We start from the raw sequence: 115,343 nt of genomic DNA on the forward strand, positions 1-115,343 counted from the left end.
GACACATCCTGCCCGGAGCGCGGGCGATGAGCGGGGCGCGGATCGAGATCGCGCTGGAAGGCAGCGCGCTGCGCGCCACGCTGGGCACTCTGGCCGGACGGCTTGGAGAGCCTGCCGAGCGCGCCGATCTCCATGACGCAATCGGGGCGCTGCTGGCCGACGGGGTGCAGCGGCGCTTCATTGCCGCGCAAGACCCCGACGGCACCCCCTGGGTCGAAAGCGAACGGGCAAAAGCCGGGGCGCGCGGCGGCAGGACACTGACCGATACCGGGCGTTTGCAGCACTCGATCACCTGGTCGGTTGAGGCCGATGGCGTGCTGGTGGGCACCAATGTGGAATACGCCGCCATTCACCAGTTCGGCGGCGAGATCGAACAGAGCGCGCGGACCCAGGTTCTGGCCTTCGATGGGCAGGGGCGGTTTGCCGCGCGCAAGAGCACGCGCCGGCGCAAGACGGGCAGTGTGCCCATTGCGATCGCGCAGATCGGCGGGGCCATCGTGGAGCGGCTTTCCGAGGTGGGCGGGCTTGAGGGTGTCGAGATCTGCGAGAGCCTGCGCGGAGTGCCGCAGATGAAGGGCAAACCCGTGATCGCGGTGCTGACCTTGCGCGAAAGCGGCGCCGATCCGGTGAACCGGCAGAGCGCTGCCGCCCGGATCATCACCCGCCTGGCCGTGGTTGTGGCCATCCCGCTGCGCAACGATCCCGGAGGATCAAGGGCCAGATTGCAGCTGACACCGATCCTGGAGACGATCCGCACACATCTTGCGGCGTTTCGCCCGCCCGGCGCCAAAGAGCCGCTCATCTGGCGCGAGGGACGCCTGGCGGAACTGACCCCGTCGCGCGCGGTCTGGGAGGAGGGGTTTGATCTGCTCTGGTGGGTGAAGACCTGAACAGCACATGGAAGGAAAGACGCGATGCGCGAGGAGCACCATAAAAACCAGATCGTGGTGGGGGCCGGCTGGCTCTACCTGATCGAGCCGGAAGGCGGTGAGCGGTACCTGGGCGAACTGCCCTCCTGTTCCGTCACCGTGACAAGCGAGTATATCACCGTGGAAAGCAGCAACGGGCCTGTGCGCCGCCGCCTGGTGCACAAGCCCCGCAGCGTGACGCGGCGGATGGATATCGAACTGGAGGATATGAGCGCAAAAAACCTCGCGCTCTTCATCCTCGGCGAAACCGGCCGTGATGCGCAATCCGCGCAGGTGGTGGAAGGCGAGCTGCTCTCCGCCTTGCGCGAAGATGTCTGGTACCAGCTGGGCGTGAGCCGCGCGCGCCCCGAAGGGGTCTCGGCCATCGCCGCCACCCCGGCGGTGACGGTCAGGAAAGGCGCGAGCGGCAACACCGCCCTGGACGCGGCGCATTACAGGATCGATCATGGCAGGGCCCGGATCCTCTTCACCGATCTCGAGCCCATCAGCGGCGCCTCCAAGGCGGTGCGCGTGAGCTACACCCCGGTGGCACAGACCCTGGCCCGCGCGACCTCCTCGGAGGCACAGCTGCGCGAGTTCGGCCTGCGCTATATCGAGGATGCGGTGGAGGGCGTGGGCAAGCGCCTTTTTGCGCCGCGCTGCACGGTGTCGCCCAACGGGCAGATGGCCCTGAAAAACCCGACCCAGGCGCAGCGCATCCCGCTGCAGGTGGAAATTCTCGAACCAGATGCGGGCGCGGCGCTGGTGATCTACGGACCGGAGGGCTGATCCGATGCGCAAAACCCGCAAACATACCGCAGAGACAGATCCCGGGACAGCGGAACCCGGGACCCCCGATCCGCGCCAGTGTGAGGCGGCGGTTCTGCTCCCGGACATGGATCTGATGCTGCAGGACCCCGAAACCGGCGCGGAGGTGAGCGTAACCGTGCGCGAGTTCCGCTTTATGGACGGGCTGAACGTGCAGGCCCGCGCGCGGGGGCTCATCGAGGACCTGGCCGCGCTTCTGGGGGAGCCCGAGGGCATGACGCCGGCGCGGGTGGCGGAAGTTCTGGGCACACATGCCGATCTCTGGGCGGATATCTGTGCGATCTCGACGGGTCGCGAGACGGGCTGGATCGCGGCGCTGCGCGAGCCCTGGGCGGGGATGCTCACGATGGCGGTCTGGCAGGTCAACACCGATTTTTTTACCGCGCGTCTTCTGGGCCAGCACCTGGGCCGGGAGACGATGAGCGCATATTGGGCCTCGCTGAGCTCCTCAGCCTTCTTGCCAGCGCAGGACATGGACGCCCCGACGAGCTGATGGCGACCCTCACCTGGCGGCAGATGGTGCTTTACGGGCGCGCCGCCGAGCGGCAGCGGATGCGCGGGCTTGAGAGGATGATGGCGGCGGCGCTCATGGGCGGGGGCGGAGGAGAGAGCGGAGGAGAGAGCGGAGGAGGGGGCGGAGATGGCGGGTAACACGCTTGAGCTGGCCCTGCGCATCACGGCGGATACAAAAGCGGCCGCGACGCAGGTGCAACGGCTGGGCGGGGTGATCAAACGCTCAAGCCGGGAGGTGGCGCGCGCCAATGCGGTCGCTGCGCAATCGGCGGGTGAGGCGGCGCGCGCCGCGCATGAACTGGAACGCGCCCAGGCAGAAGTTGGACGCGAACACTCCGACGCCGCGCGCACAGCGCTGGAGGACGCGCGCGCAAAGGACCGGCTGGCCCGCGCCGCCCTGCGCACAGCCCGCGCGAATGTTCAGGCCGCAGGTGCCACGCTCGCGGCGGCGCGCGCCGCGGCCCGTGCGGCGGGCGCGATGGACATGCAGGCCGCATCTGCCAGCCGCGCGGCCAATGCCAACCGCGCGCTTGCGGGCGCAGGCCGCTCCAGCCGCGCGGCGATACAGAACCTGGCTTTCCAGGTACAGGATTTCGCGGTGCAGACCGCCGCCGGGACAGCCGCCAGCGTGGCGCTGGCGCAGAACCTGCCGCAGCTTTTGGGCGGCTTTGGCGCCCTGGGGGCGGTTCTGGGGGCCGTGGTCGCGGTGGGCCTGCCGCTGGCGGGAGCGCTTTTTGACCTGGGCGAAGAGGCGGGTGAGGCGGGTGAGGCCTCCGAGCGGCTGGCGGAGGCCGCCGAGCGGCTGCGGTCCCTGCGCGCCCTGGCGCGCGACGTCGAGGCGCTGGCGGAAAGATACGGGGCCGCCGCCGACCAGGCGCGCGGATTGATTGCCGCCCAGGAGGCACTGGCGCGGCGCGATGCGGCGCGGGCCGTTGCGGAGGTGATCGGAGAGCTGGAGGATGCGGCTGGCCCGGCCTCTCTTGCGGCCACGCGCCGGACACGAGCCGATGAAGAGGCGCTGCTGGCAGATCTGGCCGCCCGGGCCCGGGCGGCGTTTTCCGGCCCGCTTGAGGACCTGGTTAGCCAGGTCACCGAGACACGGGAAGCGGCGCAGGCGGAACTGGCGCAGATCTTTGAGGGGCCCGAGCTCGACGCGGCGGCGCAGCGCTTCGGCGTCACGGTGGAGGCGTTGCTGGAGGAGATTGCCCTTCAGGCGCAACCGGAGGCGTTTGCGCGGGCCTCGCGCGACATTGACGATCTGGGCGCGCGGGCGCGCGCGGCACAGACAGAGCTGGCCCGGGCCTTCGGTCTCACCGAAGAGGCCGCCGCCCGGGTGATCGAGGCCTTCCGGGGCTTGCGGGCGGGTGAGGGGGAAGAGGCGCGGCGCGCAGGGCAGCCTTTGAGGCGCTGCGCGCAGCGCTCGTCACCACGGGGGCGACAGTGCGGAGCCAGAGCGAGACCCAGCGCGCCGCCCTTGAGGCCTTTATCCGCAAGGTGCTGGAGGCCGAGGACCAGGTGCTCGCGCTGGCCGGTGCCGGCGCGCAGATCGCGCCGGGGCTGGAAAGCGGGGTTCTCGTGGCCGACCGCCTGGCCGAGCGGTTGCGGCAGGCGGCAAGCGAGATGGAGCGCTTTGGCAGATCGGCCGATGCGCGCCTGGACGAGGCCAGGCTGCGATTGCAGCATCGCGGCGATCCGGCGGCGCTGGCGCGCGCGCTCAGCCTGCAAAGATCTGACCGCGAGATCGCGCCTGTTGAACAGGGCTATGTGGCAGGTGGCCTCACGGCCGAGGAAGCGCGGGCGCGCACAAGGGGTTTGCGCGAGACGGCGGAGGCTGCGGCGGAGGCGGCAGCCGAGACCGCCCGGCTCGGGGCGCAGTTGCGTGCGGCAGGCAGCGCCGAGCGCGCGGGGTCTCGCGCGGCCGCCCGCGCGGCGGCAAGACTGCGCCGCGAGATGGAAAAGGCGCGGCAAGAGGCGCGCAAGCTGGAAACCGCGCTGGCGCGGACGCTGGGCACTTATGCGCGCGATGCCATCGAGAGCCGCGACGAGGTGGCGCAGGCCTGGGGTGCGGGGTTTAAGGGGCTGGAAGACGCCCTCACCCGCTTTGTCACCACCGGCAAGGCGTCTTTTGGCGATCTGGCCAATTCCATCATCGCCGATCTGGCGCGGATCGCCATTCGCCAGAATATCACCGGGCCGCTGGCCGATGCCCTGGGCGGGGTGTTCGGGTCAGGTGCAGCCCCCCGCAGCTCCCCGCGCCCCCGCGCGCGCCCGTTTCATGACGGCGGTGTCCCGAAAGTGGAGCGTAATCCTGCCCCGGTCGCTTTTGCCCCTGCACTCAAGCCGGGCGAGGTCCATACCGTGCTGATGGAAGGCGAGGCGGTGCTGACCTCGGCGCAATCGCGGGCCCTGCTGGCGGGGCGCGCGGACAGCCCCGATCAGGCCCGGGCCCAGGCGATCCTGCGCGAGGCGGCGCGCTATCATGCCGGCGGCGTGGCCGGTGTGCCGGGCGTGCCGGGGCTGCGCGGCCACGATATCCCCAGCCTGCGCCTGCCGGGGCGCAGCGGTTCAGAGGCATCAGGGGCCGGGCCGGGACCGCGCGTTGATATCTCGATCGACAATCGCGGCACCGCGCAGCGGGCGGTGGAGGCGCACGCCAGTTTCAGCCCCGATCGCTGGGTGATCGGCCTCGTCGTCGAGGACATCCTCACAAACGGCCCCATCGGCCAGGCCGTCCGCACCACCACCGGGGAGAGCCCCTACTGATGTCCGCCCCCCTCTCTCCCACAAGGCCCGCATGGCCCGCTTATGCACGGATCGACCCGGCCCGGCAGATCCTGCCCGTCACCGTGGTCGAGCGCACCGGGTTCGACGATGGCGCGATACGCCAGGTGCGCCGCTTTACCGCCACCCCCGCCCGCCGCCGGATCCGCGCCTGGCTCCTGGGCAGCCGGGAGGCAGGTATCACGCGCAGCCCCGATGAAGACCTCATCCGGTTCCGCGCCTGGGCCGGGGCCAATGCCCATCGCCCGTTTCGCTTTCCCGACGAGACCGGGGCGCGGGTCATGATGCGCGTGGTGGGCGGGGATGGCGGCATCAGCTACCGCGCGCATGTCTCGCCCGCCGGGCGGCGCAGCTGGGAACTTGAGATGGAGCTGGAAACCACATGAGCAAAGCCGAAAACGCCGCGCGCGCCCGCGCGCGCATTGCCGCAAGCCCGAAAGACAGCCAGTTGGCGGCGCTGGAAATCGCGCACCCGGAGCTTTCCGCCCGGGTGCGCATCATCAATGACGGCCAGAGCCGCGACCGGGTGGTCGGGGGGCGCAAATATATCGCCCTGGGCTTTGAGGCCCGCATCGCCACGGACGCACCCGACCGGGTGCCGGCGGCGGAACTGGCGATTGACAATGTGGGCCGCGAGCTCACCGCCTGGATCGATGGGGCGCGCGCCACCGCCAGCGGCATCCATGGCATCACCGTGCGGGTCATGATCGTCACCGCGCGCGCGGATACCCCCGTTGCCACCCCCGATTATGACGTCACCATGGATGTGCTGCAGATCACCGCCACCAGCCGCAAGGTGACCGCCCGGCTGGGCTTTGATCCGCTCCTGGGCCGCGCGGGTGTAACCCTGCGCCACGATCCCGCCACCTCTCCCGGCCTGTTCTGATGGGGCTGTTCTGATGGAAGCTCAGCTGATGGAGACGCACTGGACAGAGCGCTGGATCGGGCATCGGGCGGAAGATTGCGCCGCGCTGGTCTCGCATGTGCTGCGCGTCGAGTTCGGGTCCGACATCGCCCTGCCCGCCGCGCCGGGCGGCATCCGCGCCAATGACGCGGCCATCCGGGACGCGCTCATGTGTGAAGCCGGGCGCAAAACCGGATGCACAACCGGGCGCGCAACCGAAGGCGGGATCGCCCGGCGCCTGGGTGCGCGCGAGAGGGCGTGCGACGGGGACGGGGTGCTGATGCGCGCGCGCGGACGCCGCGCGGGGCTGGGCCATCACATCGGGCTTTATGCCGACATGACCGAGCCGGCCTGCCTGCACTGGCAACCGGGGCTGGGCACGGTGCTGCACCGGTTGCGCATATTGCCCGCGCGCGGGCTTGTGGTGGTCGGGCTCTATCGCTGGGAGACAGGATCATGACCTCAAAAACACCCTCAAAAACACCCTCGCAAACGCCCTTCAAACCCCCTGTGACGGCCTCTCAGGTCGGCTTTGCAAGCGCCGATCTGTGGCCGCACCCGCTGACCGCGCAGGCCCGGGTGCCGGAGATCATCCTGCCCCTGCCCGCGCGCACCCCTGACGCCCCACCTGAACCCTTGAGCGTGGCCCAGGCGCTGGATCTCGCCTGGCCCGCGCGGGGGTCCCTGCCGGTAAACGTAAGCCTTGACGGGATCGCCCTGCCGCCCGGGGCCTGGGCGCACACGGCCCTGCGCCCCGGCCAGCGCCTCACATTGCGCGCAGCCCTTCAGGGCGATGATTCCAACCCGCTTGCGGCCATCCTGACCATCGCCACCATCGCCATCGGCGGCTGGGCCGCCTCCGCCATCGCCTCAAGCGGCGCGCTCGGTTTTGGGGCCGGCAGCCTGGGGGCACAGGTTGCCGGCGCCCTGGCCGGGGCCGCCATCTCCACCGCCGGCGGGCTGATCATCAACGCGCTGGTGCCCGTGCGCGACGCGGACGGGCTGGACCAGGACGCGCCCGCCCGCCGCGATTATTCGCTGAGCGGCGGTACCAACCGGGCCCGGCCCTACGCGCCGCTCCTGCTCACCTTCGGACGCCACCGCGTCTTTCCCGATCTCGGCGCAAAACCCTGGACCGAGTTCGAGGATGACGCGCAGTTCCTCAATCTCAGCCTCACATTCGGCCTGGGCAACCTGCATCTGGAGCGCGCCGACCTGCGCATCGGCAACCAGCCGCTGTCGGACTTTCCAGGCGCACAGGCGCAGATCCTGCGCGGGCCCGATCCCACATGGCCTGCCAATGTCGACACCATCCAGGGCGCAGAGCTCGAAGGCCGCCGCCTGATCTCGCGCCGTACAAGCCCCGGCACCAACCGCTTCGATCTCGACATCACCGGGCAGCTCTTCGGTCTGCGCAAACGCTCCGGCAAACCCTACGCTCTCTCCCGCGAGATCGTGATCAGCTATCGCAGGGTGGGCGTGCGCGAGGGCTGGACCCGCCGCCGCGTCACGCTGCGCGCAAATGGCGACAGCCCCCGCGACGGGCTGCGCCGCACCATCCGCATCCACCCCGGGGCGACCGCGCAGTGGGAGGTCCGCGTGCGCCGCCGCACCGCGCCCTCGGGCGCGGATAACGAGATCGACGCGCTGGCCTGGGCCGCGCTGCGCTCCTTCCAGCCCGATACCGCCGACTATAGCGGCCAGACCCGGCTGCGGCTGCGCCTGCCCGCCTCGGCCCAGGCCTCCGGCCAATTGCCCGCCATCCACGCCATCACCCGGCATCTACTGCCCCGCTCGGTCTCGCGCCGCGCCAAACCCCGCGCCACCTCCAACCCGGCCTGGATCCTGCTCGCCTTCCTGCGCGGCGGCTTTCTCTCGGGCCGCCTTGCCTGGGGGCTGGGACTGGCTGACCGGCGCATCGACCTGCCCTCCTTCACCGCCTGGGCCGCCTGGTGCGAGAGGCAGAACCTCACCTGCAATCTCAGCCTCGACCGCCCCGTTCCCTCGGCCCGGATCATCCGCACCATCTGCCAATGCGGGCGGGCCAGCCCCACATGGGCCAGCGGCAAGCTGGGCGTGGTGTGGGACGACCCCGCAACCCCCGCCACCGCGCTCATCACCCCCGGCAATATCATAGCGGGCAGCCTCGAGATCACCTGGTCCGGCGAAAAACCCGCCGATGAGATCGCCGTGCGCTATCTCGACCCGGACGCCGACTGGCAATTCCAGACCCTGCGCCGCACCATGCCGGGCGTCACCACGCCCAAACGCACCGCAACCCTCACGCTGCCGGGCGTCACCACGCCCGCCCAGGCCGCCACCGAAGCCAATCTGCAGGCCGCCCGCCAGCTCTATCACCGCCGCCGTCTCACATGGGAGATGGCCGCCGAAGGGCTCTCCATCGCCCGGGGCGACGTGGTGCGCCTCACCCATTCCCTCATCGATGGCGGCCAGACCGGACGGCTCGTCACGGTCCTGCCGGCTGACGCCGCCAGAAACCTTCCCGAACGCTGGGACCTGGGCCAGAGCTTCGAGATCGCGCAAGACGAGAGCTGGTATGCGATGCTGCGCCTGGGCGATGGTCGCCTCATCACCCGCGCGATCACCGCCGACGGAGCCCTGGTGCGCCCCGCCAGCGCCCTGCCCGATGACTGGCAGCACGAAGAGACGGAGGTGTCGGATGTGCTCTGGCGCGTCTATCCCGGTGACGCCCCGCCCGCGCCCCTGCGCATCGTGGGCTTTGAACCGGTCTCGGCCACGCGCATCCGGCTCGAGGCCATCGACGAGGTGGCCGCCTATCACAACGCCGCCACCGCCGATCTCAGCGCGCCCCTGCCGCTGCCCGCTCCCCAAAGCCCGGCCGTGCTCGATGCCGCGATCACCGATCGGGCGCGCGCCGACGGAACCACCGAAGTGACCCTGCGGCTCACCACATCCGGCCCCTGGCAGGGCGCGACCATCCGCGCCCGCGACAGCCATGGCTGGCGCGTCGTGGCAGACGACCGGCAGGCCGTCACCACATATATCTTCTCAACCGATGATGCCTCCGGCCGCGAGATCGACATCGAGATCACCCCCGGCTCCCGCGCCGCCCCCCTCGGGCCCGTCTTCACCACCACCCATACCCTCATCGGCGACAAAACCGTCCCCATCGCCGCCCCCGAAGGCTTCGGGGTCGAGATGCTGGGCGATGGCGCCCGCCGCTTTACCGCCACCCCGCCCCCTGACGGGCGCGTCGCCGGCTACGCCCTGCGCTACGGGCCCGCGCGCGCTGCGGCCACATGGGAGGCGCTCACCCCGCTCCTGCATGGCCGGATCACCGCCCTGCCGCTCGAGACACGCCTGCCACCCGCCGGGCGCTGGCGCTTTGCGCTCGCCGCCCTGAACAGGGATGGCGTGCCCGGAGAGGCCGCCTTCACCGGCCCCGTCGATCTGGCGGATGCGGTCAAACTGCCCGTCACCCAATATGCGTTCCGCGCCAGCGCCACGCAGAACGCGCCACCCGCCCGCCCGGGGCCTGGCGGCAGCGACAGCGATACCCATCTGCCCGCAGGATGGCAGCGCATACCGGTCAGCCTCACATCCAAGGCCCCCTTCCAGTGGATCACCGAACGCAAGGGCCGCACCGGCGGCGGGCCCTGGACCCGCTGGAGCAGCCCCACGCTCTGGTCCTCCCTGGGAGCGCAGGGCCGGCCCGGACAGGACGGACAGGACGGGCAGGATGGACAGGACGGCGCCAGCGTCGAGCGGCTCTTCACCCGCACCGCCCATGCCACCGCGCCACCGCCGCCGGGGCTGACCGGCTCAGGCACGCAAGAGGCCCCCCATGTCCTGACCACCCCGCTCGGCATCCGGGCGCTCGATATCTTCCCCCTCCTATGATGATTGTCAAGCAGGGCATTGATTTTGTTTGATTTTAAATTCGGCAAAATCGTCGAAGACCCAGCCGTTCTTGAGCGTGTCATAGATGATCTTGAGCAGCTTGCGGGCCGTGGCTATGATCGCCTTGCCCGCGCCACGGCGTTCCTTGATGCGCCGATAATAACTGTTGAGATATCCCGAATAGCGGATCGCGATGAGCGTACATTGCACCAGCGTGGTGCGCATGAGCTTGTTGCCGCGCTTCGTGATCCGCCCGTGATGTTCGGTTTCGTTTGAGTTGCTCACCTTGGGCACGATGCCGACATAGGCGGCCAGCTTGTCCGCGTCGGAGAAGTCTTCAACCCTGCCGATCCCCGCCAGCAGGACCGCGGCAGATCGCGCACCGATCCCCTTGATGCTGGTGAGCCCCTCAAAGCCTTTCATGGCCGAGGCGGCCTCCTCGATGGCCTTGTCGAGACGGCTCAGGGTTTCGGTCAGGCCGAGCGCCTGGTCCCGCAATGCCGCCAGTTCGACCTGCTCAAGCGGTGTGAAGCGGCTGAGATCCAGGTCGCGCAGGCGCTTCTTGCTGGACAACCCTTCCTTCTTCAGCTTCATGCCGTGGCGGACAAACATCGCGTGGATGCCGTTCAGCAGCATGGTGCGCTGTTTGACCAGCATGTCACGCGTCCGGGTCAGCGAGGCCAGTTCGCTTTCCTGAGTGGACTTGAGCCGGGTTTCCGGCAGCATGTCCTTCGACAGGAAAAACGCCAGGGCGCGGGCATCGTTGCGATCGGTTTTCTTCACCGATGTGCGGATCACTTTAAACTGGCGCGGGTTGACCACAACGATCCGGCCGACACAGGGTTCCACCTCACCGCAGAACCAGGCCGTGTTGCCGGTGGCCTCGACCGCCAGTTCGTCATCCGCATCAAGGCTCTGACAGAACTGCTCAAGCGCCTGCGCGGACAGTTGAAAGGTTTGGAATGTTTCCGATCCGTCCGTCTCACGCCGACAGATCGTGAAGGAATTCGTATGAAGATCGACACCTATGTAAGCCATGGCTATACTCCCTGCTCAAGGAGGCGGAGCCCCCAATGGGGCGTGAACGGCCAAACCAAGCTCCTATGCAGGATCACCGGCCAAAACCGGGCCCTATGGGGGCTGTTCGGAAACAGGCGAAAGCTAAGCTCCTCAACAGGGTCACAATGCCCTAAGACACAATTCAGCCTGAGACCTATCCGCCTCCCCGAATCCTCTAACAGATTCAGGGCGTTTGGCCGATCACAAATCATTCATACCCCCTCCTCAAGGGCCTCGACCCGCCGGGCCCGGCCTGGACCGCCACATGGTTCCGCTTCACCGCACCCCGGGGACGCGCCGGCACCTGGCGCATCACCATGGACGGCGCCCCCGACCAGGGCACCGACTGGGCCATCTTCAGCGCCAAGGGCAATGCCGCGCGCCGCGGGGCAGATGATCATCTCGACATCACGCTGAGGGCCGGCGAGCGCTTCACCTTCCGGCTGCTTTTCTACAATCTGCGCTCCCGCGACACCGTCACCGCCATGACCCTCAGCCTCACCCCGCCCGCGCAAACGGGTGAGGCGGCAACAGGGGCGGCAACAGATCCGGCCCAGATGCCCGGCTACACGCCCCCGCCCTGGTCCGCCACGCCCCTGGGTGTCACCGTGGAGCAGCCATATGAATGGATCAGCGAGCGGCGCGGGCGCGCGGGGCTCTGGGGGGCGTTTTCGCGCCCCGCGCTCCTGGGCAGATATGCACGCGACGGCATCCCGGGGGCCGCCGGTCAGCCGGGACGCGACGGCACCGACGGGGACCCGGGCCAGGACGGGCAGCCGGGACGCGACGGGCAGGATGGGCGTGACGGGCAGGATGGCGCTGGGGTCGAGATGATCTTCCGGCGCACCGCCACCCGCCGGGCGCCCGCAAGACCGCAGACAACGCCCGCGCAGTCCAGGGCAAATGATCATGTGCCCCCCGGCTGGTCCGATGATCCCGTCGGGATCACGCGCGACGCGCCCTATCTCTGGGCCAGTCGCCGCACCGGCTCTTCGGGCAACTGGGGCGCGTTTTCGCCACCCGAGCTTTGGGCCCGCTATGCACGCGACGGCGCCCCGGGGCGACCGGGCAGGAAGGGCGATACCGGCGATACCGGCCGGCAGGGGCGACCGGGCCTTGATGGTCCGGGTGTCGAGTTCATCTTTCGCGCCACCAGCACCCCGATCCGCCCCGCCACCCCGCGCACAACAGCCACCCAGCGGCGCCTCGACGATCATGTGCCCGAGGGCTGGGTTGATGATGCCCCTGACGTCAGCGCCGCCAGACCCTATCTCTGGGCCAGCCAGCGCAAAGGCTCCTCCGGCAACTGGGGGGCGTTTTCCCGACCGGTGCAATGGACCAGATATGCACGCGACGGCGCCCCGGGGCGGCCGGGCAGGAAGGGCGATACCGGCGATACCGGCCGGCAGGGGCGACCGGGCAGGAAAGGCGATACCGGCGGCAAGGGAGACAGGGGGGACAAGGGAGACCCCGGCCGCAACGGGCGTGACGGGCGCAACGGCATCAACGGGCGTGATGGCAGCAATGGCGCGCGCGGGGCGGGCAGCTATGCCCGGCGCGTCAGCGCGCGCGGCTGGGTGAACAGCATCGCCGATCGCGCAACCCCCGGCGCCAATGTCACCGGCGATGTGGTCACCCTCACCGACAGCGCCGGAGGCTGGGCCGAAACCCGCGCCTGGACCGGCACCGCATGGCTCCCCGTCACCCATGTCATCAACGGCAATACCGTCATCCCCGGCACGCTGCTGGCCGAGGCCCTCGCCGCCGGCCAGATCGACGGCACCCATCTGCGCGCCGACACCGCGCTCATCACCGGCGGCGTCCAGATCGGCCCCGGCCTCATCACCCTCACCCATCTCGATGACAGCCTCATCGGCGATGTGGCCCGGGGCGCGCGCTGGCGATTGGACGCGTCGGGCAGGGCGCGCACAAGAAAAAACCAGCGCTTCTCCACGCGCCGCAGTGATGGCGGCTCCGATATCGTGGTGCGCAGGGACAGTGCCGACGAGATCATCCGCTACGCGGTCGAGGTCTCGGGCGGCGGGTTCACCCCGCCTTCCTCGTCCTATTGGTACGAACATAGCCGCAACAGCGAGGGTTCAGAATCGGCCGTGGGCACAAGATACAACAGCGCAACCTTCAACGTCCGGCTCGAGGTCCGGCTCGACAATGTCGTCATCCGGACCCTCAGCATCAGCGTCACCACCGGCGCCGCAGGCCGTGCCGTTCTCAGCGGGGTGCTGCCCGCCCGGCTCACCCCGGTCGGCCGGCAGAAAAGGCTCACCCTGCGCGCAACAGGAACCGTACGCACCGGGGGCGCGAGCGTCGCGGGTATCAGAGGCGGCAGCACACGGGTCGCATGGAGTGCTGCCGCATATCTCACCCTCACCGCACGAGAAACCCGCCCCTTCGCCTGATCCCGTCGCCTGACCCAGGATATGACCCATGACACAAAGCCCAGTGACACAAAGCCCAGTGACACAAGACCCCACCGCACAAGACCCCGCGCCACAAACGCTCTCCTACGACGCCTTCGCACAGGCGCTCCTGGCCCTCACCGAGACAGGTCTTGCCCTGCCTCACGACATCCTGCCATGGACCGCTTTCCCCGAAGAGGCCGAGCCCCCGGAGACCATCACCAAAACCATGTGGGACCGCTACACATGGAACCCGCCGCAATTCGCCGCCGCCACACAGCCCGACCCCTATGGCCGCGAAGATGCAAAGGCCGGCGACAAGCCCGCATGGGACAGCCTCACCCGGCACGCCGTGCACCAGGCCTGCGAAGAGGCCCGGCAGCACAAGCACGCCCAACTGGCCGCAGAGCTTGCACGCCGCACCACCTTCACCCACAACGCCCGCACCTGGCAGGGCGATACCAAAAGCGCCGCAGCCATCACCGCCGCCGCCCTGCGCGCCGCCGCAGAACCCAACTGGCCCAAAGACTTCGTCTGGATCGATGCCGCAAACACCCGCGTCCCCATGCGCGCAGAGGACATCACAGCCCTCGCCAAAGCCCTCTCGGCCTGGCAGAGCGCCCGCCGCATCCACGCCCGCACACTCAAGGATGCCATCACCGCCGCCACAACCGCAGAGGCAATCCTTGCCATAAACGTCGCACAAGGATGGCCGGAGCACGCCACCCAGCCCCAATGACGCGCCCGCGCGGATATGCTAAAACACGTACAACGGAGATCGGACATGAGCCAGTACACACCGTCCTCAATGGAATATCTCGCCGCCAGAATCGACGACAAGCGCAAGGAACTCGAGGCGCTCGAGGCGCTCCACAAGACCCTGCTTGAGGCTTTCGGCCGTCGCCTGCCAAATGAAGCCGCCGATCTGGCCCTTTCAGAGATCCTCCTCAATGGCCGCTGACGGGCAGTTCGTCACACGGCTTGTCATGCAGGAGGGCGCGACCAGCAGATTTGAGCCCCGCACCTTCACGCGATGGCTCGGCGTGTTCCTGTCCGACATCGAAGCCATGCTGGGGCCCAGAGATCCCGCCTTCACTGTCCTCGGCATCGAGTTTGTCGATACATGCCATGAAATGCCCAAGACATGGTTCCCGGACACCCATCCTCATGGCAAGCATGTCATTGTGCACTTGAACCGGTCCGCAATGCAGGACGGGGCAAGGGCGCGCTGGCAGCTTGCTCACGAATGCGTCCACCTCATTGATCCCGCACAGGGCGTTGCCAGTGTCATGGAGGAAGGCATCGCGACATGGTTCCAGAATACCGCAACCACACGCAGCTTTCACAACGGCAGCGGGCCATATGCAGAAGCCGAACGCCTCGTATCACCCGTGATCAGGGAACTCTGCGACACGATCAGGTTCTTCAGAACGCAAAACCGCCTGCACCTTGATGATATCGCGCCAGCACACCTTCAGAACCACAACCCGAACTGGTCCGGCGACTTCTGCCGCGCTCTCACCGAGCCGTTTTCTGCGCTGAAGTAATGAGGCTGATCAAAAGCAAAAATGGCAAAACAACAACCCGATTGGGCGCGAAACTGTCGCGGCGAAAATCAACGCGCGGGATTCCATTGTGCGGTCGGGAATGTTAATCTTTCTGCAAGGCAGGAAAAGGCGCAGGCATGGCAATCCTTGGACGAAAAGATATCGGTGACAGAATCGCAACGGGCGCGATCAAAATCGAGCCGTTTGACAAGACTAAAATCGAGCCCGCGAGCTACGATTGTCGAATAGGCGATGTTCTTGCCGCCGGTGCCGGTCGTCATGTCTGGGGAGAGGGCGATGAGTTCATTCTCGAAAGCAACTCTTGGGCGTCTGTATCCTCGGAAGAGTTTTTTGAACTGCCCAACAGCATTTGCGCGTCATACGGCATCCGCTCTGGTCTTGCGAGGAGGGGTGTCATCGCGTTTGGGGGTCCTCAAATCGATCCCGGCTATAAGGGAAAAATTTTTGTTTCCCTATATAATCCGACGCTGGAGCCGATTATTTTGCAATACGGCCAGGTGATCATGTCGGTCATTTTCTATGAGCTATCATCAGAGGACGAGCACGGATATACCGGGCCATATCAAGGGCAAAAGGACTTTCCGTCACAAGATGTCGAATTTATGATGAGAATGCGCAGCCGGAACCTTGCTGATGTTATTGACAACGTTGAAACGCTTGATCACTCGGTCAAAAATCTTGCCAGTAACCTGAAAATCCTGACCTCCGATGTACATGAAATTCGGCAGATTGTGAATGATGCCAAGCCTTGGCTAAAGGTCATCGGCTGGATTTTGGGTGCCGCTGGAGTTGCCGCCGTCGGGTGGATTGTTATGTCACTCCTGCAGAGTTTCTTTGGAACACCCCCCGCGCCCTAGAGTCCTGCTGTACTGCACTGTCAGCAGTGCGCATCCGGTGTGTGACAACAATACTGCCGCACAAAATCCCGATTGAGCACGAAACTGTCGCACCGGAAATCAACGCGAAAATCACATCGATTGGGCGCGAAACTGTCGCGGATTGAGCAATAATTCTGTCGCGCTACAAGTGGTCAAAGCGTGACCTTCACGCCGACGGGGTTGCAAGTCTCAGGGAACTAACCCCTTGCCCCTTTGGCGCGCCGGGCCTAATACGCAGGCCTAGACTTCTGCGGAAATTAGAGGCGCGCCATGCTCGACCTGACATACGAAATGCCGAAAATCAAAACCATTGCCGGGGCCAAGCACGATTGGGAGCTGGTGATCGGGATGGAGGTTCACGCGCAGGTCTCGTCCAATGCCAAGCTGTTTTCCGGCGCGTCGACCCAATTCGGGGCCGAGCCGAACTCGAACGTGGCCTTCGTGGACGCGGCGATGCCGGGCATGCTGCCTGTGATCAACGAGTATTGCGTGGAGCAGGCCGTGCGCACGGGTCTTGGCCTGAAGGCGGATATCAACCTGAAATCGGCCTTTGACCGAAAGAACTATTTCTACCCTGACCTGCCGCAGGGTTACCAGATCTCGCAGCTTTATCACCCCATCGTGGGCGAAGGTGAAGTGCTGGTTGAGATGGGCGACGGCACCGCACGTATGGTTCGGATCGAACGCATCCACATGGAACAGGACGCGGGCAAATCGATCCACGACATGGACCCTCATATGTCCTTCGTCGATCTGAACCGGACCGGCGTCTGCCTGATGGAGATCGTTAGCCGCCCCGACATCCGTGGCCCTGAAGAGGCCGCCGCCTACGTCGCCAAGCTGCGTCAGATCATGCGTTATCTGGGCACCTGTGATGGCAATATGCAGAACGGCAACCTGCGGGCGGATGTGAACGTCTCGATCTGTTTGCCGGGTGCTTATGAGAAGTACCAGGAAACGCAGGACTTCTCGCATCTGGGCACGCGCTGCGAGATCAAGAACATGAACTCGATGCGCTTTATTCAGCAGGCGATTGAGGTCGAAGCCCGCCGTCAGATCGCCATCGTTGAAGCCGGTGGAACGGTAGATCAAGAAACCCGCCTGTACGATCCGGACAAGGGTGAGACCCGCTCGATGCGGTCCAAGGAAGAAGCGCACGACTACCGCTATTTCCCAGACCCTGACCTGCTACCGCTAGAGATCGAACAGGCATGGGTCGATGACATCGCCGCCAAGTTGCCGGAATTGCCCGACGAGAAAAAAGCGCGGTTTATCGAAGCGTTCGGCCTGACCGATTATGACGCCTCAGTCCTGACCGCCGAGGTCGAAAGCGCCGCTTATTTCGAAGAGGTCGCTAAAGGCCGCAACGGCAAGCTGGCCGCGAACTGGGTCATCAACGAGCTGTTTGGCCGGTTGAAGAAAGAAGACCACGACATCACCGACTCGCCCGTATCTCCGGCGCAGTTGGGTGGGATCATCGACCTGATTTCGTCGGACGCCATTTCGGGCAAGATCGCCAAGGATCTGTTCGAAATCGTCTACACCGAAGGCGGTGACCCGGCGCAGATCGTCGAAGAGCGCGGTATGAAGCAGGTCACCGACACTGGCGCGATCGAGGCTGCTTTGGACGAGATCATCGCCGCCAACCCAGCGCAGGTTGAAAAGGCCAAGGTGAACCCGAAACTCGCAGGCTGGTTTGTCGGTCAAGTGATGAAAGCCACCGGCGGCAAAGCCAACCCCAAGGCTGTCAACGAGTTGGTTGCCCAAAAGCTGGTTTCGTAGGCCCGTTTTCAAAGTTCTGCGACGGAGTCAGGCCACCTGCTTGACTCCGTTTTCTTTTGCGCCCTTTCTTCCGCGCAGGAGAGGTGCCATGACCAGAAAATTCGATCAGGAACTTGAAGACCGTCTGATGCGCTACACGGCTATCGACAGCCAAAGCGATGAGACATCACCTTCGACCCCAAGTACGCCCATTCAGTTCGACATGCTGAACCTGCTGCAGCGGGAGCTGACTGAAATCGGCGCGCAGGATGTCGAGATGACTGGCGACAGCGTCGTTGTAGCGACCATTCCTGGCACCGCCGAAGGGCCGACCGTGGGATTCCTGGCCCATGTCGACACCGCCCCGCAATTCAACGCAACCGGTGTCAAACCACGCGTCATCAAAGGCTATAACGGGGGTGAGATCACCTTTCCTGACGATCCCGATCTGGTTCTGTTCCCGGACGAACACCCTTATCTGGCCGAAAAGATCGGTCATGATCTGATCACCGCTTCGGGCACCACCCTATTGGGCGCTGACGACAAGGCCGGCGTGTCCATCCTGATGACCATGGCGCGGCACCTGATCGAAAATCCAGACATTCCACACGGGCCCATCCGCATTGCCTTCACCCCGGACGAAGAAATCGGGCGCGGCGTGACCGAGCAACTGCCAAAGGACCTCAAGGCCGATTTCGCCTATACGCTGGACGGGCAGGAAGTGGGCGAGATCGAATATGAAAGCTTCTCGGCCGACCGCGCGGTGATCAAGGTCACCGGCGTGTCGATCCATCCCGGTCTGGCCAAGGAAAAGATGGTCAATGCCACCCATCTGGCCGCAAAGATCGTGCAGACTCTGCCGCAGGCGACCTTGACCCCCGAGGTCACCGACGGTCGCGAAGGCTTCATCCACGTCACGGATATGAATGGCGGCTCGTCCGAGATGGAGATCAAGCTGATCCTGCGGGATTTCGAGATGGAGGGGCTCGAGGCCCAGCGCGACTTGGTGCGCAAGGTCTGCGACGCCGTTCAAGCATCCGAGCCACGCGCGACCATCACCTGCGACATCAGCCATCAATACCGCAACATGCGCTATTGGCTCGAGAATGACATGACCCCCGTCGATCTGGCGCGCGAAGCCTGTCAGGAACTAGGGATCGAACCCCTCTCGGTTCCGATCCGCGGCGGCACCGACGGCTCTCGCCTGACCGAATTCGGCACACCCTGCCCCAACCTGTTCACCGGCATGCAGTGCATTCATGGACCATTGGAGTGGATCTCGGTCCAGGACATGGCACTGGCGACCGAACTCTGCCTCTCGGTTGTTGCTAAGGCGGCGCAGAAAACCGGCTGATTTGCGCCACTCGCGCAACGTCTCTTTCACCCGGCGACCTGCGTGATAAGTTGTCGGCCAAAGGTACAAGGGAACAGTCGATGCCGCGCTACGAATACAAAGTCATTCCAGCCCCGCAAAAGGGCGCAAAGGCCAAGGGCGTCAAAACGCCCGAGGGCCGATTTGCCACCTCGGTCGAGCAAGTGCTGAACGAGATGGGCCAACAGGGATGGGAATACCAGCGCGCCGAGTTGCTGCCCAGCGAGGAGCGCTCGGGTCTGACCGGATCAACCACGAACTGGCGCAACGTGCTGGTGTTTCGGCGGGTGATTGACGCCGAGACCACCGAGGCAATGGCCCCCGTGGCCACACCATCGCCAACCGAAACGCCCGAGGGCGTACCCTTGGCTCAGCCCGTTCCCGGGCCAGATGCGGTTCAAGCCCCGGAACCAATTTCAGCCGAAGTAGATGAGCCGCCGTTGACGTTGAAACCGAGCGAAGAGGCCAAGTAAAACTCATCAGGGCTGAACGGGCCAGAAGGTGTGGTTTAGATAGCACGGATTTAGCCAACGAGGCTCAGGCAGTCATCCGTTCCTGAGTTTTGCTCGTATCGTTCCAAGATATCCTTCGCCACAGAAAAGGGCCCTGGCCGCGATGAAACCTTGCTCCGCTTTTCTTTGTTTCCTCACCGCAATCGCCTGCCAGATCGCGCTGCCTGCTGCGGCACAACAACGGTTGGGATGGGTCAGCCAGATAGACGGGCTCGCCGCCTATCAGGGCAGCGTCGATCTGGATCAGGGCGGAGACTTTAGCGCGACGCGATCGTTCCTGCGGGCCACCGGGCTTTACCGATTTCCTGACTTCCGACCTTTTTGTTGATCTGACTGGGTTTTTGGTTTGTTTTCAGGTGTGGTTGCTCAGAGGCGCGTTGTAGTGCCCCATTATTATAAAAAGTATTGACATGGGCCTTCAGATGGCTAACCTCTTCGCCCATGTTCATCCGCACCAAACATGACGCAAAGCTCAACCGCACACGGATCCAGATCGTTGAATCCGTCCGCACCGGCTCCAAGGTACGCCAGAAGATCCTGCGCCATGTGGGTGTGGCCCATAACGACAGCGAGATTGAGGATATCAAGCGTCTGGCGGGCCGCTTGATGGAGCAATTACGCATTGATCGCTCGCCGCAAATGGAACTGTTCACGCCCACGGAATATGCCGATCTGCAGGCGCTGGTGCGCCGCGCTCCGCGGCCGGACAAGCTTGGCGTTGATCTTGCCGAGTGCCGTGAGGAGGCGCGGGTCTCTCTGGGTCTGCGGGATGTCATGGGGACGATGTATGACCAACTGGGTTGGGGGGCCCTTCTGGGGGCGGCGCGTAAAAGTGCCAATCGCATTGTGAAAGAGCTGGTTATGGCGCGGATCGCACAGCCCGAGAGCAAGCGCGCGACCGTGGAGGCGTTGGAGAACCAGGCAGGCATCACGCTCAATCTGGACGTGGTCTATCGGAGCATGGATTACATCAATACGCCGGTGATAGACGGGATTTGCAAAACCTCTCACGCGGCGGCAGAGAAGTTGCTGGGCGGGCCAGTGACCGTGCTGTTCTACGATTGCACGACCCTGGCCTTTGACACCGAGCGCGAGGACCCGGCCGAGGATGCGGACGGGGTCGAGCAGGATCATCTTCTGGCCAAGGGCTTCAGCAAGGATGGCAAGCATCACCGCGCTCAGGTCATGCTGGCGCTGATCGTCACCTCCGATGGGCTGCCTGTGGGCTATGAACTCTTCCCGGGAAACACCTGGGAAGGTCATACGCTGGAAGCTGCGCTGAAGGCGTTGGAGGGACGCTTCGACGTGGCCAGGGTCACGTTCGTGGCCGATGCCGCCATGCTCAGCAAGGACAACCAGCAGATGTTGCAGAACAAGGGTCTGCCCTACATCCTCGGCTATCGCATGAAGTCCGCCCCGGCCGCCGTGAAGGCGAACATTTTGAGCCCGGAGGGACGCCAGCCTTGGGCTGGACACGGTTCTGAAGAGGCAACCGAGAAGGGCTGGTACAAGGTGATCGACCAGGAGGGAGCGCGGGTCATTGTGACCTGGTCACCCACCCGGGCACGCAATGATGCCCACAAGCGCGACAAGGCAATCGAAAAGCTGCACAAGAAGCTCAAGCGCTCTCGCAAACCCGGCAGCTTCAGCAGCCGGGGATATGGCCGCTTCCTGGCCTTCCCCGACAGCGGGGACGTCACGCTGGATGATGCAAAGATCAAGGCAGCGGCACAATGGGACGGGCTGCATGCCATTGTTGTTCATGGTGCGGACGAACTGGAGGCACAGGACGTCATTGCCCGCTATCACCAGTTGTGGGAGATCGAAGCCTGCTTCCGCACCAACAAGCACGATCTGAAAATCCGGCCCATCTATCACTGGTCGCCGCGTCGGGTCCGGGCCCATATCGCCATCTGCTACATGGCCTTCTGCTGCCTGCAGCACCTGCGCAAGCATCTGGACCTGCTCGGACACCCGATGAGCCCGGCTCGTATCCGCAACGAGTTGAACGCATTGCAGCTCTCGATCCTGCGCCACAAAGGCACCCCTGACCGCTACGGCATGCCAAGCCATGCCACGGTCGATGCCAGACGCATCCTCACCTGCGTCGGCCTGACCTGGAACGAAGCCCCTTTCAAGATACCCCCCGGGCGCACCCGAAAAACTGGCCAGACCAAAGCCTGAGCTCCCTCAACACTCCGAAACAATCGCTGGCGAAAAAAGTCCGTGTAGTGCCTTTTGGCAACCAAGGCATAATAATATCAATGACTTATACGAAAAAATGTCGGAAGTCAGGAGGAGCGCTCGGGTCTGACCGGATCAACCACGAACTGGCGCAACGTGCTGGTGTTTCGGCGGGTGATTGACGCCGAGACCACCGAGGCAATGGCCCCCGTGGCCACACCATCGCCAACCGAAACGCCCGAGGGCGTACCCTTGGCTCAGCCCGTTCCCGGGCCAGATGCGGTTCAAGCCCCGGAACCAATTTCAGCCGAAGTAGATGAGCCGCCGTTGACGTTGAAACCGAGCGAAGAGGCCAAGTAAAACTCATCAGGGCTGAACGGGCCAGAAGGTGTGGTTTAGATAGCACGGATTTAGCCAACGAGGCTCAGGCAGTCATCCGTTCCTGAGTTTTGCTCGTATCGTTCCAAGATATCCTTCGCCACAGAAAAGGGCCCTGGCCGCGATGAAACCTTGCTCCGCTTTTCTTTGTTTCCTCACCGCAATCGCCTGCCAGATCGCGCTGCCTGCTGCGGCACAACAACGGTTGGGATGGGTCAGCCAGATAGACGGGCTCGCCGCCTATCAGGGCAGCGTCGATCTGGATCAGGGCGGAGACTTTAGCGCGACGCGATCGTTCCTGCGGGCCACCGGGCTTTACCGATTTGATAGCGAAACTTCACTTGGTATCTCGGTCAGCTACGGGCAGCTAGACTATGACTTCAGCGCGGTAGACAACCAGCCTTGGAATGACATTCATGACATCCGAATATCAGCTCCTCTGCGGTTTCAGGCTGGACAGCGGGCCAGCGTGTTCGTGTCACCTCAGATCAGGTGGGACTATCAGAAAGGCGCCGCATCTTCGGATGGTCGTACCTATGGTGTTTTTGCGGGCGTTGCGTGGCAGATCAGCGAAAGCCTGACGATAGGACCAGCTTTTGGAGCCTTCACGCAGTTGGAAGATAGTGGTGTCGATCTCTTTCCGGCGCTTTTGGTGGATTGGGACATCAATGATCGCTGGAACCTGAACACCGGCTCAGGAATCGGTGCGACTCGCGGGCCGGGGCTGACCCTCAGCTACGCGTTGAATGACGATTTCAGCCTCTCACTGTCGGCCCGTTCCGAGAAAATTCGCTTCCGGCTGGACGAAGCGGGGCTGGCTCCGAACGGGATCGGTGAAGACAAGAGCCTCCCTGTGGTTGCGTCGCTCAGCTATAATCCGAATCCGGGCGTGTCTTTAACCGTCTTTGCCGGGGCCGAATTCGATGGTCGACTGACACTGGAGGACGAAAACGGCAACGAAATCAGCCGCCAGGGCTATGATACCGCACCTTTGGTCGGCCTCGCCTTTCGACTAAGGTTTTAAGCGAGATTAAATGCCAATATCCAACGCCAAGGCATGGATACGCGGCACAACGTCGCCCAGTGCCTTGTGAACCGCACGATGTCGGGCCACGCGAGATTGGCCCTCGAATGCGGCGGCGCGGATGCGGACGTTGAAATGGCTCTCACCACCTTCCTGAAACCCTGCGTGGCCCCGGTGGCTTTCGCTGTCATCCACCACCTCAAGCTCACGCGGATCAAAGGCGGCCTGCAGCCGGGTTCGGATTTCTTCGCTCACAGTCATTTTTACGCTCAGCGGCAAAAAACTTGCCGCCCCCCTCTTCTACTTTCGGCTGCTTAGACTAAACTGCTGCCTCCGAGTCGAGAAGATGCGTTCTTAAGGATCACAGCATGACGAAATCAGACCCTTTCGGATTCGATATGTCCGTCTCCAGCGCCAAGAAAAAGAACCCGCGCGGGCGTCGGGGCATGTCGGGCGCATCTGAGACCTCGGTGCGAATCTGTGATCATCCAGGCTGCGAAGAGGCGGGCAAGTACCGTGCTCCCAAGGCCCCGGACGTTCTGGATGACTTTTATTGGTTCTGCCAGCAGCATGTGCGCGAGTACAATCAGAAGTGGAACTTCTTCGACGGCACGACCGAGGCCGAGCTGAACGCACAACGCACGAAGGACAAAGTCTGGGAGCGTGAAACCAAGCCCATGGGCGACCCTGAGGCCCGCGCTTGGGCGCGTCTGGGTATCGAAGACCCACACCAGGTTCTGGGGGCAAACAGCACCCAGAACAAAGGCCGCACCTCGGGTGGCGGTGGCCGTCGCCTTCCGCCCACCGAACGGCGCGCCATCGAGATTCTGGAGGCCAATGACAGCTGGTCCAAGGCCGAGGTTCGCAAGGCTTACAAAAAGCTGATCAAGGTGCTGCACCCGGATATGAACGGCGGCGACCGGTCTCAGGAAGAGCAGTTGCAAGAGGTCGTCTGGGCCTGGGATCAGATCAAGGACAGCCGGAACTTCAAGTAGGCCGCTCCTATACTGGCAACAAATCTCGCAATACCTCTGCTTCGGGTCGCTTCAGGCAACGCAAGTGTGTGCGCTGTCGCTGCACCAACGCCTGATTTCTAAGCTCGGGAAACAAGGCATGCAATTCCTCGACGTCTTCGCGTTGGAATGATTTCAACGCAAGATCACCAAGGAACAAGCTTTCGCTTTGCAAACCATGTGACGAAAGGACCACATGCTGACTACAGGCAATGTGGAAGTAAGTTACTGGTGCTTCAGGCGGCATCTGACGGATCAAACCATCATTCATCAGATGTATTGCGGCACAAAAAACCCGGGGTTCACCAAAAAGAAGCTCGGCCCGCCAACCTTCCAGCACAATCCGATGCTGGGAGGAAACAAATAAGTCTTGGCTGGGCAGGTTATCACCCAAAGCGCCGCGCTGAATCCGGACGGGCCTGAACTTTGGATTTTTGCGCAACGCGTTCGCGCTCAGAGTTCTTTTGCCTATCCAGATGATCGGCAATGTTTGCCCGCCTGCCACACAGACCCGATCCCCAGCCATCAGAGAGTCTACAGGGCGTGGCCCTCTCTCTGTGTCAATCAGCGTTCCAGCTACAAAACAAGGCGGGTTGACCGGGTCGAGGTCACTTACGGTGATCTCCCAATTCCCGGTGCTGAGAGACCCGGTCGGATCGACACTATTGAAAGCGTAAATCTGCCCACCTACTTGGATAAAATCCGCGGTTTCACTGGTCCCGCGATAGTTCCCCTGACCAAGATAGGTGTAGGGTTCGAAGGTCGTGCCGCCATCGAAAGAAACCGTTTGCCCTGAGATAATCGCAGGTGTCGTTGATCCTTGAACTATGAGGTTACCAGTGCCGCCGGTCTCATTCACCGAGTAGAGGGTCGCGTCAAAGGGCATTCACTGCACCTTGCCGGTCGCCAACAGGTGACAATTGAAGCCGCCCTGATTCAACAGAGGATATCGCGAACACTTTAACCCCCTACATATAGCCCATTACACATGCGGGCTTTGCTCATTTTACCCTTCAAATAGGCCCATTCAAAGAAATATTTAATTTCCTGAATTTAAATCCCTGTCCGTCTCGGAGTGAGGCGTCCTCTTAACGATGATTGAATGAACGGGTTCTCAAACTTGTCCTTGAGTAGGAACTCAAGCCTGCGCTCGGACCGCGACTTGCCGTAGTTGCCGCGCGAATAGAGACATCAGGTTTTCATAAGGTTGACGATTTATTGAAGAACCCAACCCAAGCCGCTTGCTCAAGGCTACTCTAACACGACCCCGCCCTTCCCGCAGATAAGGCCAGTTGATAAGAAACATCCTGTCAGCGTTTTTAGCGCGCGGCTTTCCCTGTCGAGAACATTCTGAATTGTCCGGTGTAGGTAACATGCCAATTGTCCGCTTCAGTTGATTGCGCGGTGGCCCAATTCGGAGGGAGCCGTAGGCGACCGTAGATTTGGGCCACCGCGTTCGCGCCACGTCGAAGCGGGTCACGCGACTTTGTGTTTGCTATCCTCCTGTGTGATGGGTGATCCGTCAGGCTGGTAGCGGCCAATGCATCTCGGGCCGTGGAAGATGACCAGTTGACCATCGGGGTATTCGTGGACCCTGACCTTCGCCTTGACGAAATGATGACGGTGCCTGTCTGCCGCGATCTGCATGACCAGGCCCTTGTAGCGCACCGTATTGTCGTTGCCGACGACGCGGTCTTCCTGCACACACAGGGTGTCGCGCACATTGCCTGTAAACGGCACGAAGGCCGAGGTCGTATCCTCCGGCTCCTTTGCAAACAGGGCATTGTGTTCGGGAAGATAGACCTCTTTCAGGAACTGATTGGCCTCTTCAATGGTTGTGATCCCATGGGACCGCAGTTCCTGCGGCAATCGGTTCTGGAACGTGCCAAACATGCGTTCAGACCGTCCACGGGCCTGCGGTGAATAGGCCGGGATCAGCTCAATGCCGAGTTGCTGCAAGGCGCGCCCGACCTGGGTCAGATTGTCCTTGTCCACTTTGCCGCCCGCTTCGGGCGTATGCCAGTAATGAGAGCCCCGATCGGCATAGAGCGAGCAAAACAGACCTTGCGCCTCGATCACCTCTGTCAGCCCCTGAAAACTGCTCATCGTCCCTTCTTCCTCGACAAAGAATGCCGAATAAACCCGGTTGGTGGCATCGTCCATGGTGACGATCAGATCCCACCACTGACCCGGAACCCATTCATGGCTGGAGCCGTCCTGATGCAACATCATGCCAACCATCGGACGGCGGGGCCGCTTGCGCCGATGGGCACCTCGTCGGGGTGCTGCCTGAACCCGGCCGTGGCGCTGCAGTGTAAGCCGCACCCAGTTGTAGCTCTGTGTGAAACCATGGTGGGCCACCAGCTTCTCGTGGAAATGCTTCGGCGTGTAATCCCAGTACTTGGTATCAAACAGTTCAAGCATCTCCATGACCTTATCCGTGGCAACACGATTGTTGGCCAGTTTGCCAAGCCGACGGTCGTACAGACCTTCTGCACCATCCGCCTCAAATCGATCCTCCCAACGCCTGACGGTGCGCACGGATACACCCAGTATCTCAGCCGCCTGTTCTTGCGTCAGCTTGTTCGCGCTTCGCCGCGAATACACATCTTCAAACTTCATCAGTCGAACTTCCTGTAACACTTCTGCTCGGTTCATAACGCCTCCTCTCAGAGACAGAATAGAACCGGACAGATCGCATGTTACATACACCGGACATATCGCGTGTTAGCGACACTTTCCCTTGCCCTTGGTCGGAATATGTTGCACCACACACGGGTTCAAACCCGGCAAGACGGGCCTAAGGATAAGGACAAGACGAATGGCTGACGGATCGATTGATATCAACGCAAAACCCACCGAAGAGATCTCGGTCCGTGACGTGTTCGGCATTGATACCGACATGGCGGTCAAAGGTTTTGCGGAACGTAGCGACCGGGTGCCTGCGATTGACCCGACCTACAAGTTTGACCCGGAGACAACTCTGGCGATCCTGGCAGGTTTTGCGCATAACCGTCGTGTGATGATCCAGGGCTATCACGGCACAGGTAAGTCGACCCATATCGAACAGGTTGCCGCCCGCCTGAACTGGCCCGCCGTGCGTGTAAACTTGGATAGCCACATCAGCCGGATCGACTTGATAGGTAAGGATGCGATCAAGCTGCGCGATGGCAAGCAGGTGACCGAGTTCCACGAAGGCATCCTTCCCTGGGCCCTGCGCAACCCTGTCGCCATCGTGTTCGACGAATACGACGCAGGCCGTGCGGACGTGATGTTCGTGATCCAACGCGTGCTGGAGCATGATGGTAAGCTGACCCTGCTGGACCAGAACGAGATCATCACCCCGAACCCCAACTTCCGCCTGTTCGCCACCGCGAACACTGTGGGTCTGGGTGATACCACCGGCCTGTACCACGGCACGCAACAGATCAACCAGGCACAGATGGACCGCTGGTCGCTGGTCTCGACGCTGAACTACCTCAGCCACGATGCCGAGACGATGATCGTGCTATCGAAAGCACCGCTGTACAACACGGCTGAGGGCCGCAAGACAGTCAGCCAGATGGTCACAGTTGCCGACCTGACCCGGACCGCCTTCATGAACGGCGACTTGTCGACCGTGATGAGCCCACGGACCGTGATCAACTGGGCCCAAAACGCCGAGATTTTCCGCAATGTGGGCTATGCGTTCCGCCTGTCCTTCCTGAATAAGTGCGATGAGCTTGAGCGCCAGACCGTGGCGGAGTTCTATCAGCGCTGCTTTGACGAAGAACTGCCGGAAAGCGCGGCGAGCGTGAGCTTGGGCTAACACCGAATTACGCCCGCCGCGGGCGCAATGCCTCCGGCGGAGGTATTTTCAGCCAGATGAAGGCGGATCCGGATTCCTGTTTGGTGGAAATCGGGACGGCAATGTGAAAGGCTTGGGGACATGGCACAAAAGAACGACAACCCTGCTGATCCGTTCAAGAAAGCTCTGGCTGAGGCCACCAAAGTCATGGCCGATGATCCGGAACTTTCCGTAAGCTATACCGTCGATCCCTCGGGCCTTGCAGGCGAGGCCATGCGATTGCCTCAGGTATCCCGCAGGATGACGCGCGAAGAGGTTTTGCTGGCACGCGGAACTGCCGATGCCTTGGCCTTGCAGCGCCGGTATCACGATGACGCGACCCATATGCGCTATGCCCCGCCCGGAGATATGGCGCGGGACCTCTATGAAGCGATGGAAACCGCCCGATGCGAGGCGATGGGCGCGCGGGATATGCCCGGTACGGCTTCCAACATTGATGTTAAGATCAGCCATGAGGCCCTGCGGCGCGGTTATGACCAGTGCAAGCAGCCCGCCGACGCACCTTTGTCCGTTGCTGCAGGCTATCTGATCCGACATCTGGCCACCGGGCGTGATCTGCCGCCGGCTGCCAACAATGTCATGAACCTCTGGCGTGGATACATTGAGGAACAGGCAGGCGGCACGCTTGAGAAGCTCGACGAAATCCTCTCGGATCAGGCAGAGTTTGCCAAGTTCACCCGTCAAGTGATCAAAGATCTGGGCTATGGCGACCAGCTAGGTGATGATCCTGATGAGCTGGACGAAGAACAGGAAGATCAGGCCGAGGAAAACGCCGAAGAGCAGCCTGATCCCGACAGCACCGGACAGGACGATCAGGAGGAACAGGATCCTGACGCCACGCCCGAGCAGTCGCAGGAAGAACAGCAGGATCAATCTCAGGCCCAAGTCTCGATGGACGAGATGGCCGAGGATGAGATGGGCGATGAGGCTGAGATGCCCGAAGGGGAGGCTCCGCTGGAGCCGCCTGCCCCTCCGCCTGCGTCCGAGGCTGATCCAGAGTACAAGGTCTACCTGAACACCCATGACGAGGAGATCGCTGCCGAGGATTTGGCAGAGCCTGCTGAACTGGAACGGTTGCGGGCCTATCTGGATCAACAACTTGAGCCGTTGAAGGGTGCGGTCAGCCGCTTGGCCAACAAATTGCAGCGCCGCTTGCAGGCACAGCAGAACCGGTCGTGGGAATTCGATCGCGAGGAAGGTATTCTGGACGCCGGTCGTTTGGCGCGCGTGGTTGCCAACCCGACTACACCTTTAAGCTTCAAGGTCGAAAAGGACACCGAGTTCCGAGATACCGTGGTGACTCTGCTTCTTGATAATTCGGGCTCGATGCGGGGGCGTCCGATTTCGATTGCGGCCATCTGCGCGGATGTTCTGGCCCGGACGCTGGAACGTTGCAATGTGAAGGTTGAAATTCTGGGCTTTACGACCCGCGCCTGGAAAGGCGGTCAGGCCCGTGAAGCTTGGTTGAATGCAGGCCGCCCGCAACAGCCGGGACGTCTGAACGATCTGCGCCATATCATCTACAAGGGTGCCGATGCCCCATGGCGACGGGCGCGGCCCAATCTGGGCCTGATGATGAAAGAAGGGCTGCTGAAGGAAAACATTGACGGTGAGGCGCTGGAATGGGCCCATCGTCGGATGCTGGCGCGGCGCGAGGCGCGTAAGATCCTGATGGTGATTTCCGACGGTGCTCCGGTCGATGATTCCACGCTGAGTGTGAACCCGGCGAACTATCTGGAGAAACACCTGCGCGACGTGATCGCCATGGTCGAAAAGCGCAAGATGGTGGAATTGCTGGCCATCGGGATCGGGCACGATGTGACCCGGTACTATGATCGCGCGGTGACCATCACCGATGTGGAGCAATTGGCTGGCGCCATGACCGAACAGTTGGCGGCATTGTTCGACAGCGACCCGCGCGCGCGGGCCCGGGTAATGGGGATGAAAAGGGCCAGCTGAGGCTGGCCTTGCCTCCGCCGGGTTTATTTTCAAAAAGATGAAGAGGTGGCTTAAAACCACACTTTGGCTTGAGGGAGGCAGGTATGTTTCAGTCTTTTGAGGTGACAGCACGGCCCGAACAGGGACCTCCGCGATTGGCTGCTTTGCGGCAGGAACTAGAGCGCGAAGGTTTGGACGGGTTTCTGGTGCCGCGCGCGGATGCGCATCAGGGTGAGTACGTTGCCCCTCGAGACGAACGGCTGGCGTGGCTGACCGGATTCACCGGCTCGGCCGGGTTTTGCGCCGCGCTGCGGGACGTGGCCGGGGTGTTCATTGATGGGCGCTACCGGACGCAGGTCAAGGCGCAGGTGGCCGATGACTACACTCCGGTACCCTGGCCCGATGTGAGCCTGAGCAGCTGGTTGAAACAGCAGTTGCCGAACGGGGGATCGGTCGGATTTGATCCATGGCTACATGCCGCCGGTCAGATCAAAGCCGCGCAAAAGGATCTGGAGAGAAGCGGGATTGAGTTGGTGCGCTGTGCCAATCTGGTGGACCGGATATGGCAGGATCAGCCCGCCCCACCGATGAACCCCGTCAAGGTACATCCGATTGAGTTTGCAGGGGAAACCGCTGAGAGCAAAATCACCCGACTAGCCGAAGGCCTGCGTGTCGGCGGGCGAAGCGCGGCGGTGATCACCTTGCCCGACTCGATCATGTGGGTGTTGAACATTCGCGGCTCGGACATTGCCTACAACCCGGTCGCCCATGGCTTTGCCATTCTGCATGCGGACGGGCGTGTTGATCTGTTCATGGCCGCCGCAAAACTAGGCGAACTGGGGGAGCATCTGGGCCCTCAGGTTTCGGTTCATGAGCCTGATGGATTTTTGGACGCCGTTGCTACCCTAGAAGGTAAGGTTCAGGTCGATCCGGGCACTGTGCCTCAGATCGTTGCAGATGCGCTTGGGGACCGGATGGTTGATGGTGGCGACCCTTGCGCCCTGCCCAAAGCGCGCAAGAACCCGGCCGAAATCGCAGGCAGCGCCGAGGCCCACCTGCGCGACGCTGTTGCCGTTGTCGAAACGCTGGTCTGGCTGGATCGGCAAACGCCGGGTCAGATCAGCGAAACGCAGGTCGTGACCCGGTTAGAAGAGGCCCGTCGGTGGGACAACGCGCTGCAGGATATCTCATTCGACACGATCGCAGGAACCGGCCCCAACGGGGCGATCATGCATTACCGCGTGACCGAAGAGACCGACAGCACCTTGCAGGACGGTCATTTGTTGGTGCTGGACAGCGGCGGGCAGTATCTGGACGGCACCACCGACATCACGCGCACCATCGCGATTGGTGAAGTTGGTGAGACCGAGAAGGCCTGCTTTACCCGCGTGTTGAAAGGCATGATCGCCATGTCGATGCTACGCTGGCCAATTGGGCTGGCCGGACGCGATATCGAATGCGTCGCGCGCGCGCCGCTGTGGCAGGCGGGGCAGGATTTCAACCACGGGGTTGGTCACGGGGTCGGCGCGTATCTGAGCGTGCATGAAGGCCCGCAACGCCTGTCGCGTGTCAGCCATGTACCCTTTGAGCCCGGTATGATCCTGTCGAACGAACCCGGCTATTACCGCGAGGGCGCATTTGGCATTCGGATCGAGAACCTGATCGTCGTGGAGGAAGCGCCATCGCTGCCCGACGGCGATGCGGAACGGGCCATGTTGCAGTGGCGCACGCTAACCTATGTGCCCATCGACCGCCGCCTGATCCTGGTCAACATGCTGACGGGGCAAGAACGGGATTGGCTGAACAGCTATCACCGCGACGTTGCGGAAAAAATCAGGCCAAGGCTGGGCGAGGACGCTCAACTGTGGTTGGATGCCGCAACTGCGCCAGTCTGACATCAGACTGTCACATAAAATGGGCAAAGGAGAGGCCCTGACAAGAACGAGGGAAGAGACATGGTTGAAATCACGATCACCGAAGCACCCGGCAAATGGAGCGTCCGCTCTGGTGGGGCCATTCTGGGCGAAAGCTCGAACGCGCTAGAGCTGCGCGAAGGTGATTTGGAACCCGTGATCTATTTCCCCCGTTCTGACATCGCGATGGCCTTCCTGGACCGTACAGACAAGGTGATCCACTGCCCGCACAAAGGCGATGCCACGCATTTCTCGATCGTGAACAAATCCTCGGTCACCGAAAACGCGGCCTGGAGCTTCGAGACCCCCGGCAAGGAGGCGGCGGGCCTCAAAGACTATCTGGCTTTCTATCCGGTGGACTCGATCAAGGTCGAACAGATTTGAGGGCCGGAAGTACTTAGTTACGTCTGTCAGAAACTGTAGCTGTACCCAAAAATGAGCGAGTGCGACGAGTAGCGGCCATCCGTGAGATCTCCTGACTTCCGACATTTTTTCGTATAAGTCATTGATATTATTATGCCTTGGTTGCCAAAAGGCACTACACGGACTTTTTTCGCCAGCGATTGTTTCGGAGTGTTGAGGGAGCTCAGGCTTTGGTCTGGCCAGTTTTTCGGGTGCGCCCGGGGGGTATCTTGAAAGGGGCTTCGTTCCAGGTCAGGCCGACGCAGGTGAGGATGCGTCTGGCATCGACCGTGGCATGGCTTGGCATGCCGTAGCGGTCAGGGGTGCCTTTGTGGCGCAGGATCGAGAGCTGCAATGCGTTCAACTCGTTGCGGATACGAGCCGGGCTCATCGGGTGTCCGAGCAGGTCCAGATGCTTGCGCAGGTGCTGCAGGCAGCAGAAGGCCATGTAGCAGATGGCGATATGGGCCCGGACCCGACGCGGCGACCAGTGATAGATGGGCCGGATTTTCAGATCGTGCTTGTTGGTGCGGAAGCAGGCTTCGATCTCCCACAACTGGTGATAGCGGGCAATGACGTCCTGTGCCTCCAGTTCGTCCGCACCATGAACAACAATGGCATGCAGCCCGTCCCATTGTGCCGCTGCCTTGATCTTTGCATCATCCAGCGTGACGTCCCCGCTGTCGGGGAAGGCCAGGAAGCGGCCATATCCCCGGCTGCTGAAGCTGCCGGGTTTGCGAGAGCGCTTGAGCTTCTTGTGCAGCTTTTCGATTGCCTTGTCGCGCTTGTGGGCATCATTGCGTGCCCGGGTGGGTGACCAGGTCACAATGACCCGCGCTCCCTCCTGGTCGATCACCTTGTACCAGCCCTTCTCGGTTGCCTCTTCAGAACCGTGTCCAGCCCAAGGCTGGCGTCCCTCCGGGCTCAAAATGTTCGCCTTCACGGCGGCCGGGGCGGACTTCATGCGATAGCCGAGGATGTAGGGCAGACCCTTGTTCTGCAACATCTGCTGGTTGTCCTTGCTGAGCATGGCGGCATCGGCCACGAACGTGACCCTGGCCACGTCGAAGCGTCCCTCCAACGCCTTCAGCGCAGCTTCCAGCGTATGACTGTAGAAAAGCGTGCAATTTTGACCCCCTAAGCGGGGAAATCGGCGTCCAAATTTGACCCCTCCCTATGGTTGTAGACATCCTTTTCATTGAGCAGTCGATGGAGAGGCAAGCGGGATGATTTGCGTGGAAACTATTAGAAAAGTGCGTCGCTTACACCTGATCGAAAAAAAGAGCATCAAGGAAATTTGCCGTTCGCTCAATTTGAGCCGTGCAACGGTTCGAAAGATAATCCGATCGGGAGTGACGGAGTTCAAATATGAGCGCAAATCGCAGCCATACCCGGTGCTCGGGCCTTGGCGCGCGCGTCTGGATGAAACGCTTGAGGAGAACGAGGCGCTTCCGAAGAAACACCGCAAGCGGATGACCAAAATCTGGAAGGAACTCTCCGATGATGGTTTTGGCGGCGGGTATGACAGTGTTCGACGCTACACAAAGAATTGGCGCATTGCGCACGGCCGACAACAGGCGCAGGCGTTCATCCCGCTGATCTTTGATCCTGGGGAGGCGTACCAGTTCGACTGGAGTGTGGAGACGGTTTTGATGGACGGTGCACTCACGACCGTGAAGGTTGCCCATTTCAAACTTTGCCATAGCCGCATGCCATTCTCCATTGCCTATCCGCGCGAGACGCAGGAGATGGTCTTTGATGCCCACGACGAGGCCTTCAAATTCTTTGGTGGAGGCTGCATCAACGGGATCTACGATAACATGACGACCGCCGTCGATGCGATCCTGTCGGGCAAGGAAAGAAAGTTCAACAAGGCATTCTCCCGGATGTGTTCTCATCATCTGGTGAACCCGATCGCCTGTACGCGCGCGGCCGGTTGGGAGAAGGGTCAGGTTGAGAATCTGGTCAAGGAGAGCCGCGCCTATAGTTTTACACCGCGTCTGGAGGTGGCCGACTTCGATGAATTGAATGCCCGGCTGCAAAAAGACGCGATCAAACGCGCAAAAGAACTGCGGCATCCGGAAAACCTGGAGGTGACGGTCTGGGAGGAGTTCCAGCAGGAAAAGCCGCTGCTGACGCATCTGCAGAAGCCCTTCGTCGGGTTCCGTGAAAAGACGGTCGCCGTGAGCCGAACCTGCCTGATCAACTTCGAAAGAAACAAATACAGCGTTGAGGCAAGAGCTGTTGGACGTCAGGTCCAGTTGCAGGTCTACGCCACGCGGATTGTCCTGCGCCAAGACGGTGAGATTGTCGGAGAGCACGAACGGTGCTTCGGCCGAGGAAAAACGATCTTCAACCCTTGGCACTATGTGCCCGTCCTCAAGCGCAAGCCTGGCGCTCTGCGCAATGGAGCACCGTTCCGTGACTGGGACCTACCACCGGCAATGACGCAGATCTGGACCCATCTGCGGGGCACATCCGACGGAGACCGGCAACTTGCCGATATTCTTTTCGCTGCTTACCAGCACGACATTGATGTGGTCGAGGCTGCCTGCGAAGAAGCTCTAAAATCTGGCCTGCGCAAGGCCGATGCGATCCTGAACATTGTCTCTCGGCGCACCAATCCCCCGCCGCCAAAGGCGATTGAGCCGCCTGCCCACCTGCAGCTGAAAATGGCACCGATCGCGGATTGCGCTCGCTATGACAGGCTTGGAGGCTCCCATGCAACTGCGTAAGGAAATTCTCGAACTTGCCCGTCAACTGAAGTTGCCAGGCATCGTCAACTGCTTTGACGAAGTGATGCAGGCCGCAGCCAAAAACAACTGGCGGCCCCAACAGGTCGTGGCCGAACTCCTCACGGCCGAACTGGCCGAAAAGACTGCGCGCTCGATCCGGTATCAGATGGGTGCCGCAAAGTTCCCGGTCTGCAAGTCCTTACCTGAGTTCGACTTCACGGTCAGCCCCGTCAACGAGGAAGTCGTGCGCAATCTTCATGACGGCGATTTTATGGACCAGGCCAGGAATGGCGTGCTGGTCGGTGGAACCGGATCGGGCAAAACGCATCTCGCAACAGCGATCGGGGGCCACGCGGTCAATAACCGCCGGCGGGTCAGGTTCTTCAGCGCTGTGGATCTCGCGAACAAGCTGGAGGCTGAACATCGCGAAGGCAACGCCGGGCGGCTCAGCGAGCAGCTGATCCGCGTCGACCTCGTGATTATAGACGAACTCGGTTATCTGCCGTTCGCAGAGTCTGGTGGACGATTACTCTTCCATCTCATCAGCAAACTGTACGAGCGAACGTCTATTCTGCTAACAACCAACCTCGCATTTGCTGAATGGCCGAGTGTGTTCACAGATGCCAAAATGACCACTGCTCTCCTGGATCGACTGACACACCATTGCGATATCATCGAAACCGGGAACGAAAGCTGGCGAATTAACCACCGCGACTAACCTCGAAATCGGGGAATAAATTCAAAACAGACAGCAGGTCAAACCTTCAGTCGAGCTACGCTCTCTTTTCGGTTTGACCTGCTGTCCACCCCCTCCTGAATCAACCTAAACACGACCCCCTCAACGCCCCTCTTAGCTCCAAGGGGGGTCAAATTTGGACGCCGATGGGGGGTCATTATTCAATGCCGATTGACACTATAACCCGATGAACTCTTGCGCTTGCAATAACAGCATCTCAGGGAGTACTCGGCCGGCCTTCTTTGGGCGAATGACAAACCACACGATCCATCGTATCCTTTCGGCAACGGAATACTCCCTGACCCGAGGCCGAAATGATTACGACCCCTTTGCAGGTTCTGATGTTCAGCGACAAAGGCTGCACGCTATCAGACGACTACCGAGAGGTCGCTACCGTTGCGTTTCAAGGCGGTGGCACGGGGTATTTGTCCGGTTCCACAGACACGGGTGTCCCCATTCGTGAATTTTTCGCGGTTCCCGACACGTCGGTCACCGACCTTCTAAAAGGAGCGCAAAAAAGCCTGATACTGATATTTCTCAGCAAGACTCTGTTGCAAAACAAGGAAATGGTTGCCAACCTAAACAAGCTGCTTTCGCGAAGGACTCGGCCAAATTTTCAGATCTTAATATTTGATCTTGAGCAGCAGAAGAACGCCTTGCTGAAACGCGCACCGGCGTTCGACCCTAACGACATCATCGACGTTCTTGGACTTGGCGAGTACGCGCTGCGCCGTACCGCAGTAGGTTTGATTGCCCTGCACATAGGCGTGGGGATTCTGTCTAAAGGCTCCAAACGGATCACGAAGAAGCCGAAGTTCTTTGTAAGCCACGCCAAAATCGACGGCCAATCCCTCGCCACGGTTCTTAGGACTCAGATCAAGGACCTACCCGGATTCCAAACATTCTATGACGACGATGACATCTCAGAAGGGGACGACTTGAAACAGGTCCTATCGAATGGTGTCGAAAACTCGGTTCTGATTGTTTTGGGAATTATATACTTAAGTAACATTTATGATTGACGGACTCCGACGCATTTGTTACATTTTAATAACATTCAGGAGTGTAAAAATGACAAAAGCACCGGGAAAATCAAACCGCAAGGGCCTGACCTTCCTACAGGTTGCTGCAATGTTCGGTAATGAAGAAAAGTCGCGTAAGTGGATTGAGGAACTACATTGGCCAGATGGTCCGTTTTGCCCGCATTGCGGTTCTTTCAACGTGCAGTCAGGCATCAGGCATCCAAGCATGACGCACAGGTGTCGTGAGTGCTCCAAAAAACCCATGTTTACGGTTCGGGTCGGCACGATCCTTGAGAATACCCGGCTACCATATCGCACATGGGCCATTGGTATTTACTTGTTCACAACTAACCTTAAGGGCGTATCTTCGATGAAGTTGCACCGTGAGCTTGGTGTTACGCAGAAGTCCGCGTGGTTCATGCTGCATCGTCTTCGGGCTGCAATGGAGGCAAACATGCCTTGGTTTAATGGCCCAGTCGAAGCAGATGAAACCTACATAGGCGGCAAGGAAGGCAACAAACACGCGAAGAAGAAACTCAAGGCTGGACGTGGCGCTGTTGGCAAGGCTGCTGTTGCTGGTATCAGGGATCGCGAAACGGGTCAGGTTGTTGCCAAAGTGGTAGAGAGCACAGACAAAGAGACCTTGCAGGGGTTTGTGAACGAGCATGCCGTCGAAGGAGCAACACTCTATACCGATGAGGCTAGTGCCTACAAGGGCATTGACAGGCCGCATGAGGTGGTAAAGCACTCAGTGGGTGAATATGTCCGCGATCAGGCGCACACCAACGGGCTGGAAAGCTTTTGGGCTCCTATGAAGCGGGGTTATAATGGCGTCTATCACAAGATGTCGCCCAAGCATCTGCAACGCTATGTGGACGAGTTTCAGCACCGTCACAACAACAGGCCAAAGGATACAATCGACCAAATGGGCGGCGTTGTGCATGGGATGGCTGGAAAGAACCTGCCTTACAAGAAGCTAATCGAGGATAACGGATTGAATAGCGGAGCGCGGTCATGAGCGTCGGAACTTCGCAAAGTACTGCCGGGGTATTTTCCAACACGCGCACGGTGACCGTGCCAAAGCTGGTGCTTCCCGATGTCCTTAAGCCCAACACGCGCCTTAAGATGGACGGTCTTGAGTTCCTTTCCGCTATACCTGCGGACGCAGTTCCAGTCGCATTCTTCGATCCCCAATACCGTGGCGTGCTTGAAAAGCTGGCATATGGGAACGAAGGCAAAGTTCGTGGAAAACGCCGCAGCGCCCTACAGCAAATGCCGGAGGAGGCCATCGCCAATTTTATTCGCGGAATAGATCGTACGCTTATCCCATCAGGCCATCTCTTTTTATGGGTGGATAAGTTTCACCTTTGCCAAGGTATTCACCCGTGGCTGGACGGAACGAGGCTGGACATTGTGGATCTTTTAACGTGGAACAAGGGTACATTTGGTATGGGCTATCGCACTCGGCGCAGAGGAGAATACTGCATAGTACTACAGAAACAGCCGCGTAAGGCAAAAGGCGTGTGGAAAATACATAACATTCCAGATGTAATTCAAGAACAAGTATCCCAGCGGGATCACCCACATTCCAAACCAATAGACATACAAGGTCAACTCATGGCCGCCGTGAGCCACGAAGGCGATTTTGTAATTGATCCGGCTGCCGGGTCGTTTTCGGTTCTGCAAGCGGCACGAAACCATGGCCGCACCTTCCTTGGTTGCGACTTGAACGGTTAGATTATGGCACGATTACGGGATGCCAAACCAAAGAACACATCTGGTTCTTACGCCCGGTTGTTTGGGAATGAAGCGTTAGGTGAATTGGCCAGCAAGATACAGTCAGCTGTAATCTCATCGGGGTCAGAACTGGAATCGATGATCGTGGAAGCTGTTCCCAACATCCCTAATCTGGACACCTTTTTGGAACAAGAAATCATGCCTGAGGGCGTGTTGCTTGCCCGAAAACGTGAAATTAAACGAAGTCGGACCTTGGATTTTTCGGGATCAGAGCCTGACTTTATGGTTTTCAAGCGCCGAAAAGGCGAGCAAAACTGCCATATAGTTGAGTTGAAGGACGGTCATGTGTTCGACACAAAAAAAGCTAGCGCAGAGAGGCAGTCAATGCACGGGTTCATTCAACGCAACGCCCAGCATATTCAATATCGGTTCCAGGCACACTTTTGTGCTTTCAATCAAGAAGACAAGCAAGCGATCTGGGAAGGATTCAAGAAGAGAATTTCAATCGATGAGGCAATGACAGGTCGGGAGTTTTGTGATTTGTTGGAAATTGATTACGACAGTATTGTGCGGGCGCGTCAGGCCGACGGCCCCGACAACGTAGAGTTTTTGTTGACCGAACTGGCTAAAATTGAACCAATCCAAACCCGCTTGCGAGAACTTCTCGGCTAAAACCAATGTATTCAATTTAGGAATTCGCATGACAAACCAACGTTACAATGCAGACCTGCCTGAACCCGCCGATCTGCACATCAGATCGAACAAATATCAACCGACCAAGGCTGAGTTGGAAGAAGAAATCGACATGCCTGAAATGTCATTGGATGAAATCAGGGCTGCATTCATGCGGCCAATGAGTATCAAGAAGCCTGATTAAAGAGAGCGCAGAGTGCTAAAATACCTTGCGCGGTTTTCGTTTTTATCGCGTCAATATGCGACAGTCCACTATAAAAATGTTACTTAAGTATATAATTCCCATTGTTTTACGGTCGGAGGTTTTTGAAGATCGCCCTTGGTGTCTGCAAGAAATGCACTGGGCCGAGGAATACGCCTCGCCTTACGTTGTGGTGGACCTTCGCCAAAAGGCGATCACGCCGCCGAGCGCAGTGTCTTTCGAACGCGCGCCCACGGTAAAAGTCGCGGATGGCAACCTTTATCGGATTGTCTTCATCGCCCTGCGTGAGGCTTTGCGCAGTCGCATCCACATTCGGATTGTCGAGGATTTGGCGGCTAGAGGGATCACCAAGACCAAGGGCCTGCACATCCTCGTACGCCAACCAACCATGCGTTGTCTTCACAAGATCTGTTCTGATTTGAAGCCGGGAGAAGAAACAACTATCGTATATCCCGATCCTTCAATGACGGAAGGCGACCGAGCGGCCGCCGAGGCGTTGGTTCGATCCATGTCGGCAAAATCGCTTATCACCACGCCGCAGACCCTAGTTCTGGACTGCGCGACACGGCGGGCATCTTAATGACGGACAACCATTCAACCCGTCCCCTTGAGCACGTGGCCTTGGGTATTTCAGCCTCGGAGAACGACGGGGCAAACGATCTCGGATTCACCAAGCGAGAGGTCAACCGATGCGTCCGCGAGGTTGCGAGCGCTGTGATGACGCAAGGAGGGTCGGTGGTCTTCGGCCACGACTGGCGCCCTGATGGCGTCATGAGCGAATTGTTGCATCTGGCCATTGCCCATCATTCATCCGACGCCATCACCACCCCAACCCGCTGCGCTTCGATGGTCAATTTTGTGCCCTGGCCATCTAGAACCACCGTCAGTGCAGATGACAGGCACCAGTACCGTGATGTCCTTCACATTATCGAAATGGAACGGCCAGATGGCTACCGCGCGCCCAGCGGTTACGCCGAAAACGATCCTGAACAGTTCGACATTGTGAACCGCGTGGCGGCCCTGACAGAAATGCGCCAAAAGATGGCGCAACTGACCTCAGCTCGACTGTGCATGGGTGGGCGCGTTTCAGGGTCCGGCGGACGGTATTCCGGCATCGCGGAAGAAGCGTTGTTGACACGGAACGCCGGGAAACCACTATATCTGACTGGCCTGCTGGGCGGGGCTACGTCAGAATTGATCGATGCATTCCATGGGACGCCGGTGTCAAAAATACAAGTCTTCCAACCCAGATCCGACGTGGCCCAAGCCATGTACACAACCGGTTTGCACAAGGAATGGGACGTTCCAAACTTTGGCCTCAATCAACTGGTCGACGGCAACGGTTTGACGCGCGAAGAAAACGACCAGCTGTTCGAAGCCAAACACTTAGGTGACGTTATTGGTTTGGTCCTGAAGGGCTTGGCGACACTTCGCAAAGCCCGATAGACCCAAAGATGGAAGAGGAACAGCCGCAACTAGACGCCCACACTCCAGAAGTATTTCTGTGTCACAACAACCTTGACGCCGACATTGTCCGCCACATTGCCGACGCGCTTGAATTGGAAGTAGGAACACCTTTCTTTCTGGACACCTTCGCCATTCCAACCGGCGTTGAATTCATGCCCGAGATCGAAGCGGCGATGGAAAAAGCCAAGGGGTGTGCGATCTTTCTTGGGGAAAACGGCTGGGGCCCGACCCATTTGTGGGAAGCAGGCCTAGCTCTGGAGCGTTACCGGCGCGACCCGGACTTCCGCCTGATCCCTGTCGTTTTGCCCGGTGCAACGGATGCCGGCATGAACCGTCTAGGCAATGGGTCGGTGTTCAAAGACATCAACCGTTCTGAATTGACCGGTCAGCCCTTGAACCAAGATCAGATCAAACGGCTCGCCGCAGCCTTGTCCGGCACAGCCGCCCCGCAATACCGGTCGCCTGCGAAGCTAACGCCCTATCAATTGCGACGCGACGCAGCACGCTGGAAAGAAGCCAAGGAAAAGTCCAAAAAGGCCGCAAAAGCTATTCTATATCGCGGCGCTGAACTGACGGAAGCGCAAGGCATAATGCTCGCCAACCCAGACTTTGCCGTGGTGGAAGAGGTTCAGCCATTCATCGCAGCCGCATTGGCGGATGAGCGCAACAGCCTTCGGCTTATCGCAGCGATTGCTGCAGCCGCATCCGTTACCTTCATCGTCATCGCGGCAGTCGCCTATTACAACGCAACAGTGGCAGAGACACGCAGGCTGGAGTCCTTGTCCCGTGCGCTTGCAATCCAGGCCCCGCAGGATGAGACACCGGGCCGCCAGCTTCTGATCGCGATGGAGGCCACAAAACGCTCCAACACGGCAGAGGCTCAAGGCGCGGTCCTGTCCTTACTGGAAGACTGGCGCTGGCTTTTGTCAGAACACAGCATCTTCAACAGCGCTACCGCCGCAGCTACCGCACCACGCGGCATCTCGACGATTGTCGGTTCCGATGATGGAACGGTGTATCGTGTCGCTGGAACCGATGGCCCGCAAATCATCGGCAGCGTAAGCGCAAGCATCACTGCCCTTGCCGAAAATCTAGACGTCATCCTTGTCGGCACATTGGATGGCACCATCGAAACCATTGATAGCCAAGGGCGCACAGAACATTTATTGGAAGGCTTCGGTCGACAGGCCTACATCACCGCCCTCGCGTCAAGCACCGACGGCCAGATCATGGCCGCCGGGGATCATGAAGGCCGAGTTCATATCTTGCGTCCTGGTCGCCCCGTAATCACTCATGACACAGGTGATCTGCTGCAGATCGACGCGCTTGCCATCTCACCTGACAAGACCCGCATTGTGGCCTTATCCGGCTTGCATCGTCTTGTTGTCTATGAGGGCCCAAAATGGAAGGAAACGCTTCGTTGGCCTCTGAACGCCAGTGCCTTGGATGCCGCCTTCCTAGACGACGGTCGCCTTGTTTGGATCACGACGAACGGCTTGATGCGCCAGGTCTCATTCGAGGATGGCGACATCACGATTGACGATAGCTACCAATTCAATGGTTTCTTCGCGCACGCCAGGATCGAACCAGGCAGCGGGTTGGTCGCCCTTGGCGAGGTTGGTGGCTTTGTCCAAATGACGAACCTTTATGGGCACGAAATCGCCTTTGAACGGATCCGGGCACATTCTGATACCATCTCTGGGCTTTCCATTTTGAGGGACACGGGCACACTTGTTACGACCGCGCAAAACGGCAGCATTTCTACTTGGACTCTGGATGAGTTGGTGGGTTTCGGCCAACGGCTGCCGTCGCTGATCTCTGAACCCGTGGCACTTTTGGTGAAAGCCGATGGTACGGTCCTGGGCGCGACACGCAGCCAGCACGACGCCGTGGTCTGGCGACTCGATCAGGATCAGTGGGTTCAGATGTCAGACCTTGTGGCCGCAACCGTCGAGGTGCTGGGCGAGGACGTGGGCGTATTGCCCAACCTGGCAACTGACAGCGACGGGTTTGTGGATGTCTCGACTACGTTGATTGACCAGATTTCACTTCACAAGTTTGGCGTTTCCTGGTCTACCTGGAATGGTGCTGTTCTATGGCTGCCTTTCGCCAAGGATGCGCGTCCCCGACTAATTCGCGACGCGAACAACTACGGGCATATCTTGTTGGCCATCGCTCCGTCGGGCAGGAATATCGCCGTGACCGAGGCCGGTTCCGGCGAAATCCAAATTTTTGACACGGACACCGCGACTCATGCGTCATCGGTTTTCGCAGCAGAGCCTGTTGAGACAATGGCCTTCAACCCATCTGGAGACCAGCTTGCGATCGGAACAGCACGGGGCAGCGTCGCAATTGCCGCATTGACGCAAGAGACACCAACCGATTTACCCGACCTGCACGCAGCTCCCATCTCGGGGGCGATCTGGCTTGGTGAAGATGCCTTAGTGACTTACGCAAGCGGCGGCAGCAATGACCGTGGCTTGTTGTTCCATCTTCCAGGCGACGCAGACGCAACCCTTCGTGTGGCGTCGCGCAAGCCCGGAGGCGCGGTCACGGCCTCGGACTACAATTCGGCTTTGGACCTAATTGCCGTCACCGATCATGACGGCTTAGTGCACTTATGGCGCGCGAGCGAGCGGCGCTTTGTGCAGTCACTCTATTTCGGTGGGTCGTATTTGTCCGCCGTTGCTCTTGATCCAATGGAGCAGCGCGTCATCGCAACAGAGGGCAACGGAAATCTCTGGTCTTGGCCGCTGTCACTTGAACAATTGGAGGCCACAATCTGTGAAAAAGTAGGACGCGGATTGACCGCGGTTGAGTGGAGGGAATTGATGCCGGATGAGGATTTCGCGCCAGTTTGCACAACAGACTGACAACACAAATTTGCGAAGACTAAAGAAAGGTGATGCGATCAGGTAAATTCAAACCGAATTCACAATGGAAGTCCCAATTGTTCTGAGTGACGCAACTACCCTGTTTGGTGTAAGCTTAGAGGATACAATTGACAGAAGCCTTTTTCATATGATTCCGACATCCCTACAGGTTCTGACCTTATCTTGCGAGGATTGCCCGTCAGCCCGAGAGTAAAGGCGTGTTGTACCGACAACACACAGGAGACAAAGCCGATGGTCAAAAAAACTCGTCCGAATTATTCCGCTGACCAATTTGCGGCTCATGAGTTTTTGACAGAGTTGCGAACCCGTATCGCTACGCAACCTCTCCCGTTAAGACACGGAGATGAAGAAGCCGCACTTACAAGCCTGTACGATCTGTTCAAACTTGCACGAAAGGCCATCAAGAACAATCCAGGCTGCGATGCATTCGCCGCGAAAACAATAGAGATCCTTAACACTACATTGCGTCCTGTTACGGCCTTCTGGCATCGCAAGAAAATCGAAGGTGCGTTAAAGCAACGCGACGAGGCTATCGCGTTCCGTAACGCACTCGCCGACGTCCGGACAAAATTGCATGCGTTTGCGAATGAACTCCACATAATGGCATATGGAGAAGAGCTTAAAGACCAAATACAAAAAGAACCGCAGGCGGATCTAATTGGTGAGGAAACCCTAACATTCGGCATCCCAGAAACCGCATTGGTCAACAGGGAAGACGCCAAAAAAATTAACGCAGCGGAAAGCGCTGAAATCCTGGAAATACGGCGCGCCAATGGCAAACAGACCTCCTCGGAGATGGTAGAAGATGCTGCAGGGTTGGCTTTTTCGGGCGGAGGAATCCGCTCGGCGTCGTTTTGTCTTGGTGTGGCACAAGTGTTGGCTGACAAAAACCTTCTGCGCGATGTAGATGTCTTGTCCACAGTGTCTGGAGGAGGGTATATAGGAGCCTTCTTAAGCCAGCGCCTTGGCACTTCGTCAGTGCTACAAAACGACCCACCGAGTGTTCAGATAGCCAGCCCCAATGGCCCAGATACGGAGCCAGTCGCCTATGTTCGCAAACGTGCGGCCTATTTGTCGATGGGCTCGTTTTTTCCGACTTTTGTGGCTACCTGTCGGATCATCGCTGGCATGCTTCTGAACTGGACCGCTCCAGCTAGTTTAGTCTCGTTGATCGCTTTAGTCTGTGTCTTATTGATTCCAGATCAGGGCATAAACTGGGCGCGCGCTCCATATCTAGCTGCTGTGTGTTCGGTAGTGGGGTTGGCGTTTTATGCAGCATTGATGCGGTTCGCGCAGCATTGGGCCGAAAGAATCTTTGCGGGGTTATTTGGACTCAGTGTTTTAGTTCTCTTCGCGTGGTTGGTGCATCAGATATATGGTGTGATAGGCAACGGAGAATTAGGCGCTAAAGAGAAGTCCACATGGATTGCGATTACATCCGCGGGTGTCGTCTTGCCTACTCTGTCACGCGCCTTACCGATGTTACGCCATCCATTGGGACGTAAAGTCGTAACAGGTCTAGTATTAACAATTGCGGCGGTAGCAATCCCAATTCTGTCAATAGCTCTTGGAGTGATGTTATTCGATTTGGGTAAGGCTGCTTATGACCCGATAGGCGGCGGTTTAACCGCATATGTGTCCGGCACTACTGCTCTGTCAATTATTACTGCTATGCTGCTGATTGCAGCGCTGTCATTGAATATCAATCTCACCGCTCCACACAGCTTCTACCGCGAACGCTTGGCGCGTACATTCATCGCGACAGACGACGGCAGCACAGAAACGGTTCTATTGCCGGAAATGAACGCAAACCATCGGGCACCGTATCACTTGATCAATGCGGCGGTGAACCTGCCTTCCAGCCGTCTTGTGAACTTGCGCGAGCGCGAGGGGGATTTTTTTGTATTGTCTAAGCTTTGGAGCGGTTCCCCTGCGACTGGTTACCTGCCAACAACCGAATGGAAAACAGGCTCACAAGATATGGATCTCGCGACTGCCGTTGCGATTTCCGGAGCAGCGGTCGCGCCACATATGACCTTGTTAAATGTCAAATCAGTAAGGATGTTATTGTCGTTTTTGAATCTCCGTCTGGGTTACTGGATCAAAGCACCTGGTAGAGTTGGGGCTATGGGCAAGGTTGTGCCGGGTTTTTGGTGTCTGGTCAAAGAAATGATCGGCTTTGGTATGTCCGAAAACAGTAGCTGGTATTATCTGTCTGATGGTGGACATATCGAAAATTCAGGTGTTTATGAGTTACTGCGACGTCGCTGTAAATACATAGTGGCTATAGATGCTGGTGCGGATGGCGAGAACCGCTTTCATACGCTAACGACCTTAATCAGACATGCCCGTATCGATTTGGGGATCGACATCTCTCCCACACTAGATGACTTGCGTGTGAGCCCAGAAACGGGAATGTCGCCAGCCCATGGGGTGTTGTGCAAAATTGGATATCCGGAGGGCGAGGGGCTATTACTGGTGGTCAAATTGGCCATGACAGGAGATGAAAGCGAACTTGTCAAAGCCTATCATACGGACCATCCTGACTTTCCTCATCAATCCACCGCAGATCAGTTCTTCGACGAAGAGCAATTCGAAGCCTATCGCCAACTTGGCGCACATTCAGCGGAAGGATTTTTCAACCCGGCACTGACTGGTAGCACATCACCACCAAAAAGCATCAGTGAATGGCTGCGTGCTCTGTCGGTGCGGCTTTTGCCTTGATATTGGCAGCGTCAAACTTGGTGTCTGAACTACGGGTTATGATCACGTATCCTGATCGTCATGGGAACCCCAGCACCGATCTTGCGCTCTGGTCATGACGGTGACGTCGCTGACATTGCCTTCTCCTATGTCGGCAATTTTCTATCCCCAGCTAGTTTGTCCTGGAACTCACCAGATAACCCTGTGCGGCTCTGGCGGCTTGATCCGTTATCTTCTGAAAGCTACGGAGAAGTGTTATTCCTATATAGTAATTGATTAGACCAAGTTGCAATCAGCAGGAATTGCCGCAATGGATGGGCGCTTTCGGTCCCGCAGTCAGAGTCGCGAATTCGACGACATTCGCGTATACTTTTACCATTACGATTGTCAATCGGCATTGAATAATGACCCCCCATCGGCGTCCAAATTTGACCCCCCTTGGAGCTAAGAGGGGCGTTGAGGGGGTCGTGTTTAGGTTGATTCAGGAGGGGGTGGACAGCAGGTCAAACCGAAAAGAGAGCGTAGCTCGACTGAAGGTTTGACCTGCTGTCTGTTTTGAATTTATTCCCCGATTTCGAGGTTAGTCGCGGTGGTTAATTCGCCAGCTTTCGTTCCCGGTTTCGATGATATCGCAATGGTGTGTCAGTCGATCCAGGAGAGCAGTGGTCATTTTGGCATCTGTGAACACACTCGGCCATTCAGCAAATGCGAGGTTGGTTGTTAGCAGAATAGACGTTCGCTCGTACAGTTTGCTGATGAGATGGAAGAGTAATCGTCCACCAGACTCTGCGAACGGCAGATAACCGAGTTCGTCTATAATCACGAGGTCGACGCGGATCAGCTGCTCGCTGAGCCGCCCGGCGTTGCCTTCGCGATGTTCAGCCTCCAGCTTGTTCGCGAGATCCACAGCGCTGAAGAACCTGACCCGCCGGCGGTTATTGACCGCGTGGCCCCCGATCGCTGTTGCGAGATGCGTTTTGCCCGATCCGGTTCCACCGACCAGCACGCCATTCCTGGCCTGGTCCATAAAATCGCCGTCATGAAGATTGCGCACGACTTCCTCGTTGACGGGGCTGACCGTGAAGTCGAACTCAGGTAAGGACTTGCAGACCGGGAACTTTGCGGCACCCATCTGATACCGGATCGAGCGCGCAGTCTTTTCGGCCAGTTCGGCCGTGAGGAGTTCGGCCACGACCTGTTGGGGCCGCCAGTTGTTTTTGGCTGCGGCCTGCATCACTTCGTCAAAGCAGTTGACGATGCCTGGCAACTTCAGTTGACGGGCAAGTTCGAGAATTTCCTTACGCAGTTGCATGGGAGCCTCCAAGCCTGTCATAGCGAGCGCAATCCGCGATCGGTGCCATTTTCAGCTGCAGGTGGGCAGGCGGCTCAATCGCCTTTGGCGGCGGGGGATTGGTGCGCCGAGAGACAATGTTCAGGATCGCATCGGCCTTGCGCAGGCCAGATTTTAGAGCTTCTTCGCAGGCAGCCTCGACCACATCAATGTCGTGCTGGTAAGCAGCGAAAAGAATATCGGCAAGTTGCCGGTCTCCGTCGGATGTGCCCCGCAGATGGGTCCAGATCTGCGTCATTGCCGGTGGTAGGTCCCAGTCACGGAACGGTGCTCCATTGCGCAGAGCGCCAGGCTTGCGCTTGAGGACGGGCACATAGTGCCAAGGGTTGAAGATCGTTTTTCCTCGGCCGAAGCACCGTTCGTGCTCTCCGACAATCTCACCGTCTTGGCGCAGGACAATCCGCGTGGCGTAGACCTGCAACTGGACCTGACGTCCAACAGCTCTTGCCTCAACGCTGTATTTGTTTCTTTCGAAGTTGATCAGGCAGGTTCGGCTCACGGCGACCGTCTTTTCACGGAACCCGACGAAGGGCTTCTGCAGATGCGTCAGCAGCGGCTTTTCCTGCTGGAACTCCTCCCAGACCGTCACCTCCAGGTTTTCCGGATGCCGCAGTTCTTTTGCGCGTTTGATCGCGTCTTTTTGCAGCCGGGCATTCAATTCATCGAAGTCGGCCACCTCCAGACGCGGTGTAAAACTATAGGCGCGGCTCTCCTTGACCAGATTCTCAACCTGACCCTTCTCCCAACCGGCCGCGCGCGTACAGGCGATCGGGTTCACCAGATGATGAGAACACATCCGGGAGAATGCCTTGTTGAACTTTCTTTCCTTGCCCGACAGGATCGCATCGACGGCGGTCGTCATGTTATCGTAGATCCCGTTGATGCAGCCTCCACCAAAGAATTTGAAGGCCTCGTCGTGGGCATCAAAGACCATCTCCTGCGTCTCGCGCGGATAGGCAATGGAGAATGGCATGCGGCTATGGCAAAGTTTGAAATGGGCAACCTTCACGGTCGTGAGTGCACCGTCCATCAAAACCGTCTCCACACTCCAGTCGAACTGGTACGCCTCCCCAGGATCAAAGATCAGCGGGATGAACGCCTGCGCCTGTTGTCGGCCGTGCGCAATGCGCCAATTCTTTGTGTAGCGTCGAACACTGTCATACCCGCCGCCAAAACCATCATCGGAGAGTTCCTTCCAGATTTTGGTCATCCGCTTGCGGTGTTTCTTCGGAAGCGCCTCGTTCTCCTCAAGCGTTTCATCCAGACGCGCGCGCCAAGGCCCGAGCACCGGGTATGGCTGCGATTTGCGCTCATATTTGAACTCCGTCACTCCCGATCGGATTATCTTTCGAACCGTTGCACGGCTCAAATTGAGCGAACGGCAAATTTCCTTGATGCTCTTTTTTTCGATCAGGTGTAAGCGACGCACTTTTCTAATAGTTTCCACGCAAATCATCCCGCTTGCCTCTCCATCGACTGCTCAATGAAAAGGATGTCTACAACCATAGGGAGGGGTCAAATTTGGACGCCGATTTCCCCGCTTAGGGGGTCAAAATTGCACGCTTTTCTACAATTACGATCAGATAGGGGGGCGAGATCGAACTGGCCCGTGAAGTCTAGTACCAGAGAACAGATCAATGGCTATTTTTCGTTGGATTATCGGCTTCCCGCAACGCGTGGTAAACGCCCTTTTTGGCTACGACTTCTTTATATCGTATGCGCATAAGGATGGAGTGGGCTATCCACAGGCGCTTGATCGCGCGTTGAGTAAGGACTTTACAACCCATCTGGACACGCGCGACTATCGCCTCGGGCAAGATCTTGGGCTCCTAACCAAAATTCGCATCAGAAACAGCAAGCATCTAATTGTGGTGGCCCGACCCCATGCACTCACCAAATCAATTTGGGTTCGACGAGAGGTCGAGACGTTCCAGAATAAAGGCAAAGCACCGATCATTGTCGACGTTGACCGTGCGGTGAAGCGGGCACTCGATCAACCGGTCTCAGGGGCGCTCAGCGCGTGGATAAAGGCGCAGCAAATTGTCCACGATGACGGGTCTGTCATTGATCCACTGTTGTGGGTTTCGGATGACGGGGAAGTAAATGAACGCAATGAGAGAGTTCCTGCCCCCAAAGTGATCGAGCGCATTCGGGCCAGCTTCACTGGAGCGAAGGTTGAAACAATGCGATTGAGGGTCGTGACGGTCGCTTTTCTTAGCATGATGCTATTAGCGACTTTGTCAGCCTTTTTCGCCTACAACTTCGATGTTCAAAGGAAGACAGCGATCGAACGCTCCTCCGAACTAGCCGCAAGTTCAGCGTTATACTTAGTTGATAACGATTTTGTCGCCGAGGCCTGGGAGCTTGCCAAAGACGCGCTGCCCGCCGATGCAGAAGGGTCTGATCCGCATGATCCGCTTGCGATTACCGCAGGGATCGCCGTGCTGAATGCAAGTTCCAAAGGTACGTCTGACAAGATGACGGACCACATTCTGGACGCGGATTTTAATGCAACTGGTGAACTCCTGGTAACGGGCCATCGGGACGGGCATGTGCGCATCTGGAGTGTCCGGACAGGATCCCTCTTACACCAAAGAAAGGTTCACGGGGACAGTGCTTTCTCGGTGGAGTTTTCGCCTGAAGCAAAGGTCGTTCTCAGCGGCGGTTTTGAAAAAACGCTTTTTGCTTGGAACTACGACGAAAACACTGTGGCGACGGTAGTCCAGATTGATGGCAACGTCACTGAAATTGAAGCTGCGACAAAAGCTGCGCGGATCGCGTTCCTTAGCTCAAGAGATCAAATCAGGGTCTGGGACTTTGAGAGCAATAGTGTGGTTGGTGAGCCTGTATCTGGGCACGAAAACTATCACGACAATTCCTTTGCAATCGATCCGGGTGGTACGCGTGTAGCCCTTAAAAGAAGGGATGCCATCGTGATTTACGACGTGCGCCAAAACCGGGAGCTCTGCAGCATGCCCATAGGCGAAAAGAAGGTGAAGTCTCTATACTTTGACCCAAGCGGTAATCATATCGCCGCGCGCATTTCCATCGGGGATCTGAAGATCGATCAACAGGTCTATGCAGCAGAAATAAAAGCAGAAGGGGAATGCTCCGACTTTACCCTAGTCGATCAAGGTTCATCTCGTCGAGACGGGCTCTGTGGTTTTGGGGAGGTTGAAAGCGAAGGGCTCGCTTGGGTGCCGGGCACCTCGTGGTCTATTTCACTGACGAAAGAGAAGTACCGTGTCGAGAAATTGGTCTGCGCAACGCTGGTGGATTGGACAACTAGCGAGGTGCTGCAGGTATCACAGATCCTGCGGAACAATGCGTGGGATGAAGAAATCACATCTGAAATCAATAAACTGGTGGTTTCCAATCCGATAGCTTCACAAAACCTGGACCTGTTCGCCTATCCCCGCAGTTATCCAGGTGGCGAATTCATTCGAAATTCGTGGATGCGTATGAACCCAGAGGAGTTGGGGGCCGGTGGCTCAACTGATAAGAAATGGGTTGCAGTAGCCTCAAACACGGGAGCTGACACAAGTGCCATGGTATCGGAAACCATCCTGCGCGTTGTTCATGACCAAACAGGGGACATGGTGGAGGTCCCCCTACAGAAACCGTTGGGTGGTTTCCTAGAACCCCAAGTCGCCATTGATCCGAACGGAAACTATATTGCTGTCGCAGCTGGTGAGTGGGTGCAACTATATGCAATTTCGCCGTTGCGGCATGTGGATACAGTAACGATACCCAAGGGGGGCGATGTCGTTCCAATCATCGGTGCCGCGCTTCAATCCGAACCATTCAGGCTCTCGGTACTGCACGGTAGTACCAAAATCACTTCTTTCGCATTGGATCGCGCAAGAACGAGCTTGGTACAAGACGTTGATGGCTTTGAAGTGAGGCGCCCGGTGCAGGCGATTTCACCTGGGCCTGACGGAAGGCTTTGGGCAGTGGGAATGGGCGGCAGCTTCCTGATCATCGATCCTGCCTCTGCCTCCGTGGAAATTGTAGGGGAACTGCAAGTCGGAGATGCTAGGCAGAAAAGGCTCTATGAAATCTCAAGCTCGGCTGACGGTAAGACCGTAGCCGCTGCAGGTTCTGAACTGGGGGTATTCCTTCATCACAAACGTGGCCCGCATGCCAGTTGCCCGCGGGTCCACGTCGGCAAGCCGGAAGGTCTACACCTCACATATGACGGCAGGTTCTTGCTGGTTCAGGAAGGTCAGCACGGCGTTCTTCTCTTTGATCTTGCCACATGCAGATCGATTGGAAACTGGCAATTTTCATACGTGAGTGGCGTGTCATTTGGTGCTTCTGAAGCCGAAATCCAAGTGCTGAGCAACGGGGTGATTACCTCCCTCTTGCTGCCTACGCACTTAGGTCCGGACGGGCTGGCTGCCCGTCTTCGAAAAGCGCTCGCCAATTAGCGCGAGTTTAGTTTCCACGTAATGGAGGAAACCCTCCGACTTCCAGTCGGATCTGCTTCAGCGCGAAGAATCGTGTTATGACGTTACCCTCTGGAAAATGAGCCGAAGGGGGTCGGGTGTCTCATTTTCCAGAGGGTAACGTCATGCTGTCAATCGGCATTGAATAATGACCCCCCATCGGCGTCCAAATTTGACCCCCCTTGGAGCTAAGAGGGGCGTTGAGGGGGTCGTGTTTAGGTTGATTCAGGAGGGGGTGGACAGCAGGTCAAACCGAAAAGAGAGCGTAGCTCGACTGAAGGTTTGACCTGCTGTCTGTTTTGAATTTATTCCCCGATTTCGAGGTTAGTCGCGGTGGTTAATTCGCCAGCTTTCGTTCCCGGTTTCGATGATATCGCAATGGTGTGTCAGTCGATCCAGGAGAGCAGTGGTCATTTTGGCATCTGTGAACACACTCGGCCATTCAGCAAATGCGAGGTTGGTTGTTAGCAGAATAGACGTTCGCTCGTACAGTTTGCTGATGAGATGGAAGAGTAATCGTCCACCAGACTCTGCGAACGGCAGATAACCGAGTTCGTCTATAATCACGAGGTCGACGCGGATCAGCTGCTCGCTGAGCCGCCCGGCGTTGCCTTCGCGATGTTCAGCCTCCAGCTTGTTCGCGAGATCCACAGCGCTGAAGAACCTGACCCGCCGGCGGTTATTGACCGCGTGGCCCCCGATCGCTGTTGCGAGATGCGTTTTGCCCGATCCGGTTCCACCGACCAGCACGCCATTCCTGGCCTGGTCCATAAAATCGCCGTCATGAAGATTGCGCACGACTTCCTCGTTGACGGGGCTGACCGTGAAGTCGAACTCAGGTAAGGACTTGCAGACCGGGAACTTTGCGGCACCCATCTGATACCGGATCGAGCGCGCAGTCTTTTCGGCCAGTTCGGCCGTGAGGAGTTCGGCCACGACCTGTTGGGGCCGCCAGTTGTTTTTGGCTGCGGCCTGCATCACTTCGTCAAAGCAGTTGACGATGCCTGGCAACTTCAGTTGACGGGCAAGTTCGAGAATTTCCTTACGCAGTTGCATGGGAGCCTCCAAGCCTGTCATAGCGAGCGCAATCCGCGATCGGTGCCATTTTCAGCTGCAGGTGGGCAGGCGGCTCAATCGCCTTTGGCGGCGGGGGATTGGTGCGCCGAGAGACAATGTTCAGGATCGCATCGGCCTTGCGCAGGCCAGATTTTAGAGCTTCTTCGCAGGCAGCCTCGACCACATCAATGTCGTGCTGGTAAGCAGCGAAAAGAATATCGGCAAGTTGCCGGTCTCCGTCGGATGTGCCCCGCAGATGGGTCCAGATCTGCGTCATTGCCGGTGGTAGGTCCCAGTCACGGAACGGTGCTCCATTGCGCAGAGCGCCAGGCTTGCGCTTGAGGACGGGCACATAGTGCCAAGGGTTGAAGATCGGTTTTCCTCGGCCGAAGCACCGTTCGTGCTCTCCGACAATCTCACCGTCTTGGCGCAGGACAATCCGCGTGGCGTAGACCTGCAACTGGACCTGACGTCCAACAGCTCTTGCCTCAACGCTGTATTTGTTTCTTTCGAAGTTGATCAGGCAGGTTCGGCTCACGGCGACCGTCTTTTCACGGAACCCGACGAAGGGCTTCTGCAGATGCGTCAGCAGCGGCTTTTCCTGCTGGAACTCCTCCCAGACCGTCACCTCCAGGTTTTCCGGATGCCGCAGTTCTTTTGCGCGTTTGATCGCGTCTTTTTGCAGCCGGGCATTCAATTCATCGAAGTCGGCCACCTCCAGACGCGGTGTAAAACTATAGGCGCGGCTCTCCTTGACCAGATTCTCAACCTGACCCTTCTCCCAACCGGCCGCGCGCGTACAGGCGATCGGGTTCACCAGATGATGAGAACACATCCGGGAGAATGCCTTGTTGAACTTTCTTTCCTTGCCCGACAGGATCGCATCGACGGCGGTCGTCATGTTATCGTAGATCCCGTTGATGCAGCCTCCACCAAAGAATTTGAAGGCCTCGTCGTGGGCATCAAAGACCATCTCCTGCGTCTCGCGCGGATAGGCAATGGAGAATGGCATGCGGCTATGGCAAAGTTTGAAATGGGCAACCTTCACGGTCGTGAGTGCACCGTCCATCAAAACCGTCTCCACACTCCAGTCGAACTGGTACGCCTCCCCAGGATCAAAGATCAGCGGGATGAACGCCTGCGCCTGTTGTCGGCCGTGCGCAATGCGCCAATTCTTTGTGTAGCGTCGAACACTGTCATACCCGCCGCCAAAACCATCATCGGAGAGTTCCTTCCAGATTTTGGTCATCCGCTTGCGGTGTTTCTTCGGAAGCGCCTCGTTCTCCTCAAGCGTTTCATCCAGACGCGCGCGCCAAGGCCCGAGCACCGGGTATGGCTGCGATTTGCGCTCATATTTGAACTCCGTCACTCCCGATCGGATTATCTTTCGAACCGTTGCACGGCTCAAATTGAGCGAACGGCAAATTTCCTTGATGCTCTTTTTTTCGATCAGGTGTAAGCGACGCACTTTTCTAATAGTTTCCACGCAAATCATCCCGCTTGCCTCTCCATCGACTGCTCAATGAAAAGGATGTCTACAACCATAGGGAGGGGTCAAATTTGGACGCCGATTTCCCCGCTTAGGGGGTCAAAATTGCACGCTTTTCTACACCTCTAGGTCTCGCCTCGGGAAGAAGCTCGCCTATATCCATCGCATTGGAGCGGATTGCAGCCGCTCTAATTGCCCGTTTGTCAGCGGGCGTGTTCGCGCTATGACCTCTACTGAAAGTCGGCTCGCTCTCGCGAAGGCGTCCATACCGGTTCTTGGAGAGCGTTGAGTGATCCGGGATACGGTCCCTCAGATCGAGGCGGCGGAACCACCGATATGCCAGATTCAGATGCGCCTCTTCGCACAGTCTTCACTTGGAACGGATGCCGAGCGATAGCCGACCAGCAGCATCCGGATCAGCAGTTCAGAATCGACCGACGGACGACCGGTGTGGCTGCAAAAGTCAGTGAGATGCGATCGAGTGCTGCTCAGATCAACAAAGCGATCAATCGACCGAAGCAAGTGATCTTGGGGAACGTGGTCCTCCAAAATACGCCCGAGGCATTAAATCTGAAGACACGCACCCGTTCATATTCGAGGCATGTCCTGAAATGTCGTACGGATAAGCTTTGTCCTGTTCAAACGGATCAAGAGAGACCAGAACGGCTCTAAGTTTGCTTCTTGCCCGACAAGAGTTGTGTTTCAAGCCGGACAAGTTTCGATTCATACCGGACGACACACATTCGGAGAATGGTGGCTGGGGTGGTAGGATTCGAACCTACGATACACGGTACCAAAAACCGCTGCCTTACCACTTGGCTACACCCCATCGGTGAGCGGCTGTCTACGATTGTTGCTGGCAGGGTTCAAGGGGATTCAGGTAAAAAAGTGGGCCCTCCATAAAAAATTTTGGCCGCGCTTGCTGCTGCGTCTGTGTCGCGGTTCCCTTGACTTGTTTTCGATACCGATATTGCCGCGCGTCTGTCTCAGGACAGAGAATCCAGGACACTAAGATCTCCCCGGGCCTTAGACCCTTTTTATGCAAATTCGGGCCCGGCAATGTCACTTTTACCGCCGTCGGCGCTCCGACGACTTACATTGAATCTAAGAGCCCGCGGGAGAACGGACACGGCGAAAACTTCGATGGCCGGTTCAGGGACCAACTATTCAACGGCGAAATCGTCTAAAGCCTGCGCAAAGCACAAATCCTGATCGAACAATGGAGGACACACTACAACACAAAACGCCCCCACAGTGAATTTGGGCTATCGCCCACCGGCGCTCGAAACCATCATACGGATGGATCACAGGCCGATGATGCACTAACACCCAACTTGGACCAGTCAGATTAGGCTGCTCACTGAACAACTGGATCCTTCTGGATCGCCTCAAGGGTGATGCAACGTCAGACCCGGCTGGGTTGCGGATCTGGATTCGTGAACCGAATGTTAACGGCCTGTTTTCCGCGTGTTCAACCGTAGTCTTTAACACTTAATTGTGATTCCTTGCCTGAAAAGTCTGATGGCCGAGATACGCAACAAAACCCGGGGGGGGGTGAATGGATGTTGGACCTTGCTTTAACCTTTTCAGCTACTTCAGTTTGGGTTGCCGTTGGTTTCTTGTCAGGGTTTTCTTTTTTATTGACTTGAAGGAACCGTTTGGCAGATGCACGAGCCCTCAACCCCTTACACCGCTGCAATGAACGCATTTCAGTTAGAAAGCGAAGACGCCGATGGCTACGCTGCGATGTGGGCCGCTTGTCAACTCATGGCTTTGCTTGACGATAGGCCGGAACTAATGAAGGAATTTGCGGACTTGTGGGCGAAAAAGTGGAAACTCGATACACATTCGCACTTTAACGAAGACCCCATTTAGCACCTTTTGCAGCGCGAAATCTGCGTTCAAGAGGCCCAGTAGTGCGCGGAATTACCGGCCCGTTCAGCAAGGGCCAGCCCCTATCAATAAAGGGGTTTGCAGCGGCCACTTGCTCCACCACCTGACGAATAGGGAAAGCCCACATTGACCGCAGAGGCCCTCAATATGCCTGTCGATCACACGAACGAGGTTCAGGCGCAGCTTCGTCGTTCGATCTCCAGAAATTACTTAAGATCAGTATTGTAGCAATTGATAAGAAGCGCATTCGAGGCAACAAACTCGAAAAGATACAGCATGCGTTGAGGGTGAGCAGCTTTGAATGAAGAAAAGACGATCGACTAAGTAACAATCGCTCCGAAGCTCAACTTAGAGCGCGGTGTGCGTAAAACATAGTAAGTTCAAGGGAACTCGAAAAATACCTGATTACCAACAATGTATAGAGAGAGGTATTTGGTAGCGGAGGAGGGACTTGAACCCCCGACACGCGGATTATGATTCCGCTGCTCTAACCAACTGAGCTACTCCGCCATGAGTGAGAGGCGATGTAAGGGAGCGGTCAGGAAGGGTCAAGAGGGAAAACACCCCCGACTAGCGGATTCTTTCAGTTCGTCGGCTGCCCCTCCTGCGGCAGAGCAGCACCCGTTGCAATCCCAGAGGCAACACCGGCGATGAAAGCGGCGCAGCGGTCAGGCTCGGTGATCAGGATCATGTGCCCTGCCCTTTCAATCACCTCGTATCCCAGCCCAAAGCGCTCCATCGGCGGGCCGTGGTGAGGGGCGGACAGGATTGCATCCTCGGTGCCGTAGAGGATGGCACCCGGCGTCCGGAGCGCATCATAGCGGGCGACTTGCTCGGAGATGCTGAGATCAACGCCGATCACATCCTCGGACGCCGTGACAAAGGCCGAGGGGCGCAGGCCAAGGGCGCCGCCCGCGCGATCCAGAAAATCCGAAGGCGGCGTTTCCGGATCGAACACTGCGCCCAATGTATGCGGTGCGGTTTTTGCTGCGATGGGAACGGCCAGCGTGTTGCCAATCAAGCGTCGCAGCCATTGCGTGCGAATCTCCAACGGTTTGAAAACCGTCGGCGTCCCCGGCAGTTTTTGGGTCAAAGGGGCAAGCAGCGCCAGCCCGCCTACCCTTTCAGGAAAGTCCAGCGCCATCGCGAGTGACACCGCTCCGCCCAGCGAATGCCCAACCAGTGTCGCGCCAGAGACCTCTTTGGCCTCAAGAAACTCGGCAATCATCCGCGCCTGTTCTGGCAGACGGGCCAAATCGGCGCTGTCTCGAGTGGAATACCCGCATCCCGGTCGATCAAGGGCGATGACGTGGTACTCCTCGGCCAGTTTGTCGACCAGCGCGTAGGTATAGTGCTGTAATTGCCCTGCGAGCCCGTGGATCATCACGATGGTCTGCGCATTCGGGTCGCCTTTTTCGACGTAGTGAATACGCCCACCGCGCACCGGCAGGATTTGCCCCATCTGCGGAACGGTTTTCAGCCCCTCCCGCATCAGGCTGCGAGTCCACAGATTCATCGCCAGCAGAAACGCCGCGAAGACGGCCAGTAGAATAAAAAGCGTCGTCATATCAAACCTCGCTGCCTGCGGCTGGAACCGGAGCGTATTGCTCTAACCCGGATTGTGCCATGCGTTTTTGGAATTCTGCAACCGTTCCGGGCCACAGAGTGTCGCTAACACGCGATATGTCCGGTGTATGTAACATGCGATCTGTCCGGTTCTATTCTGTCTCTGAGAGGAGGCGTTATGAACCGAGCAGAAGTGTTACAGGAAGTTCGACTGATGAAGTTTGAAGATGTGTATTCGCGGCGAAGCGCGAACAAGCTGACGCAAGAACAGGCGGCTGAGATACTGGGTGTATCCGTGCGCACCGTCAGGCGTTGGGAGGATCGATTTGAGGCGGATGGTGCAGAAGGTCTGTACGACCGTCGGCTTGGCAAACTGGCCAACAATCGTGTTGCCACGGATAAGGTCATGGAGATGCTTGAACTGTTTGATACCAAGTACTGGGATTACACGCCGAAGCATTTCCACGAGAAGCTGGTGGCCCACCATGGTTTCACACAGAGCTACAACTGGGTGCGGCTTACACTGCAGCGCCACGGCCGGGTTCAGGCAGCACCCCGACGAGGTGCCCATCGGCGCAAGCGGCCCCGCCGTCCGATGGTTGGCATGATGTTGCATCAGGACGGCTCCAGCCATGAATGGGTTCCGGGTCAGTGGTGGGATCTGATCGTCACCATGGACGATGCCACCAACCGGGTTTATTCGGCATTCTTTGTCGAGGAAGAAGGGACGATGAGCAGTTTTCAGGGGCTGACAGAGGTGATCGAGGCGCAAGGTCTGTTTTGCTCGCTCTATGCCGATCGGGGCTCTCATTACTGGCATACGCCCGAAGCGGGCGGCAAAGTGGACAAGGACAATCTGACCCAGGTCGGGCGCGCCTTGCAGCAACTCGGCATTGAGCTGATCCCGGCCTATTCACCGCAGGCCCGTGGACGGTCTGAACGCATGTTTGGCACGTTCCAGAACCGATTGCCGCAGGAACTGCGGTCCCATGGGATCACAACCATTGAAGAGGCCAATCAGTTCCTGAAAGAGGTCTATCTTCCCCCTGACTTCCGACCTTTTTGTTGATCTGACTGGGTTTTTGGTTTGTTTTCAGGTGTGGTTGCTCAGAGGCGCGTTGTAGTGCCCCATTATTATAAAAAGTATTGACATGGGCCTTCAGATGGCTAACCTCCTGACTTCCGACCTTTTTGTTGATCTGACTGGGTTTTTGGTTTGTTTTCAGGTGTGGTTGCTCAGAGGCGCGTTGTAGTGCCCCATTATTATAAAAAGTATTGACATGGGCCTTCAGATGGCTAACCTCTTCGCCCATGTTCATCCGCACCAAACATGACGCAAAGCTCAACCGCACACGGATCCAGATCGTTGAATCCGTCCGCACCGGCTCCAAGGTACGCCAGAAGATCCTGCGCCATGTGGGTGTGGCCCATAACGACAGCGAGATTGAGGATATCAAGCGTCTGGCGGGCCGCTTGATGGAGCAATTACGCATTGATCGCTCGCCGCAAATGGAACTGTTCACGCCCACGGAATATGCCGATCTGCAGGCGCTGGTGCGCCGCGCTCCGCGGCCGGACAAGCTTGGCGTTGATCTTGCCGAGTGCCGTGAGGAGGCGCGGGTCTCTCTGGGTCTGCGGGATGTCATGGGGACGATGTATGACCAACTGGGTTGGGGGGCCCTTCTGGGGGCGGCGCGTAAAAGTGCCAATCGCATTGTGAAAGAGCTGGTTATGGCGCGGATCGCACAGCCCGAGAGCAAGCGCGCGACCGTGGAGGCGTTGGAGAACCAGGCAGGCATCACGCTCAATCTGGACGTGGTCTATCGGAGCATGGATTACATCAATACGCCGGTGATAGACGGGATTTGCAAAACCTCTCACGCGGCGGCAGAGAAGTTGCTGGGCGGGCCAGTGACCGTGCTGTTCTACGATTGCACGACCCTGGCCTTTGACACCGAGCGCGAGGACCCGGCCGAGGATGCGGACGGGGTCGAGCAGGATCATCTTCTGGCCAAGGGCTTCAGCAAGGATGGCAAGCATCACCGCGCTCAGGTCATGCTGGCGCTGATCGTCACCTCCGATGGGCTGCCTGTGGGCTATGAACTCTTCCCGGGAAACACCTGGGAAGGTCATACGCTGGAAGCTGCGCTGAAGGCGTTGGAGGGACGCTTCGACGTGGCCAGGGTCACGTTCGTGGCCGATGCCGCCATGCTCAGCAAGGACAACCAGCAGATGTTGCAGAACAAGGGTCTGCCCTACATCCTCGGCTATCGCATGAAGTCCGCCCCGGCCGCCGTGAAGGCGAACATTTTGAGCCCGGAGGGACGCCAGCCTTGGGCTGGACACGGTTCTGAAGAGGCAACCGAGAAGGGCTGGTACAAGGTGATCGACCAGGAGGGAGCGCGGGTCATTGTGACCTGGTCACCCACCCGGGCACGCAATGATGCCCACAAGCGCGACAAGGCAATCGAAAAGCTGCACAAGAAGCTCAAGCGCTCTCGCAAACCCGGCAGCTTCAGCAGCCGGGGATATGGCCGCTTCCTGGCCTTCCCCGACAGCGGGGACGTCACGCTGGATGATGCAAAGATCAAGGCAGCGGCACAATGGGACGGGCTGCATGCCATTGTTGTTCATGGTGCGGACGAACTGGAGGCACAGGACGTCATTGCCCGCTATCACCAGTTGTGGGAGATCGAAGCCTGCTTCCGCACCAACAAGCACGATCTGAAAATCCGGCCCATCTATCACTGGTCGCCGCGTCGGGTCCGGGCCCATATCGCCATCTGCTACATGGCCTTCTGCTGCCTGCAGCACCTGCGCAAGCATCTGGACCTGCTCGGACACCCGATGAGCCCGGCTCGTATCCGCAACGAGTTGAACGCATTGCAGCTCTCGATCCTGCGCCACAAAGGCACCCCTGACCGCTACGGCATGCCAAGCCATGCCACGGTCGATGCCAGACGCATCCTCACCTGCGTCGGCCTGACCTGGAACGAAGCCCCTTTCAAGATACCCCCCGGGCGCACCCGAAAAACTGGCCAGACCAAAGCCTGAGCTCCCTCAACACTCCGAAACAATCGCTGGCGAAAAAAGTCCGTGTAGTGCCTTTTGGCAACCAAGGCATAATAATATCAATGACTTATACGAAAAAATGTCGGAAGTCAGGAAAGAGGTCTATCTTCCCCCTGACTTCCGACCTTTTTGTTGATCTGACTGGGTTTTTGGTTTGTTTTCAGGTGTGGTTGCTCAGAGGCGCGTTGTAGTGCCCCATTATTATAAAAAGTATTGACATGGGCCTTCAGATGGCTAACCTCTTCGCCCATGTTCATCCGCACCAAACATGACGCAAAGCTCAACCGCACACGGATCCAGATCGTTGAATCCGTCCGCACCGGCTCCAAGGTACGCCAGAAGATCCTGCGCCATGTGGGTGTGGCCCATAACGACAGCGAGATTGAGGATATCAAGCGTCTGGCGGGCCGCTTGATGGAGCAATTACGCATTGATCGCTCGCCGCAAATGGAACTGTTCACGCCCACGGAATATGCCGATCTGCAGGCGCTGGTGCGCCGCGCTCCGCGGCCGGACAAGCTTGGCGTTGATCTTGCCGAGTGCCGTGAGGAGGCGCGGGTCTCTCTGGGTCTGCGGGATGTCATGGGGACGATGTATGACCAACTGGGTTGGGGGGCCCTTCTGGGGGCGGCGCGTAAAAGTGCCAATCGCATTGTGAAAGAGCTGGTTATGGCGCGGATCGCACAGCCCGAGAGCAAGCGCGCGACCGTGGAGGCGTTGGAGAACCAGGCAGGCATCACGCTCAATCTGGACGTGGTCTATCGGAGCATGGATTACATCAATACGCCGGTGATAGACGGGATTTGCAAAACCTCTCACGCGGCGGCAGAGAAGTTGCTGGGCGGGCCAGTGACCGTGCTGTTCTACGATTGCACGACCCTGGCCTTTGACACCGAGCGCGAGGACCCGGCCGAGGATGCGGACGGGGTCGAGCAGGATCATCTTCTGGCCAAGGGCTTCAGCAAGGATGGCAAGCATCACCGCGCTCAGGTCATGCTGGCGCTGATCGTCACCTCCGATGGGCTGCCTGTGGGCTATGAACTCTTCCCGGGAAACACCTGGGAAGGTCATACGCTGGAAGCTGCGCTGAAGGCGTTGGAGGGACGCTTCGACGTGGCCAGGGTCACGTTCGTGGCCGATGCCGCCATGCTCAGCAAGGACAACCAGCAGATGTTGCAGAACAAGGGTCTGCCCTACATCCTCGGCTATCGCATGAAGTCCGCCCCGGCCGCCGTGAAGGCGAACATTTTGAGCCCGGAGGGACGCCAGCCTTGGGCTGGACACGGTTCTGAAGAGGCAACCGAGAAGGGCTGGTACAAGGTGATCGACCAGGAGGGAGCGCGGGTCATTGTGACCTGGTCACCCACCCGGGCACGCAATGATGCCCACAAGCGCGACAAGGCAATCGAAAAGCTGCACAAGAAGCTCAAGCGCTCTCGCAAACCCGGCAGCTTCAGCAGCCGGGGATATGGCCGCTTCCTGGCCTTCCCCGACAGCGGGGACGTCACGCTGGATGATGCAAAGATCAAGGCAGCGGCACAATGGGACGGGCTGCATGCCATTGTTGTTCATGGTGCGGACGAACTGGAGGCACAGGACGTCATTGCCCGCTATCACCAGTTGTGGGAGATCGAAGCCTGCTTCCGCACCAACAAGCACGATCTGAAAATCCGGCCCATCTATCACTGGTCGCCGCGTCGGGTCCGGGCCCATATCGCCATCTGCTACATGGCCTTCTGCTGCCTGCAGCACCTGCGCAAGCATCTGGACCTGCTCGGACACCCGATGAGCCCGGCTCGTATCCGCAACGAGTTGAACGCATTGCAGCTCTCGATCCTGCGCCACAAAGGCACCCCTGACCGCTACGGCATGCCAAGCCATGCCACGGTCGATGCCAGACGCATCCTCACCTGCGTCGGCCTGACCTGGAACGAAGCCCCTTTCAAGATACCCCCCGGGCGCACCCGAAAAACTGGCCAGACCAAAGCCTGAGCTCCCTCAACACTCCGAAACAATCGCTGGCGAAAAAAGTCCGTGTAGTGCCTTTTGGCAACCAAGGCATAATAATATCAATGACTTATACGAAAAAATGTCGGAAGTCAGGAAAGAGGTCTATCTTCCCCCTGACTTCCGACCTTTTTGTTGATCTGACTGGGTTTTTGGTTTGTTTTCAGGTGTGGTTGCTCAGAGGCGCGTTGTAGTGCCCCATTATTATAAAAAGTATTGACATGGGCCTTCAGATGGCTAACCTCTTCGCCCATGTTCATCCGCACCAAACATGACGCAAAGCTCAACCGCACACGGATCCAGATCGTTGAATCCGTCCGCACCGGCTCCAAGGTACGCCAGAAGATCCTGCGCCATGTGGGTGTGGCCCATAACGACAGCGAGATTGAGGATATCAAGCGTCTGGCGGGCCGCTTGATGGAGCAATTACGCATTGATCGCTCGCCGCAAATGGAACTGTTCACGCCCACGGAATATGCCGATCTGCAGGCGCTGGTGCGCCGCGCTCCGCGGCCGGACAAGCTTGGCGTTGATCTTGCCGAGTGCCGTGAGGAGGCGCGGGTCTCTCTGGGTCTGCGGGATGTCATGGGGACGATGTATGACCAACTGGGTTGGGGGGCCCTTCTGGGGGCGGCGCGTAAAAGTGCCAATCGCATTGTGAAAGAGCTGGTTATGGCGCGGATCGCACAGCCCGAGAGCAAGCGCGCGACCGTGGAGGCGTTGGAGAACCAGGCAGGCATCACGCTCAATCTGGACGTGGTCTATCGGAGCATGGATTACATCAATACGCCGGTGATAGACGGGATTTGCAAAACCTCTCACGCGGCGGCAGAGAAGTTGCTGGGCGGGCCAGTGACCGTGCTGTTCTACGATTGCACGACCCTGGCCTTTGACACCGAGCGCGAGGACCCGGCCGAGGATGCGGACGGGGTCGAGCAGGATCATCTTCTGGCCAAGGGCTTCAGCAAGGATGGCAAGCATCACCGCGCTCAGGTCATGCTGGCGCTGATCGTCACCTCCGATGGGCTGCCTGTGGGCTATGAACTCTTCCCGGGAAACACCTGGGAAGGTCATACGCTGGAAGCTGCGCTGAAGGCGTTGGAGGGACGCTTCGACGTGGCCAGGGTCACGTTCGTGGCCGATGCCGCCATGCTCAGCAAGGACAACCAGCAGATGTTGCAGAACAAGGGTCTGCCCTACATCCTCGGCTATCGCATGAAGTCCGCCCCGGCCGCCGTGAAGGCGAACATTTTGAGCCCGGAGGGACGCCAGCCTTGGGCTGGACACGGTTCTGAAGAGGCAACCGAGAAGGGCTGGTACAAGGTGATCGACCAGGAGGGAGCGCGGGTCATTGTGACCTGGTCACCCACCCGGGCACGCAATGATGCCCACAAGCGCGACAAGGCAATCGAAAAGCTGCACAAGAAGCTCAAGCGCTCTCGCAAACCCGGCAGCTTCAGCAGCCGGGGATATGGCCGCTTCCTGGCCTTCCCCGACAGCGGGGACGTCACGCTGGATGATGCAAAGATCAAGGCAGCGGCACAATGGGACGGGCTGCATGCCATTGTTGTTCATGGTGCGGACGAACTGGAGGCACAGGACGTCATTGCCCGCTATCACCAGTTGTGGGAGATCGAAGCCTGCTTCCGCACCAACAAGCACGATCTGAAAATCCGGCCCATCTATCACTGGTCGCCGCGTCGGGTCCGGGCCCATATCGCCATCTGCTACATGGCCTTCTGCTGCCTGCAGCACCTGCGCAAGCATCTGGACCTGCTCGGACACCCGATGAGCCCGGCTCGTATCCGCAACGAGTTGAACGCATTGCAGCTCTCGATCCTGCGCCACAAAGGCACCCCTGACCGCTACGGCATGCCAAGCCATGCCACGGTCGATGCCAGACGCATCCTCACCTGCGTCGGCCTGACCTGGAACGAAGCCCCTTTCAAGATACCCCCCGGGCGCACCCGAAAAACTGGCCAGACCAAAGCCTGAGCTCCCTCAACACTCCGAAACAATCGCTGGCGAAAAAAGTCCGTGTAGTGCCTTTTGGCAACCAAGGCATAATAATATCAATGACTTATACGAAAAAATGTCGGAAGTCAGGAAAGAGGTCTATCTTCCCGAACACAATGCCCTGTTTGCAAAGGAGCCGGAGGATACGACCTCGGCCTTCGTGCCGTTTACAGGCAATGTGCGCGACACCCTGTGTGTGCAGGAAGACCGCGTCGTCGGCAACGACAATACGGTGCGCTACAAGGGCCTGGTCATGCAGATCGCGGCAGACAGGCACCGTCATCATTTCGTCAAGGCGAAGGTCAGGGTCCACGAATACCCCGATGGTCAACTGGTCATCTTCCACGGCCCGAGATGCATTGGCCGCTACCAGCCTGACGGATCACCCATCACACAGGAGGATAGCAAACACAAAGTCGCGTGACCCGCTTCGACGTGGCGCGAACGCGGTGGCCCAAATCTACGGTCGCCTACGGCTCCCTCCGAATTGGGCCACCGCGCAATCAACTGAAGCGGACAATTGGCATGTTACCTACACCGGACAATTCAGAATGTTCTCGACACCGTTCCGGGCCACAGAGTCGTGTTGCGCCCTTCGGCGTCTTGATACCACGACGAGCACCCTCCGACCTGCCAGACACTATCGGTGTGACGGTCCTGCATTTCCTTGGTTAACGCAGCTTGCCGTGCGGGGTCGGGAACAACCACCTCCAGCCCTTGGCTTTGCATCCCGTCCAGAACGCGACCGATATGGCCGACCTGCGCCTCAATCATCAGCACGACCGAGTTGTGGCCGAGGCCCGTATGAGGCCCAAGCAGGATAAAGAAATTCGGAAATCCTGCGATGGCAGTACCCAGATTGGCTTGCATCCCCCTTGCCCATGCATTGCGCAATGTCTGCCCACCTGTCCCAGTGATGTCGAGGCGTTCGACCATATCGGTGACGTGAAAACCAGTGCCCCAGATCAGGATGTCAGCCTGCGTTTCGCCGCCGTCGGCTGCGATGATCCTGTCTCCTTCAATCGAACGGACTGCTTGCGGTATAACGTCGACATTGTCGCGCGCAAGCGCCGGATACCAATCGTTAGAACTGAGGATCCGCTTGCAGCCAATCCGGTAATTTGGCGTCAGCTTCTCGATTTCGGCAGGGTCTGAGATCGCGCGTTCAAGCTCTTTTCGCCACAACTTCATGGCGTATTGCACCATTTTCGGATCGCCGCGGAACACTCGATGGCGGTATTCAAAAACCGCGAAGATCAGCTTGCGCCGCAGTCGCGGCAACAAAGGAATCCGCGCGTTAAGCCTGCGAACCCAAGGCGCGATCGGGCCGTCAGGACGCGGCAGAACATAAGGCGCGCTGCGTTGGAAAATCGTGACATGGCGGGCCGTTTTGGTGATCTCTGGCACGAATTGTACCGCCGAGGCGCCCGTGCCGACCACCGCCACGCGCTTACCCGCGACTGAAGCGTTGTGATCCCAATGCGCCGAATGAAACGTCGGGCCCGGAAAGCTTTCGGCCCCTGGAATGTCCGGAATACTGGGATGATGCAGCGCACCGATGGCCGAAACCAGAAACCGCGCCGACCAGATTTGCCCCGACTGCGTTTCGACGTGCCAGCGCGCGCCATCCCATTTGGCCGACTTCAACTCCTGCTGAAAATGACAGAGGTCGTAAAGGCCTTCCTTGCGCGCAACATCTTGCAAATAAGCCTGAATTTCGGCCCCTCCCGCATAGGCGCGGCTCCAGTTCGGGTTTAAGTGCGTGGCCATCGAATAAAGGTGCGAGGGGATATCACAGGCAACACCGGGATAGGTATTCTCGCGCCATGTCCCGCCGATATCACCAGCCTTTTCCAGAATAGCGATGTTGCGGAGGCCACGTTTGCGCGCCTCAAGCGCCATGGTCAACCCGGAAAACCCGGCCCCGATGATCAGCATATCGACATTGTGATCCACGCCCTCACCCCTCTTCAAGACGACCAGAGTGTATTGGCAAAGACTATAAGCGCAGGCGGCGCCCTGAACAGCGTCCCGTTGGGTAATGCCGCCAAATAGCACTCGCATACGCTGAGTGTGACGTGCCACTATGTCGTTTTCGACGAATTCGATCAGTCAAAACGCCCCTTTTTGGCAATAAGGCTCGCAGAATCCGTCGTCATTGCGACCGAAAAGGTCGGAATCCGGAGCACCACACACGCAAAGAGTGTCTAGCCTTCCCAACCAACCCACATAACCAAAGACGCCTATTCGGTGTCCGTTTAACATCGAAATCACAAGGAAAAATTCAAGGCGCGACAGAACCTGAGTGGGTCAGGGTTTAAAGCCGCGCGCCTGAACGACCGGTGCGATCACCGCAAAAACATAAGAGAAGAGCCAGCAAATAGAACGGCCTTCCACCCTATCAAATCGACAACACGGAGGAAATTGATGTCGATTAAAGAACCGTTTACGGATTTGGACATTAAGACTGCGGATAGCGGTTTTTATGAGAATAACAGCGTTCCGATTGCGCTGATCAGTAAGGGTGTGATGGTAGCCCTTGTGCTTTGGGCGCTGATTTTTCCGGCGAACGCGAACAGCACTCTGGGCAGCTGGAACTCTCAGCTTCTGGAGGTCTTCAACAGCTTTTACATCATCATTGTGGGCCTGTTCTTCTTCTTTTTGGCCATCGTTGCGCTGCTTCCGTCCACCGGCAAGCGGGTGATGGGCACGCCCGGCGAAAAGCCCGAGTTCTCGAACTTCTCGTGGTTCTCGATGATGTTTGGCGCCGGTCTGGGTGTGGGCCTGATGGTGTTCGCCACCGCCGAGCCTCTGGGCCTGTGGGGTTCGAACCCTGTGGTTGTTGCGGGCGACGTGCCTGGCAATGAGCCCGAGGCGGTCCAGTCGGCCTATCGCTACACCTATCTGCACTACGGCTTCCACGCCTGGGCGATCTACGTGGTGACCGGCCTGTCGCTGGCCTATTACGCCTATACGCGCAACATGCCGCTGACCATCCGCTCGGCGCTGACGCCGCTGTTCGGCAAGCTGATGAACGGCTTCCTGGGCCATGTGGTCGACGTTCTGGGCGTTGTGGCAACGATCCTGGGTGTGTCGGTGACCATCGGCTATGGCATCAGCCAGTTCATCGACGGTGTCTATGCGATCACCGGGATGGAGTGGGTCATGGATCTGGGCGGCGAAGTGCCGACCCCGTCGAAGGTTGGCCTGATTGCAGGTCTGCTGGTGATCATGGGCCTGTCGATCATCTCGGCTGTGTCGGGTGTTGGCCGCGGTGTTAAGTACCTGTCGAACCTGAACCTGGTGCTGTCGATCATCCTGCTGGGCACATTTGTCGTCTTCGGCTCGTTCATCTTTGCGATGACCACCTATGGCACCGCGATGGTGGATTACATCCTGCACTTCCTGTCGCTGAGCTTTAACGCCTATGGCCCGCTCTCGACCGAGGCGTTTGCGGCGGCTCTGCCGGCCGAGGCTCAGGCCCATGCGGATGCCCTGATGGGTGGCGCGACCAATGCCTGGGGCAGCTTTGACGGCTTCAAGAGCGGTCTGGAAGGCGCGGCAGCGGAACTCGACGAGGCCACTCTGGCCGCGGCCTATGCCGCCGGTGAGCAGGGTCGTCAGTTTGGCTGGCAAGCTGGCTGGACCACGTTCTACTGGGCCTGGTGGATTGCGTTCTCGCCCTTTGTTGGCCTGTTCCTGGCGCGCATCTCCAAGGGCCGTTCGGTTCGCGAGTTCATCCTGGGCTGCGTCTTCGCACCGGCGCTGGTCTGCTTTGCCTGGATGACCGTTCTGGGTGGCACCGCGATCGATCTGGAACTGGCCGGTGAAGCCGGAGGCGCGATCATCGGGGCATCGAACACCAACAAGCTGTTCGTGACGCTGTCCTACATGATCGACGGTGGTCTGTTGTCGATGCTGAACGTGATGTGCGTTGTGCTGATCATGACCTTCCTGGTGACCTCGGCGGATTCGGGCATCCTGGTGATGAACACGATCATGTCGGGCGGCAGCCAGGAGACGGGCATCAAGCACCGCATCATCTGGGGTCTGATCCTGACAGCTGTGATCGGCGCGCTGATCCTTGCGGCGGGGGACAACAACCCGCTGGACGCTCTGCGCAACGCGATGATCATCGGCGCACTGCCGTTTACCATGGTGATGGGCCTGATGATGGTCTCCCTCGCCAAGGCGCTGTTCCGCGATGGCCAACGTGACAAACACGCCGCCACAACGCAGGCCGCAGAATAAACGCACCTAAACCCAAACAATCCAAGCGCCGCCCAAAAGGGCGGCGCTTTTGCGTGTCGCATCCTGCAAGCACATATCGCTATCAGAGAGGTCAGCGCGCCGCGAATCCGTCATTTCCTGACTTCCGACCTTTTTGTTGATCTGACTGGGTTTTTGGTTTGTTTTCAGGTGTGGTTGCTCAGAGGCGCGTTGTAGTGCCCCATTATTATAAAAAGTATTGACATGGGCCTTCAGATGGCTAACCTCTTCGCCCATGTTCATCCGCACCAAACATGACGCAAAGCTCAACCGCACACGGATCCAGATCGTTGAATCCGTCCGCACCGGCTCCAAGGTACGCCAGAAGATCCTGCGCCATGTGGGTGTGGCCCATAACGACAGCGAGATTGAGGATATCAAGCGTCTGGCGGGCCGCTTGATGGAGCAATTACGCATTGATCGCTCGCCGCAAATGGAACTGTTCACGCCCACGGAATATGCCGATCTGCAGGCGCTGGTGCGCCGCGCTCCGCGGCCGGACAAGCTTGGCGTTGATCTTGCCGAGTGCCGTGAGGAGGCGCGGGTCTCTCTGGGTCTGCGGGATGTCATGGGGACGATGTATGACCAACTGGGTTGGGGGGCCCTTCTGGGGGCGGCGCGTAAAAGTGCCAATCGCATTGTGAAAGAGCTGGTTATGGCGCGGATCGCACAGCCCGAGAGCAAGCGCGCGACCGTGGAGGCGTTGGAGAACCAGGCAGGCATCACGCTCAATCTGGACGTGGTCTATCGGAGCATGGATTACATCAATACGCCGGTGATAGACGGGATTTGCAAAACCTCTCACGCGGCGGCAGAGAAGTTGCTGGGCGGGCCAGTGACCGTGCTGTTCTACGATTGCACGACCCTGGCCTTTGACACCGAGCGCGAGGACCCGGCCGAGGATGCGGACGGGGTCGAGCAGGATCATCTTCTGGCCAAGGGCTTCAGCAAGGATGGCAAGCATCACCGCGCTCAGGTCATGCTGGCGCTGATCGTCACCTCCGATGGGCTGCCTGTGGGCTATGAACTCTTCCCGGGAAACACCTGGGAAGGTCATACGCTGGAAGCTGCGCTGAAGGCGTTGGAGGGACGCTTCGACGTGGCCAGGGTCACGTTCGTGGCCGATGCCGCCATGCTCAGCAAGGACAACCAGCAGATGTTGCAGAACAAGGGTCTGCCCTACATCCTCGGCTATCGCATGAAGTCCGCCCCGGCCGCCGTGAAGGCGAACATTTTGAGCCCGGAGGGACGCCAGCCTTGGGCTGGACACGGTTCTGAAGAGGCAACCGAGAAGGGCTGGTACAAGGTGATCGACCAGGAGGGAGCGCGGGTCATTGTGACCTAGTCACCCACCCGGGCACGCAATGATGCCCACAAGCGCGACAAGGCAATCGAAAAGCTGCACAAGAAGCTCAAGCGCTCTCGCAAACCCGGCAGCTTCAGCAGCCGGGGATATGGCCGCTTCCTGGCCTTCCCCGACAGCGGGGACGTCACGCTGGATGATGCAAAGATCAAGGCAGCGGCACAATGGGACGGGCTGCATGCCATTGTTGTTCATGGTGCGGACGAACTGGAGGCACAGGACGTCATTGCCCGCTATCACCAGTTGTGGGAGATCGAAGCCTGCTTCCGCACCAACAAGCACGATCTGAAAATCCGGCCCATCTATCACTGGTCGCCGCGTCGGGTCCGGGCCCATATCGCCATCTGCTACATGGCCTTCTGCTGCCTGCAGCACCTGCGCAAGCATCTGGACCTGCTCGGACACCCGATGAGCCCGGCTCGTATCCGCAACGAGTTGAACGCATTGCAGCTCTCGATCCTGCGCCACAAAGGCACCCCTGACCGCTACGGCATGCCAAGCCATGCCACGGTCGATGCCAGACGCATCCTCACCTGCGTCGGCCTGACCTGGAACGAAGCCCCTTTCAAGATACCCCCCGGGCGCACCCGAAAAACTGGCCAGACCAAAGCCTGAGCTCCCTCAACACTCCGAAACAATCGCTGGCGAAAAAAGTCCGTGTAGTGCCTTTTGGCAACCAAGGCATAATAATATCAATGACTTATACGAAAAAATGTCGGAAGTCAGGCGCTGATCCTTGCGGCGGGGGACAACAACCCGCTGGACGCTCTGCGCAACGCGATGATCATCGGCGCACTGCCGTTTACCATGGTGATGGGCCTGATGATGGTCTCCCTCGCCAAGGCGCTGTTCCGCGATGGCCAACGTGACAAACACGCCGCCACAACGCAGGCCGCAGAATAAACGCACCTAAACCCAAACAATCCAAGCGCCGCCCAAAAGGGCGGCGCTTTTGCGTGTCGCATCCTGCAAGCACATATCGCTATCAGAGAGGTCAGCGCGCCGCGAATCCGTCATTTTGGTTCCAAGATGGAGGATTGCCCTTTGAATATTCGAACCCAATCACGTTCCGGAGGCCGCGCGGCGCGGCGCGCGCAACGCACAGCTCCGAACTTTGAAATGCTCCCCGGCCTGACCCGCGACATCCCCGAATGCGAGGTGATGGACGGCAGTCAGGTCGAGATGATCGACAATGCCGCCATGGACATTCTGGAAAATGTCGGCGTTCAGTTCCGCGACCCGATCGCGTTGGAGGACTGGAAGAAGGCCGGTGCCAAGGTTGACGGGGAACTGGTCTATCTGGACCGCAACATGGTGCGAGAGCTGATTTCGACCATTCCGGCACAGTTCACCTATCACGCGCGCAACCCGGCCAACAACGTCAAGCTAGGCGGCAAGCATTCAGTCTTTGTGCCGATGACCGGCGCGCCGTTCCTGCGCGATCTGGATGATGTGCGCCGCAATCCGCTGCTGGAAGATCTGGCGATGTTCCACAAGCTCAGCCATATGATGCCCGCACTGCACAGCTCGGCCCACCATATTGTCGAGCCTTATGATCACCCGATCAGCCAACGCCACCTGCGCATTACTTATTCCTCAATGAAATACTCGGACAAGATGTTCATGGGCATGACCACCTCGCCCAAGAATGCCGAGGACGTGATGGATTTGTGCGCTATCCTGTTTGGGGATGAGTTCATCGATAGCCACCCCGTGACCACCGGCAACTGCAACGGCAACAGCCCTCTGGTCTGGGATGAGACCATGTTAGGTGCGATGCGTGCTTTCTGCCGCCGCAATCAGCCGGTCCTCTGCTCGCCCTTCGTTCTGGGGGGCGCTAACACGCCTGCCTCCGTGCCTGCCACTGTGGCGCAATTGACGGCCGAGGCGCTTTCAGCGCTGGCCTATACGCAGGTGGTCCGCAAAGGAACGCCCGCGATCTGGGGTCACTACCTGTCGACCGTGTCGATGAAATCCGGCGCGCCGATGGCTGGCACGCCCGAGATCAGCCTGATGAACTTCATGATCGGTCAGATGGCGCGATTCTATGATGTTCCCTGGCGCACCTCGAACACGTTGGGCGGCGCCAAGACGTTTGACGCACAGGCTGGCTACGAGTCTGCCACGACACTCAGCGCTGTTCTGCATGCCGGGGCGAATTACATCTGGCACTCGGCGGGCTGGAACGAGGCCGGTATGCATTGCTCGGTCGCCAAGTTTATCGTGGATTCGGAACAATGCGCGATGGCCTATCGCATGGCGGAAGGTCCCAAATGGGGCGACTTCGATCAGGCACTGGCCGCCGTTCCGGATGTCGGCCCGGGCGGTCACTATCTGGGCCATCCGCACACGCAGGACAACTTCCAGACAGCGTTCTTCATGCCCGAGCTCTTCGACAACAACTCGATCGAGCAATGGCAGGCTGAAGGCAGCGTTGAGATCACGGAACGCGCCCTCAAACACGCCAAGAAACTGCTGGCCGAGTATCAGGAACCAAAGCTGGACGAGGCTAAGAACGAAGAGCTTCTGGACTATATCGCGCGTCGGGAACGGGAAATTCCGGCAGCGGATGAGTTGAACCAGACCTACTGATACCAACTCCCCTACTGGCCCGCCCACCATTCAGGGCGGGCCTTTTTTTTGCAAAACCGTTAAAGTCACAACAGGCGAAAGAACGTGCGTGTCTCGGGCCGCTCAATGTCGGCAGGCTCGGTTGAGCCCGCCATACTCATTCATCCCGCGCGCGCCATTCTTTCCAACGCAACACGGCATTCGCCCCGATTTCCCGGAATGGCTGGGGCGGCAGGCGTTTTGGGATGTCTTCGGCTTCGAAAAAACTTGTAATGTCGGAACTGTGGCCACAGGCCCTCTCCGCCGCTGCGATCCCGGTCAGATTCCCGCGTGCGGTGCCCAGCCCGTTCTGAACGCAACCGGAATAAACACCCGCCTCGATCTCTCGGGCGACAGAGACACCATTGAGGCTGAGGCATAGGTGACCAGCCCATTGATGTTCCATCCTCAGTCCCGCCAGTTGAGGGAACCGCTGATCGAATTTGCGCTGCATCACTTTGGCCGCGCGCGCCAGATCGCGGGAGGTTGCACTCATGCCCGGGCGCAACGCTGCACAGGTCCGGGTGACAATGCGATTGCCGCCCTGGCCAGCGTCAATCCTGCGCATGGTCGTCCCCATCGGGTCCGAGGGCGTCACGCCCCAGCGCGGCTGCCCGCCCAAACGGGCCAGCGCATCGGAGTCCAACTCCGGCGTCATCGAGGCAAAGAGGAACAGCTGCATCAACCGGTCACGTTCGATCCCGAAGCTTTCCAGATGGCCGTTGACCGTCAAGATGATCTTGCCGGTGCTTACGGTGCCTTTCGCAGTCCGCACCATCCAATCGCTGCCGCGTTTTTCAAACCCAAGAACGGGCGAGTTTTCGAAAATAGCAACCCCATCCCCGGCCAACCCAGCCGCCATCCCCCGAACATAGCCCGCCGGTTGCAGCATGACGGTTCCGGGCGTGAAAAGGCCCGATTGATAGTGCCGCGATCCGGTGAGTTCACGCATCTGCGAGGGGTCCAGCATCACGCTGGTTTCGCCCAAGGTTTCCAAATGCCTCGCGTAGCTGACATTGTGCGCATGGCCCGTGTCGCCTGCCGCTCCATTGACCTTGCCCACTTCGTCGAAAAAGTTGCGGTCGATCTGGTATTGCTCAACGGCGGACCGCGCGAATGCGATGGCCTGCCGGTTGAGCGCGATCATGGTCTTGTCATCTCCCGCTCCGGCATAGTCAGCCGATGCCAGGTCGTGCGGCAGATCGATCATGAAGCCCGAGTTTCGCCCCGCGGCCCCTTCGGCCACGCGACCGGCCTCAAGCACGACCACACGCGCCTTAGGGTCCAATTGGGTCAGACGCCGCGCCGCCGACAAACCGGCAAAGCCGGCGCCGACGACCACGACATCAGCCGTCAGATACTTGTCCAACTCCACCGCGGGCGGTTGGGCGCCGAGGATGGCGCTCCAGGCCGCAGGGCCGCGATGGGTTGGCAGTTTGCGTACTGAGTATGCGCTCAATCGACGGCCTCATCCGCATCATCGGCCAGATCAATCCAGATGGTTTTCAACTGGGTGTACTGATCATGCGCATGGACCGAGTTGTCGCGCCCGCCGAAGCCGGACTGCTTGTAGCCGCCAAAGGGCGTGGTGATATCCCCTTCGCCAAAGCTGTTCACCGTGACAGTGCCAGCCCGGATCGCCCGAGCACCCCGGATCGCGCGTTTCGCGTTGGCCGTGAAGATCGAGGCGCAGAGGCCATACTCGGTATCATTGGCAATTTTGATGGCCTCATCAAAGCCCGAGACCTCAATCACCGACAGGACGGGGCCAAAGATCTCCTCGCGCGCCAGAGTGGCGTCGTTGCCCGAGACTTCGACCACGGTTGCCTCGACGAAGCCCCCGGCGGCTTTGCCGCCAGATTGAACAGAGTCGGCCTTGCCCCCGATCACCACGTTCTCGGCCTGATCCAGATAGCCGCACACTTTGTCATAGTGCCCTTCGCTGACCAGCGCGCCCATACGGGTTTCCGGGTCCAGCGGGTCGCCAATGTTCCACTGTTTGGCGTGATGGGCGATGCGTTCCAGCAACTCGGCCTTAACATCCTTGTGCACGATCAACCGGGACGAGGCCGAGCAGTTTTCGCCCATGTTCCAGAACGCACCATTTACGATATGCGCGGCCACGCGATCCAGGTTTTCGGCGTCATCCATCACGATGGCGGGGTTCTTGCCGCCCATCTCAAGCACGACCTCTTTGGCGTTGCTTTCAGCCGAGTAGGTCAAGAACCGCTTGCCGGTCACGGTCGAACCGGTGAACGAGACCATGTCGATATCCATATGCCGCCCGAGCGGTTCACCCACCGCGGCACCGCCGCCGGGGACGATGTTCAGAACGCCACGCGGCAGACCTGCCTCCATTGCTAGTTCGGCCAAACGCAGCGCGGTCAGCGAGGTCTCTGCTGCGGGCTTCACAACGACCGAGCACCCAGCCGCCAGAGCCGGTCCGATTTTCCAGGCCAGCATGAGCAGCGGGAAGTTCCACGGCAGCACCAGACCCACTACGCCAATCGGCTCACGCACGACCATGGCGATATGGTCATCGTTGGCGGGTGAGACCTGATCGTAGATCTTGTCGATCGCTTCCGCGTGCCATTTCAGACAGTGAATCGTTTCGGGCACGTCCACGGTTTCGCAGTCATAGATGGTCTTGCCGCTATCGATGCTCTCCATCACGGCCAGTTCGCGGGCATTGCGGGTCATCAATTTGCAAAGCCGGATCAAAACGTCCTTGCGCTCCGAAGGGTGCAGTTTCGACCACCGCCCGTCGTCAAAGGCTTCGCGCGCTTTCTCGACCGCGAAATCAACATCCGCAGCACCGCAAGCGGCGATGTCAGCCAGCTTTTCACCGGTCGCGGGGTTCACCGTTTCGAACGTCTCGCCAGAGATCGCCGGGCGGTACGCGCCGTCAATGAATGCTCCGGTCGGCAGAGTCAGGTCTGCGGCGATGGATTTGTATTCGTCCTGTGTCAGCAATTCCATGCCTTAGCCCCCAATTTTCTTTTCAGCTACGATATCAGCGATTGTTTTCTTCAACACGCGGGTCACCTGTTCCAACGCCCGCTTGTCATCCTTGTTCAGCCCCTTAAGCGGAGCCCGCATTGCGCCCGCCTCAATGCTGTTCATGGTGACGCCATGTTTAATGGTCTGGATGAACTTGCCGCCCTGCTCCAGCACCCGCATCAGAGGCATCATCGCGCTCATGATCCGGCGGCCTTTGGCGAAATCTCCTTCGATCACGCAGGCGTTGTACAGCGCCACATGCTCTTCCGGCAGGAAGTTCGACCCGCCGCACACCCAGAAGGGCGCGCCCCAGGCGAAGAACTCCAGCGCCTGATCATCCATGCCGCAACCCAGCTGGATATGCGGGTAGTCGCGCGCCAAAAGATGGACCCGGTTGATATCTCCCGAGCTTTCCTTGATGCCACAGAAATTCCGGCTGCGGCCCACACGGTCGAGGAATTCCTCGCCCATCATCGTACCGGTGCGGTGCGGGTAGTTATACAGCATCACCGGCAGGTCAGCGGCCTTGTCGATGGCCAGCGCGTTCAGCGCGTTTTCCCGGTCGGTGGGCACCGAATAGGGCGGGCTTGCCAGCAGGATCGAATCTGCTCCGATCTCACGCGCCCCCGAGGCCAGCGCAATCGAGTCCGGCGTCAGCATCGCTCCGGTCCCAACGACCAGAGGCAGACGGCCTTTCAACTGCGCGTGCGTGAACTTGGCCAGCTCCAGCCGCTCTTCAACGGTCTGGGCATAGTTTTCGCCCGTCGAGCCGCCCGAGATCAGCCCGTGAACGCCACTGGTGATCAGGTATTCGATCACGTCGGACAAAGCGTCCCAATTCACGCTGCCATCCTCGTGATAGGGCGTGACCACAGGGGTGTAGATCCCCTCAAACTTGAAAATCGGGTTCATTCCGTCCTCATGCAGGTTTCGAAAGAGGCGGGATGCCCATCGGGACATCCAACGCATCAGGCATCACGAACAGCTCAATCTGATCGCGAGACAGGTTCCAGTGATCCTCGGCTAGCTGCGCAGCAGCCGCCTCATCGCCCGCCTCGATGGCGGCGATGATGGCGTCGTGCTGACGGCTGGCTTCAGTCAGGTTTTCGGTCAGACCCGTGTTGCGCGGTCTGTAAAAGGTCATCCCGATCCGGGCGTGGTCGATCAACAGGCGATTGAACGACGGCAACAGATATACATTACCGGACATCTGCCCCGTGACATCGTGAAACCGGTTATTGGCCAGCGCGCGATCCTCGGCCGAGCCCGACTGCAAAGCCGAACAAAAGGACCGCTGGGCATCTTTCAATGCCTCAATCTGATGTGGCATGGCGTTGCGCGCGGCCAACCTCAGGATGGCGCCATACACCATCGGGGCCGCCAGAAAGAAATCCCGCAGCGTGGTATGCGACATCTCGGATACGCGCGTGCTGCGGTTGGCGCGCTGATCCAGATATCCCTCACCGGCCAACTGCCGAAACACTTCGCGCAGCGGGGTTCGCGACAGGCCGAAAGCTTCGGACAGATGCGCTTCATCCAGATCCGCGCCGGGTTGTAGCCGCAAGGTCAGAATCGAGACCTTGAGGTGTTCTGCAAGCTCAGATTTGCGCGAACGCGCTTCGTCCTTCATCCGCCTATCCCTTTGCCGCGGCCACTTGGCGAATCGAGATCGCCCAGCCATGGGTGTTGTATGCGATTAAAATACAACTTGTATACAATTAATTTTCGTGCAGCATAGGCAACCTGCGAATAGTGTCGAAACCAACCAGCAGCCCGGAAGCGCAAAGACCGCCATGCCCGATCCCAGCCACATCACTTTCATTCTGATCGAGGAGTTCTCGCACCTCGCGTTTTCCTGCGCGGTCGAGCCCTTGCGGATCGCCAACCTGGTCAGCGGGCAGGATCTCTACAACTGGTCTTTTGTGTCTGAGCATGGTGAACACGCTGTCTGCTCCAACGGGTCGGTGACACTAGTGAATGGCGGATTCGATAGCCTGCCCAAATCTGATCAGATTTTCGTGCTGTCTGGCATCCACATGCGGAACCACGCCTCCAAACCTCTGCTGGCTTTGCTGCGGCGTGAACGGGCAAGAGGAACGGCGATCGGCGCGCTCTGTTCGGGCGCTTGGCTTTTGGCCGAGGCCGGTTTTCTGAACGAAATGCAGGCCGCCATTCACTGGGAATACCATGACGCCTTCACCGAGGCCTTTCCCGATGTGAACCTGGTGCGCAGCGTATTTGTGGCCGACGAAAAGCACATCACCGCCTCGGGCGGCACTGCGACCGCCGACCTGATGCTGCACCTGATCGAACGAGACCACGGGGTCGCGCTGGCCATGGATGTGGCCGATCAGATGGTCTACAACGCCGTGCGCAACGCCACGGCCAAACAGCGCGTTTCCCTGCAATCGCGAAACGGCATGCGCAACATCCATCTGGCCAAAGCGATTGAGGTCATGCGCAACAACATCGAAACGCCGGTCTCACCCTCTGCGATTGCAGATAAACTTGGCATTTCGACACGGCAGCTCGAACGGCTATTCGGCAAATACCTGAATACCTCGCCCAAAAAGTACTTTATGGAGATGCGGCTGGAGCGCGCGCAAAAACTGCTGTTGCAAACCGAGGCCTCGGTGACTGAGGTCGCCATGGCATGCGGGTTTGAGAATCCAGGCCATTTCTCACGCGTGTTTCGCCTGAGTTTTGGCGTCACGCCTCACGCACAGCGCAACAAGATTGACTGACGTAAAGCGATCCCACAGCTGGGGGAGAGCGCCCTGATCTGCCCGAAACTGGGCACATCCACGCTCATCCCCCGATCCCTTCGAGAACCCCCTCATTAAAATCGGACTAGTCAACACCTCGGTAGGATAGTTGTCGCTAACACGCGATATGTCCGGTGTATGTAACATGCGATCTGTCCGGTTCTATTCTGTCTCTGAGAGGAGGCGTTATGAACCGAGCAGAAGTGTTACAGGAAGTTCGACTGATGAAGTTTGAAGATGTGTATTCGCGGCGAAGCGCGAACAAGCTGACGCAAGAACAGGCGGCTGAGATACTGGGTGTATCCGTGCGCACCGTCAGGCGTTGGGAGGATCGATTTGAGGCGGATGGTGCAGAAGGTCTGTACGACCGTCGGCTTGGCAAACTGGCCAACAATCGTGTTGCCACGGATAAGGTCATGGAGATGCTTGAACTGTTTGATACCAAGTACTGGGATTACACGCCGAAGCATTTCCACGAGAAGCTGGTGGCCCACCATGGTTTCACACAGAGCTACAACTGGGTGCGGCTTACACTGCAGCGCCACGGCCGGGTTCAGGCAGCACCCCGACGAGGTGCCCATCGGCGCAAGCGGCCCCGCCGTCCGATGGTTGGCATGATGTTGCATCAGGACGGCTCCAGCCATGAATGGGTTCCGGGTCAGTGGTGGGATCTGATCGTCACCATGGACGATGCCACCAACCGGGTTTATTCGGCATTCTTTGTCGAGGAAGAAGGGACGATGAGCAGTTTTCAGGGGCTGACAGAGGTGATCGAGGCGCAAGGTCTGTTTTGCTCGCTCTATGCCGATCGGGGCTCTCATTACTGGCATACGCCCGAAGCGGGCGGCAAAGTGGACAAGGACAATCTGACCCAGGTCGGGCGCGCCTTGCAGCAACTCGGCATTGAGCTGATCCCGGCCTATTCACCGCAGGCCCGTGGACGGTCTGAACGCATGTTTGGCACGTTCCAGAACCGATTGCCGCAGGAACTGCGGTCCCATGGGATCACAACCATTGAAGAGGCCAATCAGTTCCTGAAAGAGGTCTATCTTCCCGAACACAATGCCCTGTTTGCAAAGGAGCCGGAGGATACGACCTCGGCCTTCGTGCCGTTTACAGGCAATGTGCGCGACACCCTGTGTGTGCAGGAAGACCGCGTCGTCGGCAACGACAATACGGTGCGCTACAAGGGCCTGGTCATGCAGATCGCGGCAGACAGGCACCGTCATCATTTCGTCAAGGCGAAGGTCAGGGTCCACGAATACCCCGATGGTCAACTGGTCATCTTCCACGGCCCGAGATGCATTGGCCGCTACCAGCCTGACGGATCACCCATCACACAGGAGGATAGCAAACACAAAGTCGCGTGACCCGCTTCGACGTGGCGCGAACGCGGTGGCCCAAATCTACGGTCGCCTACGGCTCCCTCCGAATTGGGCCACCGCGCAATCAACTGAAGCGGACAATTGGCATGTTACCTACACCGGACAATTCAGAATGTTCTCGACACACCTCGGTAGGATAGTGTGGTGGTATTCCCGAATGTTGGCACAAGTATTGCTAGATCATGTCAGATTGAGGTTTCTTTCTGCCATAAACATTAATTTTGCGGAATTTGATCAGATTCCAGATCAGAGTTGAGCGTTTTGTTCACTCATAAGGACCCACTCGCCCGCTCAGGCCATAGGTGATTCCGATCTGGCATTCGAGCTTGTCCTTTTTGCCGGTCGACCCACACTGTCGAAAACCTCTCAAAAAGGCAGGGATACGAAGTCAGTCCGCGCCTTGCAAGGCCGAGACATCGAGAACCGGCGACTGCGAGGTCACATGGACGCGCCGCGTAGCACCCTGCGACGATGCGGTGATATCGAGCTTCGAAACTTGATCAAAACGCTCGAAATACGCGAACTCAATCGTGTCCAGAGCGGCCATGTCCGAACACTGAATCACATACTCGGCCAGAAACTCGGGCGCGCCCACCGCGTCTGCATCCGACCCAAGCCCTTCGCCCGTCAAAGACACATTAGCCGACGCCGTGGCGCAGCCAGCCTGTTCAGGGACAACAAAAAGGGTTAACGGCTTTGACAAGGACGAAATAGCATCCGCGACCGCGGACCGATCCGCGTCATCTGCTGCGCGATGGTCAAACCCCAGTATATCCTCGCTCGGGACCGCCAAAGACACACTGAATTGTGTTTCCTCAAAGGCAATATCCAATGTTCCCGCAGCAGCACTCTGCGCGGGCACCTGATCCCCTGCCCATGCCTGGACGGTTGCTGCACACAAACCGATCGAAGCACTCAACCACTTCATGAACTCACACCACTCGCAATAGAATCACATGGATTATTCTAACTTTATACGAACACAGCGCAATCGCGACGGCGTGTATCAGACCCACCAGATATGGGGATGCCACGCCCCCACAGCAATTCCGACAATAAAACTCAGGTTGACATTGTCGACTATTTCACTCAGCTATAGGCGTGCAAGTGCTCCCCTATTGGATGCACCTGAACGAGATTTCTGACACGAAAGACCTGGACCCAATGACGAAATTCTTTGCTGCCGCCAGCACTCTGACCCTATGCGCAGCCACCGCCGTAGCTGCCGGTGACGCACCTGCAAAAGCGGATTTGCTAGACACTTATGCCAATATTGCAGAAGCCAAATATGATGACAGCCTGATCGCAGCCAAAGCGTTGCAAAACGCTGTCAACGCGCTGATCGCCGCCCCGTCGGACGCCACGCTGAACGCCGCGCGTGCGGCCTGGATTGCCGCACGAGTTCCCTATCAGCAGACCGAGGTCTACCGCTTTGGCAACGCCATCGTCGATGATTGGGAAGGCAAAGTGAACGCGTGGCCGCTGGACGAAGGCCTGATCGACTATGTCGACGCCTCCTACGGCGGCGCCACGGATGAGAACGAATTCGCCGTTCTCAACGTCATCGCAAACCCGAGTTTCGAGCTTTCGGGAACCGCGATTGACGCGACCGAGATCACCCCCGAACTGCTGGCAGACACCCTGCACGAAGCCGACGGGATCGAGGCCAACGTCGCCACCGGCTACCACGCCATTGAATTCCTGCTGTGGGGTCAGGACCTGAACGGCCACGGCGCAGGCGCGGGCAACCGCCCGGCAACCGCCCGGCAACCGACTATTCCAAAGGCGACGACTGCACCAACGGCAACTGCGACCGCCGCGCGCAATACCTAAGCGCCGCAACCGACCTGCTGGTCAGCGATCTGGAATGGATGACCGCACAATGGGCCGAAGGTGGTGATGCACGCGCCGCCCTGACTGAGAATGAATCCGCGGGCATCAGCGCCATTCTGACTGGCATGGGTTCGCTGTCTTACGGCGAACAGGCTGGTGAGCGTATGCGCCTGGGCCTGATGCTGAACGACCCGGAAGAAGAGCATGATTGCTTTGCCGACAACACGCACAACAGCCACTACTATGATGGCCTTGGCATCCAGAACGTCTATCTGGGCAGCTATACCCGCATCGACGGCACCCCGATCTCGGGCGCGTCTCTTTCGGATCTGGTGATCGCCGCTGACCCGGCTCTGGATACCGAGATGAAGGCCAAGCTGTCGACCACAATGCAGGCTCTGGGCCGAATCAAATCGACCGCCGAGGCCGGTTTCGCCTATGACCAGATGCTGGAACGCGGCAATGCCGGTGGCGACGCCCTAATCATGGGCGGCGTCAACGGTCTGGTCGACCAGACCAAAACCATCGAGCGTATCGTATCGACCCTAGACCTCGACGGGATCGAGTTTGAAGGATCGGACAGCTTGGACAACCCTGACGCGGTTTTCCACTAAACACATAAATAAAAGGGCCGGATGCGTCGACAAATCGGCGCCTCCGGCAACCCGGCCACCGCAAGGTGACTGGACTTGAAGGAATTACCTTACTAAATAAGTAAGAAACTAAACGAGCCTCGATTCGCCATGATCGTCTGCCACTGCACAAACATCTCCGACCACGACATCCGAGCCGCTATCGACTGGATGCGGACCTCTGACCCGCAAGCAATCATTACCCCGGGCAAGATCTATCACGCGCTCGGGAAATCTGCCGACTGTGGCGGGTGCATGCCGCTTTTCCTAGACACGATGCGAACCGACGATAATCTGGAAGTCCCCATGCAGCTGCGTGCGTTACGCACCGGCCTATCACAGGAGAAGGCAGATGAAGGGCGATCCCAAGGTCATAGAGTATCTCAACAAATCCCTGCGGCATGAGCTGACAGCCGTCAGCCAATATTGGCTGCACTACCGGCTTCTGGAAGACTGGGGCCTGGTCCATATGGCCAAGAAAAGCCGCGAAGAAAGCATCGAAGAGATGGGCCACGCGGACAAGCTGATCGAACGGATCATCTTTCTGGAAGGCCACCCGAACCTGCAAAAGCTCGACCCTCTGCGGATCGGGCAGAACCCCAAGGAAACGCTGGAATGCGATCTGGCCGCAGAACACGATGCCCGCACATTGTATGTCGAAGCGCGGGAATATTGCCGCGAGGCGGGCGACTACGTCTCTATGTCGCTCTTCGAGGAATTGATCAGCGATGAAGAAGGTCATATCGACTTCCTCGAAACGCAACTCGATCTGTACGAACGGATTGGCGACGCCAATTATGCGCAACTCAACGCCGCGAAAATGGACGCCGAAGAATAGTATTCTCGCCCTCTTGGTGGTCGCAACTGCGGCCACCCCTTCCCTGTCAGCCGAGCTGCAGGACCTTCACCTCAACTTCACCCCACGTACCGAAGACGAACGCGCCCGCATTGCCGGTGTCACTGCACCGCCGCAGGATTTTAGCGCGCCGCAAAGGTTCGAAGAGTTGCCTACCGGGGCCGCAACCGTGCGTGTGCGCAACAACGCGGATGCGTTTTCGCAACCGTCCAAGAACCTGAGCTTTGAACAAGAGCTGGACTTCAAGGTCGGCAACGGATTGTTCAAGAAAATCTGGGTCTCGTCGCCCTCTTCGACTCTCGCGTCTGATGGCCTTGGGCCGCTGTACAACGCGCGTTCATGCCAGCGCTGTCACATCAAGGATGGGCGCGGGCATACACCGAACGGGCCGGATGACAACGCCATCTCGATGTTCCTGCGCGTGTCCATTCCCGGCAGCCCTCAGGACGCGCCGGAAGGGATCGAAGACTATCTCGCTACCCTGCCCGAGCCTAATTATGGCGGCCAGATGCAGGATTTCGCGCTGGCCGGGCATCCTGCAGAATACCGTTTAGAGGTTACCTACGAAGAGATCCCGGTTGCGCTGTCAGAGGGCGAAACCGCCTCGCTCCGCCGTCCCACCTACACGGCTGCCGATCTGGGATACGGCCCGTTGCACCCCGACGCCATGCTTAGCCCGCGCGTTGCGCCGCAGATGATCGGCCTCCTGACTTCCGACCTTTTTCCTGACTTCCGACCTTTTTGTTGATCTGACTGGGTTTTTGGTTTGTTTTCAGGTGTGGTTGCTCAGAGGCGCGTTGTAGTGCCCCATTATTATAAAAAGTATTGACATGGGCCTTCAGATGGCTAACCTCTTCGCCCATGTTCATCCGCACCAAACATGACGCAAAGCTCAACCGCACACGGATCCAGATCGTTGAATCCGTCCGCACCGGCTCCAAGGTACGCCAGAAGATCCTGCGCCATGTGGGTGTGGCCCATAACGACAGCGAGATTGAGGATATCAAGCGTCTGGCGGGCCGCTTGATGGAGCAATTACGCATTGATCGCTCGCCGCAAATGGAACTGTTCACGCCCACGGAATATGCCGATCTGCAGGCGCTGGTGCGCCGCGCTCCGCGGCCGGACAAGCTTGGCGTTGATCTTGCCGAGTGCCGTGAGGAGGCGCGGGTCTCTCTGGGTCTGCGGGATGTCATGGGGACGATGTATGACCAACTGGGTTGGGGGGCCCTTCTGGGGGCGGCGCGTAAAAGTGCCAATCGCATTGTGAAAGAGCTGGTTATGGCGCGGATCGCACAGCCCGAGAGCAAGCGCGCGACCGTGGAGGCGTTGGAGAACCAGGCAGGCATCACGCTCAATCTGGACGTGGTCTATCGGAGCATGGATTACATCAATACGCCGGTGATAGACGGGATTTGCAAAACCTCTCACGCGGCGGCAGAGAAGTTGCTGGGCGGGCCAGTGACCGTGCTGTTCTACGATTGCACGACCCTGGCCTTTGACACCGAGCGCGAGGACCCGGCCGAGGATGCGGACGGGGTCGAGCAGGATCATCTTCTGGCCAAGGGCTTCAGCAAGGATGGCAAGCATCACCGCGCTCAGGTCATGCTGGCGCTGATCGTCACCTCCGATGGGCTGCCTGTGGGCTATGAACTCTTCCCGGGAAACACCTGGGAAGGTCATACGCTGGAAGCTGCGCTGAAGGCGTTGGAGGGACGCTTCGACGTGGCCAGGGTCACGTTCGTGGCCGATGCCGCCATGCTCAGCAAGGACAACCAGCAGATGTTGCAGAACAAGGGTCTGCCCTACATCCTCGGCTATCGCATGAAGTCCGCCCCGGCCGCCGTGAAGGCGAACATTTTGAGCCCGGAGGGACGCCAGCCTTGGGCTGGACACGGTTCTGAAGAGGCAACCGAGAAGGGCTGGTACAAGGTGATCGACCAGGAGGGAGCGCGGGTCATTGTGACCTGGTCACCCACCCGGGCACGCAATGATGCCCACAAGCGCGACAAGGCAATCGAAAAGCTGCACAAGAAGCTCAAGCGCTCTCGCAAACCCGGCAGCTTCAGCAGCCGGGGATATGGCCGCTTCCTGGCCTTCCCCGACAGCGGGGACGTCACGCTGGATGATGCAAAGATCAAGGCAGCGGCACAATGGGACGGGCTGCATGCCATTGTTGTTCATGGTGCCGACGAACTGGAGGCACAGGACGTCATTGCCCGCTATCACCAGTTGTGGGAGATCGAAGCCTGCTTCCGCACCAACAAGCACGATCTGAAAATCCGGCCCATCTATCACTGGTCGCCGCGTCGGGTCCGGGCCCATATCGCCATCTGCTACATGGCCTTCTGCTGCCTGCAGCACCTGCGCAAGCATCTGGACCTGCTCGGACACCCGATGAGCCCGGCTCGTATCCGCAACGAGTTGAACGCATTGCAGCTCTCGATCCTGCGCCACAAAGGCACCCCTGACCGCTACGGCATGCCAAGCCATGCCACGGTCGATGCCAGACGCATCCTCACCTGCGTCGGCCTGACCTGGAACGAAGCCCCTTTCAAGATACCCCCCGGGCGCACCCGAAAAACTGGCCAGACCAAAGCCTGAGCTCCCTCAACACTCCGAAACAATCGCTGGCGAAAAAAGTCCGTGTAGTGCCTTTTGGCAACCAAGGCATAATAATATCAATGACTTATACGAAAAAATGTCGGAAGTCAGGAGAGGGCGAAACCGCCTCGCTCCGCCGTCCCACCTACACGGCTGCCGATCTGGGATACGGCCCGTTGCACCCCGACGCCATGCTTAGCCCGCGCGTTGCGCCGCAGATGATCGGCCTCCTGACTTCCGACCTTTTTGTTGATCTGACTGGGTTTTTGGTTTGTTTTCAGGTGTGGTTGCTCAGAGGCGCGTTGTAGTGCCCCATTATTATAAAAAGTATTGACATGGGCCTTCAGATGGCTAACCTCTTCGCCCATGTTCATCCGCACCAAACATGACGCAAAGCTCAACCGCACACGGATCCAGATCGTTGAATCCGTCCGCACCGGCTCCAAGGTACGCCAGAAGATCCTGCGCCATGTGGGTGTGGCCCATAACGACAGCGAGATTGAGGATATCAAGCGTCTGGCGGGCCGCTTGATGGAGCAATTACGCATTGATCGCTCGCCGCAAATGGAACTGTTCACGCCCACGGAATATGCCGATCTGCAGGCGCTGGTGCGCCGCGCTCCGCGGCCGGACAAGCTTGGCGTTGATCTTGCCGAGTGCCGTGAGGAGGCGCGGGTCTCTCTGGGTCTGCGGGATGTCATGGGGACGATGTATGACCAACTGGGTTGGGGGGCCCTTCTGGGGGCGGCGCGTAAAAGTGCCAATCGCATTGTGAAAGAGCTGGTTATGGCGCGGATCGCACAGCCCGAGAGCAAGCGCGCGACCGTGGAGGCGTTGGAGAACCAGGCAGGCATCACGCTCAATCTGGACGTGGTCTATCGGAGCATGGATTACATCAATACGCCGGTGATAGACGGGATTTGCAAAACCTCTCACGCGGCGGCAGAGAAGTTGCTGGGCGGGCCAGTGACCGTGCTGTTCTACGATTGCACGACCCTGGCCTTTGACACCGAGCGCGAGGACCCGGCCGAGGATGCGGACGGGGTCGAGCAGGATCATCTTCTGGCCAAGGGCTTCAGCAAGGATGGCAAGCATCACCGCGCTCAGGTCATGCTGGCGCTGATCGTCACCTCCGATGGGCTGCCTGTGGGCTATGAACTCTTCCCGGGAAACACCTGGGAAGGTCATACGCTGGAAGCTGCGCTGAAGGCGTTGGAGGGACGCTTCGACGTGGCCAGGGTCACGTTCGTGGCCGATGCCGCCATGCTCAGCAAGGACAACCAGCAGATGTTGCAGAACAAGGGTCTGCCCTACATCCTCGGCTATCGCATGAAGTCCGCCCCGGCCGCCGTGAAGGCGAACATTTTGAGCCCGGAGGGACGCCAGCCTTGGGCTGGACACGGTTCTGAAGAGGCAACCGAGAAGGGCTGGTACAAGGTGATCGACCAGGAGGGAGCGCGGGTCATTGTGACCTGGTCACCCACCCGGGCACGCAATGATGCCCACAAGCGCGACAAGGCAATCGAAAAGCTGCACAAGAAGCTCAAGCGCTCTCGCAAACCCGGCAGCTTCAGCAGCCGGGGATATGGCCGCTTCCTGGCCTTCCCCGACAGCGGGGACGTCACGCTGGATGATGCAAAGATCAAGGCAGCGGCACAATGGGACGGGCTGCATGCCATTGTTGTTCATGGTGCGGACGAACTGGAGGCACAGGACGTCATTGCCCGCTATCACCAGTTGTGGGAGATCGAAGCCTGCTTCCGCACCAACAAGCACGATCTGAAAATCCGGCCCATCTATCACTGGTCGCCGCGTCGGGTCCGGGCCCATATCGCCATCTGCTACATGGCCTTCTGCTGCCTGCAGCACCTGCGCAAGCATCTGGACCTGCTCGGACACCCGATGAGCCCGGCTCGTATCCGCAACGAGTTGAACGCATTGCAGCTCTCGATCCTGCGCCACAAAGGCACCCCTGACCGCTACGGCATGCCAAGCCATGCCACGGTCGATGCCAGACGCATCCTCACCTGCGTCGGCCTGACCTGGAACGAAGCCCCTTTCAAGATACCCCCCGGGCGCACCCGAAAAACTGGCCAGACCAAAGCCTGAGCTCCCTCAACACTCCGAAACAATCGCTGGCGAAAAAAGTCCGTGTAGTGCCTTTTGGCAACCAAGGCATAATAATATCAATGACTTATACGAAAAAATGTCGGAAGTCAGGAATTATGGCGGCCAGATGCAGGATTTCGCGCTGGCCGGGCATCCTGCAGAATACCGTTTAGAGGTTACCTACGAAGAGATCCCGGTTGCGCTGTCAGAGGGCGAAACCGCCTCGCTCCGCCGTCCCACCTACACGGCTGCCGATCTGGGATACGGCCCGTTGCACCCCGACGCCATGCTTAGCCCGCGCGTTGCGCCGCAGATGATCGGCCTCGGTCTGCTCGAGGCGATCCCGGTCGAAGACCTGCTGGCCAATGCCGACCCCGATGATGCGGATGGCGATGGCATCTCGGGCCGCGCGAACATTGTCTGGTCGACCGAGTTTGACGCCCCGATGATGGGCCGCTTTGGCCACAAAGCCGGTATGCCCACGGTCATGGAGCAATCGGCGGCGGCGTTTGCAGGTGATATCGGCATCTCGACCCCGCTGTTTCCCGCCCCTTACGGAGATTGCACCGATGCGCAGGTCAATTGCGTAAAGGCCCCGCATGGCGACGGCGATGTGCGCGTTTTCGAGGTTGATCAGGTCGGCATGGACCTCGTGGCCTTCTACAGCCGCAATCTGGGCGTTCCGGGTCGCCGGGATGTGGATGACCCGCAAGTGCTGCGCGGGAAAGAGGTGTTCCACACCACAGGCTGCGCTGCCTGCCATACCCCGGCCCATGTCACCCATCGTCTGGCAGACCGGCCCGAGCATAGTTTTCAGCTGATTTGGCCCTATACCGACCTGCTGCTGCATGACATGGGCGAAGGCTTGGCCGACAATCGCCCCGAAGCCCGCGCCACAGGCCGCGAATGGCGCACGCCGCCCCTCTGGGGGATTGGTCTGACCCAGCGCGTGTCCAGCCATACCGAGTTCCTGCATGACGGGCGCGCCCGCAACCTGCTAGAGGCCGTGCTCTGGCACGGGGGCGAGGCGCAATCCGCCCGTGACACTGTCGTGACCATGCCCAAAGCCGACCGCGACGCCCTTATCCGTTTTCTCGAAAGTCTTTGACCCATGCGCCTTTTTGCTTTTGCCATTGCCCTCGCAGCCCCTCTGGCAGTGTCAGCCCAAGACCGCGCGGCAATCCTGACGGATGTGTCCGCCGCTCATATATTGCCGCGCTTTGCTGACTTGGCCGATGCGACCGAGGCTCTGTCCGTCGCGTCCCAATCCGATTGCGCGCCGCAGTCTGAGGCTCTGCGCGCGGCCTATGGCACCGCCTTTGACGCGTGGATATCGGCCAGCCATCTGCGCTTTGGCCCCACCGAGGCCGACGACCGCGCCTTTGCCATGGCCTTTTGGCCTGACACGAAAGGGTTCACTCCCAAGGCCCTATCGCAGCATATCGCAGCCGAAGACCCTGCGGTGAATGACACGGCCGCCTATGCCGAAACCTCGGTCGCGGGGCGCGGGTTCTTTGCGCTTGAGCAAATGCTGTACGATCCCAAATTTGCCGATCAGGGCAGTGCCGAATACCGATGTGCGCTGATCCGGGCCATCACGGCCGATATCGACGCCAATGCCGATGCGATGGCTGAAGAGTGGCAAAGCCATGCGGTGAAGCTGGAACAGCCGGGGGGCGACAGCCCGTACCGCACGCAGGATGAGGCGATGCAGGAGTTGTTCAAAGCGCTCTCAACCGGGTTGCAATTCACTGCCGAAACCCGATTGGGCCGACCCCTTGGCACTTTCGACCGCCCCCGCCCTAACAGGGCCGAAGCCCGCCGCTCGAAACGCGCCTTACGTCATGTCGAGCTGTCTCTGATTGCGCTTCAAGACCTTGCGGCGCGGCTGTCCGCCGACCATCCCGAGATCGCGCAGGATCTGGACCTGGCCTTCACCCGCGCAATCAAAAGCGCCCGGTCCATCGACGACCCCGCCTTTGCTGGCGTGGCCGATCCCGCAGGCCGGTTCCGGGTCGAAGCGCTGCAACAGGCGGTGAATGACATCCGCACCATCGCCACGACCGAGCTTGGCCCGACCCTCGGTATCAGTGCCGGGTTCAACTCTCTCGACGGGGATTGAGCCATGACCAACCGCCGCCATTTCCTGGCCGGTCTTGCGGCCGCAAGCCTTGCGCCCGCAACAGGGTGGGCCTCGGTCGGGGCGCCCGCTTTTCTGGCCGCCGGGCTGTTTCCGGATGGCTCGTTCCGTCTGGCCGGTTTGGATGAGGGAGGAGACATCCTGTTCTCGCTGCCCCTGCCCGCAAGGGGTCACGCTGCCGCCGCACACCCGCGCAAAGCGCAGGCCGTGGCCTTTGCCCGCCGCCCCGGCACGTTTGCGCTGATTATAGACTGCGCAACCGGACAAGAGCTTGCACGGCTACAGGCCCCCAAGGGGCGGCATTTCTACGGTCACGGCACGTTCACGGCAGACGGCACCCGGTTCTTTGCCACCGAAAACGACTATGAGGCTGGCGAAGGCCGCGTCAGCCTATGGGATGCCACCAGCTTTGAACGTCTGGGAGAGTTTTCGTCGGGCGGTGTTGGTCCCCATGACATGCGCCTGATGCCGGATGGCCAATGCCTTGTGATCGCCAATGGCGGGATCGAGACCCACCCCGCGACCGGGCGGACCAAGCTGAACCTGCCGGTCATGCAGCCAAACCTGATCTATCTAGACCTGTCCGGGAACCTGCTTGAACGGGTCGAGCTGCCGGGCGACTTGCACAAGAACTCCATCCGCCATCTCAGCGTGCGCAACGACGGGCTAGTCGGGTTCGCGATGCAGTGGCAGGGAAGCCAGACCAAGCACCCGCCCCTGTTGGGCCTGCACCGTCGGGGCGCGCCACCGCAACTTCTGTCCGCGCCAGAACACCTCCAAAACACCTTGCAAGGCTACGCGGGCAGCATCGCCTTCTCGGCCAGCGGGACCGAGGTCGCCATAACCTGCCCTCGCGGAAACGCGCTGCATCTGTTCGATGTAGCAGGTCGCAGCTTCAGAAGAGCTTTCGAACTGGAGGATGTCTGCGGTCTGGGCGCCGGCCCGGACGGGCTGATCTTTACCACCGGTACAGGCACATTTGGCGCTGTAAGCGGGCAGCAGGCACGGGTTCTGGCCCGCCCCGATTGCCAATGGGACAACCACCTGATCCCGATCCGCGCGTACGCCTAGCGTTCGGAAATCCCTGTCACATAGTTTACACTTGGACGAATCAAAATGCTGCCGTATTGGCGGGCGCGAAACCGGCACCTCTGAGTTAAGGACTGACTTGATTGAAACACACGCCCGACGCACCGCATACCATCTACGGGGTTGAGAAATGGGGCAAAGGCCTCATCGAGGTGACGGAGCAGGGCGAGATCGGTCTGCGCAACCCGATGTCTCCGGATACGGCGGCGATCAGCCTGCCCGGTATCCTCAGTGATCTGGATGACCGAGGGATCAAGGCGCCGATGCTGCTGCGCGTCAGTTCGTATCTGGAACATGAGATCGCGCATCTGAATGAAAGCTTCGCCGACGCCATCGCGCGGGTGGGCTACAAAGGCCCCTATCGCGGCGTGTTTCCGATCAAGGTGAACCAGCAAGCGCAGGTGGTCGACCGCATCGTCGAGTTCGGCAAAAAGTACAACTATGGCCTCGAGGCCGGATCAAAGCCTGAACTGGTCGTGGCTCTGGCGCATCGTCTGGCCCCTGAGGCTCTGATCGTATGCAACGGTGTCAAGGATGCCGAGTTCATCCAGCTGGCGATCTTGTCCCGCAAGATCGGGTTCAACACCGTCATCGTGCTGGAAAGCCCAAAAGAGGCGGACACGGTGATCGAGGTCTACAAGGAACTCGGTATCGAACCCCTGATCGGCGTGCGGGTAAAACTGACCAACCAGATCAGCGGCAAGTGGGAAGAAAGCTCGGGCGATCGCTCGGCCTTTGGCATGAACACCGATCAGTTGGTCGCCACTGTGGACAAGCTGCGCGAAGCGGGTCTGTTGCATTGCCTCAAGCTGCAGCACTCGCATCTTGGCAGCCAGGTGCAGGACGTGAACGACGTCCGCCGCGCCGTGGGCGAGGCCTGTCGCTACTACACCGAACTCACTCGCGAAGGCGTGCCGCTGACCCATCTGGACCTCGGCGGCGGCATGGGCGTGGACTATACGGGCGAGAAAAAGGCGGCCGAGAACTCGATCAACTACACGGTCGAGGAATACTGCGCCAACGTAGTCGAAACCGTGGCCTATGCCATGGACGAGGCCGAAATTGCGCACCCTACGCTTGTCACCGAAAGCGGCCGCGCCGTGGTTGCGACCTCGTCGATGCTGCTGTTCAATGTGCTGGAGAGCACGCTTTACGACGCGCCCACAGGCCCCGAGGTTGAGCCCGACGATCACCATTTGGTCGCCGATCTGGCCGCCGTACACGGATACCTCAGCAGCGACCGCCTGCAGGAATGCTGGAACGACGCAACATTCTACCGCAACGAGTTGCGCGCCCTGTTCCGCCGTGGATATGTGGACCTGCGCCAGATGGCCCGGGCCGAGCGCATCTATCTTTCACTGATGCCCCCCCCAAGGCGCTGGCTGCCAGTGACGGTCTGGAAACGGATGTCGATGACCAGCTTGAGAAAGTGGCCGATATCTATCACTGCAACTTCTCGCTGTTCCAATCCCTGCCCGATGTCTGGGCCATTGACCAACTGCACCCGATCGTGCCTCTGCAGGGATTGAATACAACGCCTGACCGACGCGCCGTGCTGTCTGACATAACCTGCGACAGCGACGGCAAGATCGACCAGTTCATTCTGGCCGACGGGGTATCCCCCAGCCTGCCGGTGCATTCGCTCCCGGATGAGGGCGAATACTTCATGGGCGTCTTCTTCGTCGGTGCCTATCAGGAAACGCTAGGCGATCTGCACAACCTGTTCGGAGACACCAATGTCGTCACCATCGACCTGCGGGCAGATGGCGGGTTCGACCTGCTACACGAACAAGAGGGCGATACGATCAGCCAGGTCCTGTCTTACGTTGAATTCGACCCCCAAGACTGCGTCGCCGCCTTCCGCAAAATGGTGGACGAGGCGATCTCGACCGGTACTCTGCAAGCCAAGGACCGCAAAACCCTGATGAGCGCTTATCGCGACTCGATCAACGGCTACACCTATTACGAATAAAAGGAGATGGGATGAATGTGCTGTGAACGGTCAAAATTCCTGATTCTGTTATTGAGTTGGGAGAGGCGGATAGGTTTCAGGATGTATGAGCAATCTAGGGCGTTTGACCCTGTAAAGGAGATTACCCTTCACCTGTTTCCGAACGACCATCCTGAGGCGTGGGCTGTTGCCCTGACCTCGAATAGGAGTTTGGTTTGGCCGTTCACGCCCCATCCGGGGTTCCGCCTCCCAACGATGGGAGTATAGCACATGGCCTTTATTGGTGTCGATTTACATACGAATTCCTTCACGATCTGCCGCATTGGTGGGGATGGCTCAGAGGCGTTTGAGACGTTTCAACTCGCGGCGGCTGATCTTGAGCGGTTCTGCCTGAGCGTGGATGCGGAGGATGAAGTGGCGGTAGAAGCGACCGGCAACTCGGCATGGTTCTGCCGAGAAATTCGCCCCTGCGTGGGCCGGATCGTCGTGGTGAACCCACGCCAGTTCCAGGTGATCCGCAAATCGGTGAAGAAAACCGACCGCAACGATGCGCGCGCTCTGGCGACGTTCCTGTCTAAAGACATGCTCCCCGAGACACGCCTGAAACGTGCAGGTGAAACCGAACTGGCCTCTCTGGCACAGACTCGAGACATGTTGGTGAAATCGCGTACCAGGGTACTCAACAAGATCCATGGCATGTTCAATCGGCACGGGATCAAACTCAAGAAGGCGGGTTTCTCGGACAAACGGTTGCGCGCTTTGGAGATTGAACGCTTCAGCGACGTCGAACGGATCGAACTGACGGAGCTGCGGGATCAGGCGTTGCAGTTGAGTGCCGCGATCCGCAGGCTGGATAAGGCGCTGGAAGAGACCGCTGCAGCGCTTGATGGGTTTGAGGAAATCACCTCAATCAAGGGCATTGGAGCGCGGGCCGCTGCGATTTTCCTGTCCGGGATTGGCGATGTGAACGACTTTGCCACCGCCGACAAACTGGCCGCTTATGTGGGGATCGTGCCGCGTGTTGCCGCCTCAAACGGCGTTGAAATACACGGCAGGATTACGAAGCAGGGCAACAAGCTGGTGCGTACGACGCTGGTGCAATGCACGCTCAGCGCCATCCGATATTCCGGCTATCTCAACACGTTCTACCGCCGCATCAAGGAGCGGCGCGGGTCGGGAAAAGCCATCATCGCCACCGCTCGAAAGCTCCTGACCATCATCTACAACACATTGAAAAACAATTGGATATTCGAGGACTTCCCAGCCTTCAAGATCAAAAATACCAGACAAACCGCTGGACAAACATCATAGGAGACAGACCATGGGCAAAACACTGGTTGTCGGCGCGGGCGGCGTATCCCACGCAGCCGTGCATAAGATGGCGATGAACTCAGATATCTTCACCGAGATCACTCTGGCCAGCCGCACGAAATCAAAATGCGATGCCATCGCAGCAGCCGTCAAAGACCGCGTCGGTGTAGACATCAAGACAGCCGAACTGGACGCCTACAAGGTCGAAGACACGGTCAAGCTGATCAAAGAAACCGGTGCCGAGATTCTGGTGAATCTCGCCCTGCCCTATCAGGACCTCGTGTTGATGGACGCATGTCTTGAAGCCGGTATCCACTACCTCGACACCGCTAACTATGAACCAGAGGACGAAGCCAAGTTCGAATACCACTGGCAATGGGCCTATCAGGAGCGGTTCAAAAAAGCCGGCCTGACCGCCATCCTCGGCTCGGGCTTCGATCCGGGCGTGACATCCGTCTTCGCGAAATGGCTGAAGAAGCACAAGCTGGACACGATCCGCCAGATCGACGTGCTGGACGCCAATGGCGGCAGCAACGATCAGGAATTCGCCACCAACTTCAACCCCGAGATCAACCTGCGCGAGGTTTTGGCCGAGGTACGCCACTGGGAAGGTGGCGAGTGGAAACACTCCCCCGCCATGACACACAAGGTCGAGTTCGACTTCCCCGCCATCGGCCCCAAAAACATGTACCTGATGTATCACGAGGAACTGGAATCGCTCTCGACCCATTTCCCCGAGATCGAGCGCGCCCGCTTCTGGATGACCTTCGGCGACGCCTATATCACCCACGCCAAAGTGTTGGAAAACGTCGGCATGACCCGCATCGACCCGGTGATGCATGATGGCAAGGAAATCATCCCGATCCAGTTCCTGAAAACCCTGCTGCCCGATCCCGGCGATCTGGGTGCGGAAACCAAAGGCAAGGCCTGCATCGGCGACATCGCCACGGGTCAGGCCAAGGACGGCTCGGGCGAGAAAACCTACTACATCTACAATATCTGCGACCACGAAGAATGCTACGCCGAGGTCGGTTCCCAGGCGGTCAGCTATACTACCGGCGTCCCTGCAATGATCGGCGCGGCACAGTTGCTGAAAGGCAACTGGCGCGAGCCGGGCGTCTGGAACATGGAACAGCTAGACCCGGATGACTTCATGGACATGCTGAACACTCACGGCCTGCCTTGGCAAGTCCACGAACTCGACGGCCCAGTCGAGTTCTAGATCCGGAACTTCATCTGGTCAAAAATATCCCGGGGGGTCCGGGGGGCTGGCCCCCGGCCTCTCCAAAATCGGAGACGCCTGACATGTCCGACATGATGACGACCCAAGCCGGAGACGCTGGTGCCTTCCGCAACTTCGACCTCGGCCGCGTCCCAACACCCTGCTTCGTGGTTGACGAAAAAGCTGTCGAACGCAACCTGACCATCCTCTCCGAGATCGGCACTCGCTCCGGCGCGCACGTCCTGAGTGCGCTCAAGGCATTTTCGATGTTTTCACTGGCCCCACTGGTACGCGAACACCTCAGCGGAACCTGTGCCTCCGGCATCTATGAGGCACGGTTGGGTCGCGAAGAATATGGCGGCGAGGTCGCAACCTTTTGCGCCGGGTACAAGGATGCGGATATTGACGAAATACTGTCGCTGTCCGACCACATCATCTTCAACTCGCCCGCTCAAAAAGACCGGTTCCTCGCCAAAGCCCAAGCGGCCAATGTGCAGATCGGCCTGCGCATCAATCCGGAACACTCTGAGGGCGAGATTCCCAAATACGATCCCTGCGCACCCTGTTCACGCCTCAGGACACCCGTAAGCCAACTGTCCGAAGACACTCTGATCGGAGTAGACGGCCTGCACATGCACACGCTCTGCGAACAGGGCTTCGAACCGCTGCAACGCACATGGGCTGCTGTTGAGCCGAAACTCAAACCTTTCCTCGGTCAGCTCAAATGGCTGAACTTCGGAGGCGGCCACCATATCACGCGCGATGACTACGACCGGGACGGGCTGGTGGAATTCATCAAATCCATCCGCGCGACATACGATGTCGACATCTACCTCGAACCCGGCGAGGCCGTCGCGCTGGACGCGGGCATTCTGGTCGGAGAAATCCTCGACCTGCCCACCAATGGCATGACCCTCGCCATCACCGATATCTCGGCCACCTGCCACATGCCCGACGTGATCGAGGCGCCCTACCGCCCCGCCCTGATGGACGAGGCTGAGGCGGGCCATACCTACCGTCGTGGCGGGCCGTCCTGCTTGGCGGGCGATGTGATCGGCGACTACACTTGGGACAAGCCGCTGGAGATCGGACAACGCTTTGCCTTCCTCGATCAGGCGCACTACTCGATGGTCAAGACCAACACATTCAACGGTGTTCCCCTGCCGACCATCGCCCTGTGGAACAGCGAAACGGACGAGCTGAAGATCATCAAACAGTTCGGCTATGACGACTTTAAGGACCGCCTCTCATGAGCATTTTCCTCGACAGTGAACTGACCGCCGCTGAGCGCTCGGAAGACGCGCGCTTTCGCGTGATCCCGGTGCCGCTGGAACGTACGGTTTCTTATGGTTCCGGCACCGCCGAAGGCCCCGAGGCGATCATCGAGGCCAGCAATGAGCTGGAGCGCATCACCGGCCATGCAGAACCCTGCGTCGAGGGTATCTTTACCGAAACCCCGCTGGATTGCGACGGCCCCTTGCCCGAGGTGATGGAACGCCTCGCCCAACGGACCGAAGCCGCAATTTGTGCAGGCAAAGTGCCCGTGACCCTGGGAGGAGAGCATTCCCTCAGCTACGGCGCAGTTATGGGTGTGGCGCGGGCGCTGAACCAGCCCGTTGGGATCGTCCAGATCGACGCCCATGCCGATTTGCGCAACGCGTATCAGGGCGAGAAACACTCCCACGCCTCGGTCATGCACCTGCTGGCCAAAGAGGGCATCCGACTGGCCCAGTTCGGTGTGCGCGCGTTTTCGACCGAAGAGGCCAAAAGCCGTCTGAAAAACCATGTCTTCCACGTCGACGCCGAGGAACTGGTCACCGGCAACATCCACGCCGTTGACCTACCCGAGGACTTCCCCGAGCTTGTCTATGTCAGCTTTGACGTGGACGGTTTGGACCCCTCCCAAATGCCTGCCACCGGAACGCCCGTACCGGGCGGTTTGGGCTACTATCAGGCGCTGCGGCTGGTCGAACACGCCCTGAAGGGCCGCAAATGCGTGGGCTTTGACGTGGTCGAACTGGCCCCCGACGGCAATGCCGCCTGGGACTTCACTGCAGCTCAGATCGTCTATCGCCTGATGGCGGCCTGTTAACCCTCAGCGGTTTCGTTCAGCTCCATGTGCCCTTCGCCCTTGTTCAACACGCGGCGCAACATGGGCTCGAAGAACTCCAGCGGTTTGGTTGGATAGTTCGGGTCGAACGCCTTCTGATCGTATTCATGGCAGAAATAGCGGCAGTCCTCCCAATAGGGGCTGTCGCGATACTTGTCGCGGGCATTTCGGTCTCCACCAAGATGGTGGTTGTAGTAATAGCCCTGAAACACGCAGTGATGCTTGAGGATCCAATGGGTTTTTTCGCTGACATAGGGCTTCATCATCGCCGCTGACAGCTCACCATGGTTGTAAGGCGACAAGATATCGCCTGTGTCATGGATCAGCGCGGCGACCACAAGTTCCTCATCCGCGCCATCCTCATAGGCTCGCGTCGCGGCCTGCAGAGAGTGTTGGTAGCGATTCACCGGATACGGCGTCCATTCCTCATCCAAGGAACGGATCGCATCCAGAATCCGGTCTGGCAGCGCGGCATTATAGGCCTCTTCATAGTCCATAACGGCGTCCCAGTCGGCCTTTGTGGCCTCTTCAAAACTGGTCCAGGTCGGCTTGTGGCTTTTGTCCAGCATAGCATTTCCTTTTTCCTAATCGGGAACAGGATATCTCGACTTCCGTGCTGAAAAAAATGAATTGATTTTATCATAACGATCAAAAAATACTGCCGCTATGCAGATCAAAGCTTTTGAAACGTTTCTATGCGTGGCCGAGACCGGAGGGTTTCACGCAGCAGCGCGCAAGCTGAATGTGACCCAAACGGCTGTCAGCGCGCGCATACGGCAGATCGAGGACGCCACCGGAAAGCCCCTTTTCACCCGCGGGGCCGGAGGCACAGCACTAACGGATTTCGGGCGCCAATTTCGCCCTTACGCCGAGCAGATGCTCTCACTCTGGTCCTATGCTTCGACTGATTTGCCCACGCAAAACCAGAATCGTCCGGCACTGAGGCTGGGGGCGCAGCTCAGCGTTTGGGACCCCTTGCTGGTCGATCTCGCCATACGTTTCGAACAGCATCTTGGCCAATTGCTGCTGACGCTGAACTACGATCATGATCTGGATATGGTGGATGCGGTCGCAACACATGTGCTGGACGCCGCGCTGACCCATGAAAAGCCCTCAGACCGGCGGGTCATTTTTGAAGCCCTGCCACCAGAGCGGTTGGTTCTGGTCGAAACCGCTGAGGCGGTGGTCGACAACTCGGTATTCGTCAATCTCGAACTTGGCGCAGCTTATCAGGACCATGTGCGGACCATGGCCCGCCAGGCAGAGGGGCAGACGGTCTTTCTGGGCAATTGCATGATGGCCCTGCGCTATGTCCTCAAACGAGGGGGGCGTGGGTTTTTTCCCGCCTATTTGGCTGCCGAGCATATTCGCTCTGGCGCGCTGGTGCGGGTTGAGCCGAGTCCAGACCTAATGTTGCCGCTATATCTTGTAACCCGCCCCGACAGCGCTGCATTCGAGGATATTCTAGACTGCTTGCAAGTTCTGCGAGACCCTGCCTAGACAGCGACCTCGGCCCTGGAACGGCGCCAGATTGGGCGTCCCGCAACCGCCAGGAACAGGCACGAGATCAGGATACCGATGACCGCCGGTGCGTAGAGAACGATCCAAAGACCCGGATCACCTATGACGACCGGAGAGACAAACCCCCGAACACCCTCCAGCAGAACCAGAATGGTAAAAGCTCCCAGAATCTGCGGCCACAACCCGAACCTCGAGAAACTGCCCAGCATCAAGGTGGCATATCCGACCAGCCCGACGGCGACGCAAATCGCGATCCACGAGAACCGTTGGTGCAACTCATCAGTCAGTTCACCCGGGCTGAACCCTTCTGCGCTGGCGATAGCCTCGCGGTCCCGGATCAATTCCATCGTGGGGATCGCTTCAAGGCTGCGGGCGCTCATCCCTCCGGTACTGGTCAACGCCGAGATATCGTATGAGGCGTCCTGAAACAGGGTCGATGACAGGGTGCGCCCGTCCTTGTCCAGACGCAGAGCCACCCCATCCAGCATGACAAGGTTGATGCCGGCCGCATTGTTCACCAGATACGCTGTTGAACTTGAATAGCTGACAGAATTCGCTGGGTCTCGCCGGTCTGAGACAAAGACCTCGTGCAAAGTCCCGTCCAGATCAATCCGACCGATATAGACCGTGACACCGTCGGCCGGGTGCAGAAACTCACCCTCGTTCAGCAATTGGGCGGTCACGTCACCTGCAACTTCGGCCTGCCGGATCTCGAGCTGCTCGACCGAGGCAGGGCGCAGGAAAACGCTGATCGCCGCCATCATCATCCCTGTAACAAGACCGAACAGCACCACAGCCCGGGCCAGCCGCCATGGGCTAGAGCCGGTCGCCAGCATAACTGTCATCTCACTTTCCCGGCTGAGGCGGTTCGTGGCGTAAACGGCCGCAGCGAACACAGCCATCGGCATCACTGTCCGGATCAGGGTCGGCAGCGTCAGAGCGGTGAATTCGAGGAACACAATCGCCGACTGGCCGCCACTGATCACCCGATCAAACAGGCTGACAGACCGCGTGATCCAGAAAACACCGACCAGAACCAGAGTGAAAAAGCCGAACAGCACCAGCAACTGCCGCAGGAAGTAACCATCGAAACGCGACATGTACCCTCATTCCCGGTGTCTGCGATTTGCGGGGACTTTAGGCTATCCCGCAAGCAGAGGAAAGACGGTCACCGCCCTGCTTTGAGATCGGGTGGGGTTTCAGATGACCAGAAGATCGACCTGATGTTTGATCTGCGCGAACGCTTCACGTGACACAGGATGAAAGCCCCCAGCATGACGATAAACGCTCTGGTAGTTGTCAAATAGCAGGTCACACAACTCTTGCTGGGTGCTGTGCTGTCCGTCCGGGGTGAATTCCAAAAATATCGGTGGCCTGTACTCTGCGATGAGTTGCTTCATCCCCTTCAGGGCGGATAGCTCATGGCCCTCAACATCCATCCAGACCAGCCCAATTTGATCAGCCTGAAGGGTGCCTGACTGCACCAGGTCGTCAATCCGAACGATCTCGACTGAAAAACTCTCTCGGGTCTTGCCGCTTTTTCGCCTGGCGCCCAGACGCGAGCCGCCCCGGTTGAACAGATTACGGGTAAATTCAGCCGTTCCATTCGTGTCCGAAGCTGCGACACCCAAGATCGTCACTTTTTCTGTCAGCCCGTTCAACGCAAGATTGTGACGCAACAGGTTCATGTTGTCCGGGTCCGGCTCGATCGACACGACGGCGTCACACTGCAGGTCTAGGAAGAAATAGACGGTTTGGGTGCCAATATTGGCTCCAACTTCCAGAACAGACATTCCGGGTTTAAAGGCATTGTTTTGTTCAAGAAACGCCCGCAGATTTGTGACTGAGCCGCGGGCGAATTCACCGTTCTGGCAAAGGGAACGTCCGATTGCATCCGTTGGGAAGAAGGCAAAAGCATGATCGCGGAAGTCCCTAAACAACAAAATATCCTGATCAAGCAGCTGATTCATGACCGCGCGCCGGGTTTTGCCGTTGCCAAGAACACGTGAGGCAATCTTTTCGGCAATCAGGTTTCGCAATCCCATTCAACACCCTTGAATGCAAATCAAATATTGCCTTTAGTGCATATCTCTGCGTTCGCCGTTCAGCAACACAGGCATCGATTTGATACGAAACATGGTGCATTTGCGCCCTATCGGGCTAGGCAGGTTTTCGGCAGGCTTACATTCGCCAAGTGTCAGAGCCCTCATCGCCTGCTTGCGGCTGTTTCATTTCCAGCAATGTCGTTTGAAACAGGCTCCGGAACTCGGCCTCTTTCACCGTGGGTTCGCTTGTTTCTTCATCTGCAGCACAGGCCTCTTCGGACCGAGGCTGCGTCAGTTGTGTCAATCGGCATTGAATAATGACCCCCCATCGGCGTCCAAATTTGACCCCCCTTGGAGCTAAGAGGGGCGTTGAGGGGGTCGTGTTTAGGTTGATTCAGGAGGGGGTGGACAGCAGGTCAAACCGAAAAGAGAGCGTAGCTCGACTGAAGGTTTGACCTGCTGTCTGTTTTGAATTTATTCCCCGATTTCGAGGTTAGTCGCGGTGGTTAATTCGCCAGCTTTCGTTCCCGGTTTCGATGATATCGCAATGGTGTGTCAGTCGATCCAGGAGAGCAGTGGTCATTTTGGCATCTGTGAACACACTCGGCCATTCAGCAAATGCGAGGTTGGTTGTTAGCAGAATAGACGTTCGCTCGTACAGTTTGCTGATGAGATGGAAGAGTAATCGTCCACCAGACTCTGCGAACGGCAGATAACCGAGTTCGTCTATAATCACGAGGTCGACGCGGATCAGCTGCTCGCTGAGCCGCCCGGCGTTGCCTTCGCGATGTTCAGCCTCCAGCTTGTTCGCGAGATCCACAGCGCTGAAGAACCTGACCCGCCGGCGGTTATTGACCGCGTGGCCCCCGATCGCTGTTGCGAGATGCGTTTTGCCCGATCCGGTTCCACCGACCAGCACGCCATTCCTGGCCTGGTCCATAAAATCGCCGTCATGAAGATTGCGCACGACTTCCTCGTTGACGGGGCTGACCGTGAAGTCGAACTCAGGTAAGGACTTGCAGACCGGGAACTTTGCGGCACCCATCTGATACCGGATCGAGCGCGCAGTCTTTTCGGCCAGTTCGGCCGTGAGGAGTTCGGCCACGACCTGTTGGGGCCGCCAGTTGTTTTTGGCTGCGGCCTGCATCACTTCGTCAAAGCAGTTGACGATGCCTGGCAACTTCAGTTGACGGGCAAGTTCGAGAATTTCCTTACGCAGTTGCATGGGAGCCTCCAAGCCTGTCATAGCGAGCGCAATCCGCGATCGGTGCCATTTTCAGCTGCAGGTGGGCAGGCGGCTCAATCGCCTTTGGCGGCGGGGGATTGGTGCGCCGAGAGACAATGTTCAGGATCGCATCGGCCTTGCGCAGGCCAGATTTTAGAGCTTCTTCGCAGGCAGCCTCGACCACATCAATGTCGTGCTGGTAAGCAGCGAAAAGAATATCGGCAAGTTGCCGGTCTCCGTCGGATGTGCCCCGCAGATGGGTCCAGATCTGCGTCATTGCCGGTGGTAGGTCCCAGTCACGGAACGGTGCTCCATTGCGCAGAGCGCCAGGCTTGCGCTTGAGGACGGGCACATAGTGCCAAGGGTTGAAGATCGTTTTTCCTCGGCCGAAGCACCGTTCGTGCTCTCCGACAATCTCACCGTCTTGGCGCAGGACAATCCGCGTGGCGTAGACCTGCAACTGGACCTGACGTCCAACAGCTCTTGCCTCAACGCTGTATTTGTTTCTTTCGAAGTTGATCAGGCAGGTTCGGCTCACGGCGACCGTCTTTTCACGGAACCCGACGAAGGGCTTCTGCAGATGCGTCAGCAGCGGCTTTTCCTGCTGGAACTCCTCCCAGACCGTCACCTCCAGGTTTTCCGGATGCCGCAGTTCTTTTGCGCGTTTGATCGCGTCTTTTTGCAGCCGGGCATTCAATTCATCGAAGTCGGCCACCTCCAGACGCGGTGTAAAACTATAGGCGCGGCTCTCCTTGACCAGATTCTCAACCTGACCCTTCTCCCAACCGGCCGCGCGCGTACAGGCGATCGGGTTCACCAGATGATGAGAACACATCCGGGAGAATGCCTTGTTGAACTTTCTTTCCTTGCCCGACAGGATCGCATCGACGGCGGTCGTCATGTTATCGTAGATCCCGTTGATGCAGCCTCCACCAAAGAATTTGAAGGCCTCGTCGTGGGCATCAAAGACCATCTCCTGCGTCTCGCGCGGATAGGCAATGGAGAATGGCATGCGGCTATGGCAAAGTTTGAAATGGGCAACCTTCACGGTCGTGAGTGCACCGTCCATCAAAACCGTCTCCACACTCCAGTCGAACTGGTACGCCTCCCCAGGATCAAAGATCAGCGGGATGAACGCCTGCGCCTGTTGTCGGCCGTGCGCAATGCGCCAATTCTTTGTGTAGCGTCGAACACTGTCATACCCGCCGCCAAAACCATCATCGGAGAGTTCCTTCCAGATTTTGGTCATCCGCTTGCGGTGTTTCTTCGGAAGCGCCTCGTTCTCCTCAAGCGTTTCATCCAGACGCGCGCGCCAAGGCCCGAGCACCGGGTATGGCTGCGATTTGCGCTCATATTTGAACTCCGTCACTCCCGATCGGATTATCTTTCGAACCGTTGCACGGCTCAAATTGAGCGAACGGCAAATTTCCTTGATGCTCTTTTTTTCGATCAGGTGTAAGCGACGCACTTTTCTAATAGTTTCCACGCAAATCATCCCGCTTGCCTCTCCATCGACTGCTCAATGAAAAGGATGTCTACAACCATAGGGAGGGGTCAAATTTGGACGCCGATTTCCCCGCTTAGGGGGTCAAAATTGCACGCTTTTCTACACGTCAGTTGTGCCGCTGGCCAGCGGGAGTCGCGAAAGATCGACCAAAAACTCTGTATCAAATTCCTTCCCTCCCAATGAACTGCGCAAGTCTTGTCACTGCGGGGCCGATCCGAACCTCAGTGGTTGGCCGAAGCTCAAGGATCACAGTCCGTGAGTGGCACCCCGCAGCGACCAGGTGCATTTAGGAATTTCATTTTGAGACGTAAGGGGGAAGAAAACCCCGGTTTTCGTCACTTTTGTGCATGCAAAATAAAAAATCGAGCAACAGCTTACGTTTACGTCAACCACACCGAAGCGGAAGAAATTTCGGGACGCTACGTCAAATCCTGACACTCTGCGCCATATGGCCGCCGCTCAAACTGCCCCTGAGGCACCTCGAGGGGAATTTCGCGCGGCGAAAATAGGATTCGACGCAGCCGCAAAAGCGAATATTCAAGTTTTGAGAAGTTTTGAATGGCAGGGGCAGCAGGGTTCGAACCCGCGACCTACGGTTTTGGAGACCGTCGCTCTACCAACTGAGCTATACCCCTAGGCTGAGCCTCAGATATGCCAGCCGCGCGGCGGACTCAAGAGGCTTTTTCAGTTTCTCGACCACTTCTCGACAAGACAAACAAGTTGCACGCGGCGTTGAGTTCTATAAGATACGTTTTGGTCAGTAAGAGGGACCCATCCGTGAGTATCCGCAAAAAGATCGCCGACAGCGAAGCCGTGTTAAACTGGGCGGCGCGCCGTATTGCGAGCTATATTCGGATGGTCAACCGCAACACCAAATGGCAGCGCATCGGCTATGAAGAACTGGACCAGCTGGCCGAACAGGGCGAACCGGTCATCGTTGTTCTGTGGCATCAGCGGCTGGCGCAATCACCCTATTTCTTCCCGCTGGACAAGGCGCAGATCTGCTCGATAACGTCCTCGGCCCGTGCGGGCAGCATGGTGGGCCGCGTGCAAAAGCTGTTCGGCATGGACACGATTGCCATGGCCAGCAAACACAAAAGCAATGTTGCTGTGTCGCGTGAAGTTCTGGGCAAGATGAAGCAGGGGATTTCTATTGGTATTGCCGCCGACGGACCCCGCGGACCGGAACGGGTGCTGTCGACCGTGCCTTTGGTCTGGGCGCGCACATCCGGCAAACGGGTGTTCGGAATCACCTTTTCGACCCGTCATGGCAGAGAGGCCGGTACATGGGACCGCTTGTTGATGCCCCGCCCTTGGCGCAACGAAGGCGTGTTTCTTTGCCGCGAATGGACCGAGATTGTGCCTCGCAAAGCCAGTGACGAGCAGATCGAAACCCTGCGCCAAAACCTTGAGCAGCACATGAACGACATCACGGCCGAGGCCGACCGGATGGTCGGGCGCGATCCGTGGTCGCCTAAGTCCTAAGGCGTTTTGCATTTTACTTGAGGCAAGGCCATCGAAATGCGCGTTCGACCGCAGGGAGAGGCAGCGTATTTCGATCCAATACAAACGCAAAGCGATCTAACCACCGCGCAGCCTCTGCATCAGATAGACTTCGCTGCCTTCCGGGATGGGCTCCGTCAGGCCCGTTGCAATCACGCGCCCGTCGATCGCAATAGAGACGCCCGCGTCAATGGGGGCCTGCAATTGCGGATGCGCGCGCACCAGGGCGCGCAACAACTCTCCGGTTGTTTTGGCCTCGACCTCGACAACGGCCAAGCCCCCGGTCAGAGACCGGAGGCCGGACCAGAGGTGAACCTCAACCATTAGCCTTGAGCGCGGCCAGAATGCGCGGAGGCGACATCGGCAGTTGCTTCATCCGCACACCCGCTGCGTTGGAAACCGCGTTGGCGATGGCGGCAAGCGGCGGCACGATGCCGGTCTCGCCCACACCGCGTACCCCAAACGGGTGGCCGGGATTGGGCACTTCGACAATCACCGTGTCGATCATTGGCAGGTCACTAGCAACGGGAATCCGGTAGTCGAGGAAGATCGAGTTCTGCAACCGTCCGTCCTCGCCGTAGATATATTCCTCGTTCAGCGCCCAGCCGATGCCTTGCGCGGCACCACCCTGGAACTGGCCTTCCACATAGGTCGGGTGGATCGCCTTGCCGGCGTCTTGAATGACCGTGTAGCGTGTGACGCTGGTCTTGCCGGTTTCCGGGTCGACCTCAGCATCGACAATATGGGTGCCAAAGGACACGCCCGCACCTTCCGGAGTTGCCTCGAAATGGCCCGAGATCGGGCCACCGGTGCGCCCCATATCCGCCGTGATGTCGGACAGGGCCAGCGGGTCGAAATCGCCTGCATTGGGGCCTGAGGGCACGGCGCAGCCGTTTTCCCATTTCACGGCCTCGACCGGGATACCCCACTTGGCTGCCGCACGTTCGCACAGTTTTTCGACCGCGTGTTTGGCCGCCTTGATGGTCGCCAGGCCCGACGCGTAGGTCACACGCGAGCCGTGTGAGACGTCGTTATAACCCAGCGTCGCCGTATCCGCGATGGTGACGCGGATGTTCTCGTATGGGATGCCCAGAACCTCGGCCGCCATCAGCGCCATAGACGCACGAGAACCGCCGATATCCGGCGTTCCGACCATCAGCTGGGCCGAGCCATCTTCAGACAGGGCCAGGGATACTGAGGTCTCACCGCCGTGGTTGAACCAGAAGCCACAGGAAATCCCGCGCCCCTGCCCCGGCTTCAACGGGGCCGAATAGTGCGGGTGCGCCTTGGCAGCCTCCAGCGTTTCGACCAGACCAATTCGTTCGTAGGTCGGGCCATAGCTGGCTTTGGTGCCTTCGTGGGCGGCGTTCTTCAGGCGGACATCAACAGGGTCGAGGCCAAGCTTGTTGCACAGCTCATCGATCACCGACTCAACCGCAAAGGCACCCATGGGTGCGCCCGGCGCGCGGTAAGCGGCCTGTTTCGGACGGTTCGACATCACGTCATAGCCGATCTGCTTGACGTTGGTCAGGTTGTACGGCGCGAAGGCGCACATGGCAGTCATATCGCCCGGCGCACCGGGGAAGGCCCCGCCCTGCAGGCGGAACACGCCTTGCGCTGCCGAGATGGTCCCGTCCTTCTTCATACCGATCTTGACGTCCATCGACGCCGAGGCGGTCGGGCCTGTTGCCCGGAACACCTCGGACCGGGTCATAACGATCTTGACCGGACGGTTGGCTTTGCGGCTCAGCGCCAGTGCAACGGGTTCGATGAAGACAGTGGTCTTGCCTCCGAAACCGCCACCAATCTCGGAGGCGGTGACGCGCAGTTGCGAGGTCTCGATCCCCAGCAGCGCAGCGCAGGTCTTCTGCGCGATCCAGTGGCCTTGGGTGGTACACCAAAGCTCACCCTTGCCGTCATTGCCCAGCATGCCAAGACAGGCGTGTGGTTCGATATAGCCCTGATGGGTCGCTTCGGTGACAAAGCTGTCTTCGATGACCAGATCCGCTTCGGCAAACCCGGCCTCGACATCTCCGTGGCCGCTTTCGTGGTAACGTACGACGTTCGGGTGCAGCCCTTCGGGCACCGAATAGTCCGCCGCGCCTTCCCGAATAACAGGCGCATCCGACGCCATCGCTTTGTCCACATCCGTGACATGGGGCAGAACTTCGTATTCGACCTCGATCAGTTTGAGCGCATCCCGCGCTGCCAGAGCCGACGTGGCTGCAACCGCAGCAACGGCGTGGCCATCATAGAGCGCCTTTTCGCCCGCCATGACGTTTTCCAGCACGTTCCAGAACTCACCCTCAAGACCGGGTTTGAACGGGACATCGGCAAAATCCGCGCGGGTGACGACGGCTTTGACGTCCTTATGCGCCTCGGCCCTTGAGGTGTCGATCTTCACAATCCGCGCGTGGGCATGGGGCGAGCGCAGAACCGCTCCGTGCAACATGCCGGGCGCATAGGCATCAGCCCCGAACTTGGCACGGCCCGTGACCTTGTCTAACCCATCCGGGCGATCCGGGCGCGTGCCAACGAAAGTGAATACAGACTTGCGATCGTCGAGTGCCATTACGAAGCCTCCCGCAGCTCTTCCGCCGTTTCCATCACGGCGCGAATGATCTTGTCATAACCGGTGCAGCGGCAGAGGTTGCCTGCCAGCCAGTACCGGGTTTCCTCTTCGGTCGGGTTGGGCTTCTTCTCCAGCAACGACTTGGCCGCCACCAGAATGCCCGGCGTACAGATGCCGCACTGAAGCGCCGCATGTTCGATGAACTTCTTCTGCAGCGGGTGCAGAACGTCGCCATCCGCGATGCCTTCGACGGTTTCGATGGTCTTGCCCTCGGCCTCGACACCCAGCATCAGGCAGGAACAGACCAGACGGCCATCGACAGTGACAGAACATGCGCCGCAATCGCCGGTGCCGCAACCCTCTTTCGCGCCGGTCAGGTTCAGCTTGTCGCGCAGACAGTCCAGCAGCGTTTCGCGCGGGTCACACAGGTATTCGACCGTGTCCCCGTTCACGGTGGTGGATACGTGGAGCTTGCTCATGCGTCTTCTCCCTTCGCGCGGGCATAGGCGATTTTCGCGGCGCGCTTGGCCAGAACGCCAGCGACCTCGGTGCGGAATTCGATTGTGCCGCGTTTGTCGTCAATCGGGTTACAGGCCGCCGAAGCGGCCACTGCCAACGCGTCGAGGGCGGTGTCGTCCAGCGTGCTGCCGATGATGGCTTTGGCGCAGTCTTCAACCAGCAAAACGGTCGGGGCAACAGCGCCCAGAGACACCCTCGCCTCGGTGATCACGTCGCCGTCCAGACGCAGGCTGACACCCACGCCAACCACCGCGATGTCCATTTCGGTGCGCGGAATGAAGCGCAGATAGGCGTCACCCGCGTTGTCGCCCCTTGCGGGGATGTTGACGGCTGAAACCACTTCACCCTTCGCCAGCGAGGTCTTGCCCGGTCCGGTGGGGATGTCCTCAACGGCAACCTCGCGCGCGCCATCCGGGCCGGTCACGGTAACCGTCACACCCGCCGCAACCATCGCGGGCACCGAATCCGCCGCCGGAGACCCGTTGCACAGGTTGCCCGTCAACGTCGCGCGGCCCTGCACCTGAGTCGAGCCGATCAGGTCCATCGCCTCGACCACACCCGGCCAGTCGCGGCCCAGCTCGGGATGCTCGCTCATTTCAGCGCCGGTGACAGCGACGCCAAGTGTCCAGCTGCCATCGGCGTTTTGCGTGATCTGGTCCACACCGTTGATTTTCTTGATGTCGATCAACGTATCGGGTGTCACCAATTCCGAGCGCAGCTGCACCAACACATCGGTGCCGCCTGCCAGAAACCGTGTGGTGCCCGTCGCGTTTGCAGCCAGAGCCGACGCCTTGGCAAAGCTGGCGGGGCTGTGATAATCCATGAAAATACCTCGCACCTGTCAATCAGGATTCACTGGGTTCGGGGGCGAAGGTAATGCAGTGCCGCAACGGCGTCCATGGCCGGAACGACCAATTTTTGTGTCGTTTTTCGACCTCGGGTCAGAGGTCGATCTCGATCACGCCATCCGGTTGCGCGGCGCGGCTTTGGCACAAAATGATAGCGCTCTCGCGTTGTTTGTTGGACAGGACGAAATCGCGATGTTCGATTTCGCCCGAAACAACCCTGCATTTGCAGACGCCGCAGATGCCATCGGCGCATTTCACATCCACGTGAATGCCCGCCTCGTTCAGCACCTGTGCGGCGTCCTTGTCTTCCGGTACGGTCAGTTCCTGGCCGGATTTCGCCAGCTTCAAGGTGAATGGGAAGTTTTCGTACTCCGGTTGCTCGGGGGCCGAGAAATACTCCAGATGCCGCGCCTCATTCGGGAAGCCCTGCCGCGCGGCCGCATGCATAACGCCGTCCATGAAGCGATCTGGACCGCAGGTATAGACGTGCCAGCCGTCCTGATAGCCTGACAGGACCGCATCCAGATCAGCTCGCGTGCCTTCATCCGAGAAATGGTAATGAACGTGATCTGCCCACGGCATCGCGGCCAGGTCATGCAGATACCCGGCCCCGGCGCGGGTGCTGGCCGAGTAGTGCAGCGCGAACGGTTTGCCCAGCGCATGCAGACGATGGGCAAAGGCGATCATTGGGGTGATGCCTATCCCTCCGCCCATCAGGAAGGTTTTTGTCGCGGTCTCATCCAGCTCGAAATGATTGATCGGTTTCGAGATGAAAACCTTGCGGCCTTCGTTGAAGATGCGATGCAGCAGAGCCGAACCACCGCGTCCCTCATCCTCACGCAAGACACCGATCTGATAGCTCGCCCGATCCGAGGGGTCACCGGACATCGAATACTGGCGCAGGAACTCGGGCGCGACCAAAACGTCCAGATGCGCGCCCGCTGTCCATTCGGGTAAAGGAGAGCCGTCCAGCGTCGAGAATTCGTACTTGGTCACATCGGCCGTCATCTTGTCGACCTTGGTCAATTCGACCCGCATGACCGGCGCATCGCCTGCGATCTCATAACGATGGACAACCGACATGTCGCCCGCCGCCTTTCTTGCCTTGTATTCCTCGGCGCTGACCATCGCCTCATATGCGGCAATCCCGGCCTCGCGGTCCATGGCAAAGGGATAGGGCCACGGATGCGGGGCCAGAAAGGCAGGGTAAACGGCCAGCGTCTGATCTTCGTATTTCAGATCCAGATCAGGCTGCAGATCGCGCCGGTTCAGCGGATGCACCGAGGGGCGGTAGGCTCCATCCGACTGCAGCTCGATATCCCACCACCACTTTTTGACATCGTTCAGACCACCATTGCCCACCGCGTCATCCAATTTCGCCAATGCGGGGGCGGCCTGAGGGATATTCATTGCCGCCCAACGGAAGGGGCGTTCTTTGAAAATCCCTTCGAGGTTCCACGGGCAGGTCTTCATGCAGCGCCCGCACATCGCCCCCCCAGGCGTTGTTACGCGGTAGGTCGCGCATTTCTGGCTGTCGGATTTCCAGATTTCATAGCCGTTGAACATCAGCTTTGGCCCGGCGGTGATCGCGCCCGACGGGCATTCGCGGGCGCATTTGTTGCAGCTTTCGCAAAAACTCTGCAGGCCGAAATCAATCGGCTTGTCATGCACCATCGGCATATCAGTTGTCACCGCCCCGGATTTCAGACGCGGACCGAGATAGGGGTTCAGGATGACCTCACCGATCCGGCTGACCTCGCCCAACCCCGACAACAGCAATAGCGGAGGTTGCAGCACCTCCCCATCCATCACAGTATGGGCCTTGGCCTTGTAGCCGAGGTTGCGGATCTGCTGCGCGATCACGCCACCCAGCAGTGAAAACCGTAGATAGGCGCGCATGGATTGCGCAACGCTGATCCAATCATCACCGCTTGCGCCCTCCATCGTCTCATAGCCCTGATCGATGATCATGCTGACGGCCTGATCATGGGGCGGCGTGATCTCTTCCCCCGTCGCATCATGGGAATACCACGCCCAGTCCGGGCAACGGCTGAGGCCGACCGCATCGACCCCAAGGAAGTAACTGGCGGCCTTGATATTGGCGGCATTGCGCTGGGCATCTGTCGGAGGTGAAACCTTTGCACTTTCGCCATTCTGCAAAAGAACAAACGCGCCCAGCGCCCGGCGTTGTGCGAAACTGGGGGCCGATTTGCGCACGTAGTATCCGCCCTTGGCCGCGTCCTGCAGGTGTTTGCCCATATCGCCGAACTGCGCCCGCGCGAACATGTCGGCGCGCTTGGGAACGCGCGCGACGTTGGCCTCATCAATATAAGTGGTGGGCGTCTCGACCCGCTTGAGCCGCTCAAAGGGATGCGCCCCATCCATATAGCGACGTTTGGCATAGGCGTCGCGGTTCAGAGCGTTCTTGGCGAACCCGGTTCCTAGCCACCACGCAGGACCTTGAGTCCGGAACCACGGCTGTTGTTCCATCGGTTGCAGCGGCTGATCGTGGGCAATCTCCATCTCGGTCGTGACAGCGGCCAGACCAAAACGGCGGCCCAACCATGGGGCAACAAGCGTGCCGTCTTCGACCGAGGCCAAACCCGCCGCGACCGCCAGCCTGCCCAGATCCACCTCGGTCGACATCGCCGTATGCGCCCGCGCATCGAACCCCAACAACCTGATGTAGTTGGCGATCACAACGGCATTCTCGGTCGCCAGCAGGCAGGCCCGGTGGTCCTGCGCATCCATGATCCACTCAGACCCCGGCTCGTCCGGGTTCGGATCGCGGTTGTGTTCATAGAGGAACACCAGAGCATGACGATGCGAGACCATCGGACGCGGCGCGGCCTCCATGCTTTCCTTAAGATCAGCCATGATGACATCGATCCCCGAGGCCAGTGTTTTGGTCTGGCGGGTTTTCAACGCATGGGCCAGACGGTCGATATCAGGGTTGCGGCGCGGCTGGTCCAACAGCGCCTCGGGCGGCAGCGGCCCGCAGCCCATCATCGAGGCATCGTTGAAATAGCCAAACGCCTTGAGGTGATCTGCACGCGCCTGCGGGTCCTGCGGGATGTCCGAGGCGACAGGGTTCACCAGCCCATCCCGGATCGTGTCCAGCATAGCCTGAAACTCGCCCATCGCATTCACGATGCTCTCGGGCCGGTCTGGCCGGTGAAAGCTAAGCTCGGGCATCGGGGGCAGTTGGGACAGGTCGGGCATCGCCTTCTGACGCGCCAGACGCTCCAACGGGTACGACCCCATGTGAACCGGTCGGTTCTTGTCCGAGAAAAAGCGAAGTCCCATATGCGTGCCCCTTGTTTGCGCCTGACCTAGCGCCCTCTCGACAGCAAAACCATTCATACTTAATCATAGATTGTATGAGCAAAATCGATTTCACTGATCTGGACGGCAAGGTCCTGCGCATCTTTCTGACGATACTCGAGGAAAGCTCGGTCTCGAAAGCGGCGGATCGGCTGGGGGTCACACAGTCGGCAATCAGCCACACATTGGCCAAGCTACGGCAGGTGCTCGGCGATCCGCTATTCGTACGATCTGGCCAGGGCCTGACACCGACCGAACGCGCGCTGGCCTTGCAAGAGCCGGTCCGCAACGTGCTGGATGGTATGCGCGCGCTGACGGATGAACGCCCCTTTGATCCCCTGTCAGAGCAGATGGAAATCCGCATCGCCACCAACGACATGCCGCGAGAGCTGATCTTTCCCGACCTTCTAAGCGCGACCCGTGCCGAGGGTATTAAGCTGCAGTTGGAATTCATCTCATCCGGCGTACCGGGGCCGGACCTGCTGCACAGCGACCGGTGCCAGCTGATGCTGACGCCGCTGCCTCCGGACGGGCCGGACATCTTTCAAAAGCGGCTGATCACAAGCCCGTTGATGGTGTTTTTTGACCGATGCCAACGCTCCGCGCCCGAGACGTGGGAGGCCTACTGTCAGAGTGAGCATGTCGAGGTTCGCTTTCCCGACGGCCGGAATGCGCGCGCGGTGATGCGCGGTGTGGATCAAAGCCAGATCCGTCCGCCAACCGTCGTACTGCCGCATTTCAACGCCATCCCGTCTTTCATCGCGGGCAGCCCGCTGATTTCCACCGACACGGCGCTGATGAAAAACGGACCGCTGGCCGCGCTGGATTGCGCGCCCTTGCCGTTCGACTGCGAGCCTGTCTCGATCTACATGGTCTGGCACCAACGCTCAGCCAATGACCCGGCCCATCGCTGGTTGCGCGGCCGGATCGAAACCATCGCCAGCACTATTCAGGCCAAGACCTGAAGCAGAGCCTAGCCTGTCGCCAGAGCCCTTTGATCCTCACGCCCCATGGCCACCAGAATCGGCGAGTCCTCTTGCCGCGCAGCGAATGAGACCTTGTCGGTCATGCCGCTCCACCCCGCCATGGTCAGAGACTGCGCCACCGCACCACCAAGCGTCGCTCCCGGCCCCGTCACGATGAACAGGTCCGGTGCGAACTCTCGCGCGGCAGTTTGAATGGCGTAGGTGAAATCGTAGGGCTCGGTCACCTGATGGCCCAGCGTATAATCCCACAGCGCCTCGGTATCGGTGGCGCCCGGCCACCAGATCTTGCCGCGCCCGTCGATCATCGGGTGTCGGGGTTGGCCGAACAGCTCGGCCTTCAGCCGTGCCCGACCTTCGGCAGCAATCAGAGCCTGCAGAGAAGTATGGAACGCCGCATGGTTCGGCAGCCGCATGGGAAAACGGTCCTGAACGGTTGGATGAGACGCCTCGAACGCGGCCAGACCAGCCTCATTCCCGGCCAGCACCAGCATACCGCCCAGATCAATCGACAGCGCCAGATCCTGCCCCTCGACCGCGTTGATGTCAGAGACGTCCTGCAACAGCGCCTGCTTCTGGTTCGCGCTGTCGACCCAGCTGTCATCGGTGAAGGGGTAGACCAACTGCCCACCGATCAGATGGTCCTGCATCGAGGTGCCCATGCTGTTCACCACGCGGAACCCGTTCTCAGCGCTCAGCGCGCCAGCGGCGGCCAGCGCGATATACCAACCCATCGAGTTGCCGGTCACGGCCACCACCTCGATATCATCGGCCAGCGACTGCACATCCGCCAGCGCGGCGGCGTAGATCAGGGGCGAGGCCACATCGCCGCGCGAATAGGTACTGACCGCAAAGCGCGCGGCCCCGTCCAGAGCGGT

General features: G+C 59.1%; 95 protein-coding genes, 3 tRNA genes and 7 pseudogenes (1 of these 105 running past the window's edge). 65 read left to right on the forward strand and 40 right to left on the reverse strand.

Going from position 1 to position 115,343, the window contains the following annotated elements:
- From ACOERD_RS24835 to ACOERD_RS24845, 3 genes are all read left to right on the forward strand, one after another.
- On the forward strand, positions 1–890 hold an 890-nt coding region (locus ACOERD_RS24835), incomplete at its 5' end, for a phage virion morphogenesis protein (RefSeq protein WP_419740841.1).
- A 24-nt stretch (positions 891–914) separates the two neighbouring features.
- Positions 915–1,697 carry a hypothetical protein gene (locus ACOERD_RS24840; protein WP_419737938.1) on the forward strand — a complete coding sequence of 261 codons (783 nt, stop codon included), beginning with the start codon at positions 915–917 and terminating at the stop codon, positions 1,695–1,697.
- 4 nt (positions 1,698–1,701) lie between these two features.
- On the forward strand, positions 1,702–2,229 hold the full coding sequence (locus ACOERD_RS24845) for a DUF6631 family protein (RefSeq protein ID WP_419737939.1): 528 nt from the start codon (positions 1,702–1,704) through the stop codon (positions 2,227–2,229).
- A gap of 243 nt (positions 2,230–2,472) precedes the next feature.
- On the opposite strand, the gene ACOERD_RS24850 is transcribed toward ACOERD_RS24845, so the two are convergent.
- Positions 2,473–3,468 (reverse strand): hypothetical protein, encoded by a 996-nt coding sequence (locus tag ACOERD_RS24850; protein ID WP_419740842.1) that lies wholly within the window; start codon positions 3,466–3,468, stop codon positions 2,473–2,475.
- A 221-nt stretch (positions 3,469–3,689) separates the two neighbouring features.
- Between ACOERD_RS24850 and ACOERD_RS24855 the strand changes: the two genes are divergently transcribed.
- The 5 genes from ACOERD_RS24855 to ACOERD_RS24875 are packed head-to-tail and all read left to right on the forward strand — an operon-like array spanning position 3,690 to position 9,816.
- Positions 3,690–5,012, forward strand: coding sequence for a phage tail tape measure C-terminal domain-containing protein (locus ACOERD_RS24855; protein ID WP_419740843.1), 1,323 nt, complete (start codon positions 3,690–3,692; stop codon positions 5,010–5,012).
- Positions 5,012–5,416 carry a hypothetical protein gene (locus tag ACOERD_RS24860; RefSeq protein ID WP_419740844.1) on the forward strand — a complete coding sequence of 135 codons (405 nt, stop codon included), beginning with the start codon at positions 5,012–5,014 and terminating at the stop codon, positions 5,414–5,416. The genes ACOERD_RS24855 and ACOERD_RS24860 overlap by 1 nt, the downstream gene beginning before the upstream one ends.
- Positions 5,413–5,916 (forward strand): DUF1833 family protein, encoded by a 504-nt coding sequence (locus ACOERD_RS24865; protein WP_419740845.1) that lies wholly within the window; start codon positions 5,413–5,415, stop codon positions 5,914–5,916. Before ACOERD_RS24860 ends, ACOERD_RS24865 begins: the two co-directional genes overlap by 4 nt.
- A gap of 13 nt (positions 5,917–5,929) precedes the next feature.
- Positions 5,930–6,394 (forward strand): hypothetical protein, encoded by a 465-nt coding sequence (locus ACOERD_RS24870; protein WP_419740846.1) that lies wholly within the window; start codon positions 5,930–5,932, stop codon positions 6,392–6,394.
- Positions 6,391–9,816 carry a host specificity factor TipJ family phage tail protein gene (locus ACOERD_RS24875; RefSeq protein ID WP_419740847.1) on the forward strand — a complete coding sequence of 1,142 codons (3,426 nt, stop codon included), beginning with the start codon at positions 6,391–6,393 and terminating at the stop codon, positions 9,814–9,816. The genes ACOERD_RS24870 and ACOERD_RS24875 overlap by 4 nt, the downstream gene beginning before the upstream one ends.
- 6 nt (positions 9,817–9,822) lie before the next feature.
- On the opposite strand, the gene ACOERD_RS24880 is transcribed toward ACOERD_RS24875, so the two are convergent.
- Positions 9,823–10,854: an IS110 family transposase gene (locus ACOERD_RS24880; protein WP_419740848.1), complete on the reverse strand. Its 1,032-nt coding sequence runs from the start codon at positions 10,852–10,854 to the stop codon at positions 9,823–9,825.
- 338 nt (positions 10,855–11,192) lie between these two features.
- Between ACOERD_RS24880 and ACOERD_RS24885 the strand changes: the two genes are divergently transcribed.
- From ACOERD_RS24885 to ACOERD_RS24920, 8 genes are all read left to right on the forward strand, one after another.
- Positions 11,193–13,292: a hypothetical protein gene (locus ACOERD_RS24885; protein ID WP_419740849.1), complete on the forward strand. Its 2,100-nt coding sequence runs from the start codon at positions 11,193–11,195 to the stop codon at positions 13,290–13,292.
- A gap of 28 nt (positions 13,293–13,320) precedes the next feature.
- Entirely contained in the window at positions 13,321–14,031 is a 711-nt protein-coding gene (locus ACOERD_RS24890; RefSeq protein WP_419737949.1) for a DUF4376 domain-containing protein, read from the forward strand.
- A 45-nt stretch (positions 14,032–14,076) separates the two neighbouring features.
- Positions 14,077–14,253 (forward strand): hypothetical protein, encoded by a 177-nt coding sequence (locus ACOERD_RS24895; protein WP_419737950.1) that lies wholly within the window; start codon positions 14,077–14,079, stop codon positions 14,251–14,253.
- The gene (locus ACOERD_RS24900) at positions 14,243–14,839 is read left to right on the forward strand and encodes a hypothetical protein (RefSeq protein WP_419740850.1); all 597 of its coding nucleotides are present in this window, start codon (positions 14,243–14,245) and stop codon (positions 14,837–14,839) included. Before ACOERD_RS24895 ends, ACOERD_RS24900 begins: the two co-directional genes overlap by 11 nt.
- 137 nt (positions 14,840–14,976) lie before the next feature.
- Positions 14,977–15,717, forward strand: coding sequence for a dCTP deaminase (locus tag ACOERD_RS24905; protein WP_419737952.1), 741 nt, complete (start codon positions 14,977–14,979; stop codon positions 15,715–15,717).
- Positions 15,718–16,008: 291 nt separating this feature from the next.
- The gene (gatB, locus tag ACOERD_RS24910) at positions 16,009–17,520 is read left to right on the forward strand and encodes an Asp-tRNA(Asn)/Glu-tRNA(Gln) amidotransferase subunit GatB (RefSeq protein ID WP_419740851.1); all 1,512 of its coding nucleotides are present in this window, start codon (positions 16,009–16,011) and stop codon (positions 17,518–17,520) included.
- A gap of 88 nt (positions 17,521–17,608) precedes the next feature.
- On the forward strand, positions 17,609–18,853 hold the full coding sequence (gene pepT, locus ACOERD_RS24915; protein ID WP_419740852.1) for a peptidase T: 1,245 nt from the start codon (positions 17,609–17,611) through the stop codon (positions 18,851–18,853).
- 80 nt (positions 18,854–18,933) lie between these two features.
- Positions 18,934–19,344 (forward strand): DUF4177 domain-containing protein, encoded by a 411-nt coding sequence (locus ACOERD_RS24920; RefSeq protein ID WP_419740853.1) that lies wholly within the window; start codon positions 18,934–18,936, stop codon positions 19,342–19,344.
- A 296-nt stretch (positions 19,345–19,640) separates the two neighbouring features.
- On the opposite strand, the gene ACOERD_RS24925 is transcribed toward ACOERD_RS24920, so the two are convergent.
- On the reverse strand, positions 19,641–19,832 hold the full coding sequence (locus ACOERD_RS24925; protein WP_419740854.1) for a hypothetical protein: 192 nt from the start codon (positions 19,830–19,832) through the stop codon (positions 19,641–19,643).
- Here ACOERD_RS24925 and ACOERD_RS24930 point away from each other — a divergent pair.
- Complete coding sequence (locus tag ACOERD_RS24930; RefSeq protein ID WP_419737624.1) at positions 19,825–21,567, forward strand: IS1634 family transposase; 1,743 nt, start codon at positions 19,825–19,827, stop codon at positions 21,565–21,567. The two genes, ACOERD_RS24925 and ACOERD_RS24930, sit on opposite strands and share 8 nt — an antisense overlap.
- Before the next feature lie 502 nt (positions 21,568–22,069).
- The gene (locus ACOERD_RS24935) at positions 22,070–22,969 is read left to right on the forward strand and encodes a hypothetical protein (protein WP_419740855.1); all 900 of its coding nucleotides are present in this window, start codon (positions 22,070–22,072) and stop codon (positions 22,967–22,969) included.
- Between the two features lie 6 nt (positions 22,970–22,975).
- Here ACOERD_RS24935 and ACOERD_RS24940 read toward each other — a convergent pair whose 3' ends face one another.
- Entirely contained in the window at positions 22,976–23,230 is a 255-nt protein-coding gene (locus tag ACOERD_RS24940; RefSeq protein WP_419740856.1) for a BolA family protein, read from the reverse strand.
- 107 nt (positions 23,231–23,337) lie between these two features.
- On the opposite strand from ACOERD_RS24940, the gene ACOERD_RS24945 reads away from it, so the two are divergent.
- The gene (locus ACOERD_RS24945) at positions 23,338–23,964 is read left to right on the forward strand and encodes a J domain-containing protein (RefSeq protein ID WP_170375034.1); all 627 of its coding nucleotides are present in this window, start codon (positions 23,338–23,340) and stop codon (positions 23,962–23,964) included.
- Between the two features lie 7 nt (positions 23,965–23,971).
- Here the strand turns inward: ACOERD_RS24945 and ACOERD_RS24950 are convergent, their stop codons facing one another.
- Positions 23,972–24,868 carry a Hint domain-containing protein gene (locus tag ACOERD_RS24950; RefSeq protein ID WP_419740857.1) on the reverse strand — a complete coding sequence of 299 codons (897 nt, stop codon included), beginning with the start codon at positions 24,866–24,868 and terminating at the stop codon, positions 23,972–23,974.
- 590 nt (positions 24,869–25,458) lie between these two features.
- Positions 25,459–26,640: an ISNCY family transposase gene (locus tag ACOERD_RS24955; RefSeq protein WP_419737631.1), complete on the reverse strand. Its 1,182-nt coding sequence runs from the start codon at positions 26,638–26,640 to the stop codon at positions 25,459–25,461.
- 163 nt (positions 26,641–26,803) lie between these two features.
- Here ACOERD_RS24955 and cobS point away from each other — a divergent pair, with 163 nt between their 5' ends.
- The 4 genes from cobS to ACOERD_RS24975 all read left to right on the forward strand — a co-directional run bounded on the left by cobS (position 26,804) and on the right by ACOERD_RS24975 (position 32,064).
- Complete coding sequence (gene cobS / locus ACOERD_RS24960; protein WP_170375030.1) at positions 26,804–27,790, forward strand: cobaltochelatase subunit CobS; 987 nt, start codon at positions 26,804–26,806, stop codon at positions 27,788–27,790.
- A gap of 120 nt (positions 27,791–27,910) precedes the next feature.
- Positions 27,911–29,788 (forward strand): cobaltochelatase subunit CobT, encoded by a 1,878-nt coding sequence (gene cobT / locus ACOERD_RS24965; RefSeq protein ID WP_419740858.1) that lies wholly within the window; start codon positions 27,911–27,913, stop codon positions 29,786–29,788.
- Between the two features lie 83 nt (positions 29,789–29,871).
- A complete protein-coding gene (locus ACOERD_RS24970) occupies positions 29,872–31,662 on the forward strand; it encodes an aminopeptidase P family protein (RefSeq protein WP_419740859.1) in 1,791 nt (596 codons plus the stop codon).
- A 60-nt stretch (positions 31,663–31,722) separates the two neighbouring features.
- Positions 31,723–32,064 carry a DUF427 domain-containing protein gene (locus ACOERD_RS24975; RefSeq protein ID WP_170768043.1) on the forward strand — a complete coding sequence of 114 codons (342 nt, stop codon included), beginning with the start codon at positions 31,723–31,725 and terminating at the stop codon, positions 32,062–32,064.
- A 202-nt stretch (positions 32,065–32,266) separates the two neighbouring features.
- Here ACOERD_RS24975 and ACOERD_RS24980 read toward each other — a convergent pair whose 3' ends face one another.
- The gene (locus tag ACOERD_RS24980) at positions 32,267–33,184 is read right to left on the reverse strand and encodes an IS1634 family transposase (RefSeq protein WP_419741052.1); all 918 of its coding nucleotides are present in this window, start codon (positions 33,182–33,184) and stop codon (positions 32,267–32,269) included.
- 124 nt (positions 33,185–33,308) lie between these two features.
- Between ACOERD_RS24980 and istA (ACOERD_RS24985) the strand changes: the two genes are divergently transcribed.
- The 11 genes from istA (ACOERD_RS24985) (at position 33,309) to ACOERD_RS25035 (ending at position 46,292) form a co-directional block, all read left to right on the forward strand.
- The gene (gene istA, locus ACOERD_RS24985; protein WP_419737605.1) at positions 33,309–34,817 is read left to right on the forward strand and encodes an IS21 family transposase; all 1,509 of its coding nucleotides are present in this window, start codon (positions 33,309–33,311) and stop codon (positions 34,815–34,817) included.
- Positions 34,804–35,535 (forward strand): IS21-like element helper ATPase IstB, encoded by a 732-nt coding sequence (gene istB / locus ACOERD_RS24990; protein WP_419737606.1) that lies wholly within the window; start codon positions 34,804–34,806, stop codon positions 35,533–35,535. Before istA (ACOERD_RS24985) ends, istB (ACOERD_RS24990) begins: the two co-directional genes overlap by 14 nt.
- A 359-nt stretch (positions 35,536–35,894) precedes the next feature.
- Positions 35,895–36,575 carry a hypothetical protein gene (locus tag ACOERD_RS24995; RefSeq protein WP_419740860.1) on the forward strand — a complete coding sequence of 227 codons (681 nt, stop codon included), beginning with the start codon at positions 35,895–35,897 and terminating at the stop codon, positions 36,573–36,575.
- Positions 36,576–36,624: 49 nt separating this feature from the next.
- A complete protein-coding gene (locus ACOERD_RS25000; RefSeq protein WP_419737678.1) occupies positions 36,625–37,593 on the forward strand; it encodes an IS1595 family transposase in 969 nt (322 codons plus the stop codon).
- Positions 37,590–38,312: a DNA methyltransferase gene (locus ACOERD_RS25005; RefSeq protein WP_419737677.1), complete on the forward strand. Its 723-nt coding sequence runs from the start codon at positions 37,590–37,592 to the stop codon at positions 38,310–38,312. The genes ACOERD_RS25000 and ACOERD_RS25005 overlap by 4 nt, the downstream gene beginning before the upstream one ends.
- Before the next feature lie 3 nt (positions 38,313–38,315).
- Positions 38,316–38,984, forward strand: coding sequence for a hypothetical protein (locus ACOERD_RS25010; protein WP_419737676.1), 669 nt, complete (start codon positions 38,316–38,318; stop codon positions 38,982–38,984).
- A 28-nt stretch (positions 38,985–39,012) separates the two neighbouring features.
- A complete protein-coding gene (locus ACOERD_RS25015) occupies positions 39,013–39,189 on the forward strand; it encodes a hypothetical protein (protein WP_419737675.1) in 177 nt (58 codons plus the stop codon).
- 76 nt (positions 39,190–39,265) lie between these two features.
- Positions 39,266–39,787: a hypothetical protein gene (locus ACOERD_RS25020; RefSeq protein WP_419740861.1), complete on the forward strand. Its 522-nt coding sequence runs from the start codon at positions 39,266–39,268 to the stop codon at positions 39,785–39,787.
- Entirely contained in the window at positions 39,787–40,653 is an 867-nt protein-coding gene (locus ACOERD_RS25025; protein ID WP_209077973.1) for a hypothetical protein, read from the forward strand. Before ACOERD_RS25020 ends, ACOERD_RS25025 begins: the two co-directional genes overlap by 1 nt.
- An 8-nt stretch (positions 40,654–40,661) precedes the next feature.
- The gene (locus ACOERD_RS25030; RefSeq protein WP_419740862.1) at positions 40,662–43,547 is read left to right on the forward strand and encodes a toll/interleukin-1 receptor domain-containing protein; all 2,886 of its coding nucleotides are present in this window, start codon (positions 40,662–40,664) and stop codon (positions 43,545–43,547) included.
- A 252-nt stretch (positions 43,548–43,799) separates the two neighbouring features.
- Positions 43,800–46,292, forward strand: coding sequence for a hypothetical protein (locus ACOERD_RS25035; protein WP_419740863.1), 2,493 nt, complete (start codon positions 43,800–43,802; stop codon positions 46,290–46,292).
- 559 nt (positions 46,293–46,851) lie between these two features.
- Here the strand turns inward: ACOERD_RS25035 and istB (ACOERD_RS25040) are convergent.
- Positions 46,852–47,583, reverse strand: coding sequence for an IS21-like element helper ATPase IstB (gene istB, locus ACOERD_RS25040; protein WP_419737606.1), 732 nt, complete (start codon positions 47,581–47,583; stop codon positions 46,852–46,854).
- The gene (istA, locus tag ACOERD_RS25045; RefSeq protein ID WP_419737605.1) at positions 47,570–49,078 is read right to left on the reverse strand and encodes an IS21 family transposase; all 1,509 of its coding nucleotides are present in this window, start codon (positions 49,076–49,078) and stop codon (positions 47,570–47,572) included. The genes istB (ACOERD_RS25040) and istA (ACOERD_RS25045) overlap by 14 nt, the downstream gene beginning before the upstream one ends.
- 181 nt (positions 49,079–49,259) lie before the next feature.
- Between istA (ACOERD_RS25045) and ACOERD_RS25050 the strand changes: the two genes are divergently transcribed.
- On the forward strand, positions 49,260–52,052 hold the full coding sequence (locus ACOERD_RS25050) for a TIR domain-containing protein (protein ID WP_419740864.1): 2,793 nt from the start codon (positions 49,260–49,262) through the stop codon (positions 52,050–52,052).
- 342 nt (positions 52,053–52,394) lie between these two features.
- Here the strand turns inward: ACOERD_RS25050 and istB (ACOERD_RS25055) are convergent, their stop codons facing one another.
- From istB (ACOERD_RS25055) to ACOERD_RS25070, 4 genes and pseudogenes are all read right to left on the reverse strand, one after another.
- A complete protein-coding gene (gene istB, locus ACOERD_RS25055) occupies positions 52,395–53,126 on the reverse strand; it encodes an IS21-like element helper ATPase IstB (protein WP_419737606.1) in 732 nt (243 codons plus the stop codon).
- Positions 53,113–54,621, reverse strand: coding sequence for an IS21 family transposase (gene istA, locus ACOERD_RS25060; protein WP_419739242.1), 1,509 nt, complete (start codon positions 54,619–54,621; stop codon positions 53,113–53,115). Before istA (ACOERD_RS25060) ends, istB (ACOERD_RS25055) begins: the two co-directional genes overlap by 14 nt.
- Positions 54,622–54,859: 238 nt before the next feature.
- A pseudogene (locus ACOERD_RS25065) lies at positions 54,860–55,167 on the reverse strand (transposase); the annotation flags it as partial.
- A 202-nt stretch (positions 55,168–55,369) separates the two neighbouring features.
- Positions 55,370–55,444 (reverse strand) — tRNA-Gln (locus ACOERD_RS25070).
- 244 nt (positions 55,445–55,688) lie between these two features.
- On the opposite strand from ACOERD_RS25070, the pseudogene ACOERD_RS25075 reads away from it, so the two are divergent.
- Positions 55,689–55,941: pseudogene (locus ACOERD_RS25075) on the forward strand (integrase core domain-containing protein); the annotation flags it as partial.
- A gap of 1,000 nt (positions 55,942–56,941) precedes the next feature.
- On the opposite strand, the gene ACOERD_RS25080 reads toward ACOERD_RS25075, so the two are convergent.
- From ACOERD_RS25080 to ACOERD_RS25090, 3 genes are all read right to left on the reverse strand, one after another.
- Positions 56,942–57,018, reverse strand: a tRNA-Met gene (locus tag ACOERD_RS25080).
- A gap of 73 nt (positions 57,019–57,091) precedes the next feature.
- Positions 57,092–58,075 (reverse strand): alpha/beta fold hydrolase, encoded by a 984-nt coding sequence (locus tag ACOERD_RS25085; protein WP_419740865.1) that lies wholly within the window; start codon positions 58,073–58,075, stop codon positions 57,092–57,094.
- Position 58,076: 1 nt separating this feature from the next.
- Complete coding sequence (locus tag ACOERD_RS25090) at positions 58,077–58,211, reverse strand: hypothetical protein (RefSeq protein ID WP_419740866.1); 135 nt, start codon at positions 58,209–58,211, stop codon at positions 58,077–58,079.
- A 41-nt stretch (positions 58,212–58,252) separates the two neighbouring features.
- On the opposite strand from ACOERD_RS25090, the gene ACOERD_RS25095 reads away from it, so the two are divergent.
- Positions 58,253–59,143 carry an ISNCY family transposase gene (locus ACOERD_RS25095; protein ID WP_419740867.1) on the forward strand — a complete coding sequence of 297 codons (891 nt, stop codon included), beginning with the start codon at positions 58,253–58,255 and terminating at the stop codon, positions 59,141–59,143.
- Here ACOERD_RS25095 and ACOERD_RS25100 read toward each other — a convergent pair.
- Positions 59,070–59,393, reverse strand: coding sequence for a hypothetical protein (locus tag ACOERD_RS25100; RefSeq protein WP_419740868.1), 324 nt, complete (start codon positions 59,391–59,393; stop codon positions 59,070–59,072). The two genes, ACOERD_RS25095 and ACOERD_RS25100, sit on opposite strands and share 74 nt — an antisense overlap.
- Here ACOERD_RS25100 and ACOERD_RS25105 point away from each other — a divergent pair.
- A complete protein-coding gene (locus tag ACOERD_RS25105) occupies positions 59,386–61,128 on the forward strand; it encodes an IS1634 family transposase (RefSeq protein WP_419737624.1) in 1,743 nt (580 codons plus the stop codon). The two genes, ACOERD_RS25100 and ACOERD_RS25105, sit on opposite strands and share 8 nt — an antisense overlap.
- A gap of 107 nt (positions 61,129–61,235) precedes the next feature.
- Here the strand turns inward: ACOERD_RS25105 and ACOERD_RS25110 are convergent, their stop codons facing one another.
- Positions 61,236–61,403 carry a hypothetical protein gene (locus ACOERD_RS25110; protein ID WP_419740869.1) on the reverse strand — a complete coding sequence of 56 codons (168 nt, stop codon included), beginning with the start codon at positions 61,401–61,403 and terminating at the stop codon, positions 61,236–61,238.
- Here ACOERD_RS25110 and ACOERD_RS25115 point away from each other — a divergent pair.
- Positions 61,396–63,138 (forward strand): IS1634 family transposase, encoded by a 1,743-nt coding sequence (locus ACOERD_RS25115; protein WP_419737624.1) that lies wholly within the window; start codon positions 61,396–61,398, stop codon positions 63,136–63,138. The genes ACOERD_RS25110 and ACOERD_RS25115 overlap by 8 nt on opposite strands.
- A gap of 107 nt (positions 63,139–63,245) precedes the next feature.
- On the opposite strand, the gene ACOERD_RS25120 is transcribed toward ACOERD_RS25115, so the two are convergent.
- Positions 63,246–63,413 (reverse strand): hypothetical protein, encoded by a 168-nt coding sequence (locus ACOERD_RS25120; protein ID WP_419740869.1) that lies wholly within the window; start codon positions 63,411–63,413, stop codon positions 63,246–63,248.
- Here ACOERD_RS25120 and ACOERD_RS25125 point away from each other — a divergent pair.
- Both ACOERD_RS25125 and ACOERD_RS25130 read left to right on the forward strand, forming a co-directional pair.
- Positions 63,406–65,148 carry an IS1634 family transposase gene (locus ACOERD_RS25125; protein WP_419737624.1) on the forward strand — a complete coding sequence of 581 codons (1,743 nt, stop codon included), beginning with the start codon at positions 63,406–63,408 and terminating at the stop codon, positions 65,146–65,148. The genes ACOERD_RS25120 and ACOERD_RS25125 overlap by 8 nt on opposite strands.
- Before the next feature lie 97 nt (positions 65,149–65,245).
- On the forward strand, positions 65,246–65,593 hold the full coding sequence (locus ACOERD_RS25130) for a hypothetical protein (protein ID WP_419740870.1): 348 nt from the start codon (positions 65,246–65,248) through the stop codon (positions 65,591–65,593).
- Between the two features lie 122 nt (positions 65,594–65,715).
- On the opposite strand, the gene ACOERD_RS25135 is transcribed toward ACOERD_RS25130, so the two are convergent.
- A complete protein-coding gene (locus tag ACOERD_RS25135) occupies positions 65,716–67,125 on the reverse strand; it encodes a flavin-containing monooxygenase (protein ID WP_419740871.1) in 1,410 nt (469 codons plus the stop codon).
- Between the two features lie 471 nt (positions 67,126–67,596).
- On the opposite strand from ACOERD_RS25135, the gene ACOERD_RS25140 reads away from it, so the two are divergent.
- On the forward strand, positions 67,597–69,420 hold the full coding sequence (locus ACOERD_RS25140) for a BCCT family transporter (protein ID WP_419740795.1): 1,824 nt from the start codon (positions 67,597–67,599) through the stop codon (positions 69,418–69,420).
- A gap of 6 nt (positions 69,421–69,426) precedes the next feature.
- On the opposite strand, the gene ACOERD_RS25145 is transcribed toward ACOERD_RS25140, so the two are convergent.
- A complete protein-coding gene (locus tag ACOERD_RS25145) occupies positions 69,427–69,681 on the reverse strand; it encodes a hypothetical protein (protein WP_419740872.1) in 255 nt (84 codons plus the stop codon).
- Here ACOERD_RS25145 and ACOERD_RS25150 point away from each other — a divergent pair.
- From ACOERD_RS25150 to ACOERD_RS25160, 3 genes and pseudogenes are all read left to right on the forward strand, one after another.
- Positions 69,674–71,416, forward strand: a pseudogene (locus tag ACOERD_RS25150) (IS1634 family transposase). The gene ACOERD_RS25145 and the pseudogene ACOERD_RS25150 overlap by 8 nt on opposite strands.
- 111 nt (positions 71,417–71,527) lie before the next feature.
- A pseudogene (locus ACOERD_RS25155) lies at positions 71,528–71,704 on the forward strand (BCCT family transporter); the annotation flags it as partial.
- A gap of 126 nt (positions 71,705–71,830) precedes the next feature.
- Complete coding sequence (locus ACOERD_RS25160; protein ID WP_419740873.1) at positions 71,831–73,393, forward strand: trimethylamine methyltransferase family protein; 1,563 nt, start codon at positions 71,831–71,833, stop codon at positions 73,391–73,393.
- 136 nt (positions 73,394–73,529) lie between these two features.
- Here ACOERD_RS25160 and ACOERD_RS25165 read toward each other — a convergent pair whose 3' ends face one another.
- Genes ACOERD_RS25165 through ACOERD_RS25180 form a run of 4 tightly spaced genes read right to left on the reverse strand, consistent with a single transcriptional unit; the run spans position 73,530 to position 78,041 of the window.
- On the reverse strand, positions 73,530–74,870 hold the full coding sequence (locus tag ACOERD_RS25165) for an NAD(P)/FAD-dependent oxidoreductase (RefSeq protein WP_419740874.1): 1,341 nt from the start codon (positions 74,868–74,870) through the stop codon (positions 73,530–73,532).
- Positions 74,867–76,390: an aldehyde dehydrogenase gene (locus ACOERD_RS25170; protein WP_419740875.1), complete on the reverse strand. Its 1,524-nt coding sequence runs from the start codon at positions 76,388–76,390 to the stop codon at positions 74,867–74,869. The genes ACOERD_RS25165 and ACOERD_RS25170 overlap by 4 nt, the downstream gene beginning before the upstream one ends.
- Before the next feature lie 3 nt (positions 76,391–76,393).
- Positions 76,394–77,323, reverse strand: a complete 930-nt coding sequence (locus ACOERD_RS25175; RefSeq protein WP_419740876.1) for a dihydrodipicolinate synthase family protein — start codon at positions 77,321–77,323, stop codon at positions 76,394–76,396.
- A 7-nt stretch (positions 77,324–77,330) separates the two neighbouring features.
- The gene (locus ACOERD_RS25180) at positions 77,331–78,041 is read right to left on the reverse strand and encodes a GntR family transcriptional regulator (protein ID WP_419740877.1); all 711 of its coding nucleotides are present in this window, start codon (positions 78,039–78,041) and stop codon (positions 77,331–77,333) included.
- Between the two features lie 163 nt (positions 78,042–78,204).
- On the opposite strand from ACOERD_RS25180, the gene ACOERD_RS25185 reads away from it, so the two are divergent.
- Positions 78,205–79,155 carry a GlxA family transcriptional regulator gene (locus ACOERD_RS25185; protein ID WP_419740878.1) on the forward strand — a complete coding sequence of 317 codons (951 nt, stop codon included), beginning with the start codon at positions 78,205–78,207 and terminating at the stop codon, positions 79,153–79,155.
- A gap of 209 nt (positions 79,156–79,364) precedes the next feature.
- Complete coding sequence (locus ACOERD_RS25190; protein WP_419737631.1) at positions 79,365–80,546, forward strand: ISNCY family transposase; 1,182 nt, start codon at positions 79,365–79,367, stop codon at positions 80,544–80,546.
- Between the two features lie 403 nt (positions 80,547–80,949).
- Here ACOERD_RS25190 and ACOERD_RS25195 read toward each other — a convergent pair whose 3' ends face one another.
- Positions 80,950–81,489, reverse strand: coding sequence for a ZrgA family zinc uptake protein (locus ACOERD_RS25195; RefSeq protein ID WP_419740879.1), 540 nt, complete (start codon positions 81,487–81,489; stop codon positions 80,950–80,952).
- A gap of 236 nt (positions 81,490–81,725) precedes the next feature.
- Here ACOERD_RS25195 and ACOERD_RS25200 point away from each other — a divergent pair.
- From ACOERD_RS25200 to ACOERD_RS25215, 4 genes and pseudogenes are all read left to right on the forward strand, one after another.
- Positions 81,726–83,008 (forward strand): annotated as a pseudogene (locus ACOERD_RS25200) (imelysin family protein).
- Between the two features lie 129 nt (positions 83,009–83,137).
- Positions 83,138–83,431 (forward strand): (2Fe-2S)-binding protein, encoded by a 294-nt coding sequence (locus tag ACOERD_RS25205; protein WP_170468500.1) that lies wholly within the window; start codon positions 83,138–83,140, stop codon positions 83,429–83,431.
- The gene (bfr, locus tag ACOERD_RS25210; protein WP_419740880.1) at positions 83,379–83,864 is read left to right on the forward strand and encodes a bacterioferritin; all 486 of its coding nucleotides are present in this window, start codon (positions 83,379–83,381) and stop codon (positions 83,862–83,864) included. The genes ACOERD_RS25205 and bfr overlap by 53 nt, the downstream gene beginning before the upstream one ends.
- Positions 83,824–84,609 (forward strand): annotated as a pseudogene (locus tag ACOERD_RS25215) (di-heme oxidoredictase family protein); the annotation flags it as partial. The gene bfr and the pseudogene ACOERD_RS25215, both read left to right, overlap by 41 nt.
- Here ACOERD_RS25215 and ACOERD_RS25220 read toward each other — a convergent pair.
- Positions 84,554–84,751, reverse strand: a complete 198-nt coding sequence (locus ACOERD_RS25220) for a hypothetical protein (protein ID WP_419740881.1) — start codon at positions 84,749–84,751, stop codon at positions 84,554–84,556. The pseudogene ACOERD_RS25215 and the gene ACOERD_RS25220 overlap by 56 nt on opposite strands.
- Here ACOERD_RS25220 and ACOERD_RS25225 point away from each other — a divergent pair.
- Complete coding sequence (locus tag ACOERD_RS25225) at positions 84,744–86,486, forward strand: IS1634 family transposase (RefSeq protein ID WP_419737624.1); 1,743 nt, start codon at positions 84,744–84,746, stop codon at positions 86,484–86,486. The two genes, ACOERD_RS25220 and ACOERD_RS25225, sit on opposite strands and share 8 nt — an antisense overlap.
- A 107-nt stretch (positions 86,487–86,593) precedes the next feature.
- On the opposite strand, the gene ACOERD_RS25230 is transcribed toward ACOERD_RS25225, so the two are convergent.
- Positions 86,594–86,860, reverse strand: coding sequence for a hypothetical protein (locus ACOERD_RS25230; RefSeq protein WP_419741056.1), 267 nt, complete (start codon positions 86,858–86,860; stop codon positions 86,594–86,596).
- Between ACOERD_RS25230 and ACOERD_RS25235 the strand changes: the two genes are divergently transcribed.
- From ACOERD_RS25235 to speB, 10 genes and pseudogenes are all read left to right on the forward strand, one after another.
- Positions 86,853–88,595, forward strand: coding sequence for an IS1634 family transposase (locus tag ACOERD_RS25235; RefSeq protein ID WP_419737624.1), 1,743 nt, complete (start codon positions 86,853–86,855; stop codon positions 88,593–88,595). The genes ACOERD_RS25230 and ACOERD_RS25235 overlap by 8 nt on opposite strands.
- A 115-nt stretch (positions 88,596–88,710) precedes the next feature.
- A pseudogene (locus tag ACOERD_RS25240) lies at positions 88,711–89,703 on the forward strand (di-heme oxidoredictase family protein); the annotation flags it as partial.
- 3 nt (positions 89,704–89,706) lie between these two features.
- Complete coding sequence (locus ACOERD_RS25245) at positions 89,707–90,717, forward strand: imelysin family protein (protein ID WP_419740882.1); 1,011 nt, start codon at positions 89,707–89,709, stop codon at positions 90,715–90,717.
- 3 nt (positions 90,718–90,720) lie between these two features.
- On the forward strand, positions 90,721–91,806 hold the full coding sequence (locus ACOERD_RS25250) for a DUF1513 domain-containing protein (RefSeq protein ID WP_419740883.1): 1,086 nt from the start codon (positions 90,721–90,723) through the stop codon (positions 91,804–91,806).
- A gap of 101 nt (positions 91,807–91,907) precedes the next feature.
- Positions 91,908–93,353: a biosynthetic arginine decarboxylase gene (gene speA, locus ACOERD_RS25255; RefSeq protein WP_419740884.1), complete on the forward strand. Its 1,446-nt coding sequence runs from the start codon at positions 91,908–91,910 to the stop codon at positions 93,351–93,353.
- 23 nt (positions 93,354–93,376) lie between these two features.
- Positions 93,377–93,796 carry a hypothetical protein gene (locus tag ACOERD_RS25260; RefSeq protein ID WP_419740885.1) on the forward strand — a complete coding sequence of 140 codons (420 nt, stop codon included), beginning with the start codon at positions 93,377–93,379 and terminating at the stop codon, positions 93,794–93,796.
- Positions 93,797–94,045: 249 nt separating this feature from the next.
- On the forward strand, positions 94,046–95,086 hold the full coding sequence (locus ACOERD_RS25265) for an IS110 family transposase (RefSeq protein WP_419738393.1): 1,041 nt from the start codon (positions 94,046–94,048) through the stop codon (positions 95,084–95,086).
- 10 nt (positions 95,087–95,096) lie between these two features.
- On the forward strand, positions 95,097–96,308 hold the full coding sequence (locus tag ACOERD_RS25270) for a saccharopine dehydrogenase family protein (protein WP_419740886.1): 1,212 nt from the start codon (positions 95,097–95,099) through the stop codon (positions 96,306–96,308).
- An 83-nt stretch (positions 96,309–96,391) separates the two neighbouring features.
- Positions 96,392–97,561: a carboxynorspermidine decarboxylase gene (locus ACOERD_RS25275; protein ID WP_419740887.1), complete on the forward strand. Its 1,170-nt coding sequence runs from the start codon at positions 96,392–96,394 to the stop codon at positions 97,559–97,561.
- Positions 97,558–98,400, forward strand: coding sequence for an agmatinase (speB, locus tag ACOERD_RS25280; RefSeq protein WP_419740888.1), 843 nt, complete (start codon positions 97,558–97,560; stop codon positions 98,398–98,400). Before ACOERD_RS25275 ends, speB begins: the two co-directional genes overlap by 4 nt.
- Here the strand turns inward: speB and ACOERD_RS25285 are convergent.
- A complete protein-coding gene (locus ACOERD_RS25285) occupies positions 98,397–98,987 on the reverse strand; it encodes an HD domain-containing protein (RefSeq protein ID WP_170528303.1) in 591 nt (196 codons plus the stop codon). The genes speB and ACOERD_RS25285 overlap by 4 nt on opposite strands.
- A 97-nt stretch (positions 98,988–99,084) precedes the next feature.
- Here ACOERD_RS25285 and ACOERD_RS25290 point away from each other — a divergent pair, with 97 nt between their 5' ends.
- Positions 99,085–99,918 (forward strand): LysR family transcriptional regulator, encoded by an 834-nt coding sequence (locus ACOERD_RS25290; RefSeq protein ID WP_419740889.1) that lies wholly within the window; start codon positions 99,085–99,087, stop codon positions 99,916–99,918.
- Here ACOERD_RS25290 and lptF read toward each other — a convergent pair.
- The 5 genes from lptF to ACOERD_RS25315 all read right to left on the reverse strand — a co-directional run bounded on the left by lptF (position 99,915) and on the right by ACOERD_RS25315 (position 105,351).
- A complete protein-coding gene (gene lptF, locus ACOERD_RS25295) occupies positions 99,915–101,039 on the reverse strand; it encodes an LPS export ABC transporter permease LptF (protein ID WP_419740890.1) in 1,125 nt (374 codons plus the stop codon). The two genes, ACOERD_RS25290 and lptF, sit on opposite strands and share 4 nt — an antisense overlap.
- Before the next feature lie 99 nt (positions 101,040–101,138).
- The gene (locus ACOERD_RS25300; protein WP_419740891.1) at positions 101,139–101,984 is read right to left on the reverse strand and encodes an FkbM family methyltransferase; all 846 of its coding nucleotides are present in this window, start codon (positions 101,982–101,984) and stop codon (positions 101,139–101,141) included.
- A 493-nt stretch (positions 101,985–102,477) separates the two neighbouring features.
- Positions 102,478–103,209: an IS21-like element helper ATPase IstB gene (gene istB, locus ACOERD_RS25305; RefSeq protein ID WP_419737606.1), complete on the reverse strand. Its 732-nt coding sequence runs from the start codon at positions 103,207–103,209 to the stop codon at positions 102,478–102,480.
- Positions 103,196–104,704, reverse strand: coding sequence for an IS21 family transposase (gene istA, locus ACOERD_RS25310; protein WP_419737605.1), 1,509 nt, complete (start codon positions 104,702–104,704; stop codon positions 103,196–103,198). Before istA (ACOERD_RS25310) ends, istB (ACOERD_RS25305) begins: the two co-directional genes overlap by 14 nt.
- A gap of 571 nt (positions 104,705–105,275) precedes the next feature.
- Positions 105,276–105,351, reverse strand: a tRNA-Trp gene (locus ACOERD_RS25315).
- A 142-nt stretch (positions 105,352–105,493) separates the two neighbouring features.
- On the opposite strand from ACOERD_RS25315, the gene ACOERD_RS25320 reads away from it, so the two are divergent.
- Positions 105,494–106,201, forward strand: coding sequence for a lysophospholipid acyltransferase family protein (locus ACOERD_RS25320; RefSeq protein ID WP_419740892.1), 708 nt, complete (start codon positions 105,494–105,496; stop codon positions 106,199–106,201).
- A gap of 96 nt (positions 106,202–106,297) precedes the next feature.
- Here the strand turns inward: ACOERD_RS25320 and ACOERD_RS25325 are convergent, their stop codons facing one another.
- From ACOERD_RS25325 to ACOERD_RS25345, 5 genes are all read right to left on the reverse strand, one after another.
- Entirely contained in the window at positions 106,298–106,543 is a 246-nt protein-coding gene (locus ACOERD_RS25325) for a MoaD/ThiS family protein (RefSeq protein ID WP_170468530.1), read from the reverse strand.
- On the reverse strand, positions 106,536–108,791 hold the full coding sequence (locus ACOERD_RS25330) for a xanthine dehydrogenase family protein molybdopterin-binding subunit (protein WP_419740893.1): 2,256 nt from the start codon (positions 108,789–108,791) through the stop codon (positions 106,536–106,538). Before ACOERD_RS25330 ends, ACOERD_RS25325 begins: the two co-directional genes overlap by 8 nt.
- Complete coding sequence (locus ACOERD_RS25335) at positions 108,791–109,270, reverse strand: (2Fe-2S)-binding protein (RefSeq protein ID WP_419740894.1); 480 nt, start codon at positions 109,268–109,270, stop codon at positions 108,791–108,793. Before ACOERD_RS25335 ends, ACOERD_RS25330 begins: the two co-directional genes overlap by 1 nt.
- Entirely contained in the window at positions 109,267–110,133 is an 867-nt protein-coding gene (locus ACOERD_RS25340) for an FAD binding domain-containing protein (RefSeq protein ID WP_419740895.1), read from the reverse strand. The genes ACOERD_RS25335 and ACOERD_RS25340 overlap by 4 nt, the downstream gene beginning before the upstream one ends.
- Before the next feature lie 118 nt (positions 110,134–110,251).
- Entirely contained in the window at positions 110,252–113,464 is a 3,213-nt protein-coding gene (locus ACOERD_RS25345; protein WP_419740896.1) for a reductive dehalogenase, read from the reverse strand.
- Between the two features lie 74 nt (positions 113,465–113,538).
- Between ACOERD_RS25345 and ACOERD_RS25350 the strand changes: the two genes are divergently transcribed.
- On the forward strand, positions 113,539–114,447 hold the full coding sequence (locus tag ACOERD_RS25350) for a LysR family transcriptional regulator (RefSeq protein WP_419740897.1): 909 nt from the start codon (positions 113,539–113,541) through the stop codon (positions 114,445–114,447).
- Positions 114,448–114,455: 8 nt separating this feature from the next.
- Here ACOERD_RS25350 and ACOERD_RS25355 read toward each other — a convergent pair whose 3' ends face one another.
- On the reverse strand, positions 114,456–115,343 hold the 3' portion of the coding sequence (locus tag ACOERD_RS25355; RefSeq protein ID WP_419740898.1) for an ACP S-malonyltransferase. Its footprint extends 147 nt past the window's final position; only the last 888 of its 1,035 coding nucleotides appear in the window; its start codon lies beyond the right edge, outside the window; its stop codon occupies positions 114,456–114,458.

The sequence above is a fragment of the Ruegeria sp. genome (assembly GCF_965199275.1).
GTDB lineage: Bacteria > Pseudomonadota > Alphaproteobacteria > Rhodobacterales > Rhodobacteraceae > Ruegeria.

What these genes read in the sequence shown, in the direction of transcription:
- ACOERD_RS24840 (WP_419737938.1), top strand. Translation starts at nt 915, where the DNA reads ATGCGCGAGGAGCACCATAAAAACCAGATCGTGGTGGGGGCCGGCTGG.
- ACOERD_RS24845 (WP_419737939.1), top strand. Translation starts at nt 1,702, where the DNA reads ATGCGCAAAACCCGCAAACATACCGCAGAGACAGATCCCGGGACAGCG.
- ACOERD_RS24860 (WP_419740844.1), top strand. Translation starts at nt 5,012, where the DNA reads ATGTCCGCCCCCCTCTCTCCCACAAGGCCCGCATGGCCCGCTTATGCA.
- ACOERD_RS24865 (WP_419740845.1), top strand. Translation starts at nt 5,413, where the DNA reads ATGAGCAAAGCCGAAAACGCCGCGCGCGCCCGCGCGCGCATTGCCGCA.
- ACOERD_RS24870 (WP_419740846.1), top strand. Translation starts at nt 5,930, where the DNA reads ATGGAAGCTCAGCTGATGGAGACGCACTGGACAGAGCGCTGGATCGGG.
- ACOERD_RS24875 (WP_419740847.1), top strand. Translation starts at nt 6,391, where the DNA reads ATGACCTCAAAAACACCCTCAAAAACACCCTCGCAAACGCCCTTCAAA.
- ACOERD_RS24880 (WP_419740848.1), bottom strand. Translation starts at nt 10,854, where the DNA reads ATGGCTTACATAGGTGTCGATCTTCATACGAATTCCTTCACGATCTGT.
- ACOERD_RS24885 (WP_419740849.1), top strand. Translation starts at nt 11,193, where the DNA reads ATGGACGGCGCCCCCGACCAGGGCACCGACTGGGCCATCTTCAGCGCC.
- ACOERD_RS24890 (WP_419737949.1), top strand. Translation starts at nt 13,321, where the DNA reads ATGACACAAAGCCCAGTGACACAAAGCCCAGTGACACAAGACCCCACC.
- ACOERD_RS24895 (WP_419737950.1), top strand. Translation starts at nt 14,077, where the DNA reads ATGAGCCAGTACACACCGTCCTCAATGGAATATCTCGCCGCCAGAATC.
- ACOERD_RS24900 (WP_419740850.1), top strand. Translation starts at nt 14,243, where the DNA reads ATGGCCGCTGACGGGCAGTTCGTCACACGGCTTGTCATGCAGGAGGGC.
- ACOERD_RS24905 (WP_419737952.1), top strand. Translation starts at nt 14,977, where the DNA reads ATGGCAATCCTTGGACGAAAAGATATCGGTGACAGAATCGCAACGGGC.
- gatB (WP_419740851.1), top strand. Translation starts at nt 16,009, where the DNA reads ATGCTCGACCTGACATACGAAATGCCGAAAATCAAAACCATTGCCGGG.
- pepT (WP_419740852.1), top strand. Translation starts at nt 17,609, where the DNA reads ATGACCAGAAAATTCGATCAGGAACTTGAAGACCGTCTGATGCGCTAC.
- ACOERD_RS24920 (WP_419740853.1), top strand. Translation starts at nt 18,934, where the DNA reads ATGCCGCGCTACGAATACAAAGTCATTCCAGCCCCGCAAAAGGGCGCA.
- ACOERD_RS24930 (WP_419737624.1), top strand. Translation starts at nt 19,825, where the DNA reads ATGTTCATCCGCACCAAACATGACGCAAAGCTCAACCGCACACGGATC.
- ACOERD_RS24925 (WP_419740854.1), bottom strand. Translation starts at nt 19,832, where the DNA reads ATGAACATGGGCGAAGAGGTTAGCCATCTGAAGGCCCATGTCAATACT.
- ACOERD_RS24935 (WP_419740855.1), top strand. Translation starts at nt 22,070, where the DNA reads ATGAAACCTTGCTCCGCTTTTCTTTGTTTCCTCACCGCAATCGCCTGC.
- ACOERD_RS24940 (WP_419740856.1), bottom strand. Translation starts at nt 23,230, where the DNA reads ATGACTGTGAGCGAAGAAATCCGAACCCGGCTGCAGGCCGCCTTTGAT.
- ACOERD_RS24945 (WP_170375034.1), top strand. Translation starts at nt 23,338, where the DNA reads ATGACGAAATCAGACCCTTTCGGATTCGATATGTCCGTCTCCAGCGCC.
- ACOERD_RS24950 (WP_419740857.1), bottom strand. Translation starts at nt 24,868, where the DNA reads ATGCCCTTTGACGCGACCCTCTACTCGGTGAATGAGACCGGCGGCACT.
- ACOERD_RS24955 (WP_419737631.1), bottom strand. Translation starts at nt 26,640, where the DNA reads ATGAACCGAGCAGAAGTGTTACAGGAAGTTCGACTGATGAAGTTTGAA.
- cobS (WP_170375030.1), top strand. Translation starts at nt 26,804, where the DNA reads ATGGCTGACGGATCGATTGATATCAACGCAAAACCCACCGAAGAGATC.
- cobT (WP_419740858.1), top strand. Translation starts at nt 27,911, where the DNA reads ATGGCACAAAAGAACGACAACCCTGCTGATCCGTTCAAGAAAGCTCTG.
- ACOERD_RS24970 (WP_419740859.1), top strand. Translation starts at nt 29,872, where the DNA reads ATGTTTCAGTCTTTTGAGGTGACAGCACGGCCCGAACAGGGACCTCCG.
- ACOERD_RS24975 (WP_170768043.1), top strand. Translation starts at nt 31,723, where the DNA reads ATGGTTGAAATCACGATCACCGAAGCACCCGGCAAATGGAGCGTCCGC.
- istA (WP_419737605.1), top strand. Translation starts at nt 33,309, where the DNA reads ATGATTTGCGTGGAAACTATTAGAAAAGTGCGTCGCTTACACCTGATC.
- istB (WP_419737606.1), top strand. Translation starts at nt 34,804, where the DNA reads ATGCAACTGCGTAAGGAAATTCTCGAACTTGCCCGTCAACTGAAGTTG.
- ACOERD_RS24995 (WP_419740860.1), top strand. Translation starts at nt 35,895, where the DNA reads ATGTTCAGCGACAAAGGCTGCACGCTATCAGACGACTACCGAGAGGTC.
- ACOERD_RS25000 (WP_419737678.1), top strand. Translation starts at nt 36,625, where the DNA reads ATGACAAAAGCACCGGGAAAATCAAACCGCAAGGGCCTGACCTTCCTA.
- ACOERD_RS25005 (WP_419737677.1), top strand. Translation starts at nt 37,590, where the DNA reads ATGAGCGTCGGAACTTCGCAAAGTACTGCCGGGGTATTTTCCAACACG.
- ACOERD_RS25010 (WP_419737676.1), top strand. Translation starts at nt 38,316, where the DNA reads ATGGCACGATTACGGGATGCCAAACCAAAGAACACATCTGGTTCTTAC.
- ACOERD_RS25015 (WP_419737675.1), top strand. Translation starts at nt 39,013, where the DNA reads ATGACAAACCAACGTTACAATGCAGACCTGCCTGAACCCGCCGATCTG.
- ACOERD_RS25020 (WP_419740861.1), top strand. Translation starts at nt 39,266, where the DNA reads ATGTTACTTAAGTATATAATTCCCATTGTTTTACGGTCGGAGGTTTTT.
- ACOERD_RS25025 (WP_209077973.1), top strand. Translation starts at nt 39,787, where the DNA reads ATGACGGACAACCATTCAACCCGTCCCCTTGAGCACGTGGCCTTGGGT.
- ACOERD_RS25030 (WP_419740862.1), top strand. Translation starts at nt 40,662, where the DNA reads ATGGAAGAGGAACAGCCGCAACTAGACGCCCACACTCCAGAAGTATTT.
- ACOERD_RS25035 (WP_419740863.1), top strand. Translation starts at nt 43,800, where the DNA reads ATGGTCAAAAAAACTCGTCCGAATTATTCCGCTGACCAATTTGCGGCT.
- istB (WP_419737606.1), bottom strand. Translation starts at nt 47,583, where the DNA reads ATGCAACTGCGTAAGGAAATTCTCGAACTTGCCCGTCAACTGAAGTTG.
- istA (WP_419737605.1), bottom strand. Translation starts at nt 49,078, where the DNA reads ATGATTTGCGTGGAAACTATTAGAAAAGTGCGTCGCTTACACCTGATC.
- ACOERD_RS25050 (WP_419740864.1), top strand. Translation starts at nt 49,260, where the DNA reads ATGGCTATTTTTCGTTGGATTATCGGCTTCCCGCAACGCGTGGTAAAC.
- istB (WP_419737606.1), bottom strand. Translation starts at nt 53,126, where the DNA reads ATGCAACTGCGTAAGGAAATTCTCGAACTTGCCCGTCAACTGAAGTTG.
- istA (WP_419739242.1), bottom strand. Translation starts at nt 54,621, where the DNA reads ATGATTTGCGTGGAAACTATTAGAAAAGTGCGTCGCTTACACCTGATC.
- ACOERD_RS25085 (WP_419740865.1), bottom strand. Translation starts at nt 58,075, where the DNA reads ATGACGACGCTTTTTATTCTACTGGCCGTCTTCGCGGCGTTTCTGCTG.
- ACOERD_RS25090 (WP_419740866.1), bottom strand. Translation starts at nt 58,211, where the DNA reads ATGTTACATACACCGGACATATCGCGTGTTAGCGACACTCTGTGGCCC.
- ACOERD_RS25095 (WP_419740867.1), top strand. Translation starts at nt 58,253, where the DNA reads ATGAACCGAGCAGAAGTGTTACAGGAAGTTCGACTGATGAAGTTTGAA.
- ACOERD_RS25105 (WP_419737624.1), top strand. Translation starts at nt 59,386, where the DNA reads ATGTTCATCCGCACCAAACATGACGCAAAGCTCAACCGCACACGGATC.
- ACOERD_RS25100 (WP_419740868.1), bottom strand. Translation starts at nt 59,393, where the DNA reads ATGAACATGGGCGAAGAGGTTAGCCATCTGAAGGCCCATGTCAATACT.
- ACOERD_RS25115 (WP_419737624.1), top strand. Translation starts at nt 61,396, where the DNA reads ATGTTCATCCGCACCAAACATGACGCAAAGCTCAACCGCACACGGATC.
- ACOERD_RS25110 (WP_419740869.1), bottom strand. Translation starts at nt 61,403, where the DNA reads ATGAACATGGGCGAAGAGGTTAGCCATCTGAAGGCCCATGTCAATACT.
- ACOERD_RS25125 (WP_419737624.1), top strand. Translation starts at nt 63,406, where the DNA reads ATGTTCATCCGCACCAAACATGACGCAAAGCTCAACCGCACACGGATC.
- ACOERD_RS25120 (WP_419740869.1), bottom strand. Translation starts at nt 63,413, where the DNA reads ATGAACATGGGCGAAGAGGTTAGCCATCTGAAGGCCCATGTCAATACT.
- ACOERD_RS25130 (WP_419740870.1), top strand. Translation starts at nt 65,246, where the DNA reads ATGTCGGAAGTCAGGAAAGAGGTCTATCTTCCCGAACACAATGCCCTG.
- ACOERD_RS25140 (WP_419740795.1), top strand. Translation starts at nt 67,597, where the DNA reads ATGTCGATTAAAGAACCGTTTACGGATTTGGACATTAAGACTGCGGAT.
- ACOERD_RS25145 (WP_419740872.1), bottom strand. Translation starts at nt 69,681, where the DNA reads ATGAACATGGGCGAAGAGGTTAGCCATCTGAAGGCCCATGTCAATACT.
- ACOERD_RS25160 (WP_419740873.1), top strand. Translation starts at nt 71,831, where the DNA reads ATGGAGGATTGCCCTTTGAATATTCGAACCCAATCACGTTCCGGAGGC.
- ACOERD_RS25170 (WP_419740875.1), bottom strand. Translation starts at nt 76,390, where the DNA reads ATGGAATTGCTGACACAGGACGAATACAAATCCATCGCCGCAGACCTG.
- ACOERD_RS25175 (WP_419740876.1), bottom strand. Translation starts at nt 77,323, where the DNA reads ATGAACCCGATTTTCAAGTTTGAGGGGATCTACACCCCTGTGGTCACG.
- ACOERD_RS25180 (WP_419740877.1), bottom strand. Translation starts at nt 78,041, where the DNA reads ATGAAGGACGAAGCGCGTTCGCGCAAATCTGAGCTTGCAGAACACCTC.
- ACOERD_RS25185 (WP_419740878.1), top strand. Translation starts at nt 78,205, where the DNA reads ATGCCCGATCCCAGCCACATCACTTTCATTCTGATCGAGGAGTTCTCG.
- ACOERD_RS25190 (WP_419737631.1), top strand. Translation starts at nt 79,365, where the DNA reads ATGAACCGAGCAGAAGTGTTACAGGAAGTTCGACTGATGAAGTTTGAA.
- ACOERD_RS25195 (WP_419740879.1), bottom strand. Translation starts at nt 81,489, where the DNA reads ATGAAGTGGTTGAGTGCTTCGATCGGTTTGTGTGCAGCAACCGTCCAG.
- ACOERD_RS25205 (WP_170468500.1), top strand. Translation starts at nt 83,138, where the DNA reads ATGATCGTCTGCCACTGCACAAACATCTCCGACCACGACATCCGAGCC.
- bfr (WP_419740880.1), top strand. Translation starts at nt 83,379, where the DNA reads ATGAAGGGCGATCCCAAGGTCATAGAGTATCTCAACAAATCCCTGCGG.
- ACOERD_RS25225 (WP_419737624.1), top strand. Translation starts at nt 84,744, where the DNA reads ATGTTCATCCGCACCAAACATGACGCAAAGCTCAACCGCACACGGATC.
- ACOERD_RS25220 (WP_419740881.1), bottom strand. Translation starts at nt 84,751, where the DNA reads ATGAACATGGGCGAAGAGGTTAGCCATCTGAAGGCCCATGTCAATACT.
- ACOERD_RS25235 (WP_419737624.1), top strand. Translation starts at nt 86,853, where the DNA reads ATGTTCATCCGCACCAAACATGACGCAAAGCTCAACCGCACACGGATC.
- ACOERD_RS25230 (WP_419741056.1), bottom strand. Translation starts at nt 86,860, where the DNA reads ATGAACATGGGCGAAGAGGTTAGCCATCTGAAGGCCCATGTCAATACT.
- ACOERD_RS25245 (WP_419740882.1), top strand. Translation starts at nt 89,707, where the DNA reads ATGCGCCTTTTTGCTTTTGCCATTGCCCTCGCAGCCCCTCTGGCAGTG.
- ACOERD_RS25250 (WP_419740883.1), top strand. Translation starts at nt 90,721, where the DNA reads ATGACCAACCGCCGCCATTTCCTGGCCGGTCTTGCGGCCGCAAGCCTT.
- ACOERD_RS25265 (WP_419738393.1), top strand. Translation starts at nt 94,046, where the DNA reads ATGGCCTTTATTGGTGTCGATTTACATACGAATTCCTTCACGATCTGC.
- ACOERD_RS25270 (WP_419740886.1), top strand. Translation starts at nt 95,097, where the DNA reads ATGGGCAAAACACTGGTTGTCGGCGCGGGCGGCGTATCCCACGCAGCC.
- ACOERD_RS25275 (WP_419740887.1), top strand. Translation starts at nt 96,392, where the DNA reads ATGTCCGACATGATGACGACCCAAGCCGGAGACGCTGGTGCCTTCCGC.
- speB (WP_419740888.1), top strand. Translation starts at nt 97,558, where the DNA reads ATGAGCATTTTCCTCGACAGTGAACTGACCGCCGCTGAGCGCTCGGAA.
- ACOERD_RS25285 (WP_170528303.1), bottom strand. Translation starts at nt 98,987, where the DNA reads ATGCTGGACAAAAGCCACAAGCCGACCTGGACCAGTTTTGAAGAGGCC.
- ACOERD_RS25290 (WP_419740889.1), top strand. Translation starts at nt 99,085, where the DNA reads ATGCAGATCAAAGCTTTTGAAACGTTTCTATGCGTGGCCGAGACCGGA.
- lptF (WP_419740890.1), bottom strand. Translation starts at nt 101,039, where the DNA reads ATGTCGCGTTTCGATGGTTACTTCCTGCGGCAGTTGCTGGTGCTGTTC.
- ACOERD_RS25300 (WP_419740891.1), bottom strand. Translation starts at nt 101,984, where the DNA reads ATGGGATTGCGAAACCTGATTGCCGAAAAGATTGCCTCACGTGTTCTT.
- istB (WP_419737606.1), bottom strand. Translation starts at nt 103,209, where the DNA reads ATGCAACTGCGTAAGGAAATTCTCGAACTTGCCCGTCAACTGAAGTTG.
- istA (WP_419737605.1), bottom strand. Translation starts at nt 104,704, where the DNA reads ATGATTTGCGTGGAAACTATTAGAAAAGTGCGTCGCTTACACCTGATC.
- ACOERD_RS25325 (WP_170468530.1), bottom strand. Translation starts at nt 106,543, where the DNA reads ATGGTTGAGGTTCACCTCTGGTCCGGCCTCCGGTCTCTGACCGGGGGC.
- ACOERD_RS25330 (WP_419740893.1), bottom strand. Translation starts at nt 108,791, where the DNA reads ATGGCACTCGACGATCGCAAGTCTGTATTCACTTTCGTTGGCACGCGC.
- ACOERD_RS25335 (WP_419740894.1), bottom strand. Translation starts at nt 109,270, where the DNA reads ATGAGCAAGCTCCACGTATCCACCACCGTGAACGGGGACACGGTCGAA.
- ACOERD_RS25340 (WP_419740895.1), bottom strand. Translation starts at nt 110,133, where the DNA reads ATGGATTATCACAGCCCCGCCAGCTTTGCCAAGGCGTCGGCTCTGGCT.
- ACOERD_RS25345 (WP_419740896.1), bottom strand. Translation starts at nt 113,464, where the DNA reads ATGGGACTTCGCTTTTTCTCGGACAAGAACCGACCGGTTCACATGGGG.
- ACOERD_RS25350 (WP_419740897.1), top strand. Translation starts at nt 113,539, where the DNA reads ATGAGCAAAATCGATTTCACTGATCTGGACGGCAAGGTCCTGCGCATC.